This window comes from Aeromonas sp. s11 (assembly GCF_040907945.1).
GTDB lineage: Bacteria > Pseudomonadota > Gammaproteobacteria > Enterobacterales > Aeromonadaceae > Aeromonas > Aeromonas veronii.
On the sequence record NZ_JBFOCU010000056.1, the window covers coordinates 1 to 113711 of the forward strand.

Genomic DNA, 113711 nt, shown 5'->3' on the forward strand with positions numbered 1-113711 from the left:
CGGCCCTGAATGCCATAACGCACCTGAGCCTGTTTGTAGGTGAGCTCGCCTTTTTCAATCTGCTCGACCAGCGCCAGTTTAAAAGTCAGCGAGTAATCGCGCTGTGTCCGTTTCACACCTTGTCCCATCGGGTTCTCCATTTATTGGGGGGAAAGGTGTAAACCATATTCAGGACGGGACAGGGGATAGAAAAAGGGCGGCCAAATGGCCGCCCTTTGCGTCTCTGAGCTGGTTATCGGCGACGATAGAGACCCGGATCCACCTCTTCGTAGTGGCTGGTCAGGTATTGATAGAAGGCGAGATGGGAAGGGGAGCTCGGTTTTTTCAGCTCTTCGCTCACCCGATCCGGCTTGGCGATGATGAACTTCGGGCTCTGGCGCTGGATATCGGCCAGCACCCGCTCGCGCACGTCATAGGGCGGATTGACGTTGGCAAAGAAGAGATAGGCGGACGCCGGCTGGCGATCGGTCCAGAGATAATATTGCGGCTGGATGCCATCGACCCAGATCTTGTCGCTCGGGACTGTCTCGGCCTTGATGCGATCAACCCGTACCTGCGCGGCCGGATTGAAAGGGCGACCCTTGAGGGTGCCTTCCCAGGCGTTGTTGATCATCAGCAGCAGCATGGCCAGCGTTGCCAGCCAGGGTGTGGCACTGCGTACATCCCAGGCGCGCCAGAGGGGGATGAGGATCAGCACCGGCAGCGCCCACAGCAGGCTGGTGCCGAGCACCTCGTTGACCCGCTCGAGGGACCACTCCTTGGTGCTCCAGCCAAAGGCGAGTTGCTGGGCCAGCAGCCAGCTGGCGGTGAGTACCACCAGCGAGATGCAGAGCAGGCCGATCGCATCAGCCTGCTGTTCGCTGCGATCCAGCAATACCGCCAGCGGCAGCACTGCCAGTTGCAGATAGAGCACGTCGTAGTGATCGAACACATGGCCGGAGACCGAGTTGGCGATCAGGGTAAACAGCACCCCAAACAGGGTCGCCAGCAGTGCGGGCAGATACCACTCCTGACGGCGGCTTAGCATCAGAATGATGAAGGCGGGCAGCAGCATCACAAGGCCTGTGCGCAGCAGGCCGACGGCGCCCACCATGGGGGAGAAGCCATTGCCGTAGCTCCCTTCAAAGAAGATGTCGAAGGCGTAGTATTTGAAGGCCGCCAGCAGATCATGCTGCTGGAAGTAGGCGTAAAGCGGGCCGCCAATCAGTGCCAGCCCCAGCAGGCTGGAGATGAGCAGCAAGATGGCATCACGCCACTTTTCGTGCAGGCACCAGTGGCAGAACAGCACCAGATACCAGGCGCCCCAGAAGGCGCCGTTGTTGGTGCGCATCCAGGCGACGATGGCGAATGTGAGTGCCGCCACCAGCGCCGGCCACCAGCGAAATCCCTTGTCCAGCAGCAGCGTAATGAAGGCCCACTGGGCGATGAGGGCGAGGTGGAAGGTCCAGTCCTCAGTCATGTTGCCGTAGTAGTAACGGGTGCCGTAGAGAGCCAGCACCGCCAGCATGGCGCCAAGGCGCGCCTTGAACGAGAGTCCTAGCTGGGCAAAGGCTTGCCAGCTGGCCAGCAGTCCGAGCCAGCAGAGCACCCACTCCAGTGCCCAGATCCCGACAAATCCCCCCATTCGATAACCCAGCGCGTCGAGGGCGAAAATCATCGGCCCCTTGATGTCGATCATGTCGCGATAGAGCACGCCCCCTTCGCTCCACATCTTGCCCATCACCGCGAACAGCGAGGCATCAAACCCCGGCGCCATGGCGTGGAAGAGCGGATTGCGCAGACAGAAGAGCAGCGCCAGCAGGGCGGTCAGCAGCACGATGGCTGGCTTGATACCCGGGTTGACGCGAGGGGGAGTGAAACGGATGGAGTGATTCATGAAGTCGCCTGTTCCTGCAGCTGGTCTTGAAAGCGGGCCTATCTTGCCGAGCTAGTGAGTGCGATGCAATGGGGCTGGCCCGTGTGGGGCAAATATTCTCGAAAAAGCCCGGTTCTTGCAGGGAACCGGGCGCTGGCTGCGGCAATATTGGCCGTCAGGGGGATGTGGCAAAGCCATTCCCCCTCTGCATCAATGGATGTACTCAACTAGGGGGGGCTGCGCTTCCAGTGTGGGCAGGTGACGGGCCCAGCGGATAAAAGCGTCGGCCAGGGTGATGCCGAGCTCCTGATTGTGCTGGGTCAGGGTGCGCGCCAGTGCGGTGTAACCCTCCTTGCCGGAGGCGGTATAGGCGCTCGACACTCCGCGATAGATCTGTTCGGCATTGACCGCTTGCCACTGGCCGGGAGCGGCTTCCCACTCCAGTCGGGTGATGCGCTGGCCCTTGGGCCGATCGGCCTGATAGGTGAATCGCACCCCCGCGGTGTAGGGGAAGCTGCCGTTGCCATTGCCGACCACGCCATTGTTGGTGGCATTGTCGATGGCATTTTCCAGCGCCTCCGCCAACTCGTGACCGTGCACCCGATAGAGGGTGAGGGGAATGGCAAACGGCAGCAGGCGACCGGCGATATCCGCTTCGCTCAGGGGGCCCGGCTCCAGCGAGCAGCGCACGCCGCCAGCATTGTGCAGGGCAAAGTCCACCTCGCCTACCTGTTCACGGGCGGCGGTCAGCATGGCACGGGCCACCAGCGGGGCGAGCTGGCTGCCGTGGGGCAGGGTGGCATCCGGCAGCCGCTGATGGGGCAGTGGCGCCGCCAGTCGGGTGACGATGCGCTGGCTCATGGTTTCAATCTCCGGTCGGTAGCGTTTGGCCAGATGCTGTTCGAGCTGTGGATCCGGCTCGCAGAAGGTGAGCCCGACAGGCGGGGTGGAAGCGAACGGCCAGGGCTGCCAGGGGAGCCACTCCAGCTGCCCCTGACTCTGCACGACGCGGCCCGACTCATCGAAGGTGAGCTCGCAGACACCGAGGCAGAGGGCGCTGTGGCCAGCGTGCAAAATGGCCACCCCGTTGCTCATCAGCGGATAGCTGCCTTCGCTTGGCAGACCCAGCGGTGCGAGATCGCCGAGCAGGCTGTGGGTATGGCCACCGATGATGAGACTGAGCTCGGGGAAGCGCTCGGCCAGCAGCTTGTCCTGATCCAGCCCGAGGTGGCTCAGCAGCACGATATGCTGGATCCCTTCGCGCTTGATCTCTCGCAGCACCCGGGTGAGGGTGTCGGCGACCGCGTGGAAACGGGTGTGGGGATCCGGGTTGGCGATGGCAGCCATCTGGGCGAGGGTGATGCCGAGCAGTGCAAAGGGAACCCCGTCGATCACCCGGCGATGCCAGGGCTGATGGGCGTCGTAGAGGTGGGGAATATCCCACAACCCAAGCGGCGTGTCGGCAGGCTCCTGACTGTTGTCCAGATTGGCGGCCAGCACCGGAAAATCGAGCTGGCGCAAGAACTCCACCAGCGGGCCGTTACCCAGATCGAACTCATGGTTGCCAAGTACCATGGCATCGGGGGCCAGCATGGCGAGCAGGTCGGCGTTGGCGCGCCCTTTGAAGCGGTTGAAATAGAGAGAGCCCTGAAAGGAGTCGCCACCGTGCAGAAACAGAAAACGCTGGCCGGCTGCTGCGGCTTGGGCACGCAGTTGGGTCAGTCGGGTCAGGATCCGGGCATAACCGCCGCACTGGGTGCGCCATTGGCCTTCACCGACAGGGGAGAAGCTCATGGGCGCGCCATCGAAGTGGGAGTGGCAATCACTGAAATGGGCAAGTTGAACCGTAATACTCATCTCGGTCCTCCTTAGGGGAAAATGAGCACCGAGTCTACTGCAAAGGGGGGGGAGGATACCAGCCCGGCAGGGTGCCGGGCTGGTCAACGATCAGGCGGGTACCATGATCTGGGTGGCGACGATCACCACCAGCAGGCCGACGGCGACCGGCATACTGGTGCGCTTGACCACCTCGAACGGCGAGAGCTTGCCCATCCCGGCACAGGCGACCACCACCCCGGAGACCGGAGAAATGGTGCGACCCAGGTTGGAGGCTTGCAGCATGGGAATCACCAGATAGGCCGGATTGATACCAAGGCTGCTGGCCAGGTTGGGGATCAGCTCCACGAAGGCGTAGAAGGGGGCATTGCCCGAGCCGGTGGTGAAGGCGGCCAGGGTGGTGATCACCACCAGTGACAGCATCATGATCAGGCCGCCGGAGCCGAGATCCTGCGCGTGAGCCAGCAGGGTGTCGATAAAGCCGATGGTCATCAGACCCTGGGCGAAGACGCCGGCACCGACCAGCAGCATGACCACACCGGCAAAGGCATCAGCCATGTTGCGCCAGCAGACCTGGAGACCGTCCAGCAGCTCCTTGCCATTGCGGATACGCACGAGTTCCAGCAGGCTGGCCAGCACCATGCACATGACGATGATGGTGACGATATCCAGCTGCGGACCCCATTTGCCGTCAAACACTAGCACCCCGATGATGGGGGTAAAGGGCAGGATGGCGTAAAAGGCAGGCGCAGTCGTCACCAGATCACCCGGTGCGACCGGTTCGTTGTGCTCACCGGATTTCTGGTCAAGGTAGCGCTGCCAGAAGAAGTGGGTCACCGCCATACAGGCGATCGCCACCAGCGAGATGGGCAGGGTCAGCTTGAAGGCAAAATCCAGCAGCGGCATGTTGGCGGCCTGAGCAGCCATCACCACGTCCCCTGAGGTTGGTGCCAGAATGATGGCGGCTGGCGAGGCGCACACGGCCGCAGCCGCGCCACGGGAGATCCCCATGTTGACCATCAGCGGGAACAGGGTGGCCATCAGCAGCACGCCGAGGCCGGTAGCGGAGCTGACCGCCAGCGACATGGCGCAGGCCACCAGATATGCAGCCACCAACAGGATATAGGGGGACTTGATGATGCCGAGCGGTTTGCTGGCCAGCTTGACCAGAATGGTGTTGGCGCCGATATGGCTCATGTAGCCGGCGAAGCCGCACAGCACCATGATCAGCATCCCCAGTCCACCGCCACGGTCATTGAGCAGGAAGCGGACGTATTCGAAGATATCGGTTGCGATATAGCCGGTGCTGACCACCTTGCTCGGCAGTACCGGCTTGCCCATCATGGCGGTGATGACCAGTAGCAGCAAGCCGCCGCTCAGCAGCACCCCGGTCGCAGAGTATCCTTTGAAAATGGCACGGCCCACCACCAGGGTGACCAGGGTGCCAACGATGAGTTCCAGCATATGTTGCCTTCTGATTGGATGAGAGTGGAGGGAGTCTATTCCGATAGGGGTAGAGTGGCGACTGGAAACAGGATGTTGTGTGAGCTAAATCAACGTTTAACCCCATGAACAGAATTAAAGAAAGGTAAAGGTACTTTACCCAGCGGGTTTGGCTACCTACCCTTGCCAGCCTTGGTTGTCTTTTGAGGCTTTTATATGGTGATTGGTGATTTTTCAGGCATTAAACGCTCTCTTTTTCTGCTTGCGATGTTATTTTCACCTACTTGCGTGTTTGCAGTAACCAATGACGGTTTTCATCAAACCGGTCCTCATCAGGCGGTCGCCATGCGGCGTCTCATGGCTCCTCACTCTTACGGCGTACTGGTGGTTGCCGAGGGTAACAGACCCCGTTTTGCCGCGCTGGCATCCAAAACCACCGAAGCTAACTGCCTAGCCCGTCATGCCATCCGGGTAGATGGGGTTGCGCTGCTGGTCACCCCGAGATTCTATGCCAGAGAGGGAAAACGGGGACTTTGCGAGCTGTGGCTCAATGAGGGGGCAGATCAGGACTTTTTTGCCAACCGTCTTAAAAATGATCATTTTATTCAGATAGATGGTCATGATATCAATGTGAAAAACTATCACCTCGACTGGCAGCGCATCAGCCGTCATGCTCAATAAAAATACAGTTTTGCCCTTGTGCCATACTCTGCTCACGCAACCTGTGAGCGTGCTCTGATTTCTGGGCGCATCATTGTATTGCGCCGCCTCGTCGTCACACATAGGCTATACCCGTCATCTGTGTGGCGGTGGGGTTCACCAAGGTTGGTACTCCGCCCGTGCAATCAAGGAAGGTAGTCTGGCATGGTCAGCAAGGTTTATGGAGTAGTGGGGGTCGGGTTGTTGCTGTTGCCCCTGATGAGTCAGGCTCAGCCGAGTCGGCCGCAAGTGGTGCCAGAGTCCCGCATCAATGTCCGTTTTTATGAGGTCAATGCAACCAGTCCGGAGCAGCTTGCCCGGGCGATTGCCCAGAGTGCTCCCAAGGTGAATGGCAAGCCCGTACTCGGCAAGGCGAGTTATCAGGTGGACTGGCAGCTGGATACCGAGCAGTTGCCGGGTCGCTGCCAGCTCAACCGGGTGACGGTGACCACCAACGCCACTGTGTTGCTGCCCCGTTGGCGTCAGAGCGCGAACAGTAACGATCCTGCCCGCCAGCGCTGGGGGCGGCTGCTCTCCAGCATGTTTGACTACGAATCCCGCTTCAAGGAGATGGTGCTGCAGGGGGCCAATCAGGTGGGGGGCGCTATTGCTGGGCTACCCGGACATGCAGATTGTCAGGCGTTGCGCTATGCCGCGTGGGCAGCAGGTAGTGGCGAGCTGAACAAGGTCAAGGGACGGCTCGACGGATTCCAGCGTCAGACAGGTTACGGCGAACAGCTCGGGGTGCACTGGCCCAAGTAAGCGCTATCTCAAGACGCAATATCCAGCATCGCACGATTTGATAAATAGAATGGCCGCCCGATGGGCGGCCATTCTATTTGCTTGCAGAGTCCGGTTCAGATTAGCGCCTTGCCTTTGAGCAGTTTGCGCACCCAGTAACGGGCTGGGTGGAGCGCTTCCAGCAGATCGGCGGCCAGCGGCAGGGGATCGCCGCAGATCTCGCTGGCGAGCAGCTCGCCACAGAGCGGCGCCGAGCAGAGACCCCGAGAACCGAGCGCCCCCAGCACATAGAGGCCGGGGTGAAGGGGGAGTGGCTGGGCGTTGCGCTGATCATGCTGCAGCTGCGCATAGTGATCCGCCAGACCTTGCAGTCTGGCCACTGGCCCCACCACCGGCAGGTGATCCCGGCTGGCACAACGCACCCCCACGCGCGCCTCGTTGCCGCTCACATCCACCTCGGCTGGCCAGGTTTGCTCCGGCAGGCAGGCTTGCAACCGCACCTGATTCTGGATTTGCTCCTCGGCACGAAACTCAAGGCTGCTCTGGTTACGGCCATAACTGGCGCCGATGCAGTGTTGATCGTTGTGCATTGGCGTGAGGTAGCCATCGTAGCAGAGCACGGTATTGAGCCGGCTCAGGCTGGCCGAGGTTGGCACATGGCTCACCTGACCGCGCACCGGATAGAGGGGCAGCTCGGCAAAGGGGAGCAGTGCTGGCAACTGGTGACCGGCGGCGACCACCAGATTGGGGGCCTGCCAGTGGCGGCCGTCCTGGCTCTCTATGTGCCAAGCATCGGTCTGCTCGGCTATGGTGACCACTTGGGTGTGGTATTCCACCTGCAGCAGGCCGCTGGCTTGCGCCTCTTTCAGGGCGGCTCGGGTGAGATCGGCCGGACAGAGCCAGCCTCCCAGCGGATAGCTGACGCCGCTGTGGCCACAGGGCAGGCCAACCACCTGCTCTACCTCTGCTGTAGAGAGGGGATGCATCAGTTCGGCCGGGAAGGGGCCCTGGCTCATTTTCGCCAACTTGGCTGCCGATTTGTCGTCATAACCGAGCTGGGTCACTCCGCATAATTCGAAAGCGATAGGATGGCGTTCGGCCAACGCCAGCAGCCGTTGGCGGGCATAGCCAAAGGCGAGCGAATAGAAGCGTGACAGGGCATCGTGCTCGCCGTTGAGCAGGGGATAGAGCGCGCCCTGGCGGTTGCCGGAGGCGCCGGTGGCCGGTTCGCCATCTGCACACAGCAACGTCACCTTGCGACCCCGCTCCACCAGAGAGAGCGCCGTCATGGCCGAGGCGATGCCGCCGCCGATGATCACCACCTCGCCAGTGCGTCCGGCAGGACGGGCATACCAGGGGGCGATGGTCTGCTGCGGCTGCTTGTCGGTGCGATCCCCCACCAGCATCTCCCGTTTGCTGCCGTGGCCCTTCACCTTCTTCATGGCAAAACCGGCGGCAATCAGGCCGCGACGGACAAAACCGGCACAGGTAAAGGTGGCGATGGAGCAATCGGGACGGGCGAGGCGAGCGAGACCATCAAACAGATCCTGTGTCCACATCTCCGGGTTCTTGGCCGGGGAGAAACCATCCAGATACCAGGCGTCCACCAGACCTTCTGCCCGGTGAGGCACCTGCGGCAGCATATCCTTGATGTCGCCAAACCAGAGATCGAGGCGAATGCGGCCACCCGCAAAATGCAGGCGGTGGCAACCGGAGACCGGCAGCGGCCATTGGGCGACAAGATCCTGGCTCAAGTGGCCAAGTTCAGGCCAGGCGGCCAGCGCCTTGCGCAGATCGTCTTGGGTCAGGGGGTATTTCTCGAAACTGATGAAGTGCAGACGGGAGCCGTTACCGGATTGGGGCGCCTGTTCCAGGAAGGCTTGCATTGTCGCCAGAAAGTTAAGGCCTGTGCCGAAACCTGTTTCACCGATCACGAAACTGTCACTATCGTGGTGCGAAAATCGCGCAGGTAGCCGGTTTTGCTGCAAAAAGACGTAGCGGGTTTCACTTAGACCGTTATCATTGGAAAAGTACACATCCCCGAAGTCACTGGAGACAGGAGTTCCCGCTTCATTCCAGTCCAATCGGGCATGATGTAAGGATGTTTGACTCACGTTTTCCTCGGCTCGCGTCACAAAATCGCGGGCATTCTACGTGAAAGCAGACCAGTTTGGCAGCCGAAAGCGGGTAGACTTGGCGCCAGTTTTTCCAGACGAGATGAATTAATGAGAAGAGCAGTGATCACCGGTATCGGCGTCATCTCCAGTATCGGCAACAACAAGGAAGAAGTGCTGGCCTCCCTGAAAGCAGGTAAATCCGGCATCACCTATTCCGAGCAGTTCGAGCAGCACAACCTGCGCAGCCGTGTCTGGGGTAACATCAAACTCGATCCGTCTGAACTGATCGACCGTAAAGTCATGCGTTTCATGGGCGACGCTGCGGCCTACGCCTACCTCTCCATGCAGCAGGCCATTGAAGATGCCGGTCTGGCGGAAGATCAGGTCTCCAACGAGCGTACCGGCCTGGTGGTCGGTTCAGGTGGTGCCTCCGGCAAGAACACCTCGGAATCTGTGGATATCGCCCGCGAGAAAGGGGTCAAGCGTGTGGGTCCTTACATGGTGCCACGCACCATGTCTTCCACCACCTCTGCTTGCCTCGCGACCCCGTTCCAGATCAAGGGTGTCAACTACTCCATCAGCTCAGCTTGCGCCACCTCTGCTCACTGCATCGGTCACGCGCTTGAGCTGATCCAGCTTGGCAAACAGGATGTGGTCTTCGCCGGTGGCGGTGAAGAGCTGGACTGGTCCTCTACCATCCAGTTTGACGCCATGGGCGCGCTCTCCACCAAGTACAACGACACGCCGGAAAAAGCCTCCCGTACCTATGATGCGAACCGCGACGGTTTCGTTATCTCCGGTGGCGGCGGCATTCTGGTGATCGAAGAGCTGGAACATGCGCTGGCACGTGGTGCTCACATCTATGCCGAGCTGACCGGTTATGGTGCCACCTCCGATGGTTACGACATGGTCGCGCCGAGCGGTGAAGGTGCGGTGCGTTGCATGAAGATGGCGATGCAGGGTGTGGGCAAGGTTGATTACATCAACACCCACGGCACCTCCACTCCGGTGGGTGATACCAAAGAGCTGGAAGCTATCCAGACTCTGTTTGGCGCCAACGGTCCCAAGATCTCCGCAACCAAGGCGATGACTGGTCATGCGCTGGGCGCTGCCGGCGTGCACGAGGCTGTCTACTCCCTGTTGATGATGGTACACGGCTTTATCGCCCCCAGCATCAACATCGAGACCCTGGACGAGAAAGCGGAAGGTCTACCCATCGTGCGCGAGTACGAAGCGGCCGAACTCAATACCGTCATGTCCAACAGCTTCGGCTTTGGCGGTACCAACGCCTCTCTGGTGTTCAGCAAGTTCAAAGGCTGATATCCGGTTGATATGAAAAAAGCGCCTCAGGGCGCTTTTTTTGTCTTCGGGATCTGCCATCACTCATTGCAGAGCAGAGCAGAGCAGAGCAGAGCAGAGCAGAGCAGAGCAGAGCAGAGCAGAGCAGAGCAGAGCAGAGCAGAGCAGAGCAGAGCATCGGCCATTGTGGAATAGGGAGAGTGGGTTGGTGGCAGAGTTCAGTGCAGATGGTGGGGGGCATGTGATGTCACCCCCATAAGGCTGCTCTACATCTCTCTAGTGGAGTAGATAGCAAGAAGGGAGCCTGAGGCTCCCTTCTTTGTTAGCGGTAGCTTGATGGCTGCTGGCTAGAACCAGAAGCCGATGATAAAGGAGCCCGCCAGGGTCAGCATCACGTTGGCCACCGCATAGGTACCTGCGTAGCCAAGCGCCGGAATGGAGCTGTTGGCTGCCTCGTTGACCACATCCATCGCCGGGGCACAGGTACGGGCACCTGTGATGGCACCGAGCAGCAGCGCCGGGTTCATTTTGAGCACCCAGACCCCGAACAGATAGCCTACCAGCACCGGCAAGGTGGTCACCAGCATGCCGGAGAAGAGCACTACCGTACCCACCTCGCTGAGGTGGTCGAGGATGCCGCCACCGGCTTTCAGGCCCGTGCTCACCATAAAGACCGCCAGACCAAGATCCTTGGCCAATCTGAGAGCGCCGGGCGGCACATAGCCTACCGTCGGGTGGTTGGCCCGCAGATACCCCATCAGAATACCAGCCAACAGCAGGCCGACGGCGTTGCCGAGACCGAATTCGATCTGACCGAACACCAGCGAAACGGAGCCGATCAGCAGGCCGAGCACGAAGAAGGTGGTGAAAGCCACCAGATCCGTGGTCTGGCTGTGGATGCTGATAAAGCCGATCTTGTTGGCCAGCAGTTTGACCCGTTGCTTCTCGCCGCTGATCTGCAGTACGTCGCCCTTTTGCAGCATGATGTTGCGATCGAATGGCATCTCGATCTGGGAGCGCACCACCCGGTTGAGGAAGCACCCTTTCTCGGTGAGGTTGAGCTCCACCAGATGGCGGCCTACCACGGAGTCATTCTTTACCACTATCTCTTCGGTGACGATCTGCAGGTCAAGCAGGTTGCGATCAAACACCTCTTTACCGTTGCGGTAGTTTACGTCCAGCTTCTCGTGGCTCTCGGGATAGCCCACCAGAGCGATCTCATCCCCTTCCTGAATGACGGCATCGCCATCGGGACTGGCCAGAATGCCGTTGCGGCGGATCCGCTCTACATAGCAGCCGGTGTGGGGATAGATACCGGTCTCTCGCAGGGTACGACCACCGATCCAGGCTGCCAGTTCGGGGCCAACCCGATAGGCGCGGATGATGGGCAGGTAGGTCTTGCGGCTGTCGCTGTCGGAGAGACCCCGCTCACGGGCAATTTTTTGCGCCTCGGTGTTGAGATCGAGCCGTGCCAGCGAAGGTAGGTAGCGCACTACCAGCATCAGGCCAACCAGACCCACCAGATAGGTCAGGGCGTAGCCAATGCCCATGTTGTCCAGCACCGCCTGCATATCGGTTTGATGGGGCAGGTTGAGCAGACCGCTGCGCAAGGCATCCTGGGCACCGACCAGCGCCGGGGTCGAGGTGAGGGAACCCGCTAGGATCCCCGCCGCCATGCCCGGCCCCAGATTGAAGAACTTGGCGAGCCCCACTGTCAGCAGCAGGGCGGTCAGCAAGATCACCAGAGTCAGAGTAATGTAGTGGATGCCATCACGCAGGAAGACGCTGAAGAAGTGAGGGCCAGCCTCAATTCCCACACAGAAGATGAACAGCATAAAGCCGACGTTTTCTGTGGTGGCAGTAAACTCGAACCCCATCTGGCCGAACAGCAGGGCGGTAAACAGCACACCTATGGTGTTGCCAATCTGGAAGTTGCCAATCCGCACTTTGCCCAGCAGCAGGCCGAAGGCCAATACCACGAACAGCAGCAGGGAGTCGCTTTGATGCAGCAGTGTCACGAAATCTATGGTCATGCCCGGAAAAACCGAGGAAAAAAGTGGGGTCGATATTGTGCCGGATCTATCCCCAATAAAGAAGCGCAAGGGAGCGATTAATCGGACGTTATCGGACGCTATTTGTGGAACCGGTGGCGTGATAGGGAGACAAGCGGATGAAATCTGGCAATTTTTGCTGTAACCGCCGTTGTCAATTAGTGAAATCTGCTGCCCGCGACCGAAGTGCTCTGGCGCAGGCCGATATTTTAGATTCTGCTGTCCGGCCGCTTGGCGGGGATCAGTTTCAGCAGATTCAACCGATGGCCGCCATGCTTGGCTGAGGGGCAAATCAGCTTGATATTTGCCCGTTCGCCCACGGGAAAAGGGTTGGCAAAAAGATGCCTCTAAAAAGTGCCAATAGAGCCTGTCACCCCGCTGTTCCTGAGGGAGCAAAAAAACAGCATAAAATCAGGTTGGCCAGCAAAATGACTCTTCGCCGGGGGTCATCAAGGGCAATCCCGCGTCCTGACAGGGCTTGCTGCACTTACCCACAGAATCTGTGGATAACCCTGTTTATGAAACTTGTTCATCACCCTGAAAGCCGCGCCAGCACTGGGATGCAAGGGCTGTTCAAAAAATACCGGAAGAAAAATGTTTGTATAAAAATCAAATAGTTAGATGCGACAGGAGAAAACTCTGTCGAGCCGGGACGGGTAACAAAAGGGAGCGTCAGCAGCAAGAAGGATCTTGTGCATTAAAATTGGCAGGAGAGGGCACTAAAGTGGATAACTTGCACCGAGATGGTGAGGAATTGGCTCCCCCGACTGGACTTGAACCAGTGACATACGGATTAACAGTCCGCCGTTCTACCGACTGAACTACGGGGGAACATCAGGCAAGGAGGAGCATCATACAGAAGGTGTCCGAGGTGGTCAAGCCATTCGCGGTATGATGGCACGGGTGTACCGCTGCCAAACCCTCGGTTACACTGCTCCTCTGCTGTTTTGTGTCGGGAGTGTTCATGAGCAAATTGTTCAAGTTAGCCAGCCAGTTTCAACCCGCCGGGGATCAGCCCGCGGCGATTGCCCAACTGCTGGATGGCATCGAGTCGGGGCTGGCCCATCAGACCCTGCTCGGGGTGACCGGTTCGGGCAAGACCTTCACCATGGCCAACGTCATCGCCACCCTGAACCGCCCGACCATGATCCTGGCTCCCAACAAGACCCTGGCCGCCCAGCTCTATGGCGAGATGAAGGAGTTCTTCCCCGACAACGCGGTGGAGTATTTCGTCTCCTACTACGACTACTACCAGCCCGAAGCCTATGTGCCGACCACCGACACCTTTATAGAGAAGGATGCCTCGATCAACGATCACATCGAGCAGATGCGATTGTCCGCCACCAAGGCGCTGCTGGAGCGGCGCGACGTGGTGATCGTTGCTTCGGTGTCGGCCATCTATGGTTTGGGGGATCCCCAAGCTTATCTGAGCATGATGCTGCATCTCAAAGTGGGGGATGTGATCAACCAGCGGGATATCCTGCGTCGCCTTGCCGAGCTGCAGTACACCCGCAACGACATGGCGTTTCAACGCGGTACCTTCCGGGTGCGCGGTGAAGTGATCGACATCTACCCTGCCGAATCGGACAAGCTGGCCCTGCGGGTAGAACTCTTTGATGAAGAGGTGGAGCGCCTCTCCCAGTTCGATCCCCTGACCGGCGCCATCGAGCAGACGGTGGTGCGTTACACCATCTACCCCAAGACCCACTACGCCACCCCGCGGGAGACCATTCTGGGGGCTATCGAGCATATCAAGGAGGAGCTGCGCAGTCGCCGCGAGCAGCTGTTGTCCCTCAACAAGCTGGTTGAAGAGCAGCGCATCAGCCAGCGTACCCAGTTCGACATGGAGATGATGCAGGAGCTGGGTTACTGCTCCGGCATCGAGAACTACAGCCGTTACCTTTCCGGCCGTGCGCCGGGGGAGCCGCCGCCCACCCTGTTTGACTACCTGCCGGGGGATGGTTTGCTCATCATCGACGAGTCCCACGTCACGGTGCCGCAGATTGGCGCGATGTTCAAAGGGGACCGCTCCCGCAAGGAGACCCTGGTGGAGTACGGCTTCCGGCTCCCCTCGGCGCTGGACAACCGGCCTCTCAAGTTCGACGAATTTGAAGCGCTGATGCCGCAGACGGTGTTTGTCTCGGCGACTCCCGGCCCCTACGAGCTGGAGAAATCCGGCGGCGATGTGGTGCAGCAGGTGGTGCGCCCAACCGGCTTGCTCGATCCGGAGATCGAGGTGCGTCCGGTGACCACTCAGGTGGACGATCTGCTCTCCGAGATCCGCAAACGGGTCGCCGTCGAGGAGCGGGTGCTGGTTACTACCCTGACCAAGCGGATGGCGGAAGACTTGACCGAGTATCTGGCGGAGCACGACGTCAAGGTGCGCTACCTCCACTCCGATATCGACACGGTCGAGCGGGTGGAGATCATTCGCGATCTGCGCCTCGGCAAGTTCGATGTGCTGGTGGGCATCAACCTGCTGCGGGAAGGTCTCGACATGCCGGAAGTGTCGCTGGTGGCGATTCTGGATGCGGATAAAGAGGGCTTCCTGCGTTCGACCCGCTCGCTGATCCAGACCATCGGCCGGGCGGCGCGTAACCTCAACGGCAAGGTCATTCTCTACGGCGATACCATCACCAACTCGATGAAGGTAGCCATTGAGGAGACCGAGCGGCGCCGCGCCTTGCAGCATGCCCATAACCTCAAGCATGGGATCACCCCCAAAGGGCTCAACAAATCCATTGGCGATGTGATGGACATGGGAGGCAGCCGTACGGCAGGCAAACCTGGCAAGGGGATGCGCAAGGCGGCCGAGCCGCAAGGGGAGTACCATGTCCGCTCTGCCGGCGAGATTGCCAAAGAGATCAAACGGATGGAGGAGCAGATGTTCCAACATGCCCGGGATCTGGAGTTCGAACAGGCGGCAGCACTGCGGGACCAGATCCAGCGGCTGCGCAGCGAGTTGATCGAATCATGAGCCGCAAACGCTGGCTGATTTGGCAACGATTGCGTCGTCTCTATCAGGGCTTTCGCCATCCAGGTACCCCCTGGTGGGCGAGGGGGCTGGTGATCCTTATCCTGCTCTATGGCATCAGTCCGGTGGATCTTATCCCTGACGTGGTGCCCTTGCTGGGATGGTTCGATGATGTGACCCTGCTGCTGGTATTGTTATGGGGCTGGGAGCGTTGTCTTCCCCCCGCAGTGCGCAGCGATCTGGAACAGGCCTCCTAGTTCACCTTTTCAACACCACGCTCGACATCACTCTGTGCGCTCCCACTCTCGAAGGAAGCGGAAAAACGGTTTCATTTGAAGGTGGGCGCTGCAGGATGAAAAAGAGGCTGGCCGATGATTGTCGCCCGAATGGCATTGGCGTAGACTCCACGCCGTTCACTTTATGGGTATGGAAAAAATGGATCTGATCCTCTTTGCAATCGACTTTATCCTGCACGTTGACGTGCATTTGAAAGAGCTGTTCGAGAACTATGGCGTCTGGGTTTACGCCATCCTGTTTCTGATCATCTTCTGTGAAACCGGGTTGGTAGTGACGCCGTTCCTGCCGGGTGACTCCCTGCTGTTTGCCGCCGGTGCGCTTACCGTGGGCAGCGTGCTGGACGTCCATACCCTGGCGGCCGTGCTGATCATCGCTGCCGTGCTGGGCAACGTGGTCAACTACACCATTGGTCACTTCTTCGGCGAGCAGCTGTTCCGCAACCCGGACTCCAAAATCTTCCGCCGGGATTATCTGGAGAAGACCCACGCCTTCTATGCCAAGCATGGTGGCAAGACCATCATCATCACCCGCTTCCTGCCTATCGTGCGTACCTTTGCGCCGTTCGTGGCAGGGATGGGGGCCATGACCTATCCGCGCTTCCTGGCGTTCAACCTGGTTGGCGGTCTGCTGTGGGTACTCTCCTTCGTCTATGCCGGCCACTTCTTTGGCAATCTGCCGGTGGTGCGTCACAACTTTACCCTGCTGATCTTCGGCATCATCGGTATCTCCCTGTTGCCCATGGTAATTGGCGCGGTCAAGGCCAAGATGAGCACTGCCAGGGCGTAACCAGAAATACGGTCAGCCAGAACGAGAAGGGGGGGGGAGCCNGCCATCATGGCTCCCCCCCCCTTTTTATCTCCACACGGCCATGATACTCAGTTGCAGCAGCGCCCTTTCACCAGATTGCCGATGGCCACCACGGTGAAGACCAACAGGTAAGCGGCGAAGATGACGACCAGCCACTGGGGCATGGAGTAACCGAGGAACTGCCAGGTGATCTGGGCACAATCCCCTTCCGGCATAAAGAGCCAGGGGAGCCACTGATCGAGCGGAGCCCAGCTCGGGAAGTCGGCAAACGGGCTGCAGACGTTGAAAGGGGAGGGGTTGACCTGATAGTCCACATGCTTGAGGGCCAGCTGGAAGCCGCGGAAGGCACTGTAGCCCCACAGCAACATGGCACTCCAGCGAACATACCACTTATCCGGCGCCACCATGCCGAGCAGACCGGCGGCCAGCACACCCAGGGTCGCCAACCGTTCGTAAACACACATCACGCACGGGGAGAGGCCCAGCACATGCTGGAAGAAGAGGGCGCACAACTCGAGGAACAGGGCTGATGCTGCCAACAGACCCCAGGCCAGCCGATGGGCGGCGATACGGCGGAGAAACTCGATCATCTCATTGATCTCTCAGAAAAAACAGTGGCTGAATTAGAGCAGAGCGGGGCAGAAAAGAAAAGGGCCCTGAAAGGGCCCTCGGAAACCATCGCAATGGATTAATGCAGCGCCGGCTGTACCGCTGGCAGCGCACTCTCCATCACCAGCCATCCATGCTGATAGAACCATTCGGTGGCAGGGCCAAGCAGCAATTCGACAGAGAAAAAGCCGACCAGCCCCAGCACCAGGGTGTAGGGCAGCGCCATCCAGACCATGCGGCCATAGGAGAGGCGCAGCAGCGGCGCCAATGCCGAGGTGAGCATAAACAGGAAGGCGGCCTGACCATTGGGGGTGGCGACTGACGGCAGATTGGTACCTGTGTTGATGGCTACCGCCAGTAGATCGAACTGGGCGCGGTCGATGGCGCCATTGAGCAGAGCAGTCTTCACCTCATTGATGTAGACGGTGCCGACAAAGACGTTGTCACTGACCATGGAGAGGAGACCGTTGGCTACATAGAAAAGCGCCAATTGTTGCTCTTGTTCCGCCGAAAGAACCCACTGGATCACCGGCTTGAACAACTGCTGATCGATGATGACGGCGACCACGCTGAAAAACACAGCCAGCAGGGCGGTAAAGGGCAGCGCCTCTTCAAAGGCCTTGCCCAGAGCATGCTCTTCGGTAATTCCGGTGAACGAGGTTGCCAGCACGATGACCGAGAGGCCAATCAATCCTACCGCTGCAAGATGCAGAGCCAGGCCGACGATCAACCAGATGGCGATCAGAGCCTGTACCATCAGCTTGGCCTTGTCCTGCTGGGTGCGTTTGGCATTCTCATGCAGGTTGTACTCCTCCATGATGGCGCGCACCGACTCCGGCAATTTGGCTCCATAACCGAACCATCCCATCTTCTCGACCAGCACACAGGTAAGCAAACCGCAAATAAAGACGGGGAGCGAGACGGGGGACATACGAATGGCAAACTCGCCAAAGTGCCAGCCAGCCTGCTCGCCGATGATGAGGTTTTGCGGCTCGCCCACCAGGGTGCAGACACCACCCAGCGCGGTACCGATGGCGGCATGCATCATCAGGCTGCGCAGGAAGGCGCGGAACTGCTCGAGAGCCTGATAGTGGTCTTCCTTTACTTCCTGATCATGGGTGTGGTCATGTGCATGTCCAAATCCCTTGCCGGACGAGACCTTGTGATAGATGGCATAGAAACCGGTGGCAACGCTGATCACCACGGCAATGACCGTCAGTGCATCGAGAAAAGCTGACAGGAAGGCGGAGACCAGACAGAAGGAGAGGGAGAGCAGGATCTTGGAGCGTACGCCGATCAGCAGCTTGGTGAAGACATAGAGCAGCAACTGCTTCATGAAATAGATGCCTGCCACCATGAACACCAGCAGCAGCAGCACTTCGATATTGGCGACCAGCTCGTGCTTGACCTGATCGGCGGAGGTCATGCCGATCAACACGGCTTCGATCGCGAGCAGACCGCCCGGTTGCAGGGGGTAGCACTTGAGGGCCATGGCCAGGGTGAAGATAAATTCAACGACCAGTAACCAGCCTGCAATGAAAGGATCAAGGTGGAAGGCGATCGGATTGATCACCAGAAATAGCAAAATGGCGTTTTTGTACCACTGTGGTGCATTGCCCAAGAAGTTCTTGGCGAATGCCTGCCCTAGGCTTATTGGCATGATAATGGGTCTCAACTTTGTTGTTAGGATCTGCTTCTATGCAGTCAAGGATGATTCGACCTGTGCCTCCGGATGTTGGCCTTTATCTGTCTGATTCCTCGTGATTTTAATCAAAAAGCGTGACGATTATAAATGATAGCCGATGGATCTCTGCCCATGTGTCTGTTTTATAACCACCTTGTCGGGGTTGGCCGGCTCCCTCGTGGCGATTAGATACATATTCCCGACACTATATTTGCCATATGTGAGCAGAGGACTGACCTTATGCTTGCCAGCCATCATCGCTTTGATATCATTCGTCAGCCTTTTTACGCATTACAACAGAGTCAATTCATGGTTATAAAAGCGCAGAGCCCAGCTGGGTTTGCCGAGGAATACATCATCGAGTCCATCTGGAACAATCGCTTTCCTCCCGGATCTATTCTGCCCGCCGAGCGTGAATTATCCGAGTTGATCGGGGTGACGCGGACGACCTTGCGCGAAGTGCTGCAGCGACTGGCCCGTGATGGCTGGTTGACCATACAGCATGGCAAGCCGACCAAGGTGAACAATTTCTGGGAAACCTCCGGCCTCAATATTCTGGAGACGTTGGCTCGTCTGGATCAGGACAAGGTACCTGATCTGATAGCTCAGCTGCTCTCCGCCCGAACCCACATCTGCACCATCTTTATCCGCGGGGCGATCCGTCACAATCCGGAACATGCCGCCGAGATCCTGCGTGGTGCCGATGGGGTCGAGAACAACGCACAGGCTTACGCCGAGTTCGATTATCGCCTGCACCACCAGCTGGCGTTTGCTTCCGGCAATCCGATATACGCTTTGATCCTGAACGGTTTCAAAGGGTTGTACAGCCGGGTCGGCAGCTACTACTTCTCCGACAAGCAGGCCCGCGAGACCGCAGATGCCTACTACAAGACCCTGCTCAATCTGGCGGAGACCAAGAACCACGAAGCCGTTTTCATGACGGTGCGTCAGTACGGTATCGAGTCCGGCAAGCTGTGGACTCGCCTGCGTCAGGACATGCCAAGCGATCTGTGCGACAACTGATCCCTTGTCTGTGCTGTCCAAGAAACGCGCCATCCGGCGCGTTTTTTTATTCTGCCGAGTTTGTGTCTATCCTTGATTGGCGGTGGTAATTGCTTGAACTGCATGGATATTTGGCCAAAAAGCTTGATCCAGCGCAAATGAACCCTGCATTTATCACTTTGGTGGCATAGGACCCAACCGCTGATTGAGGTCAAATGGAGTCATCAAGAGCGGAGCCAATATCCGCCAGAAGGAACACACCTTTCACCGGATGAAGGACACAACAATGAGTCTTCTTGAACACACCATCTGGACAGTACTGGGATATGGGGCCATGCCCTTTATCTTTCTGAGCGGATTCGTAGCGGTGGCAGTGACCTGTTGCATGCTGCTGAACGCGTTCGGGGTACAGTCCGCCGAGAAGTGAGTCGCTTCTCCATGCCGCCAAATGCCAGTCTTCGGACTGGCATTTGTTTTTTGTGTCTTTTAAAGCACTTATCCCGGCAGGGAAGGGGAAATCTTTGGTCAGGATGGTCGAACCTGCCGCCGATTTTGATTACACTGGCGCCCGTATTTCCCACTCACCCTTCTCTTATCAGGTGTTCAAGGTTTTCTATGGCTCTCAAGGCAACTGTATTCAAGGCCCAGATCAGTTTGTCTGATATGGATCGCAATCTGTATCAGGACTTCTCCCTCACGCTGGCGCGCCACCCCTCCGAAACCGATGAGCGGATGATGATCCGGCTGGCGGCCTTTGCCTGGCACGCTGCCGAGCGACTGGAATTCACCAAGGGATTGAGCGCCGATGATGAACCCGAGCTCTGGTGCAAGAACTACTCGGACGAAATAGAGCTCTGGATCGAGCTGGGCCAACCCGATGAAAAACGGCTCAAAAAAGCCTGCAACCGCGCCCGTCAGGTGGTGCTCTATCTCTACGGCGGTCGTGGTACAGCCGTCTGGTGGAAGCAGAACCAGGGCAAGCTGAGCCAGCATGAAAACCTCAGTATCATCGAACTCTCCGACAGCCAGACTCTGCCGCTTACCGCCATGGTCGAGCGCACCATGCAGCTCACCTGCACTATTTCCGATGGTCAGCTTTGGGTCAGTAACGGCGCACTGGAAGTGACGCTGGATCCGGTGGTACTGATGGGCAAACCGGCCCGCGAACTGTAACGGACGCCGCCCATGTTCAGCGCCTTGCTCAATATCGTCATCCCGGTGTTCGGTGTGGTCGGGCTCGGCGCACTCTACGGGCGATTGCGACCGGGGGCCGCCCTCGGTTACGTCAATAGGGCCAATATCGAACTGTTTACCCCGGCGCTGGTCTTCTCCGCGCTGGTCAAGTATCCGCTGGCGCTGGCGGAGCATATGCCGCTGATTGCGGCGGGGGCGCTGGTTATTTTGTTACCAGGTCTGCTGCTCGCGCTGCTCAAACTCCAAGGAATTGAGCGGGCAGCGCTGATCTTGCCCGCCATGTTCAGAAATACCGGCAATCTTGGTATCCCCTTGATGGTGCTGGCGTTTGGCGAGCAGCAACTGGGGGCCATCGTGATCCTTTTTGTGCTCTCCAATCTGCTGCACTTCTCTGTCGGCATGTTTATCCTCTCGGCCAATACCTCCCGCTGGCTATGGCTGCGCAGCCCTGTGTTGTGGGCCGCGCTGGCCGGTTTGCTGGTGGCCAACCTGCACATTACGCTGCCGGAATATGTGGTGACCACGGCCTCGCTGCTCGGCCAGATCTCGGTGCCCCTGATGCTCTTTGCGCTGGGTATTCGCCTGATGGAGGGAGAACTCGATCACCTTGGCCTCGCGCTCAAGTGCAACCTGCTCTATCTGCTGGCGGGGGGATTGTCGCTGCTGCTGGCGATCTGGCTGTTGCCGCTCAAGACGGAGTGGATCCCGCTGTTGATGTTGTCGGTTTCCTTGCCCCCTGCGGTGTTGAATTACATGCTCTGCGAGCAGTATCACTGTCAGCCGGACAAGGTGGCCAGTATCGTGCTCGGCGGCAATGCCCTCTCTGTGGTGGTGATCCCGCTGGCGGTCTGGTTGGCACTTCATCTGCCCGGCTAAGTCAGATAGCATCGCTGGTCAATTGCTTGATCGAACCGAGTCACAGTCGTTCGCATCTCATCCTTGCAGGGGAAAGTTAGCCTATCAGGATCAGCAAGCTCTTCCATGCCATTTCTGTCCATTATTGCCTCCGTGATACATCTGTCGTCCCCCTATCCGGCCCTGAGCCCCGGGCCTGGCGGCGACAGCTATAGTATGAAAAAGAGCTGACTGACACTGTTTAACCAATGCCAGTGAGGGAAACCGGATGGGCACAAGTGAGCAATCTGATCCTGTGGGGCAGGCAAAATCGCGTTATGACCCGGCATTGCCTACCGGTTATGACTGGCGCAGACACCGCCGTTTTATCCTCAGTGGCGGTGGTTACAAGGCAGAATGCAGCCGTCGCAACTGGTTTTTGGAGTTGCTCAACCCGGTGCCCTATGTGGTAGTGCGCGACATAGCCATCGGCGGCATCGGTATTCTGGGGGCCATACGGTTGAAAGAGGGGGATGAGCTGGTGATTGCCATTCCCTCTGGCGAGAAACTGCGCGGTCTGGTCGTGAGATCCCAGCCAGACCCACTCTTTCCCAAACTCTATCGCACCGGTATTCGTCTGCATCGTTATCCAACGGCCGAGCTGTTTGCCCGCTGGCAAAGTTACATTCAGCCGCAAGATAAAGCGGATTTCGACCATGAGTGCCAAGTCTTGAAACAGGTACGCGGCGCGTGAGCCAGATGCCATTTCAGTGGCTGTTTTCCCCACCTTCAGCATGATTTGTCGATGGATTCCGCAGATCAGCAGGCTTGGCTGTCCCGAGTGGTTTATCTTGCTGCATGTGTTTTCATCTTCATGTTTTTATTGAATTTTATCTGTGCCTCTGAAGTCACGGAGGATACGGATCTTTTTCCCTTTTCGTGATCCCCCCCGAAGTAGTTCCCCCTGATATCCCTTAGTATCTGGCCAGCATGACTCCCTTTAGGGGGAGGATAACAAGAACAGAAAGGAACGATGGATGAGATCCGTGAGCAACCAGTGTCTGTTGATGCAGATCCAGCCGACCATCTTGCGCTTTGCCAAGATGCTGGCGAATGTGCTGCAGCTTGAGGTCGAGATTGTGGATGCTGATATGGTTCGGGTGGCTGGCACCGGGCCCTATGGCAAGTTCTTCGGACGTCAGCTGGAGGGGGATTCCCGCCTGCTGCGCTATGTGATTGATAACCAGCGGGAGAAGATCGTTACCCACACCAGCGATGATCCGGTGTGTGACGGTTGTACCTGCAAGGAGAGCTGCCGTGAGCGCGCCTTCCTCGGGGTGCCCATCATGGTGGACGAGCGCTGCATCGGCGTGATCAGTCTGGTGGCCTTCAGCGACGAGCAGCAGGCGCGCCTCAACAACAATCTGCAGGATGTGTGTGACTATGTGCGCCACATTTCCACTATCTTTGTGGCCAAGTTGCTCGATTCACGCGGGCTGTCGGACGGGGTCAACAAGGTGTTCCTTAATCTGATGACCAACATGGATCAGGGTTGCCTGCTGCTCGATGACAAGAGTCAACTGCTCTACGCCAACGAGGCGGCGCTCCATCATCTGGGTTGCCAGCAGGAACAGCTGCAGGGGCGCGAAGTGGGGATCCGCCCGCTCACCTTCTCCCAGCAGGGGCTGAGTGGTCATCTCCAGCACATCATCACCTTTGAGGGGCGTCAGGAGCTGATCATCGGTCAATTGCACCATGTGCAGGGTCAGCAGCTCTTTCTGATGGCGTTTCACCAGTCCCACTCTGGTCAGGTTCAGGAGCCGGATCCGGATGTGCGGATCGATCAGCTCATCGGCGAGAGCAAGCCGATGCGCACCCTCAAACGACTGCTGCACCGCATCGCCCAGAGTCCCTCCAGCGTGCTGATTTGTGGCGAGAGCGGCACCGGTAAAGAGGTGGTGGCCCGCGCCGTCCATCGCCTGAGTCCGCGGCAGGATAAACCCTTTATCGCCATCAACTGTGCTGCCATTCCCGAACAACTGCTGGAGAGCGAGCTGTTTGGCTATGTGAAGGGCTCCTTTACTGGCGCCTCCAGCGGCGGCAAGCAGGGCCTTATTCAGGCGGCCCATCAGGGCACCCTGTTCCTTGACGAGATTGGCGACATGCCGCTCACCATGCAGGCCAAGCTGCTGCGGGTGCTGGAGCTGCGGGAGGTGACCCCCATCGGGGCCAGCCGACCGGTGCCGGTGGATATTCGCATCATCGCCGCCACTCACCAGCATCTCGATCAATACATCGCCGAGGGGAAGTTTCGTGAAGATCTCTACTATCGCATCAACGTCATCCCCCTCAACCTGCCGCCGCTGCGGGAGCGGGAAGGGGACGTGGAGCTGCTAACCCACTACTTCCTCAACCTGCACACCAGCCGGATCGGTATCGTCTATCCCGGTCTGGCGCCCGAGGTGATGGCGCTGCTCAAGGGGTATCGCTGGCCGGGCAACGTGCGCGAGCTCAGCAACCTCATCGAATATCTAGTCAACGTCAGCCAGGCGGGCGAAGTGATTGACGCCAGTCTGCTGCCCCCCAACATCATCCGCAATCAGGAGCCTCATCGTGTCACCGCCCAGTCGATCCCGGTGACCAACCTGGATGCGGCGTTCAATGTGGCTGCCACCGCTCCGCTCGCCGCCACGCCGGAGAAGCTGCCTGAAACCGTTCCGGGTGAGAGCGGCCTTGAGAGCATGGAAAAACAGATGATTGAAGAGACCCTGCAGCGGCTTGGCAACAAAAAACTGGCCGCACAGGCGCTGGGGATCGGGATTGCCACCCTCTATCGCAAGATAAAGAAGTACGAGATTGCCGTGCAGAGCTGAGGCGCTGGCGGCATCTATCCGGCCCGTGTCGTTTATCGGATGGCACGGGTTTTTTATGGGAACAAGGTTCTGCGCCATTGCCCGGTCGGTGATGAACAGATTGGCGGGGAAGGGGGGCGGACAGAATGCAAAAAGCCCGCTCGATGAGCGGGCTTTTTTAATCTGGTGCGTCCTAGTGGATTCGAACCACCGACCCCCACCATGTCAAGGTGATGCTCTAACCAGCTGAGCTAAGGACGCAGGGTGCGCAATGCGGCTTTTATTTCTTTATGCAGAAGTGGTGGGTTTAATTGGATTCGAACCAACGACCCCTACCATGTCAAGGTAGTGCTCTAACCAACTGAGCTATAAACCCACATCTGGAATATCTGCAAAGTTTTGAGACTGAATGGTGCGTCCTAGTGGATTCGAACCACCGACCCCCACCATGTCAAGGTGATGCTCTAACCAGCTGAGCTAAGGACGCATAATCAGTGTTCTGTAATGGTGCGTCCTAGTGGATTCGAACCACCGACCCCCACCATGTCAAGGTGGTGCTCTAACCAGCTGAGCTAAGGACGCATCACAGAAAAAGTGGTGGGTTTAATTGGATTCGAACCAACGACCCCTACCATGTCAAGGTAGTGCTCTAACCAACTGAGCTATAAACCCACTTTCTATCACTTCACTACGCCAGCTCTGCTGACGTGGTCGGCATACTACCCATGCCCCCCAAGGCTGTCAACAGGCCATATGCACAAAGGAGACTGTTTGCCCAGTTCTTGCGCAGCCTGTTGATTTTGCAGGCGAGTTGTCGCTTGCCAAGCCCTGTTACTGAGATCGCGACAGGGTAGTGCAGGCTTCCGGAGTGGCAAAGCGGCCATAGATGTAGCGCAATCTCGCCCCCAGCATCAGGGCCGCACTGGTGAGGCCGACGATAAAGCCGATCCAGAAACCCTGCGGCCCCATCCGCGGCACCAGCCAGTCGGTCAGACCCAGGATCATGCCGGTGGGCAGCCCCAGTCCCCAGTAGGCGACGATGGTGACGTAGAAGATCGCCTGGGTATCCTTGTAACCGCGCAGTGCGGCGGCCGCGACCACCTGCACCGAGTCGGAGATTTGATAGATGGCGGCGAAGAACAGCAAGATGGCCGCCAGGACGATCACCTGCTGATCATCGGTATAGATGGAGGCGATCTGCTCGCGCAGTAGCACCGTCATGGCGGCAGTGGCAGCGGCAATGGCCATCCCCAGCATCAAGCCGGTGCGAGCTGCCACCCGAGCGTGATGGGGTTGCCCTTCACCGATACTGTGGCCGACCCGGATGGTGACACCCACCCCGATGGAGAGGGGTAGCATAAAGACCAGGCTGGAGAAGTTCAGCGCAATCTGGTGGCTCGCCACAGTCTCGGCACCGAAAGGAGCCAGCATCAGGGCCACCACGGTAAACAGGGTCACCTCGCAGAAGATCGCCATGGCGATGGGGAAGCCCAAGCGGAACAAGCGCCAGATCCGGCTGCCGTTGGGGCGAGCCAGCTGGGAGAAGAGCCGGATCTCGGTGAAGTGACGGGAGAGCTTCACATAGAGGATCATCGCCAGCAGCATGGCCCACAGCACAATGGCAGTAGCCACGCCACAGCCCACCCCGCCCAGTTTCGGCATGCCGAAGTGGCCGTGAATGAAGATGTAGTTGGCGGGAATATTGACCGCCAGCCCGACAAAGCCGATCACCATGGTAGGCATGGTGTGGGAGAGCCCCTCACTGAAGTTGCGCAGCACCTGGAACATCACGAACGCGGGAAGGCCCCACAGGATGGCGTGTAGATAACCAGTGGTCTTGGCCGCCATCACCGGCTCCACATCCATGAACTGCAACGCCAGCGGGCTGTAATAGAGCGCAATCATCGCCAGCGGGGTGACGATCAGTGCCAGCCAGAAGCCCTGATGGACGGCCGGGCGAATTGCCTCCCGTTTACGGGCGCCATTGAGCTGGGAGACGATGGGGGTCAGCGCCATGATGATCCCCTGCACCAGCAGGATCACCGGTAGCCAGAAGCTGGACGCCACCGACACGGCGGCCAGATCGACCGCACTCACCTGACCCGCCATCACGGTATCGACGAAGTTCATGGCGACCTGGGCCACCTGGGCGACCAGAATGGGGCTGGCTAGACGGACGAGCTGCTTCGCCTCGGACCAATAACGTTGCACTGACACCTCCGAGTGGATCAGATAAGAGTAAAAAAGAGCGGAAATCGGGAAGAGCCTTTGCACTTTCGGACGAAAGTGCAAAGGGTGGGGGAGGCATTCTAGCCTGAAATTCAGCCAGGACGAAATAGTTGCCGCCCCAGGGGCAGGATCAGGCGTCTTCGTGATCGCTGATCAGCAGGTTGGCAGCGGCATAGGCGGCCTGTTCACGCAGTTCGGCGGGCACCCGCTCATCGGCAGCGACCGCGTTGAGGGCGCGGATAGCGGCGGCGATGGCCTTCGGCACATAGCCCTGCTCGCCGGAGCCAATCTGGTTATAGGCGATACGGATCGCTTCACAGCACTCATAAACCATCATGATTTGCTTCCTTGAAAGTAAAAAGGCGAGCAAATATAGCGGTTTTGCTCCCATTTTGTCAGTCTCGCGGTTGTAATTTGCGGCAAGCCCGTTAGTTTAATTACCCCCTTTTCCTGTTTCGGCCTCTTTGATGCTGCTCTCTTCGCGCAACTCACTGGCGATCTTTCTGACGCTGTTTGCACTTCTCGCTCTGACGCTTAAGGATAGCGCGGACAAATATCTGGTACTCCATGGCTACTCCGTGATGGAGATGGTCTGGTTTCGCTTCTTTGTTCCTTTCCTCGGTCTGCTGCTGTTGTTGCCAAGGCGCACCATGTCGGCGCTGCTGGCGGTGGATCGCTGGCTATTGTTGCGCTCGCTGCTGTTTCTGGTCTGTGCGCTGGTCTCGGTGATTGCGCAGGCCCATGTGCCACTCAACGTCTACACCATCATCTGCCAGCTTGGTTCGCTGGCCTTCGTGGTGGCGGGTGTGATCTTTTTCAGGGAGCGTCTGACCCGGGCTAAGGTGGCGGCCGTGCTGCTGGGGTTGTTTGGCGTGCTGGTGGTGACCCATCCTGACGGGGGCGACGCGAACCTCTACTATCTGCTGCCACTGGTCATTGTACTGGCCAACACCGGCTACAACCTCATCACCAAGCTGGTGGACCCACGTCTGACCACCCTCGATATCCTGATCGTCACCTGCTTCATGCTGGGGATGGTGGCAATGGTCGCACTCTGCTGGCAGCCTGCACTGTGGCGCTTCCCTGGGCTTGCCGACTGGCCCTATCTGCTGGCGCTACCGGTGGTGACCCTGCTCTCCCAATATTGCCTTATCAAGGCGATGCAGTATGCGCAGGCCTCTACTCTGGCGCCCTTCTTCTATTTCCAGATCTTTTTTTCTACCCTCTGCGGCTATCTGATGTTTGGTGAAATGCCGACCCTCAGTAGTATGGCGGGGTGTCTGCTCATCGTGCTGGCTGGCATAGTGGTCATCCATTCCCAGCGCCGGGCTCGTGTGCTGGCGCGGTCTGAGGCAGCGGAGCAGGTGTGACAGTTTGTACGAAACGAATTGTGTAAAAACGGATTATGTAAAAGAAGCGGCCACAGGCCGCGATAAAAAACAGAGCGTGTTACCAGAAACAAAGAGGTGATGATGTTTACCGGAATTGTGCAAGGTGTGGCCGAGCTGGTCGCCATCGAAGAGCAACCCAACTTCCGTACCCATGTGATCCGCATGCCAAGCCCGGCGTGGGGGGAAGGGTTGGCCCTCGGTGCCTCGGTGGCTCACAACGGCTGCTGTTTGACCGTCACTCGGGTCGAGGGTGAGCTGGTCAGCTTCGATCTGATGCAGGAGACCCTGCGTCTCACCAACCTCGGCCTGTTGCAGGTGGGGGACAGGGTCAATGTGGAGCGGGCTGCCCGCTTTGGCGACGAGATCGGCGGTCATGCCATGTCTGGCCATATCATCGGCATGGCAGAGGTTACCTCGGTGATCGACACACCCAACAACCGTCAGGTGTGGTATCGCCTTGCTCCCGAGCTGATGAAATATGTGCTGACCAAGGGATACATCGGCATCGACGGTATCAGTCTGACCATAGGTGAGGTGCGCGAGCGGGAATTCTGCGTCCACCTGATCCCCGAGACACTGGCCCGCACCAACCTGGGTTGGGTCAAGGCTGGCTGGCAGACCAATATCGAGATCGATCCACAGACCCAGGCCATCGTCGATACGGTGGAGCGGGTACTGGCGGCGCGCGGGGGTCACTGAAAGGAAACGGCTCGGTGTCAATCCCCTCATAAGCAAGGGCCTGCAGTGTGCAGGCCCTTGTTATTTATATGGTGAAAATATCCACTCAACTTTTTATGACTCGCAGTCACAACATCTGCTCAGCTCTTTGCGACTTGCAGGCACAGCACCTGCTCGGCTTTTTGTGACTCGCAATCAAAACAGTTGCTCGTCGTCTGCATCCACAAACAACTGCAAACAGTCGCGGGCTTCGTCGCGGTGAAGCCGCAGGTGGATCGGATTGCAACAGGCCATGCAATCTTCGTAAAACTCCTGATCACCCTGGCTGGCATCCAGCTCGACCCGGGTATGGTGACCGCAGTGGGGGCAGACGATGCGCTTGCTGGTGTACTCGATCATGATAACCTCCTCGGGCCCTGGGGCCGCCTATCTACCCTGATTCTAGTCGGGCTGCAGGGGGTTAACCGCGAGCAAACGCACGTTTATGACAGAGATCAAGCCTGAGCGATGGCAAGGTGCAACCGGTTGGACTGGTCGTGTGCGAGAGGAACAATCTGGTTGAGAATGACAGGTGAAAAGAGGGAAATTGCCAACGGTTGTTTGGCAATCACAGGGGGCTGGAGCCCCCTGCGGGTATGAGAACGCGAGCGCAACAAGGCCGGGATAGGCGCTATTTGACCCAGCTGGCCAACATGTCGGCATTGAGCTCGGCCAGCGAGCTCAGCTGGTAGTTGGCGATGGCCAAGCGTGGGTTACCCACTAAAGCGGGGTCCGGCACGATCAGCGCTGTCATGGAGGCCGCCTTGGCCGCCAGCAGGCCGGTAAAACTATCTTCGATGGCCAGACAGTGTACCGGTTCCACCCCCAGCTTTTCGGCGGCGTGGATGTAGACATCCGGGTGCGGTTTGCCGAAACGCTCTACTTCAGCGGAGTGAACCGCCATAAAGCGATCGCGAATGCCAAGTTTGCCGAGCACCGCTTCTACCATCGCAAAGGGGGAGGAGGTGGCCAGACCCACTTTCAGGCCGCGCGCTTCGATAAGGTCGAGCGCCTCCAGCACGCCGGCTTTGGCCTGACCTTCGGAGAGGATCAGGGCGTTGACCCGATCCAGAATGCGCTGTACCACCTCCTCCTGGCTCGGGCCGCTCCACGGGCGCAGGCGATACCAGTGGGCAACCAGCTGATCGATGCGCACGCCGATGGTCGATTCGCAATCCTCTACCGTGTGGGGGTGACCCAGTTCGGAGAAAACGGCGATTTGGGCCCGTTGCCAAAAGGGTTCCGAGTCGATCAGAACACCATCCATATCGAAGATCACGGCAGCTAACATCTTGTACTCCTGACAAATTTGAAGAGTGGATTATAAGCCTGACGGGGAAATGCAAAAGGGGCATTGCCATGCCCCTTGCGCCCGATCACATCGGCAAACGTTTGTTTTGCTATGGCAAAAAAGCCCTTAGAACAGTACATCGACCTTGGCGGCCACGGCTTTGGCTTTCTCTACCGCATCCTGGCAATCCGCTGCGCGGGCCAGCGCCACGCCAAGACGGCGGCGACCGGCGATCTCCGGCTTGCCAAATAGCCGCAGCTGGGCACCCGGCACCAGCGCCAATGCCTCATCAATCCCCTGATAGCGGATATTCTGGCTGTGCCCTTCGCGCAGTACCACGGCAGAGGCGCTCGGCCCGTACTGGGTGATGGTGCCGACCGGCAGCCCCAGAATGGCGCGCACGTGCAGGGCGAACTCGGAGAGATCCTGAGAAATCAGGGTCACCATGCCGGTATCGTGGGGGCGGGGGGAGACTTCGCTGAACCACACTTCATCCCCCTTGATGAAGAGTTCGACCCCGAACAGGCCGTAACCGCCGAGGGCCTCGACCACCTTGGCCGCTACCTCTTTGGAGCGGGCCAGCGCCAGCTCGCTCATCACCTGTGGCTGCCAGGATTCGCGGTAGTCGCCATCTTCCTGCCGGTGGCCGATAGGGTCGCAGAAGTGAATGCCATCGACGGCGCGTACCGTGAGCAGGGTGATCTCGTACTCGAAGGGGACGAAGCCCTCGACGATCACCTTGCCACGACCGGCGCGGCCGCCTTCCTGGGCGTAGGTCCAGCTCTCATCGAGCTTGGCGAGATCGCGCAGCACGCTCTGTCCCTTGCCGGACGAGCTCATCACAGGTTTCACCACGCAGGGCAGGCCGATAGCCTCGACGGAGGCGACAAACTCCTCTTTGCTTTGGGCAAAACGGTAGGGTGAGGTGGGCAGACCCAGGGTCTCGGCTGCGAGGCGGCGGATCCCTTCCCGGTTCATGGTGAGCTGGGTAGCGCGGGCGTTGGGCACTACCTTGACCCCTTCTTGCTCAAGGGCAGCCAGGGTATCGGTGGCAATCGCTTCAATCTCGGGGATGATGAGGTCGGGTTTAACCTCGGCAACCAGGGCACGCAGGGCGTTGCCATCGAGCATGTCCAGTACGTGGGCTGCGTGGGCCACCTGCATGGCGGGGGCATTGGGGTAGCGGTCGGCGGCGATCACTTCGATCCCGAAGCGTTGCAGCTCGATGGCGACCTCCTTGCCAAGTTCGCCGGAGCCCAGCAGCAGGGCACGGGTGGCGCCGGGGCGGGTTGCGGTTCCAAACATACGATCTCTCCTGATGTCGATGGTCATTGTTGATGATCGCTATCGCACTAATAGCGGACAAAAAAAGAGGCACGCATGGCGTACCTCAGGAAACGGGTTTGTGAGCGCGCTGCTCCAGATGGGTCAGCAAGGTAATGGCGCCAATGATGATGGCGGCGCCAAGCCACAGACGGCCGGGGGGCGCCCAGCCAAATACCAGCCAGCCCGCCAGCACGTTCATCGGCAGCTTGGCAAAATCGAAAGGCTGCACGAAGGAGGCCTCCGCCACGCTGTAAGCGCGCGCGATGGACATCTGGGCCAGCGCCGTCAGCACTCCGGAAGCGGCTACCAGCAGCCACTGGCTCTCGCTTGGCCACTGCCATTCCGGCAGGGCCAGCATGACGTTGAACGGGGTACTGAAAATAAGCAGATACACCACAATGGTGTGGGATGATTCGTTGGCCGCCTGATAGCGCACCATCAGGGAGTAACCTGCCCAGAATAGCGCCGCCGCCACCGGCAGCAGGGAGGCCCAGTTGAATTCGTCAGTCCAGGGGGCGAGGATCAACATGGCGCCGGCAAAGCCCGCCAGGGTGGCCAGAATGCGGGCGCGGCTCACCTGCTCCTTGAGCAGCAGGGCGGAGCCCAGGGTGGCAAACAGCGGTGAGGTCATCAGCAGGGCGATCCCCTGCCAGATGGGGACGGGGTACGCCAGTGCCCAGAGCCAGAGCTGGATGCCGATCACCGCCAGCAATACCCGCAACAGGTGCAACCGGAACTGATTGGTCATCAGGGATTGGCGCAGGCCATGGCGAACCAGCCAGGGCAGCAGGCAGATCAGGGCGATCAGGTATTGATGGAAAGCGACCTGGGTCGATGGGAGGCCAAGCTTGAAGCTGACATACTGGCTCAGGCTGTTGACGGCGGCGAAGCAGAGTCCTGCCACCATCATCCAGACTGCACCGGCCAGAGGAGAGTGCCTGCGCGAGGGTATCATGGGATCCGGGTCGCTGGAAAAAAGTGCGGCGGATCATAACGGCAATCGTTTGTTCTGCCAAGGGTTGAAGCGCGGCCGCAAGGCTGGCTGGCGAGGAAGTGGCCTTGCATCAAAAAATTTGAACAAGTTGAGCATCTATTTTCGCTATCAGCAAATAAGCACAATGTTTAGAGTGACCTCCATCGACAGCAACGCTGTTCAACCGACAACCAAATGGAGTTTCACCATGGCCAATATCCTCGTACTCAAATCCAGCATCCTGGGTCAATATTCCCAATCCAACGCCCTGATCGACGGTTTCCTGGCTGACCATCAGGATGATGCCGTCACCGTGCGTGATCTGGCAGCACTCAACCTGCCGGTGCTGGATGGCGAGTTGGCCTCCGGCCTGCGCGGTGGTGACAACCTCAATGAACGTCAACTGGCGGTGATCGCCCAGTCCGACGAGCTGATCGCCGAACTCAAAGCGAGCGATCTGGTGGTTATTGCGGCCCCCATGTACAACTTCAACATCCCGACCCAGCTGAAAAACTGGATCGATCTGGTGGCTCGTGCTGGCGTCACCTTCCGCTACACCGAGACCGGTCCGGTGGGTATGGTTGAAAATACCCGTGCGTTGGTGATCAGCCCCCGTGGCGGCATGCACGTCGGCAGCGCCACCGATCTAGTCACCCCCTACATGCGTACCGTGCTCGGTTTCATCGGTATCAAAGAGGTGGATTTCATCTACGCAGAGGGGATGGGTATGGGCCCGGATGCCCAGAGCAAGGGGATGGAAGCGGCCAAAGCGCAGCTTGAGGCTCTGGCTATCTAAGGGCTCTCTTCTATAAGGGCTCTCTATCCCGTCAGGGGTTATCTCTTCAAGGGGTTGCCCTGCGAGATACAAGAACGCAGCCATCAGGCTGCGTTTGTTTTTTGGTTAGATATGATTGCGACAGACGTTGCTGCTACAGAGAGTATCGCGGCAAGTGGTCGGTATAGACGTTCTGACAGAGTCACTACTCCATCATAAAGCGGCGACAACCACGCACCAGCAGCAATGCCACCGCGACCAGCAGGCCAAGCAAGAGGGTGGTCAGCCACTGTTCGGTACTTTGCGGCATGTGGGGCGTGAAGAGGCTGATCATCAACAGGGTACAGAGCGTGATCAACAGGCTCTGTCGGGTCATCAATATCATGGGGTCATCCTTGGTTTGCTCACCTGAAACGATTTTAATGCCCTCTTGTGACAGGGTGATGTATCCGTGCATCACCCTGTTGGGGCTCTTCAGACCATATCAGGTTTTTACCGCAGAGCCAGCGCCATCACTGGCGCTGTGATCCCGATCCCGCTAGCTCTCTTTATCTGAACTGTTTCTGCGCTGGCTGGTAGTGAAAATCGCCGCTGGCGAGCCGCGCTTCCAGTGCAGCCTGATCGATCTCCTGCGCCTTGCAGAGATCATCCAGATCGTCATAGCGATCACGCAGCTGCATATTGACGACGCTCAGCAGCATGTTGATGTCCATGGTGGCGAACTTTTTCAAATCCATGATTATTTCTCCCGATCCAGTGATTGCAGCTGCTCAATGGCGGCGCTGACGCTGTGCAGATGCTGGCGGATCGCCTCGCGGGATTCGCTAGGCAGATAGTCGGTCAGGGTATGTTGCCAGCTGCCCGCTTCACTCTTGAGCTGCAGGAAGAGGGCGAGCCCGGCATCGGTGAGGGAGACTAGGCTGATGCGTTTGTCCTGCTCGCTGCTCTCGGTAAAGATGATCCCTTTTTCAACCAGACGGCGGATCTCGCGGGAGATGCGCACCTTGTCCATGCCGCTCGCCTCGACCAGCTCTTTCTGGCTGATGGGGTAGTTGGGGCCGAGCACCATCATCAGGCGCCACTGCGGCACGGTCAGCTGGTAACGCTGTTCATAAAACTGTTCGAAGGTATCCCGTAGCATCTCGGCGGCATGTACCAACTGATAGGGCGGGTAGTGAGCGAGTAACGCTATGATTTTTGACATATTACACCCTGCTGTGACGGCTGCATCAGATGCAGTTTCTTTTGATACTTTGACATTGATGATACGAAACTCAAGCTGATTTGTCTGACCCGGTTGCGATGAAATGTGCGGTGGCGCACGCCCTCAAGGAAAAACCGGGTCTGACCGACGGGATTTTAAGCCAACGCTGTTCAGCCTTTACGCAACCAGATGAGGGCGTTCTGCTTGAGCCAGGCCTCGCGAGTGTGGATGGCGTAGAGCGCGGCCTCGTCGCGGCTGCCCGCTTGCCAGCTTTGTGGCTCCTGTTTGGGCAGCTTGCGCTGACCCAGCAGGCAGGCCGGAATGTGCGGGTTGGCCTCGATGGCGGCCAGCAGATGGGGCTTGGCTGTCTCGGCACCCTCGGTGGCAAAGACCATCAGCGCCTTGTTATAGAGCAACCAGCTGGAGGCTTCATCAAAGCGCACCAGCAGGGCGGCCAACGCCTGCCAATCCCCTTGCAGTGCATAGAGGGTGGAGAGGTTGTAGCGGCAACCCAGCTCATCGGCCATGCAGATTGTCAGCAGCGCCAGATACTCCGCTTTGGCCTCGCCCAGCTTGCCAAGGCGCAGCAGGCAGTCGGCGCGGCCGGCTCTGGCGGCCAGCAGGGGGCGCAGTTCGGGGGCACTCCAGCCGTGACCGGCGATTTGCTGCCAGAAGGCTTCATCAAAGAGCGGAGTGGCATCAGCGATGATCTTCTCGAACCAGCCGAGGCGGGCCTGATGATCGCGGCAGCTGTCGGCCAGCTCGAACCAGGTCTGCCACTGTTGGGCCTGCTCGCCATTGAGGGCCACATCAGCGCTGGGGGCGGCCTGATACTGGTCGAGGTTGAGCAACTGGTTGAGGGCGGTTTTCATATTCTGGCGCTGGCGTTTGCAGAACTCGACAAAGGGGAGTTCGCTGGCGGCTGCGCTATAGAGCATCTGGGCCATCTGCTTGTCGCGAAACAGGCTCAGCTCGGCGGCCAGACTGAAGCGGTACTGGGTGGTCGGGTCGTTCAAATCCTTCGGCTTGGGCCAGGTGGCAAAACCCATGCTGAAGCCATAACACCATTGACCGAGGGGGTGGCTCTGTTCGAACACCTGCTCGGGGTTATCGCTGGGCAGGCGGCACTGGCTGGGCAGGGCCAGCTGGGCGTCGTCGGCTTGGGATTCCAGTTCGGCGATCAGGTGGTTGAGGGCTTCTGCGCTTTTTTCATCCAACTCGGCATCCTGTTCCAGCAGACCAGCCAGCGGGCGTTGCCAGTCAGGGCTTTCCGGCCCCACCAGACGAGCACAGAGAAAACCGTGCAGGGCCGGGTAGGTCATGTCCTGATCGCTGTGGCTCTGGATCCATTGATTAAGATGGCGGGTACGAGTGGATGGGTTCATCGACAGTTCCTCTGGATTTGAACAGCCGCGAAGTCTACCTAAAAGTGGGGTTATTTGCAGCAAATGGCCGCCTGTTTGGCGATTTAATCACCATTGGCGGATAAGATAGGGGCGAAAGAGCTGCCAGTGGTGGCTTGGGGACTAGGCCGGATCACCGCTCTTGAGGTAACATGCGCGCCCATAGGGGTCATGATCAATTGGCCCATCCGGGTAATGAAAAAAGAGAGCACCATGATACAGATTGGCAAGATGAACACCCTCACCGTTGTTGAACTCGAAGATCGCGGCGCCTGGCTTGCGGCCGATGAGTACGGTGAACTGCTGCTGCCCAAGCGTCAACTGCCGGAAGGGGTGAAAGAGGGGGATAGCGTGCAGGTCTTCCTCTATCTGGATGCCGATTGCGAACCGGTGATCACCACCGACAAGCCATTTGCCATGGTGGACGAATTTGCCGGTCTGAAAGTGGTCAATGCCAACAAGATTGGTGCCTTCCTCGACTGGGGCATGAAAAAGGATCTGTTTGTGCCCAGCCGCGAGCAGAACAAGCCGATGCAGGTGGGCCACGTTTATCTGGTGCGTCTGCAACTGGATAACGAAGGGCGCATGGTCGGCACCAGCCGCATCGAGCGTTTCCTGACCCCGGCCGGCAGCAACTTCAAGGTCGGTGACGAAGTGACCGCGCTGCCGGGGGAGCACTCGCCCCTTGGCATCAAGGTGATCGTCAACGGTCAGTATCCCGGCATGCTGTTCAAGAACGAAGTGTTTGGCCGGGTGATGACCGGTCGGCCGCAAACCGCCTGGGTCAAGCAGGTGCGCGAAGATGGCAAGCTCGATCTGACCCTGCAAAAGCCGGGTCTGGCGCGGGTTGATGATGCCGGTGAACGCATTCTGAGCCGGATGAAAAAGCAGGGCGGCAGTCTGGCGGTGGGTGACAAGAGCGAACCCGAGCTCATCTACAAGCTGTTCAGCATGAGCAAGGGCACCTTCAAGAAGGCGATCGGTGGCCTCTACAAGCAGGGCAAGATTGTTATCGAAGACAATGCCATCACTCTGGTGGCCACAGAGACCGACTCGGCAGTGGATAGCGAATAAGATGCCGAGTCCCTGTGTTGGCCTCTGCAAGGCGAAAGATGGGCTTTGCCTTGGTTGTGGCCGCACCCTGAGCGAGATCGGCCACTGGTCGGCGATGGATAGCAAGGCCCAGCTGGCGGTGATGGCCGAGCTGAATGGCTCGAAAAGCACCCACCGCTGTCCGGGTTGTGGCGAACCGGCCTATTGCGCCGTCTCTGCCGGTCAGACCATCGCCCAGTGCTGGTGCAGCCAGTTGCCAGTATTGCCGATGCAGGAGGCCAGCGCTTGCTGGTGCCGCCGCTGTCTGGCCAAGGCCATCGCGGCGCAGGATTAGCAGAGAACAGCAATAAGAGTGCACAGAAACAAGAAAGGCGCCGATGGCGCCTTTTTTATGCCTGCTGCTGGCGATGCCAGCGCACATGCACTTGATCTTGGGTCAACAGACGGGGCAGCAGGAAGGTGGCGAAGATCACCTCAAACTCATCCTGATGATCCAGCAAACCGACCCACACTTCGACCCAGCGCTCCATATCGACCGGCTCACCCAGCTCGGTCGACCAGTCGGCATTGGGCAGAGTCGCCTCCACGGCGCCACGCTGCTCAAACTCCAGGGTGATGTCGACTATTTGTTCGGGGGCCAGCATATCGGCGGCCTGCTCAAGAAACTGATCATAGGCCCATTCGACCAGCTGATCCGGGGTACGCTGTTCCATGAAATCACTCCAGATACATCGAGGTTCGCTACTGTAACAATTATTGGCTGTGGCGGCCAGACCAGTACGCCGGGCGTGGCTGGCCTGTCCAAGTTGACGCTGGGGGAGTATGGTTAAGGCGCGGATTAGCTGGCAGGGAGTAAGGGGATGAAGCAGCGGGGACGGCGGCAACAGATCAAGCGACGGCGCGAGGCCTGGTGGTGGCACTATCTGCCGCTTCACCGCGAGACGGTGGGCGGCCATCTGGGCCCACCGGAGAAACCCGATGAGCCCTGAGGATCAGTCGGCCTGATGCACCCGATTGAGGGTGATTTGGCCCAGTTGCCCCATCTGGCGGCGGATCCAGACCGAGCGCTTCTGCACATAGGGTGACGGGGGCTTGACCCTATAGCGCCACGGATTGGGCAGGGCGGCGGCCAGCAGGGATGACTCGTAGCGGGTCAAGCGGCTGGCCGGTTTGCCAAAGTAGGTGCGGGCCGCGGCTTCGGCGCCATAGATGCCGGGGCCGAACTCCACGATATTGAGATAGACCTCGAGAATGCGGGCCTTGTCCCAGCCCAGCTCCATCAGCAGGGTAAACCAGGCCTCCAGCCCCTTGCGCAGGAAGCTGCGATCACTCCACATAAAGAGGTTCTTGGCGGTCTGCTGGCTGAGGGTGCTGGCACCGCGCACCCGTTCGCTGTGCTGGTTGTGCTTGAGCGCGGCGTTGATGGCATCCATGTCAAAGCCGTTGTGATCGGCAAAGCGCTGATCCTCGGCGGCAATCACCGCCAGTTGCAGCTCCTTGGAGATGGACTCCAGATCTACCCATTGATGGCGCACCTGGGTGATCTTGGCGGGCGGAAAGAGGGCCCGCTCGATACGCCAGCTCCACATCGGCGGATCGATAAAACGCAGCAAGGCGACCGAGCCGACCGAGCAGAGCAGCCCGGCCAGCGCGATCTTGCCTGCCCACCTCAACACCCGGCGCCCAAGCGATGCAGATGGACGCTCAGGGGCCACAGAGTCAGGGTCAGACTCCCACTGATAGTGGCTGGGATCATCGGGATCCGGAATTATTGGGGCAGCCATTCGATGTGGCAAAACTTCTCGTCAACACGGCGGGAGAGCAGCATACGGGCAAACAAGTGCTCATACTCTTGTTCTTCATTGCCAAGGCCTACCCAGATCTCGGCATAGTCGGTATCGCTCACCGCAAAACCCACGTCCGCTTCCCAGTCATCGGCCGGGTCGGTTTCGGCCAGCAGGCCGCGGTCGTTGAACTCCTGATTGAAACGGGCGATCTCCTGCTCCGGCAGGTTGTCAGAGGCCAGCTCCATAAAGAGTTCAAGGGCGGTATCGAGCAGTTCCTCGACGCTGTGCATTTCGTCATTCATAGACATAAGCGGTCTGTTCCAGAAAAGAGAAAAAGGTGCCAGCGCAGATCACTGCCTGCGGGGCGGCGCTATTCTAGCGGTCGGCAGACCCCTTGGCGAGATGAGGCGAACCGCTGTGGCCTGTTTTTGTGCCAATAAAAAACCGGATCCAGTGACAGGATCCGGTCTTCATTGGGGGAAGGGGTCACGCATAGGGCGTCAGCTCATCCCTTCTTGTCATCGGCGAAGGTGATGTTGAGCTCCAGTACCGACAGCTCATCACTCTTCTGATCCAGTTGGACGGTTATCTTCTCCGGATCAATGTTGACGTATTTGCGGATCACATCGAGGATATCCTGCTTGAGCTGGGGCAGGTAATCCGGCCCCCCTCTGGATGAACGCTCGTGAGCAACAATGATCTGCAACCGCTCTTTGGCCAGTTGTGCGGTGTTCTGTTTCTTGTTGGAACGAAAATAATCCAATAATGACATGTTTAACTCCCGAACAGTCGGCTAAAGAAGCCCTTCTTCTCTTCTTCCAGAAAACGAAATTCCTTGGCATCGCCCAGCAGGCGGGACACCGCATCTTCGTAGGCCTGACCGGCATCGGACTCCTTGTCCAGAATGACCGGTTCGCCTGAGTTGGAGGCGCGCAGCACCGCCTGGGACTCCGGGATCACCCCGAGCAACGGGATGGCCAGGATCTCCTGCACATCCTGCACGCTCAGCATGTCGCCGCGGTTGACGCGGGTCGGGCAGTAGCGGGTCAGCAGCAGGTGCTCCTTGATGGGGTCTTCGCCACGCTCGGCGCGGCGGGACTTGGAGGCCAGGATGCCAAGGATGCGGTCGGAGTCACGCACGGAAGAGACTTCCGGGTTGGTGGTGACGATCGCTTCATCGGCAAAATAGAGTGCCATCAGTGCACCCGCCTCGATCCCCGCCGGGGAGTCGCAGACGATGTAATCGAACTTCATCTCCGCCAGTTGATCCAGGATCTTCTCGACCCCCTCACGGGTGAGGGCATCTTTGTCCCGGGTCTGGGAGGCGGGCAGGATAAACAGATTTTCCGAGCGTTTGTCCTTGATCAGCGCCTGATTGAGGTTTGCTTCCCCGTTGATGACGTTGACGAAGTCATACACCACGCGCCGCTCGCAGCCCATGATGAGATCCAGGTTTCTCAGACCGATGTCAAAGTCAATGACCACTGTCTTGTGACCACGCTGGGCTAAGCCGGTGCTCAGGGCCGCACTGGTTGTGGTCTTGCCAACGCCACCTTTACCCGATGTAACGACTATGATTCGCGCCATTCTCGCTTCCTTGTAACTCTATTTGATACGGTCTATTCGGAGTTGTTCGTTGTCCAGCCGGACGTGTACCGGTTGCTGGATCAGGCCTGCCGGCAATGCATCGCTCAGCTGGAATGTGCCCGCGATGGAGAGCAGCTCGGCCTGTAATTGCTGGCAATAGATCCGGGCCTGGGTGTTGCCCCGGGCACCGGCAATGGCTCTGCCACGCAGGGTGCCATAAATATGAATGCTGTCGTCGGCGAGCACCTCAGCTCCCGGACTGACGGACCCCAGCACCACCAGCGAAGTGCCGGCGGCGTAAATCTGCTGGCCGGAACGAACCGGTCCCACATGTACCTTGCTCGGGATCAAGGGGGCGGGTTCGGGCTCGGGAACCACCTCAGGGGCGGCTGGCGCGGGGGCAGGCTCGGGTTCCGGTTCGCTCTTGCGACTCTTGCCAGAGGCCATCACGGCCAGTCCCACCGCCTTGGCGGCTGTCTTCATCTCTTCACTGCGCGCCCCCGTGATGCCGACCAGCACAAACTCTTCGGACTCCACCAGCTCCTTGAGCTGTTCGAAATCGGGAATATGTTCCAGTCGGGAAACATTGATCACCAGCGGCGCACAATTAAAAAAGTAGGGTGCCTGGGCCACTTTTTCGGCCAACAACTGACGTATCCGCTCAGGCTCGCCATCGCTGATATGCAACACAGAAATAGTGAAGGTGGTCCCTTTCAATTCGTTATCGCGCTCAACCATGAATCTTCCCCGAGGCAGAGATGCTAATCCGTTATTGTTATTCAATTCCTGATGTTATAGTTTGCCCCCATCAGAGGCAATAAACTCGTCGGATTATATCAATTTCCATGTTGTGTGCAGTCTATAAAAGTCGCAAAAAAGCCGAGACCTACCTTTTTGTTGAAAAAAGAGAGGATTTCTCCCGCGTTCCCGAGCCATTGCTGAGCGCATTCGGGCGTCCCGAGCTGGTGTTGATGACCAAGCTGGATCCGGCCAAGCCCTTGGGGCTGGCTGATGTCGGCAAGGTGATGGCCGCGCTGACCAACCAGGGGTTCTACCTGCAGGTGCCACCGCCTCCCGAAAATTTGCTGGAGCAGCACAAGGCCAGCCTGAAAAAACCATCCTGAATATCCAGCCCCGTGGTGTGTTCTGCCCAGCGGGGCTAATTCTTTGTGACTCTGCATGACGCATTCCGGCCCCGGAGAGGTGGCCTGCGATAATCCCGTGACAGGATCTGGCCAAATTAAACCCTCCCTTTGGTGATATTCACTTTTCGCTGTTTAAATAGAAAGTCAATCTGCTCCCAACACCATATCCTCAACCTTTGCTGGCGCTCACAAAAATAGCGAGTAGCGCGCACTCATATCCTCCATTTCAACGACTATTGGCCCATTCATCGATTATTTTCAGCCTCTTCCTTGGGCGTTTTTTTGGCCTCCACTGCGCGATGCGTTTTACATCAAATAGGGCGTAAAGAGGGCGGTGATAACGGTACTAAAACCAGTTTGCGCGATGCGCTGTGGCCAACATGATGAGCTAACCCCCTGTTTGTGTGCTTGATTGTTTGCCCTGATCACGAAAGTCCCACATAGGAGGCAATCAATGTGGCGGCGTGATAATCCGCAGAGTGAGCGGTAACCGCGTCTTGCCAAACAAGGGTATGACCAAAGGGGGGATATTGAGCTGAGGGGCCATCTCGATATCGATTAGTTGTGAAATCGTGGCTAGGGCAAGATAGCAGGTAAAGGTTACTGGCAGGGTAGAACGTCGCTTCCAATCCATTGAGACGAGTTAATCAAGGTATGTAATTAGAGAGGTATGCAGACAAGGCAATCCGCATTGCGGTGGCGTAGCAGGGGTATATCCGCGACGCCCTACAGTGAAATGGTCGGTATGCCGGTATAAGTGCCCAGCATTCCATTCGGGCAATAAAAAAGGCGGGATATCCCGCCTTTGTTCAGATGAGGGTCGTAACCCTTATTTATTCGCAGGCAACCTGCATCACCTTGATGGCCAGACCGCCACGGGAGGTTTCACGGTACTTGGAGTCCATGTCCTTGCCGGTGATGTACATGGTCTCGATCACCTTGTCCAGAGAGACGCGCGGCTTGGAGGTACGACGCAGGGCCATACGGGAGGCGTTGACCGCCTTCATGGCTGCGATGGCGTTACGCTCGATGCAGGGCACCTGAACCTGGCCGGCAACCGGGTCACAGGTCAGACCCAGGTTGTGCTCCATACCGATTTCAGCGGCTTCGCAGACGTGCTCCGGGCTACCGCCCATCAGCTCGGTCAGGCCAGCAGCGGCCATGGAGCAGGAGACTCCCACTTCACCCTGACAGCCTACTTCGGCGCCGGAGATGGAGGCGTTCATCTTGTAGAGGATGCCGACGGCACCGGCAGCCAGATAGAAACGGGTGTACTCGTCACGGCCAACCGGCTGGATGAACTTGTCGTAGTAGGCCAGAACGGCCGGGATGATACCGGCAGCGCCGTTGGTCGGGGCAGTGACCACGCGGCCACCGGCAGCGTTCTCTTCACTCACGGCCAGAGCGAACATGTTGACCCAGTCAACGATGTTCATCGGATCGCTCGAGAGGTTCTCGTTGGTGTTGAGCTGACGGTAGAGCGGCGCGGCACGACGGGGTACGCGCAGCGGGCCGGAGAGAACGCCTTCGGTACGGCAGCCGCGCTCGATACCTTCGCGCATGGTGTTCCAGATCTTGCCGAACTTCTTGTAGATCTCTTCCGGAGTGTTGAAGCACTTCTCGTTTTCCATCATCAGGGCAGAGATGGAGAGACCGGTCTGGCTGCAATGGGCAACCAGCTCGGCGGCGCTCTTGAACGGATAGCGTACGGACATGTCGCCGCTGTCAGCCTTGCCGAAGTTCTCTTCGTCAACGATAAAGCCACCACCGATGGAGTAGTAGGTCTTGCTGTAGACCACTTCATCTTCGATCAGAGCAGTCAGCTTCATGCCGTTTTCGTGCAGCGGCAGGGCTTCGTCGTGGAATACCATGGCGTCGCGCGGGAAGCTGACGGTGTGGCAGTGCAGGCCGATCGGCAGGCGCTCGGTCTGCTCAACACGGGAGATAAACTCGGGGATGGCATCGATATCAACATTTTCCGGCAGGTTGCCAGCCAGGCCCATGATGATGGCAGTGTCGGTATGGTGGCCTTTGCCAGTCCAGGAGAGGGAGCCGTAGACATCGACATTGATCCGGGTTACATCGCGGATCTTGCCGCCCGCGCGCAGCTCGTCAACAAACTGTTTGGCCGCTTTCATCGGGCCAACAGTGTGGGAAGAAGAGGGGCCTACACCGATTTTGAAGATATCAAAAACGCTGATCATGTCACTATTACCTCAGGGTAGAAGGGGGCGGCATGCCCACTCACAGAAATTTGGGAGATCCATGGAACGCGCTTGTCAGCGCAGGTCACAGAACCAGATAACCGTAGTGTAACGGCTCCAGACCTAAAAAAAGTTGAAATAGATCTATTTTTGTTGAATCTGAGGCGCGAGTATAAAATTTATTTTTGTGCTTATCCATTTTGTTAAGCGTTTGCCCATAAAAATACCCGGCGATGCCGGGCATTTCGGAACCAAATGGAGTCATTTGCCGTTTTTTAACATTCGGTAATGTTAACGGCGAGGCCGCCACGGGCCGTCTCCTTGTATTTGGTCTTCATGTCGTTGCCGGTCTCCCACATGGTCTTGATCACCTTGTCCAGTGACACCTTGTGCTCACCGGTGCCGCGCAGGGCGAGGCGGGCGGCATTGATCGCCTTGACCGCCCCCATGGCGTTGCGCTCGATGCAGGGCACCTGCACCAGTCCGCCGATGGGATCGCAGGTGAGGCCGAGATTGTGCTCCATGCCTATTTCGGCGGCGTTCTCCACCATGGCCGGACTGCCCCCCAGCAGTTCGGTCAGCGCGCCAGCCGCCATGGAGCAGGCAACCCCAACTTCACCCTGACAGCCCACTTCGGCCCCGGAGAGGGAGGCGTTCTTCTTATATAAGATGCCGATGGCAGCCGCGGTGAGGAAGTAGCGGATCAGCGTCTCGTCATCCACCTTGTGCACGAAGCGATCGTAGTAGTGCAGCACGGCGGGGATGATGCCCGCAGCGCCATTGGTGGGGGCGGTCACCACCCGGCCACCGGCGGCGTTCTCCTCGTTGACCGCCAGCGCAAAGAGATCGACCCACTCCATTACCATCAGCGGATCCTTGTTGAAGTTGGTCTCGCAGCTTAGCTGGCGGAACAGCCCCGGGGCGCGGCGCCGAACCTTGAGGCCGCCCGGCAGCACCCCTTCGCTTTTGCAGCCTCGCTCGACGCAGCCTTGCATCGCCTGCCAGATTTTGCGCAGCCCCGCTTTTATCTGCTCATCGCTGCGAAAGACCCGCTCGTTGGCGAGGATCAGCCCCGAGATGGAGAGGCCGCTCTCCTGACAGTGGGCCAGCAACTGGGCGCCGCTGTCGAACGGGTAGGGGACTGGGTGCTCGGCATCGGACTTGGCAGCCTCTTCCTTGGCTGTGGCAAAGTGGCTCTCTTCAATGATGAAGCCGCCCCCGATGGAGTAGTAGGTCTGGCTGAAGCGCAGGTTTTCCTCTTTATCAAAGGCGCGCAGAGTCATGCCATTGGTGTGGGCTGGCAGGGTCTTGCGGCGGTTGAAGATGATGGCACCGGTGCGGGGAAAATGGCTTGGTTGTTCGCCTGCCAGCTGCAGGCTCTGTTCCTTTTCCACTCGAGCCAGAATGGCGGGGATGGCATCGATATCGACCGATTCCGGTTCAAAGCCCGACAACCCCAGAATGATCGCCTTGCCAGTGCCGTGTCCTTTGCCGGTCTGGCCCAGCGAGCCGTAACACTCCACTTCGACCCGCGTGACCTGTGGCAGATGGCCTTGCTGCTTGAGCTGCTGAACGAAGGCATAGGAGGCACGCATGGGGCCGACGGTATGGGAAGAGGAGGGGCCAATTCCGATGGAAAACAGGTCAAACACGCTGATCATGACATCAATCCGGTGATGGTTTATGTCTGTTTATTCTAGGATTTTTGCCATGGATAGGAAGCGGGGATGTGCGGTGCTGTGACATGGACACAGATAATGGGGCTGGGGGGACCAAGAAAGTTGAAGGGGCTGATCCCCTTCAACCGGCCTGATCAGTCGAGAAATTCGCACAGGTAGGCGGTGGGGGTTTTCACTTCCAGTTTGAAGGAGGAGTGACCGGCCACCAGGAAGGATTCACCCTGGCTGTAGGTGTGCCACTCATCTTCATCAGCCAGCTGGATGGTGAGGGCGCCCTTGATCACTGTCATCCGTTCGGGGGCGGCGGTGTTGAACAGGTAGTCACCGGCGTTCATCACCCCGACGGTTGATTTCTCGCCTTTTTGTTCGAAACCGATGGATTTTACATTTCCGTCGAAATACTCGTTAACTTTCAGCATCTTTACATCCCTGTGTGTACGTTTGTGCAGCCAAACTAGCACAATCTTTTGCCAGTTGTCATGGGGGATGAGGTAAAAATCGCCGAGGCCGCTTTGAATCTTCACTTTTTCGCAAACTTATTAATAGCCAAGGTTAATGATTTGCTGATTTAAAACAGCAATTAAATGTGAGATAACACGCGCAAACAGGGGAATGGGCAGCCGCTCATTCCCCTGTTTGGTTAATTGCACTGGGAAAAGTGTGAATTTTGCTACATAAAGGAACATATTGTGTTAACTAAAGGACTCATTAAAAACATCGGCTTCCAGGTTGTGGTCGCCATGGTACTGGGCGCAGTGGTCGGCGCGTTCATGGGTGAACAAGCCACCGTGTTTGCACCGCTCGGTACCCTGTTTATCCAGCTGATCAAGATGCTGGTGATCCCGCTGGTGGCGGTAGCCATCCTCTCCGGCGCCGCCAATCTGGGCGCCAGCCCGGCGGCGGGCAAGATCGGTGCAGCGACGCTGGCCTTCTTTCTCGTGACCTCCGCGTTGGCCGTGTTGCTGGCACTGGTGATGGGGCAGATCTTCAAACCGGGTGTCGGGGTCGATTTCGCTTCCGTCGCCTCCATGTTTGGTGGTGACTACGCCGATAAAGGGGCTTTGCCGGATGCAGTCGCCACCCTGCTTGGCATGATCCCCACCAACGTCTTCAATTCCCTCAACGAGGCTAACATCCTGCAGATCCTGGTGTTCTGCATGTTCCTCGGCATTGCGCTGGCCAAACAGCCGCGCGAGCGGGCCAAGCCACTGGTCGATGGGCTCAATACCCTGGTGGATGCCTTCGTCTGGATGATCAACAAGGTGATGATCATCGCACCACTCGGGGTGTTCGGTCTGATGGCGGAAGCCATCGGTACCTACGGCTTCGACGTGCTGACCCTGGTGCTCAAGCTATTCGTGGTTTATGTGGCTGCCATCCTTATCTTCGGCTTTGTGGTCTATCCGCTGCTGGTGATGATGTTCTCCAACACGCCGGTGATGAAGTACCTCTCTGCCATGAAGAAGCCGCAGATCGTGGCCTTCTCCACCGCCTCTTCCATGGCGACCCTGCCGGTCAATATGGAGACCTGCGAGCATGATCTGAAAGTGACCAACGCGACCGCCTCCTTCGTGTTGCCGCTGGGTGCGACCATCAACATGAGCGGCAACGCCATCTATTACGGTCTGGTCGCCATCTTCTTCGCGCAGGTTTACAACATAGATCTGAGCGTCGGTGCCTGGGCGGCCATCATTGTGACCTCCACTCTGGGGGCGATCGGTCAAGCCGGTGTGCCGGGCCCAAGCTTCCTGGTGGTTGCCGTGCTGCTGGCGGCCGGGATCCCCATTGAAGGGTTGCCGCTGCTGTTCGCGCTGGATCGTCTGTTCGACATGATCCGCACCTCACTCAATATCACCGGCGATGCGGCCTGTGCTGTCATTGTTGACCGCTTCAGCCCGGAATATGACCCAGAGCGCTGGAACAAGGCATAATTGCTTTGAGCTGGACTGAGATATAACAGCCCTAAGCTGACACTGGGTAACGCGAGCCCCTGCCATGATGGCGGGGGCTTTTTTATATCTGCCGGACAAGTATCAGAGCAAAGGTGTGCACAAGAGATTTCTGACGGATTTAGCTGTGTTGAATGGAGAGTACAGGAGGGGAAAACATCAGTTGTGGGCATGGGCCGTATGGCGTCAACCGGCCTGTTGTAGATGCCGGGGTAGGGGATTGTCAAACGACGGGTAACAAAAAGGGGAGCCTTGCTCCCCTCGGATATGATCTGCTGCTGGTTCTACTCCATCAGGCCATATGGTTAAACCATCCTGGTTACACCCTTGTGGCGAAAGAAACAGCGTCAACGTGATGAAATCATATCTATGTTGACCATCTCGGCATTGTCACTGAAAAGCGCCAGTTGGTGGCGATTAAACAGACATGGCAAAGAGGGTCGGTCCGGATTGATGCCTCTCTATCCGGCTCAGAACTGTGACAGTGAGGGCAGAGAGACAGCAACCAGGGTGAAAAACACCGTGAAAACGGCAGTAACGACAAACTCTTTCATTTTTCTCTCCCTAAGTTGTTGGTTGATGCAGTCAAGATACCATAACAAGGGGGTAAAACAAGGTGTAAATTGATAAAATAGCTACCTTGTTTGTTTGGTTGGTTGAAATGGCTATTTTTGTCATATTGAGCTGATTTTATCACCTTCTCTGGCATGGTAGGCATTAAAGATTCTATTTTTATGATTATTTTATTTAAATTCAATTAGTTATTTTGTTGGTGGTTGGCTTGGTGATGGGTTTTGTATGGGGCTTAAATGGCATTTTATAAGTTTTCCTCCTCGTAATAGTGTCATTGAGGTCATAAAAAGTGTGCGAGGCAATGATTTGACGACTCCTGACGTAGATAGTCCATCCAAAAGAAGTCTATGGAGAGAGTCTGGTTGCCAACCCTTGTCGCACCATCACTTTATCAGTCCGGAGTCTCCGCATTTTTACAGCAATACACTGGGTTCATAGGGAGGAGAGCGGTGCATCGGGGGGATACAGAGTAGCAGCTGGCTGTTTTATCACCGCCAATTTCCCCGTTGGCCTCGGAATGGACATGTCTGCAGCAAGAGTGAGGTGCGCAATAGGCCAGAGGCGTATTCTCTGGCTGGGCTGGGCTGGGCTGGGTGCGAGCAGCGATTTGCTTAGCCGGTGCATCTGCGTGAGTCATGTGAGTGCAATACGAGAGCTGCGCCGGAGCATGGTTGGGGAAGATATCTGAATCCCCTCTACAAGATTGAGATATAAAAAGCGGCGTATGACGAGGAGGCTGAACAAGCTCGTTTCAGGGTCGACAGAGCACAGGTCAACGCAGTCCGGTTCGCAGTGATTATGGTGAGGGGCACACAGCGTGCCGATGCACCCGTTTTTGTAAGATATTAAAAAACCCTCCGATGGAGGGTTTTTGTCATCAACAGCCGGTTAAAAGCCGCGTAGCTTAGAACAGGGTGGTGGAGAGGTTGTACAGCTCCTGATCGAACGGACGCTTCATGTTCTCGATGCAGTCGATAATGTCGTGGTGTACCAGCTCGTTGCGCTGGATACCGACGCAGCGACCACCGTGACCAGCCAGCAGCTGCTCAACGGCGTAAGCACCCATACGGCTGGACATGATGCGGTCACGGGCAGTCGGGGCACCGCCACGCTGGATGTGGCCCAAGATGGTGGCGCGGGTTTCACGACCGGTCAGGGCTTCGATGTCCTTGGCCAGTGCGTTCACGTCGGTAACGTGCTCGCAGATGGTGATGATGGCGTGCTTCTTGCCTTTGGCTTCGCCTTCCTTGATCTGCTTGAGCAGCTTCTCTTTGTCGAAGGCCACTTCCGGCACGATCACATACTCGGCACCACCGGCAACGGCAGCAGACATGGCCAGATCGCCACAGTGGCGACCCATGATCTCGACCACTGAGATACGGTGGTGGGAGCTGCAGGTGTCACGCAGACGGTCGATGGCGTCAACCACCACGTTCAGAGCGGTATCAAAACCGATGGTGAAGTCGGTACCGGCGATATCGTTGTCGATGGTGCCCGGCAGGCCGATGCAGGGGAACCCCTCTTCGGTCAGCTTCTTGGCACCCATGTAGGAGCCGTCACCACCGATGACGACCAGCGCATCGATACCGTGCTTTTTCAGGTTTTCGATCGCTTCGGCGCGCACTGCGGGGTCTTTGAAGGCAGGGAAACGGGCGGAGCCGAGGAAAGTACCACCACGGTTCACCACGTCGGAGACGCTGTGACGCTCCAGCTTGACGATGCGATCTTGGTGCAGACCGAGGTAGCCATCATAAATACCGTAAACTTCCAGGCCATGATGCAAACCGGCGCGAACCACGGCGCGAATGGCTGCGTTCATACCCGGTGCGTCGCCACCACTGGTCAAAACACCAATACGTTTGATTTGTTTGGTCATGAGTGCCTCTGGATCTGAGTTGTCAAATACGAATGTTTAAATAGACAAGCCACTTTTACTATATCGGCTTTCATATGGGATGCGGGGGCCACCATAGGAAAAGCGATACAAGAGAGGGGACGCGCCCCTCTCTTTGCCGTAATCAGCGATTACTTGGCAGCGCCAGCGATGATCTGGGAGAAATCGTCCACTTTCAGGGACGCACCACCGACCAGGCCACCGTCGATGTCCGGCTGACCGAACAGGTCGGCTGCAGTGGCGCCAGTGACGGAACCGCCGTACAGGATCTGTACTTTGGCAGCAACAGCGGCATCAAAACCGGCCAGGTACTGACGGATGTGAGCGTGGACGGACTGAGCGATCTCCGGAGTGGCAGTCTTGCCAGTACCGATGGCCCATACCGGCTCGTAAGCGATAACGGCGTTGTTGAAGGAGGCGATGCCGCAACGGTCGATAACGGCTTTCAGCTGGGTCTCAACCACGTTCTTGGTCACGCCGGCTTCGAACTGCTCCAGAGTTTCACCGATGCACAGAACCGGGATCAGGCCGCCTTTCTGGATCGCTTCGTACTTGGCAGCAACCACGTCGTCAGTCTCTGCGTGCAGGGTACGACGCTCGCTGTGGCCGACCAGAGAGTAGGTGCAACCAAAGGCTTTTAGCATGGAGGGGGCGTTTTCGCCGGTGAAGGCACCAGACTCGTGAACGTCAGCGTTCTGGGCACCGTAGGCAATCTTGCTGCCAGCGGTCAGTTGCTCAACCAGACCCAAAAAGATAACCGGCGGGCAGACGGCGACTTGCACAGAAGGATGAGCGGCAGCAGCCGGGGTCAGTCCTTTGATCAGAGCTTCTACAGAAGCTTTGGTGCCGTTCAGTTTCCAGTTACCCATTACCAGGTGCTGTCTCATCTTCTTAATCTCCTAGGCATTTGATTGCGCGACATTATATGAATTGAACCGAGCCCAAGATAGCTGACCCGGCGGCAAATGACGTAATTTTTTTTCGCTTTCCTGATCCAAATCAGGAATGAAACGCTTGATCGCTCATTCGTTAACCTGCCCCCGCAAGCGAGCCCACCATACCCCAATCCATTCGTGGATGGCAGCTTCGGAATACATCAAATAACGCCCTTTGGGTAAATAACTGTAGAGCGGCTGAGGTACCTGGCTCTGCTTGGCGGTGTAATCGGTGGGGGCCGGCACGGCCTTGAGTCCCTGACCCTGATAGAGGGCCATGGCACGTGGCAAATGAGTGGCCGAACTGACCAGCGCCACCTCTTTTTCTTTCAGATGGCGGCTGATACTGACCGCTTCATCATGAGTGTCTTTGTTGTTTTCAAACAACGTCATCCGCGAACGGGGAATGCCGAGGCTCTCGGCCATCCGGGCATTGACCTCGGCATTGGAGAGGGTATCCCCCGATACATAGCCGGAGAAAACCAGCTCGGCGTCGGGATAGGCCTGGGCGAGGCGAACCCCCTCTAGAGTCCGTGCCAGCGAGATATTGTTCTGCCAACTGCGCATCGGCACCGCCGGGTCGCTGACATGGCCATTGCCGAGCACCACGATGGCATCGATGTTGGGATGCTGGCTCACCTCGAATGGCGGGTAGGTCTGCTCCAGCCCGCGGGCCAGTTCATAGCTCACCGGCCGCATCCCCATCAGCGCCACAATGAGCAGCGAGAGAGTGGCCAGCAGCTTGCCGGTTTTCTGAAAACGGGTGAACCAGAGCAGCAGCAGGGCGAGCAGCAGCAGGGAGAGGGAGAAGGGGAGCGGCATCAACAGCTGACCCAGCCACTTTTTGAGCACAAACACGGCAGACACTTCCTTGAGTTTTCAGCAAATTCGGGATGTGACAGAATACCTCTCTTTTTTGGGATGGCCACAACCCTGTGGCGCTAATGTTGAGTTTCTCCTTGAAGCACGATCAGAGTTTTGACGGGCGCGCCGACAAGTTCGCCCGCAACATTTACGACTCCACCAAGGGGCGCATCCGCACCACCATTGTCTGGAGCGACATCGAAGCCTGCCTGGCCCGCCTTGGCAACCGACCGTTGCGCATCCTCGATGCGGGGGGCGGTTTTGGCTATTTCGCCCAGAAGCTGGCGGCCATGGGTCATCAGGTGGAGCTGTGCGATCTGTCAGCAGAAATGCTGGAACTGGCCCGCAGCCAGATCGCCGAGAAGGGGCTGGAAGACAAAATTCGTCTCATCCATTGCCCCATTCAGGATCTGAAGCAACACGTGACCGGTACCTTTGATCTGGTGCTCTGCCATGCGGTGCTGGAGTGGCTTGCCGAGCCGCGCCAGACCTTGCTGGGTCTGTTCCCTTTCGTCAATGCCGGGGGCATACTGTCGCTGCTTTTCTACAACCGTCATGGTTTGCTGTTCCAGAGCCTGGTGGTGGGCAATTTTGACTATGTGCGCCTTGGTCTTCGCAAGAAGCGCCAGACTGCGCTTACGCCCACCAATCCCCAACTGCCGGAGCAGGTCTATGACTGGATTGGTCGCGGGGGGCTGCGCATCATCGGCAAGACCGGGGTGCGGGTGATCCACGACTATATGCGTCACAAGCAGGATCAGGTGGAGAAGTTCGACGATCTGCTGGCCATGGAGCAGCAATATTGCCGTCAGGAGCCTTTTGTCGCTCTCGGTCGCTATATCCATGTGATGGCCCAGAAGCCGGCCAGCTGATTGCTCGCGGTTCACGTCAATGTGAACCATGTTTTCGATGCTACCGGATGTAGCCGCGCGCACGATTTTGCGCCCAATACAACAACGAGATGACAACATCATGATGAGTACATCCCGTACCCTGCCAGAGCGTTCTTTGCCGGAGCTAGTAGGGTGGGTCAGGCAGGAGGGGTTGGCGTTGAGCCTGCCGACCGACCGGCTGGCCTTTCTGATTGCAATCAAGACCTTGTCCGAGGATGAGTCGGACCTGTCGGAAGCGGCGCTGCACGACGCTTTTGGCTATGTCAGCAGCGCCTTCGGCCAGATGGACGAGACCCTCACCGGTCGCGCCAACAACGCCATCAACGATCTCATTCGCCAGCAGCTGCTGTCGCGTTTTAATACCGACATGGTGGCGGGGGAGAGCCTCTACCGCCTGTCGCGCCTGGGTGTGAGCATCGTCGACTTCTTTATGGATCAGCGTCAGGTTGACTCCATCAAGCTCTCCATTCTACTCGAGCACCTGGCTGCCGAGCTCGACACCGCCCGCAAGGCGGCGCTTGAAACCAACACCCGCGAGCAGTGGGATGCCGAGGTGCTGCCACGGCTCACCTTCTCGCTGGAAGAGACGCTGGGGCGGATCGATCTCACCCAGCGTGCCATGGATGAGCAGCAGAATCAGGTCAAGAGCGAAATCGCGGCCCTGCTGACCCAGAACTGGGTCGATGCCATTCACAGCTGCGAAAAACTGCTGCACGAGACCGGCCAGACCCTGCGCGAGCTGCAGGATACCCTGGACGCTGCCGGTCACCGCCTGCAGGCGGGGCTGCTCAATATTCAGGAAGCGGCGCAGGGGCGCGACGATCTGTTCCACGTCGAGGAGCTGACTCACGCCTTGCAAGGGCGCCTTGACGTCATCACCAGCTGGGGTCAGCAGTGCATCGAGCTCTGGTCCCGCTACGATCGCCACGTCCACAAATTTATCCGCAACGCCATCGACATGGACAAGAACCGTGCCTTCAGCCAGCGGCTGCGCGAGTCCATCCGCAATTTCGAGCAACACAACTGGCAGCTGCGGGTGGCCGAAGAGCCCCGTCTGCTGGAGCTGCGCGACGAAACCATCGCCATCCATGACGAGGAGGTGACCGGTGAGGTGCCACTCGAGATGGAGTACGTCGAGATGGTGGACATCAACCAGGAGCTGGCCGAGCGCATCGAGCGCTATCTGGCCCGCTACCCCGAGCAGGGCCAGCATCTGGATCTGGCCGATGTGCTGCGGGAATACCTGCTGGACTATCCGGCTCATGCCCACTTCGATGTGGCGCGTCTTCTGATCGACCAGGCCGTGCGCCTGGGCCATGCCAGCGGTGAGCGCGAACTGCATCGCCAACCCGCATGGAAACCCATTAACCAAGCTGGATCCAAGGTTCAGGCCTATGTCATTGATCAATACTGAGTTTCCCTTGCCGCTGCGGCTCGCAGAGGCGATTGCCAACCCCTTGTTTCCGCGCATCGACACCGCCTTGCGCTCCGGCCGCCACATCAGTGCCGACGAGTTCGAGCAACACTCAGCGCTGGTCGAATATCACAGCGAGCTGGAGATCTTCTACGGCCGCTATCAGGTGGAGCTGATCAAGGCGCCGGAAGGCTTCTTTTACCTGCGCCCGCGCCCGAGCTCCGACATCGGTACCACTGTGCTCTCCGAGCTCGATATGCTGGTGGGCAAGGTGCTCTGCTACCTCTACCTGAGCCCTGATCGTCTCGCCTCGGAAGGGGTGTTCGCCATGGCCGAGCTGCAAGAAGAGGTGCTGAGCCTCGCCGACGAGAAGCAGCTGCTGCGGATGGTCAACAGCCGCTCCGGCGGTACCGATCTCGACAAGAAGAAGCTGCTCGAAAAGATCCGTACCTCCATGCGCCGTCTGCGCCGCCTTGGCATGATCACCGCCCTTGGCAACGGGGATAAATTCCGGGTCAACGAATCGGTGTTCCGTTTCGCCGCCGACGTGCGCTCCGATGAAGATCCGCGCGCCGTTCAACTGCGGATGATCCAGGAGGGTGAAGCCATCTTCCACGACGACGAAATGCCGAGCAGCGACTCGCTCTTTGATGACATCGAGGCGGATCTCGATGAAGAACAACTGGATCTGGAGGTATAACCGGTGCGAGGCAAGTTCAAATCCCTGACCATGGTCAACTGGAACGGCTTCTTTGCCCGGACCTTCGATCTTGACCAGCTGGTCACTACCCTTTCTGGCGGCAACGGCGCGGGCAAGTCCACCACCATGGCGGCCTTTATCGCAGCGCTCATCCCCGACCAGTCACTGCTCCATTTCCGCAACACCACGGAAGCAGGATCGAGCAGCGCCTCCCGTGACAAGGGACTCTACGGCAAGCTGCAGCGCGGCCACTGCTATTCCCTGCTGGAAGTGATGAACAGCCGCGAACAGCGGATCTGGGTCGGCGTCCACCTCGAGCAGGTGGCCAACCGCGACAACAAGGTCAACATCACCCCGTTTGCGCTGGTGGATGTGCCGGAAAATCTGGCTCCGACCGATCTGCTGCTGGAGAAGCTCGATGGCGGCAAGGGGCGGGTGCGCGCCTTTACCGACCTGAAAGGGGCGGCCGCCGAGCTGGGGGCGCTGAAAGTCGCCAAGTTCAATACGGTGACCGACTATCACAACTTCATGTTCGAGTTCGGCATCACCCCGAAGAAACTGCGTGATCAAAAAGATCGCGGCAAGTTCTATCGCCTGATCGAGGCATCCCTCTACGGCGGCATCTCCTCGTCCATCAGCCGTTCTCTGCGTGAATACCTGCTGCCGGAGAACTCCGGGGTGCGCAAGGCGTTTGCAGACATGGAGGCGGCCATCTATGAAAACCGCCGCACGCTGGAGGCCATCAAGGAGACCCAGGGTCAGCGGGATCTGTTCAAGAACCTGATCACCGAGACCACCCACTATGTGGCCGCTGACTATGTGCGCAATGCCGCCGAGAAGAGCCGCCTCTCCGAGCTGGCCCTCAAGGCGCGCCAGGAGCTGGCCGACAAGCGCCGTATTCTGGCCGAAGAGAAACAGCGCGCCATCTATCTGGCCGACGAGGTGGAGCAGCTCACCAACCGCGAAAAATTGCTGACCGACGAGCTGGAGTCTGCCTCCGAGCATCTGGCCAAGGTGATGGCGGCTGTCAGCTTGCAGAAGAAGATCGAGATGTATCGCGCCGATCTGGCGGATCTCTCTGACAAACTCGAGCAGCAGCAGGCGGTAGTGGAAGAGATCCACGGCCAGCTGCTGGAGGTGGAAGAGCGCAAGGAGCTGGCGCAGGCAGAAGTCGACAGCCTCAAGACCCAGCTGGCCGACTACCAGCAGGCGCTCGATATCCAGCAGACCCGCGCCATCCAGTACCGTCAGGCGGTACAGGCGCTGGAAGCTGCCCGCGAGCAGTGCGAGCTGCCGGGGCTGACCGCCGAACAGGCGAGCGACACCCTGCACCAGTTCCGCGCCGCCGAGCAGAGCCTCACCAGCCGGGTGCTGGGGGCCGAGCAGCAATTGGCGCTGGCGAAGGCGGCGGTGGCCGAGCATGAAGCGGCGTTGGCGCTGCTTTTGAGCATCGCCCCCGAAACAGTGCGCGAGGCCGCCTGGCCCACCGCGCAGGCGCTGCTCAAGCGTCACATCGAAGACAAGGCTCGCATCGCCCAGGGGCAGGGGCTGCGCGCCGCGCTGGCTCGCCTCGAGAAAGAGAGCGAAAGCCAGAAGAGCCTCTTCAAGCTGCGTGACGAGCTGCAGCAGGCCTCTGGCCAGCTTATCGCCAGCAGCGATGAGCTGGAGATCTTCCTCGAAGCCCAGCGCACCCGTCAGGAGGAGCTCTCCGAGCAGCAGGCGGAGGTGAACCAGCGCCGCGCCAGCCTCGAGCATCAGGGTACCCAGCTGGGCCGCGATATTGCGGAGCTGACCAAGCTTGCGCCGCGCTGGCTGAAATCCTTTGAAAAACTCGAGCAGTTGCGCGAGCAGAGCGGTTTGCCGCTCGCCACCGCCGAAGAGCTTTCGGCCGGTATGCAGACGGTGCTCGACAAGGAGCGCGAGTTCGAGCAGGAGAGCAACCGCATCGCTGCGCAGAAACAGGCGCTGGAGCTGCAAATTCGCAACCTGCAGCTGGGAGCTGGCGAGGCGGATCCCCGTCTTGCCCGCATCGCCGAGCAAGTGGGGGGCGTGCTGCTCTCCGATGTCTATGACGATATCTCCATCGACGATGCCCCTTACTACTCCGCGCTCTACGGCCCGGCTCGCAGCGCCCTGGTGGTGCTCGACCTTGAGGGCGCCATCGAGCGGCTGAAAAAGCTGGAAGATTGCCCGGAGGATATCTACCTGATTCAGGGCAACCCCGACTCCTTTGACGAGGACCTGGTGGAAGCGGATGAGCTGGGCGACGCCGTGCTGGTGCGCACCAGCAAGCGTCAGGTGCGCTTCTCCCGCTACCCCGAGCTGCCGCTGTTTGGTCGCGCCGCCCGGGAAAAACGGATCGAGCAGCTCGACCTTGAGCGCGAAGGGCTCATCGAGGGTTACGCCAAGGCAGCCTTCGAGCAGCAGAAGTACCACCGCCTCTACGGTCACTTCCGCGACTTTATCGGCCAGCATCTGGATATCGCCTTCCGCCCCGACCCCGAAGCCGAAGTGCAGGCCAAGCAGGCCGAACTGCGCGCGCTGCAAGGTGCCATCGGTGAGTGCGACAAGCAGCTGGCCGAGGCCAAAGCGGCCGCTGCCCAGCTGACTCGTCATATCCAGCTGGTGCAGGGGATGCTGCCCTTTGCCCACCTGTTTGCCGAGACTGATCTGGCGGCCCGCCTCGAGGCGGCCCACGCCGATGTGGAGGCCCTGAAACAGGCCGAAGCCTTTATCGCCAAGTACGGCAAATCGCTGGAAAAACTGGAAACCATGGTGCAGGTGCTGCGTCAGGATCCGCAGGATCTTGCGGCGCTGCAGGCAGCTTACGATGAGGTGAGCGACCTGTTGGCCGAGCAGAAGCGCCGTTGCTACGCCCTCGATCAGCTGGTGGCCCGCCTGCCGCACTTTGCCTATCAGGATGCACAAGACCTGCTGGGCAAGGCGTCCGAGATGAGCGAGCGACTCAAAGAGAAGCTCAAGGCGGCGGAGCTTGCCGCCCGCACCGCTGGCGAGCAGCACAAGCAGATTGCCCTGCGCCACACCGAGGCGTTGCAGCTGCGCACTGCCCTTAACTCCAGCGTCGAGGCCAAGCGTCAGACCCTGACCGAGTTCGAGCAGGAGCTGGCGGCCATGGGGCTGACCCTCTCTGACGATATGGAAGAGAAGGCGCGCGCTCACAAGAAAGAGATTGAAGAGCTGCTGATCCGCACCCGTTCCCGTCGCACCAGCACCGAGGCCCAGTTGCAGGTAACCAAGCGCGAGATCGAATCCCTTGGCGGTCGTCTTAAGCTGGAAGGCAAGGATTACTACAGCGCCCGTAAATCACTGGTGGGTCACAAGGCGAGCTGGTCGCGGGTGGTGCGTCTGGCGCGGGAGACCGACGTCGAGAAGCGTTTAAATAAGCGCGAGCTGGCGTATCTGGACAGCGACGAGCTGCGCTCCATGTCGGACAAGGCCCTCGGCGCCCTGCGGGTGGCGGTGGCCCACGACGAGGCCCTGCGCGATGCGCTGCGTCTCTCCGAGGGCAACCGCAGCACCGAGCAGAAGGTCGCCTTCTACGTGCAGGTCTATCGTTACCTCAAAGATCGCATTCGCAACGACATCATCCGCTCCGATGATCCGGTCGAGGCGATCGAGGAGATGGAGATCGAGCTGGCCCGTCTGGCAGACGAGCTCAAGCAGCGGGAAACCCACCTGTCGCTCTCCTCCCACGAGGTGGCGGCCAAGATCACCAACATCATCCGCCGCGAGCAGAACCGCATCCGGGTGCTCAATCAGGGCTTGCAGAATATCGCCTTCGGTCTGGTGCGCGGGGTGCGCCTCAACGTCAATATCCGCGAGGCTCACACCCGTCTGCTGACCGCGCTGGCCGATCAAACTGCCATGCACAACGATCTGTTCGCCGACAAGGAGCTCAGCTTCTCCGAGGCGATGGCCAAGCTGTTCCAGCGTCTCAACCCGCAGATCGAACAGGGGGATCGCAGCTATCAGGTGATGGGTGACGTGCTGCTCGACTATCGCAACTATCTGGAGCTGGAGATCGAGGTGCAGCGCGGGGCCGATGGCTGGCTGCGTGCCGAGAGCGGTGCGCTCTCCACCGGCGAGGCGATCGGTACCGGTCAGGCCATCCTCTTGATGGTACTGATCAGCTGGGAGGAGGAGTCCCGCCGTCTGCGCGGCAAGGATATCGCTCCGTGCCGTCTGTTGTTCCTCGACGAAGCGGCCCGTCTGGATGGCAAATCCATCGCCACCCTGTTCGAGCTGTGCGAGCGGCAGGATATGCAGCTGCTTATCGCGGCGCCCGAGAACATCAGTCCCGAGAAGGGCACCACCTACAAGCTCATCCGCAAGGTGCAGGGCAAGCACGAGCATGTGCATGTGGTGGGCCTGCGCGGCTTCGGCTTTGCCGATGACAAGCTGATCGCCTGACTCTGATGGGCAAATAGCAAGAGAAAAGGGAGGCATTCGCCTCCCTTTTTATTGGAAAAATATGGCAAAGTAGCGGCGCTGCCCCTGATGGGATAAGGCTGCGAATGAACGGGCTTGCCCGGTTCTGATTAAGTATCCCTCTTGTTGTGCTGCATTGCGGACGCAGATCGGAGGGAGTTTGCGTACTCGAGTTGGCAAACGAGAGCAGAGACGTGGCCCCTTGATTGTTTCTTGGGTGCAACAGTGATGATTTAAAGCCTGTGTTTATTGCAACAATCGCGGTGGCCACAGCGTAGGCAACCGGGCTGGGTCCAAGGATCGCGAGGGGCCGCCTACATTGCGGTGGCTTGCCGGTATGGGGAGAATCTTCCCGTTACTGCGACGCGAGATGATCCGGCGGGCTATCTATCCGGTAAGGTGAGCGAGGAGAAGTAGATGCGCAGCATCGGGAGAGAAGGAGTGGTGCAATCAGCCTGCAAAGGGGGGCTGTTGCTTGTTTGCCTGTTGCTGGCAGCCTGTAGCAGCCGTTATGACGAGAGCCACGGTGGCAGCTGGCGCGGCTACAGCGAGACCGGTTATGCCAGCTATTATGCCGACCGCTATCACGGTAAAAAGACCGCCAGCGGCGAACTCTATCGCAACAACCTCAATAGCGCCGCCCATATGGAATTGCCCTTTGGCTCCATGGTACGTGTTACCAACCTCGCCAACGGCAAGAGCGTAGTGGTCAAGGTCAATGACCGCGGCGCCTTTAAAAACGGGCGTATTATCGATCTCTCCAAATCTGCGTTTAGTGCCATCGGCAATATTCGCGACGGGATTATCAAAGTAAAAATAGAGGTGCTCTAGGCTGGGTGAACCTGTTTATACACGAAAATGGATGTTGATGAATGATATTGGAAGGCTGACATCGACCAGTCAGCCTTTCGGTAGATAAAGATATAACATTGATATGGATCAATATTTAATTCAGCTAAAAATGGATTTGTTATCAATGGAAAAAATCGATGATCGTGATTGATATTTATTTTAGCTTATCTCGCCTGTTCGGCCTTACTATGGGGCAAACGGAGGGATTAGTGATGATTATCTATGGTAAATATGGTGGTGCAGCGCTGAGAGCTGTTCATCTGATGGTGCAGAATAATTATGGGCATGCCACCGCCTGGGATATGGCTATTGCTGAAGCATTTGGTGGTGATATCAGTACAGGAAAATTCAAAAATAATCCAAAGGTAACTTTTTTGACTCTTTGCAGTCTTGGTTGTATCAGTTGCATCATGCCAGTTCATTATGTAGCTGCGACCAAAACCAGAGCATATGTGTTGGCTGCCATTGATTTATTGTCACACAAGGATATTACCAAACCGATCAATCCCGAGCAGTTATGGCTGGAAGTGATCTCGGCCTGTAAGAGCGGCAAGGTTGTAAAGCATAACAATCAGATGGATGTCATTCTGACACTTTGGTATGCCGGTGTGCTCAATCCCGAGTGGGATAGGGATGCCATCAGGATAGATTATCGACGAATATAAAAAAGCCAAGGTAATGAATACCTTGGCCATGAAACATCAATTGGTTTTGGTCAGGGATGCACTATCGGAGTGTGCGAATGGCTTGCCATACACCATCAGGTTGGTGGTTTGACTGTATTTGAGGAGATCTTTCTCTGAGAAGTCCAGAGTCATCGAGAAATCCGTGGTGGAATCATTAATGGTCATATAATTGCTTTCCGCAATACCGCGCTTGCCCGTCTTGAACTCGATTTTGTTACCCGCTTTGCCTTCAGTGACCACACAGACTGCACGGGGTATACAGTATGAGTTGTAAACAAGCTGATTAGTCTTGTCATAAATCAGATAACCGCGTTGGTCATGAAATTTCCCATTATCGCTTTTTCTGAATACTTCCTGTTTGTAATACATGGCTACCAGATATTGTTCGCTGGCATTTTTAGCATCGGCAGCCGGTTCAAAAGTAATGACTTCGTAAAAGGGTTCCACTGCCGGTCCCCCTTTGCCAACTTTGCTACCCTCCTGGCCGGGTGCTACATCTACACCACCAGCATCAGTGCTTTTCCATGTGCCAGCCAACTGAGCTAATGGACCAAAATCCAGACCGTTGATAATAGTGCTGGACTCTGCGTGAGCGAGCGTGGCACAGGTAATTAATGCTATGGGTAAGATAACTTTATTCATTGTGATAACTCCATCACTAATAATGACTTGCGAATAAATATGTTCAGCAAAGTAATTGTTATAACGCACCAAGGATGTGGTCAATGATATTGAGTGATGGTGATTCGTTTTTGTGAGGTATGATTTGCTTTTTCGTGGCTAAATAAATTGAGTTTGATATAAGACAATGTTTTATTTTTTTATCGCGCTTCCTCATATATATCGTGATAGAGATAAAGGAACATTGACATGATGCGATGATTATTATGTCAACAGCGTGAATATTTAACTCAGCCCCATCAATTGAAGGCGATAGCCACTAACTCTGCGGCACCCTGACCCCTTTATCGAGATAGAGGCTGCTGTAGTGGGCGCGGTGGGTGACAAACATCACCTGATGGCGGCTGCCGTCGGAGAGGATAATAAAATCCCCCGCCTGAGCGGGGCTCTGCAAGGTGATCTCCTGCTCGGGGGCGGTCAGGCGATCGACATCTTCCTTGAAGGTGAGGGTGTAAGAGTACATATGGCGCTCCACTGCTGGCTCATATCAAACACTCCGTTGAAGGTAGTTGCTGGCAAGGGGGCGCGCGGCGCCCGATTGGCGCTGTTAGACCAAATAGCGGTGATGAGAACGTGCGTGGTTTCAGCTGGGTTGTTTTGCTGAGGTGCGCTTGAGGCCTTTACATCAAGGAAATTGGTATCAAAAGCGATGGGAAAGGGGCGAAAAGGAGGATGAAAAAACCGCCAGTTGGCGGTTTCTCTTATGCGATGGGTCCTACTTCAGGGCCTTCTTCAGCTTCTTGATCTTGCCTTCATGCTTGGCAATTTTCTCAAGACGAGCGGCGATCTTCTTTTTGATCTCTTTCTTGCTTGCTTTGGCCATCGGTGGCGCTCCTTTGCAGTGGGGACACATGAAGTGTCAGTGTGGGTCTTCCCTTTGACGTCCCAGAGTGCCACAGGGCTCCTTTGTGAACCAGCACTCTGTTGTTTTAATAGCCAGTGTTATGGCTGCAAGGGGCTGAGCCAGCGCAGCAGTTGCTGGCCAACCTGCGGGCTGGCGAGCAGGGCCATATGGCTGGTGCGATAGACAATCAGGGTATGGGCAGGAAGAAAAGCCAGCTGATGGCGCGCTTCGTTGTGCTGACCGAGGGCGCTACGAAGGGGTACCAGTCCATCGCCAATCAGCCGGTCGGCCAGCAGGCTGCGCTTGGCGGCAGTGGTCGCGGCGATGGCATAACAGTTGACGCTGCAGGGCAAGGGGAGTGGGACGCGGGGATCGCGCAAGGGCACGGCGGGGTCGGGTTGGGCAACGGCATCGAGCACCTTGCCGTGGCGCAGATCCTTGATGCCTGCACTGCGTAGCCGCGCCAGCCTGACGAAGGGCTCGCTGTAGGCGGTAGCGGGCAGCAACTGCTCCAGCCAGTGACCGGCGTGTTCGAGCGGCGCGCCGTGGTGTGGTGTGCCGAGAAAGATCAGGTTGGCAAGGTGCGCAGGCCAGGTGAGCCCGGCCACGCCGGCATGGTGGCAGGCGCTGCGTGCAACCAGTCCCCCCATGCTGTAGCCCATTATCGTTATCTCTTTGAGCTCTCCCGGCCAGTGGGCGAGCAACTGCTCCAGCAACAGGGCAAGTTGCTGCCCGTTTTGTGTGATGGGCAGGCCCGAGTTGTAGCGCAAATAAAGAGGCTGATAGCCAAGCGCGTTGGCAAGTTGCTCTCCGTGATTGACCGGTTTGCCTTGATGCTCGGTCTGCCATTGCAGATCGTTCATGCAGAGGCCATGGATCATCAGCAGCACCCGTCCCTCGCGGGGTAGATCCTTTGGCATCGCCTGCCAATCGAGGGGCTTGCCCTGATAGCGCAGGGTCATGGGGGTGGCGAGAGCATTGTGGTGCTCAACCAGCTTGTCCCCCAACACGCCGTTGAGCGTGGCGATCAGGGCCGCGCGTTTCGGGGTTTCGGGGATCTGGTGGGGCGGCGGTGTGGCTGGCAGGCGGCTGAGCAGATGGTTGATGCCGCTGCTTAGGTTGTTGGCGGTGCCATGTACCCCCTTGTAGACCAGTCCGGTGATCCCGGATGTCTTCCCCTCATCCCGCCCCTTGAGACCCATACCGCTTAGCACCGCCTGATGTACTGCTTCGGTGATCTCTACCGCGGCGGGCAGCGCCAGGGTCAGCAGGTGCGCCAGCTCGCGGATATCCGAAAGATGCCAGGAAGAGGATGGCGAGGGGTCTGTGGCGTCGGTCATGGCAAGCCCTTGTGAAAGCGGGTGTCGCGTTGTCGTGCCGCGAAGAGCGCAGCGTATCTCTATATCAAACCAGCTTGCGCCCTTTGTAGCGGGTTTACCAGTACGGACCATGCATGGCGGGGCTGATAAGAACCGCTTGCGAAGCCGGTCACGGTAATGACAGGGAAAATCACCTCTACTTCGTCATATGAAGCTACATGGAGAGGTGAGGATGTCGCTGTTTGATGAGATGCGGGTACAGGATTTGTGTGCACGGTTGCTCGATAGCCAGAACGGAAAGGGCTGCTCCCTTGAGAGTCGGCATGGTAGGGAGCTGAAGGAGCTGTTGCAGGCAGTGGCCGGGATCAAGCCGGTTGGCCGAGGTGCTCATTATGCGTTGACCGACGCGGGACGGACTTATTTGCTCGGGCAGCTGGCGTTGGTGGCGCCCCCCGAACAGGACAAGGGTGAGCAACTGCAACGTCTGGGAGTGAGTTTGCCTGCACGGCTCAATCAGGCCTGCTTTTATGCCCTCTGGCATGGGGACAGCAAGCATCCGCGATCAGCATCCCTTACAGCGCCACAGCTTGCGAACTTGGCGTTCACGCAGGATGAGGTGATCCGCATCCGTACCCTCGAGCCGCTCTCGCTGGTCGATCTGCACGGTCAGCAGCACGATATGACGGCAATGATGGCGCTGCTGGGGGAGTTGGCGTTGCCGGAGCGGACTCTGGGCACGCTGGCGGCCATCGGCTGGCAAGGGGAGCGGGTCATTACGGTGGAGAACAAGGGTGCCTTTGTCGACTACCCGCTGCAACCCGGGCAACTGCTGCTCTTTGCTCCCGGTCGCAATACCACCCTGGCCAAACAGCTGATCCCGCTGCTGCCTGCGGGCGTGCATTGGGCCCATTTTGGCGACCTCGATCAACGGGGTATCGATATTGCCATCGAGCTGGCGCGTGAGCTAACTCGACCGGCCATGCTCTGGCTTCCCTGTGAGCTGCAACCTTATCTGGATCACTATGCCCGCCCTGTTCGCACCTTTGCAACGGGCAGTGGCAAGGTGCCCTGGCGTGTGACGATGCAGGCTGATCAGGTTGATGGTCATGGCGCGTCGGCAGGCGTTCCCTGGCTTGAGAAACTGATCACAGACGGGACTTGGCTGGAGCAGGAGGTATTGATTCTGGCCCCTCACTGGCGGAGCTGGTCATTGGAAGAGATGGGCAATCAGGTGTGAAACGGGGTGCCCGCGCTCCCCGTCATTTCGTGGTCAGCTGCTTACTTGGCGTTGATGGGCCCCTTGGTGCCGGCATCATTATCGACCCAGCCGTCTTCACCCTTGATGCGGCGATCACCCTGAATGGTGTAGATGACCATGCCATCCTTGAACACCAGCGCGCCATCGGATTTCTTGGCATTGACCTTCTTGTCGTTGACCCACACCTGATCCTTGCCATCGATGCGGATATTGGCCACGGTGGCGCCGGTTTGGGGGAAGGTGGCGATCCAGTTGCCCGTATAGGGGCTGCCGCTGGTTGCCGCGGCCGGAGCATTGCCAACAACGGCAGCCGCGTTCTCAGCCTTGGTTTTTTTGATATCGCAGCCATTGAGCTCGCTCACCTGAGTGCAACCCGAGCGCTCCAGCTTCTGCTCATAGCTCAGATTCAGACCGCCCTCCGCGGCCGGGGCGGCCGCGCCAAATCCCGCCTTGGCATTTTCCGCTTTGGTTTTGTGAATGTCACAGCCCTGCGCCTCGGTAACCTGGGTACAACCGGATCGCTCCAGTTGCTCGGCATATTTGGCACTGATGGCGTGGGCAGGGGTGATACCGAGCAGGGTCAGGGTGATGAGCAGAGCAGCATTCCTGGACATAGATAATCCCTCAAAGATGTAAGTCATGCAGGTTCATCCGCGCAGTTGCGGCAGTGAACGTCGGCCTATCCTGAGCATCCGAGACAGATGCGCAGCTGGCGTATTCACGTTAGCACCTTGGGCCAACCGCGCCCAGCGATGTGGCCGGAAGATAAGGCGAGAGGTGATACGGGAGTGCAGGGGAGGCGAGATGGCCGAGACATTTCTGCAGAAGAGGTCGTAACAAAAGATCAAGTCGCTGCACGGCATTATCATAATGATAACGAAAGCCCCGCTGATATCATTTCAGCCCCTGAAACTGACCTTTGATGATAATTCTCACCGATGCCGAGATATCGCCTCTGATTATTATCACCCGGTTATTTTATGGCTTGGCTGATCCGCCCACCTTTTTATTGAATAAACCGCTTAAATAGCTGCTGATTTTGTGGGTGGCATCACACACTTTCACCATTTATTAATATCTGCCTGCATTTTATTGGTTTGGCACGCTTATTGATTGCCTCATATCGACGCTAACCGACGCGCTCACCCACAACCGGGATGCTGGTGACATCGTGAGTGAAAGGGGAGCTATCCATATCTCATCCAATGATTGGGGCGAACGATGAAAGCAGTTAACGAATTAATCAAAGAGATCAGAGCACTCAAATCCAACCTGCATGAAAAAGATTTTCTGCTGACCTGGGAGCAAACGCCTCAGGAGCTGGAGCTGGTATTGAAACTGGCCGAATCACTCAAGACCCTGCGCGCCGAAAATATCTGCACCAAATTGTTTAACAGCGGGCTCGGTATCTCGGTTTTCCGCGATAACTCCACCCGAACCCGCTTCTCTTACGCCTCTGCCCTGAACCTGCTCGGTCTGGCCCAGCAGGATCTGGATGAGGGCAAATCCCAGATCGCCCATGGCGAAACCGTCCGTGAAACCGCCAACATGATCTCGTTTTGCGCCGATGCCATCGGGATCCGTGACGACATGTTCCTCGGTGCTGGCAACGCCTATATGCGCGAAGTGGGCGCCGCCCTGGATGAAGGGTTCGAGAAGGGGGTGCTGCCCCAGCGTCCGGCACTGGTCAACCTGCAGTGCGACATTGATCACCCGACCCAGTCGATGGCTGATCTCGCCTGGTTGCAGGAGCACTTCGGCAGCCTGGAGAGCCTCAAGGGCAAGAAGATTGCCATGACCTGGGCCTACTCCCCCAGCTACGGTAAGCCGCTCTCCGTGCCCCAGGGCATCATCGGCTTGATGACCCGTTTCGGTATGGACGTGACCCTGGCCCATCCGGAAGGGTATGACCTGATCCCGGACGTGATCGAAGTGGCCAAAGAGAACGCCAAGGCCTCCGGCGGCAGCTTCCGCCAGGTCACCTCCATGGAAGAGGCGTTCAAGGACGCAGATATCGTCTATCCCAAGTCCTGGGCCCCCTACAAGGTGATGGAGCAGCGCACCGAGTTGCTGCGTGCCAATGACCACGCCGGCCTCAAAGATCTGGAGAAACACTGCCTTGAGCAGAACGCCAAGCACAAGGATTGGCACTGCACCGAGGAGATGATGAAGCTCACCAAGGGGGGCGAAGCGCTCTATATGCACTGTCTGCCGGCCGATATTTCCGGTGTCTCCTGCAAAGAGGGCGAAGTAACCGAAGGGGTATTCGAGAAATACCGTATCGCCACTTACAAAGAGGCGAGCTGGAAGCCCTATATTATCGCCGCCATGATCATGGCCCGTAAATTCTCCGCCCCGGCAGAAACCCTGGAAAATCTGATTAAAGAGGCGCAAAAACGGGTGAAATAAATAACGGCAGGGCAGGGTGAATATTCATCCTGCTCACACTGTTGAATTCATTATTTCGAGTTTTCTCCCCGTGGTATCTGAATAACGGATCTCCCGGCGAGGCAGCTCTTTGTCAGGTAACGCCTAGTGAGGTAAGCATGTCCCAATTTTCTTTGAAGATGGATATTGCCGATAACCGCTTTTTTACCGCCGAGCCATCTCCGCTGTTTTCTCGTGTTGAAGCACAAAAGGCTCGCGCTTTTCATAAAAAACTGGCCGGTTATGAGCCGACCCCATTGTGCGACCTGAAAGATCTGGCCGCCTATATCGGGGTAAAAAATATATTGGTCAAGGACGAGTCAAAGCGCTTTGGTCTCAATGCCTTCAAGATGCTGGGTGGCGTCTACGCCATTGCCAACCTGCTCTGTGAAAAATACGGGGTGGCCATCGAGGATTTCTCCTTCGATCTCATCAAACGCACCATCAAGGAGCCGATGACCTTCGCCACCACCACAGATGGCAACCACGGTCGTGGCGTTGCCTGGGCCGCCAAGCAGGTGGGCCAGCATGCGGTGGTCTATATGCCCAAGGGCTCCGCCCAGGAGCGGGTTGACCACATCCTCAACCTAGGTGCCGAGTGCATCGTCACCGACATGAACTACGACGACACTGTGCGCCTGACCATGAAGATGGCCGAAGAGCGCGGTTGGCACATAGTGCAGGACACCGCCTGGGAGGGTTACACCAAGATCCCGACCTGGATCATGCAGGGTTACTCCACTCTGGCCGACGAAGCGGTCGAGCAGATGCAGGATATGGGCATCAAGCAGCCGACCCACGTGCTGCTGCAAGCCGGGGTCGGGGCGCTGGCGGGCGGGGTGCTCGGCTACCTGGTGGACTGCTTCGGGGCGAAAAACCTGCACAGTATCGTGGTCGAACCGGATCAGGCCGACTGCATCTACCGCTCCGGCGTGGCGGGGGAGATGGTCAACGTGGGTGGCGATATGCGCACCATCATGGCCGGTCTTGCCTGCGGTGAACCCAACCCCCTCGGCTGGCCGCTGCTAAGAAGCTGCACCACCCAGTTCATCTCCTGTCACGACAAGGTGTCGGCGCTGGGCATGCGGGTGCTGGGCAACCCCCTTGGCAATGACCCCCGCATCATCTCCGGCGAATCCGGCTCGGTCGGCACCGGCGTGTTGGCGGCGGTGCGTCACCACCCGGATCGCGCGGCGCTGATGGAACGTCTCGGGCTGGATAGCAACTCGGTCGTGCTCATCATCAACACCGAAGGGGACACCGATGTGACCCACTACCGGGAAGTGGTGTGGGAAGGCAAACATCCTGCCTGCGATTAACCCCAGCTGTGACTAATCCCTGCGAGAGCAGAGACACGAATTGAAGAACTGATCGCGCCTCGCCAACGGGGCGCGGTAACGGGCACAGGGCGCTGCCGACGAACAGGCCGCGCACTCTCAGTTGTTATGGAGAATCACAATGAGCAAGCAAATTCCGTTTGAAATGGTGTTGGAGAAGGCCTACCAGTACAAGGCCGAGATGAGTCAGTTCCTGCGCGACATGATCGCCATCCCGAGCGAGAGCTGCGATGAAGAGCGCGTCGTGCTGCGCATCAAGCAGGAGATGGAGAAGGTTGGCTTTGACAAGGTCGAGATCGACCCTATGGGCAACGTGCTGGGCTATATCGGCCACGGCCCGCACCTGATCGCCATGGATGCCCACATCGATACCGTGGGCGTGGGCAACATGGCCAACTGGAAGTTCGACCCCTATGAGGGGATGGAAGATCACGAGATCATCGGTGGCCGCGGCGCATCTGACCAAGAAGGCGGCATGGCCTCCATGGTCTATGCGGGCAAGATTATCAAGGATCTGGGGCTGGAAGATCAGTACACCCTGCTGGTGACCGGTACCGTGCAGGAGGAGGATTGCGACGGCCTCTGCTGGCAGTACATTATCGAGCAGAGCAAGATCCGCCCCGAGTTTGTGGTCAGTACCGAGCCCACCGACTGCCAGATCTACCGTGGCCAGCGTGGCCGCATGGAGATCCGCATCGATGTGCAGGGGGTCAGCTGCCACGGCTCCGCGCCGGAGCGCGGTGACAACGCCATCTTCAAGATGGGCCCGATCCTTGGCGAATTGCAGGCGCTCAGCCACAACCTCGGCAATGACGACTTCCTCGGCAAGGGTACCCTGACCGTCTCCGAGATCTTCTTCACTTCGCCAAGCCGCTGCGCTGTCGCCGACAGCTGCGCCGTCTCCATCGACCGCCGCCTCACCTGGGGCGAGACCTGGCAAGGGGCGCTCGACGAGATCCGCGCGCTGCCTGCGGTGCAAGCCGCCGGTGCCGAGGTCTCCATGTATCAGTACGACCGTCCGGCCTACACCGGTCTGGTCTACCCGACCGAGTGCTACTTCCCGACCTGGAAGGTGGAAGAGGATCACATCACCGTCAAAACCCTCTCCAAGGCTTATCGCGAGCTGTTCAACAAGGAGCCGGTGGTGGACAAGTGGACCTTCTCGACCAACGGTGTCTCCATCATGGGTCGCCACGGCATTCCGGTCATCGGTTTTGGCCCGGGTAAAGAGCCGGAAGCCCACGCCCCGAACGAGAAGACCTGGAAAGAGCATCTGGTCAAGTGCGCCGCCATGTACGCCGTGATCCCCATGCTCTATCTGGCCGAGCTGGACAAGTAAGGGGGCTGCCGGGTGGTGACTGCCATCGCCGCCCGGCTGTCGCAAGTGTGGCAAGTGCCCCGTCTGTGTTGAGGCGGGGTTTTGCTGTTTGAAGTGATGTTCGAGGTGGTGGGGATGAAACGGCTGATCAAAAACGGTGTGTTGGTCGATGTGCAGGGTGAATATCGTCAGGATTTGCTGAGCGAAAACGGGGTGATCCGCGCCCGTGCCGCCGATATCCAGCCCGATGGCGAAACCGAGTTGATCGATGCCAGCGGCTGCTATGTGATGCCGGGCGGCATCGACGTCCACACCCACTTCAACATCGATGTGGGGATTGCCCGCAGTTGCGATGGCTTCTTCAGCGGTACCCGTGCCGCCGCCTGTGGTGGCACCACCACCATCATCGACCACATGGGATTTGGCCCGGCGGGGTGCAATCTGCATCACCAGCTGGCTCGCTATCACGATTACGCTGCCGATCAGGCGGTGATCGACTACAGCTTTCACGGCGTGATCCAGCATGTGGATGACGCCATCCTTAATGAGATGGCCGCCATGGTGCAGGAGGAGGGGATCAGCAGCTTCAAGCTCTATCTCACCTACCAGTACAAGCTGGGGGACCATGACGTGCTGCGTGCCTTGGCCCGCCTCAAAGAGGTGGGGGCGCTCGCCACCGTCCATCCCGAGAATGATGCCGCCATCACGGCGCGCCGGGCGGCCCTGCTGGCCGCGGGTCACCATGAGCCCTGGTATCACCCGCAAAGCCGCCCGCTGGAGTGCGAAGCCGAGGCCATCGCCCGGATGATCAATCTGGCGGGGCTGGCGGGCAATGTCCCGCTCTATATCGTCCACCTCTCTAACGGACTGGGGCTGGAGTATCTGAAATTGGCGCGCCGTCAGGGCCAGCCAGTCTGGGTGGAGACCTGCCCGCAATATCTGCTGCTTGATGACAGCTGTTACTACCGGGAGAACGGGGTCGACTATCTGCTCAGCCCGCCGCTGCGCTCGCGCCGCGAGCAGGACAAGCTGTGGGTGGGCATCGCTGCGGGTGACATCGACACGGTGGCGACCGATCACTGCAATTTCTCCCACGCCCAGCGCATGACCCTCTCGGGCGGCGATTTCAGCCGCTGCCCCAACGGCTTGCCGGGCGTCGAGAACCGGATGCTGCTGCTGTTTGCCCACGGGGTGTTGGGCGGGCGCATCTCGCCGTCCCGCTTCGTGGCCCTCACCAGCGCCAACCCGGCGCGCCTGTTTGGCCTCTGGCCGCGCAAGGGCAATCTTCAACCGGGGGCCGACGCCGATCTGGTGCTGATGGATCCCCGTGGCAAGACCCTGATCCGCCATGCCGCGCTGCATGACAACGGCGACTACAGCCCCTACGAGGGGATGCGCTGCCCCGGCCAGATCAGGATGACCCTGAGTCGCGGCGAGATAGTCGCTCGCGATGGCGAGTTTCTGGGGCGGCGTGGTCATGGCCGCTTTCTGGCCAGGGCACCCTTTGATCCGCTGCTGGGCGAAGCGGCCCGAGAACAGCAATTAGCACAGTGATAGACAGAACAACCGAGCCGGTATGACGCCGGCCCACCCTTATCATCGGAGAGCACAAGATGAAACAGCGAATCGTACTGGCCCTTGGTGGCAATGCGCTGGGCAACAACCTGCCCGAGCAGATGAAGGCGGTGCAGAGCACGGCGCACACCATCGCCGACCTGATCGCCCAGGGGCACGAGGTGGTGGTGACCCACGGCAACGGGCCGCAGGTGGGGATGATCCAGCAGGCGTTCGAAGTGGCGGCCCGCCACGAGCCAAAATCCCCCCATCTGCCCATGTCGGTCTGTGTGGCCTTGAGTCAGGGCTATATCGGTTATGACCTGCAAAATGCCCTGCGTGAAGCCCTGCTGGAACGCGGCATCCACAAGCCGGTCGCCACGCTGGTGACGCAAGTGGAGGTGGATAAAAATGATCCCGCCTTCCTTGACCCGAGCAAGCCCATCGGCGGCTTCTTCAGCAAGGAGGAGGCCGAGGCGCTGATAGCCAAGGGCGAGCGGCTCAAAGAGGATGCCGGTCGTGGCTATCGCCGGGTAGTGGCATCCCCCAAACCCGTCGACATCATCGAGAAGGAGACAGTCTCCGCCATGCTGGCCGCCGGTCAGGTGGTGATCACCGTCGGTGGCGGCGGCATTCCGGTGCTGCGCGAAGGCAATCACCTGCGTGGTGCCAGTGCGGTGATCGACAAGGATTGGGCCAGTGCCAAGCTGGCGGAGCTTATCGACGCCGATATGCTGATCATCCTTACCGCGGTAGAGAAAGTGGCCATCAACTTCGGCAAGCCCGATGTGCAGTGGCTCGATCAGCTGAGCGTGGAGGATGCTCAGTGCTTTATCGAGCAGGGGCAGTTTGCCAAGGGCTCCATGCTGCCCAAGGTGGAGGCGGCGCTCTCGTTTGCCACATCTATGCCGGGACGTAAATCTCTGATCACCTTGCTGGAGAAGGCCGCCGATGGCATTGCCGGCAAGACGGGAACCCTTATCAGCCGCTAGGCGTTCCAGCTCGGGTTGAGTGTGATTGCGGGGGCCGTCGGCCCCCTTGTTCATTTTGGGGCAGTCATGGTCAGCGGACGATGAGCGGCGTAAGATGGCCGCCTTCAAGCGCGGGCAAGACGCCGAGAGCAGATCCGGCGAATGAGTGACAAGAGGTGAGTAACAAGTAAATGAGCGGAAAGATCAATATGGCGGCGTTGGTGGGATTGATCCTGCTCACCGCCATCTGGAGTTACAGCTGGATCGTGATGAAGCAGGTGATGCTCTACGCGGGGGCGTTCGAGTTCACCGCCCTGCGCTGCCTGTGCGGATCTCTGGTTCTGCTGCTGGTATTGGCCCTGCGCGGGCGCCGTTATCTCAAACCCACCCCGTTTCGCTATACCCTCGCCATCGCCCTGTTCCAGACCTGCGGCATGGTGGGGTTGGCCCAGTGGGCGCTGATCAGCGGCGGGGCGGGCAAGGTGGCTATTCTGAGCTACACCATGCCGTTCTGGGTGGTGATTTTCGCGGCGCTCTTTCTCGGCGAGCGGATGCGCAAGCTCCACTATCTGGCAGTCGGGGTGGCCGCCTGCGGTCTGCTGCTGGTGATCGAGCCCTGGCAGCTGCATCTCGATTCCATGAAGAGTGCGCTGCTGGGGATTGCCTCCGGCATCTGCTGGGGGATCAGCGCCATCATCGCCAAGCGGATGTATGCCCGCCATCCCGCGGTGGATCTGATGTCCCTCACCACCTGGCAGATGATCTACGCCACCATGGTGATGGCAGTGGTGGCGGCTCTGGTGCCGGAGCGACCCATCGACTGGCAGCCCTATGTGTTTGGCGCGCTCGCCTACAGCGCCATCTTCGCCACGGCACTGGCCTGGAGCCTCTGGCTGTTCGTGCTGAAAAAGCTGCCGGCCGGGATCGCCAGCCTCAGCACCCTGGCGGTGCCGGTGACCGGTGTGCTGCTCTCTTGGTGGCTGCTCGGCGAAAATCCGGGGCCGGTGGAGGGGAGCGGCATCGCCCTTATCGTACTGGCGTTGTTGGTGATTAGCCGCAAGGGCAAGCGCTCCGTGGTATCGGTGGCGGGGGAGACCCGCATCAAGCACGGTTGAGCCGATTGCCAGCGAAGAGATAAAAAGGGCCCGCCATCATGGCGGGCCCTTCTGGTTTTAAGAACACTCTCTTATCTGCGCTGGGCCAGATGCATCATGGCTTCCAGCACGGCGCCGCCGATGGCGCGAGCCTTGTCAGAGACGGTGGTGGCATCGGCGCGCTCGCCACGCGGGTCGATATCGCCAATCTTGAAGCCGACTGGCACCTCGATGCCATCACTGAGCAGCCCCCGTACCATGCCGGAGAGGGGCGCGATAATGGGGGCATCCCCTACATGGGCAATCACATCCCCCTCCTGCACCAGATCACCGAGCTTGATAATGCTCTTCATCACCCCGGCGACGGGGGCTCGCACCACCCGGCGTGCGGAGTGCCCCTCGATCACCCCGGGAATGCCGGTGTTGGGCTGGGCGGGGCCCTGATAGATAACCCGCCCCAGATGGTGACCACGGTTGGTCTCAATGACCGCATCGCAGTCGCGCCCCGCCTCAAAGCCCGGGCCGAGGGCTACCGTAATGGGGGCCATCTCCTTGTGGGTGCCGAGATTCTGCTTGGCGAGGATGGCATCCACCAGATAGCGGGGCTTGAGCTCGGCGAGGGTGGCGCAGTCGGGGTCAACCAGCAGCGGAATGATGCCCCGATCCAGCTGCTCGAACGCTTGCTCAACGCTCTCGACCCGCTTGGCGCGCACACCCTCGACGCTGGTTTCGCCATCGAACATCCCTTGAGCGAAGGCGACGGAGCGGCGGATCACCGTGGGCTTGTCGAGATCCAGCATCACTACCTTGAAACCGGCATTGTGCAGTCGCAGTGCCACCCCCGTCGCGATATCGCCTGAGCCACGCATCACCACCAGCTGATCCCGCTTGAGGCGCACATCGTCCTGCATCAGCCCACCCGCTTTGCCGTTTTTCACCTGCAGCAGTTCGGCGAGGATGCTGATGGCGATCTCCTCGGGGGTCTCGGCTCCGATGTTGTAACCGATGGGGGCGTGCAGCTGCTGCAGTTGCTCCTGGCTCACCCCTTGCTGGCGCAGCGCCTGGGTGAAGGTCTGCACCTTGCGCTTGCTGGCGAGCAGCCCCAGATAGGCGAGGGGATAGCTGATGAGCCGATCCAGCGCCTCCTTGTCCTGATGGTTGGTGGCGATGATGACGAAGTTGGCGTGCTCGATGGCCAGTTTCTCGATCACCGCGCTGATTGTATCGGCCTGCACCAGATGGGTACCAGCTGGGAAGAGGTCAGGGTTGAGGCTCCCCTCGAAGCAATCCCCTACATGGACATCAAAGCCGAGCGGCGCCGCAGCATGGGCCACAGCCCGGTTGACGTGACCGGCACCAATGAGCACCAGCCGTGGTCGCAGACCATAGACATCGATATAGACCGACATGGCACCACCGCAATCCGACCCGACTGCATGCTCACCGTTGCGTGCCATCCGGCCGTGGAAGATGCGCGGCTTGCGCTCGACAATGGCAGCCATCGCTTCCTCGATCACCAGCCGCTCGATCATGCCGCCGCCGATGGTACCGAGGATCTGGCCATCGGCCATCACCAGCATCTGGGCCTGATGGCGCGGGGTGGAGCCCCGGCTCTCGATGATCTGGGCCATGGCAAACGGCGTGTTCTCCTGTTCCAGTCGGGCTGCGTGTGCAAACAGATTCATAAGGTACCTCTTTTCATCCTTAAAACGTCAGGGGTGAGGCTAAAGCGCCTCCCCGTGCGGAGCTGTGCAGATCAGGTGGCGGATGGGGGGTGATTCGCGCACGGCCCCCTGCCAGATGGCGTGGATCTCGGGGTGGCGGCTCTGCAGCTTTATCAATTCCGCCAGCCATGACGCCTCATTTTGATAATCGCCATTGATAAACCAGATCCGGCGCGCCCCGGGCGGGGTGCCCTTGAACACCCCCTCGGGGTGGGAGAGCAGCCTGTCAAACAGTGCCCAGTCAAGTGGCTCACCCGCCGCAATCCCGCACAGGGCCTGCAATTCAGCCCAGCGGTGGATCTGCGCCGGTTCGGCATTGGCTCCCACCATGGCGCCGCCCAGCAGGGCGATCACCCAGTCACTCTGGTGTGGAATGCAAGGTTCGTGCAAAGCGGGCACTTTCAATAACTTGTGATGGGCGCCATCCGCTTCGACCAGGATGAGATCGAAGCGCTGCTGTCCTTTGAGCAGGTCGATTTGGCGCAGATCAGGCCCTGCAACCTTGCCGGTGCGCTCGTCGAGATGGCTGAACAGGGCAACCAGGGTCGGGCCATCCGGCAGAGCCTGACAGCGGGTAAGTTGACGAACGGGATCCGTCTCGATAATCAATTCCCGATAGTGTGACGGTGCTGGCAGAAACATCCGGGTGGTGGTGGTAATTAGCACCCTTTTACCCTGTTTATAAAAATATTCCGCCAGCCAGAACAGGGTGCTGGTTTTTCCGCCGGCGCCGCAGAGGCTAATTAAGGTAGTATGGCTATCAATATTTTGGGTGAGCGAGTTTAATAGCGGTTCTATATCTGGAAATGCGACAGCAACAACGTGTGGTAGCGACATAATGACGACCAAAATAAATATCGAAGGGAGTGGAAAACAACGTTGCCAGGAACAAGTGCAGTGTGACTGTATAATAACGGCGGCGGGTTTATCTTCCCGAATGGGTACCTGGAAAATGATGCTACCTTATTGCCAGGGGACAATGCTTGATGCAAGTCTCAAAAATGCCTTGGCCTTTTGTCAGCGGGTTATTCTGGTGGTGGGCCATCGTGGCGAGGAGCTTGAAGCCCGCTACGGATCACGGCCGGATATTGTTGTCGTCCACAACCCAGACTATCGGCAGGGACTGGGTAGCTCCATCCGCTGCGCCCTGGCGGCCAGTGACGCTGACTACCTCTTTATCAGCCACGGGGATCTCCCCTGTATCCCGCGCGAGGTCTATCAACAGCTCTGGCAGGCACGGGGCTGTGAGGCTCTTTTCCCTACCTGGCAGGGGGAGGCGGGCCATCCGGTGTTGCTGCCAAAATCCCTTGCCCGCGAGTTGGCAGCGGCCCCGGTGCAGTCGTCGGTACGGCGCTGGTTGCAAGGGCATCCGCACCGTATGGTGCCAGTTGACAGCCCCGCTATCCTGTTTGATGTGGATACCCCGGAGCGCTATCAGGCGCTGCTGGATGGCATTCTTGAAAATGAGAGTTAGCCCACGAAATAACCCTGTTTTAAAAAGATAATGGGGAGATGAATGGCGTATCAAAGTGATATTTCTCGCACTTGATCTGATAGAGTGAGTTCTTTTTGAATTGCTCATTAAGTAAATTCCAGAGTAATTGATAACTACTCGCAATACCCATAATGGTGGCATCGTAAATTCTCATCATTAATTGGAGCTGTCTCACGCTTTCACCCTAAAAAATAGTTTTGTAACTGTAGTGGCCTGATTGTTGCTCTTCTCCTTGCAAAGGGATAATGCCCGTGCGGGATATCCCATTTATTCATGCTGCCAATGGGCAGAACAGCTGCAAGGAGATAACCATGGGCGATATTATGCGACCCGTTCCGTTCAAGAACCTGCTGACCCGTATTTTCGCGGAATATAAAGAGAGTCAGAGCATTTTCGGTATTCCCGCCGCGCAATTCTATCGCAAGCAGGACGAGCGCAAGATCAAGGTGTTCGGTGAAACCTGCGAGACCCCCATTGGCCCGGCAGCTGGCCCCCATACCCAGTTGGCCCAGAACATCGTCACTTCCTGGCTGACCGGCGGGCGCTTTATCGAGCTCAAGACGGTGCAGATCCTGGACCGTCTCGAACTGGAAAAGCCCTGTATCGATGCCGAGGATGAGTGCTTCAACACAGAGTGGTCCACCGAGTTCACTCTGCCCAAGGCATTTGACGAGTATCTGAAAGCCTGGTTTGCCCTCTACCTGCTGGAAGAGGTGTTCGACCCGCGGCTCGACGGAGAGGCCAAGTCCTTCATCTTCAATATGAGTGTGGGTTACAACCTCGATGGCATCAAACAGCCACCGATGCAGCAGTTTATCCACAGTCTGATGGATGCCAGCAGCACTCCGAAATTTGCCGAGTACCAGCAGGTGCTGCGCGAGCTGGTGGCCGACGAGCAGTTTATCGCCGAGCTGGGACTGGGGGCGCGCCGCGATCGCCTGCAACAGCTGGTGGATCGTATCCCGGCCAATCTGGTTCACGGCGTCACCCTCTCCACCATGCACGGCTGCCCGCCGAACGAAATTGAGGCCATCTGCCGCTACATGCTGGAAGAGAAGGGGCTCAACACCTTCGTCAAATTGAACCCGACCCTGCTGGGCTACCCGCGGGTGCGCGAGATCCTCGATACCTGTGGCTTTGATTACATTGGTCTGAGCGAAGAGTCGTTCGATCACGACCTCAAGCTGGATCAGGCCAAGGCGATGCTGACCCGTTTGATGGCGCTGGGGGCCGAGAAGGGGCTCACCTTCGGGGTCAAGCTCACCAACACCCTTGGCACCATCAACCGCAAGGGGGCGCTGCCCGGCGATGAGATGTATATGTCCGGCCGCGCGCTGTTCCCCCTCTCCATCAACGTGGCTGCCGTGCTGTCCCGCGCCTTCGATGGCAAGCTGCCCATCTCCTACTCCGGTGGTGCCAGCAAGTTCAACATCGCGGAGATCTTCGAGACCGGTATTCGTCCCATCACCATGGCCACCGACCTGCTCAAACCGGGTGGCTACCTGCGCCAGATTGAGTGTCTCAAAGAGATCGACGCCTCTGACAGCTGGGGCATGAGTCAGGTGGATGTGGCCAAGCTGGAGGCGCTGGCCGCCAAGGCGCTCACCATGGATTATACCCAGAAGGAGTGGAAGTCCGAGGATCGCATCGAAGTGGGCGGCGGTCTGCCGCTGACTGACTGCTACGTGGCGCCCTGCGTCACCGCCTGCGCCGTGCACCAGGATATCCCCGAGTACATTCGCCTGATGGGCGAGGGGGAGTATGTGGCGGCCCTTGAGCTGATTTATCAGCGCAACGCCTTGCCCGCCATCACCGGCCATATCTGCGATCACCAGTGCCAGTACAACTGCACCCGTCTCGATTACGACAGCGCGCTCAATATCCGTGAGCTGAAAAAAGTGGCGCTGGAGCGCGGCTGGGAAGGGTACAAGGCCCGCTGGCACAAACCGGCAGGCAGTGGTGACAAGCACCCGGTTGCGGTGATTGGCGCCGGTCCTGCCGGTCTCTCCGCCGGTTACTTCCTGGCCCGTGCCGGTCACCCGGTCACCGTGTTCGAGCGCGAAGCGGATGCCGGTGGCGTGGTCAAGCACATCATCCCCGAGTTCCGCATCCCAGCGGAGCTTATCCAGCATGACATCGACTTTGTCGCCGCTCACGGGGTCAAGTTCGAGTTTGGCTGCGATCCGGCGCTCACCGTCGACAAGCTGCACGCCCAGGGCTTTACCTATGTCTTCGTCGGCATCGGCGCCGACAAGAATGGCGGCATGCGCCTCGAGGGGGGTCACGAGCGGATTTACAAATCCTTCCACTTCCTGCGCAGCTTCAATCAGGGCAAACCGCTGCCGCTGGGCCGCCATGTGGCGGTGATCGGCGCCGGTAACACCGCCATGGACTGCGCCCGCGCCGCCCTCAAGGTGCCCGGTGTCAGCGATGTGACCGTGATCTACCGTCGCAGCGAAAAAGAGATGCCCGCCTATCGCGAGGAGGTTCTGGAAGCGGTAGAGGATGGGGTACGTTTCTGCTTCCTCACCAATCCGGAGCGCTTTGACAAAGATGGCAAGCTCACCGTGCGGATGATGGCGCTGGGGGATCCTGACGAGCAGGGCCGCCGCCGTCCTGTGCCCACCGAGCAGACCGAAGTGATGCAGATGGATGCGCTGATCACCGCCATCGGCGAGCAGCCTGATTGCGAAGTATTGAAAGCGATGGGCATTCCTCTTGGCAGCGATGGCTGGCCCGAGGTGGATAGCCAGACTGGCGAAACCAGCCGTCGCAACGTCTTCCTCATCGGTGACGTGCAGAGTGGCCCGTCCTCCATCGTCGGTGCCATCGGTGGTGCCCGCCGCGCCGCGGATCTGGTGCTCTCTCGCGAGCATATCGCCAGCCAGCAGAGTGAAGTGACCATCCAGCCGTCGGGCAAGGATGAGATCTACCGCCGCAAGGGGAGCATCGCCGTCACCATGGTCGACAAGAACGAGCGTGATGCCTTCGTGGCGCAAGAGGCGCACCGTTGCCTCGAGTGCAACTACCTCTGCAGCAAGTGCGTGGATGTCTGCCCCAACCGGGCCAACGTCGCCATCGCGGTGCCGGGCTTCAAAGACCAGTTCCAGACCTTGCACCTGGATGCCTACTGCAACGAATGTGGCAACTGCGCCCAGTTCTGCCCGTGGCAGGGCAAGCCCTATCAGGACAAGGTCACCATCTTCAGCCTGCCCGAGGACTTCGACAACAGCCGCAACCCCGGTTTCTATCTGGCGGATGGTGGCGAACTGCGGGTGCGTCAGGGCGGCGAGACCTATCGCCTGACCATCGACGCCCAGAGCCGGATCAAGGATGCGCCAGCGGCCCTTGGCGACATGTGCCGCATCATCAGCCATGTCCATGCCCATCACCACTACCTGCTGGGGGCCGTCGAGGCCTGAGCGAATAACGAATAAGCGAAGGAGCAAACCATGTTTATTCTGAAGAACGTCACCGCCGTCCAGCTGGAGCCGACCCGGGTGCTGGAAGGGGTGGATATTGCCATCGAAGGCACCCTTATCAAAGCGGTGGGGCCCAATCTGCGTGCCCTCTACCCGGAGGCCAACTATCGGGAGATGGGGGGCAAGCTGGTGATGCCGGGCATCGTCTGTGCCCATAACCACTTCTACTCCGGCCTGTCGCGGGGGATCATGGCCAACATCGCCCCCTGCCCGGATTTTATCTCCACCCTGAAAAACCTCTGGTGGCGGCTGGATCGGGCGCTCGATGAAGAGTCCCTCTACTACAGCGGCCTTATCTGCTCACTGGAGGCGATCAAGAGCGGTTGCAGCGCGGTGATCGACCACCACGCTTCGCCCAACTTCATCAAGGGCTCCCTGAACGTGTTGCGCAAAGGGTTTATGGAGGCGGGCCTGCGCGGCATGACCTGCTTCGAGACCACGGATCGCAACGGCGGCCTCGCCGAACTGCAGGCCGGGGTGGAGGAGAACATCCTGTTCGCCCAAGCCATCGATGCCGCCAAGGCCAAGGGGAACGAACCCTATCTGGTGGAAGCTCATATCGGCGCCCACGCCCCCTTTACGGTACCGGACGAGGGGCTGGCCATGCTGCGCGAAGCGGTGCAGGTCACCGGTCGCGGCCTGCATATCCATGTGGCGGAAGACCGTTACGACATGGCTCACGGCCACCACCACTATGGCAAGGAGCCCATCGCCCGGTTGGACGAGTTTGGCCTTATCGACAGCAAGTCGCTTGTCGCCCACGGCATCTACCTGAGCCCGGCCGACATTGAGCTGCTCAACAGCCGCGATGCCTTCCTGGTGCACAACGCCCGCTCCAACATGAACAACCACGTGGGCTACAACATGCACCTGCCGGAGTATCGCAATCTGGCGCTTGGCACCGATGGTATCGGCTCCGACATGCTCGAAGAGCTCAAGTTCGCCTACTTCAAACACAAGGATGCCGGCGGCGCCCTGTGGCCCGACAGCTTTGCCCGCTTCCTCTGGAACGGCAACACCCTGCTGGAGCGCAACTTCGGTGCCAAATTTGGCCGCCTGGAGCCGGGCTACAAGGCCGACCTCACCATTTGCGACTACGACGCACCGACCCCGCTGGCGCCGCGCAACCTCGGCGGCCATCTCGCCTTTGGTATGGGATCGAACAGCGTCAACAGCGTGATGGTGGAGGGGCGCATGGTCTATCAGGATCGCGAGTTCGCCTTTGACGTCGCGCCCATTTACGAGCAGGCCAGCAAGGTGGCGAGCCGCCTGTGGCAACGGATGGATCAGCTGGCCTAAGGCCACCTTCCACAGTTTTGGACCGGATTGCCCGCCCTGTGGATTTTCCCGGCGGCGGGCAGCAAGAGTAAGGACGACACATGATTGAGCAATTCTTCCGACCCGAGCAACTGGGTCAGGCTTTGGAACTCAAGGCCAGTTTCGGCAACGACGCCGTCTACATGGGGGGCGGCAGCAAGCTTAACGCCGCTCCGACTCGCACCGACAAGAAGGTCGCTATTTCACTGGACAAGCTGGGACTGAACCAGATTGAGCAACAGCATGGCCAGCTCCATATCGGCGCCACCGTCACCCTGCAAGCCCTCAAAGACGACCCCCGTACCCCGGCCGCCCTGTGCGAGGCACTGGGGTTTGTCTACTCCCGCCATGTGCGCAATCAGGCCACCCTCGGCGGCGAACTTGCCTGCCAACAGCAGGACTCCCCGCTGCTGCCGGTACTGCTGGTACTCGAAGCCGTGGTGGTGCTGGAGAACAACCTGCTGCAACCCATCGACGCCTATCTGGCGGGCCAGCGCAATGCCCTGGTGCTGGGGATTGTGCTGCCGGAGCCTGAATTGCGCTGCGCCACTCGCCGCATCAGCCGCAACGCCGACGGCTTGGCGGTGATGACCGCCGCCGTGGCCCTCGACAGCATTGGCGAGATGCGGGTGGCCGTCGCTGGCGTTACTCCGCAGCCGATGCGTCTGCGGGATCTGGAGCGCCGCGAACTGCACGATGCCGCGCTGGAGGCCGCCGTGAGCGAGCTGATTGCGCCCCGTGAGGATTTGGCGGGCAGCATAAGTTACAAGCGGTATATCACCGGCGTGGTAGTGGCGGATCTGCTGGTGGACTGCCAGCAGCAGGAGGTGCAAGCATGATGGAACTCAACTTTACCCTGAACGGTGCCCTGCGCACCGTCATCTGCAAGGCCGGTGACAATGCCCAACGGGTGCTGTTCAACCAATGCCGGATGCACTCGGTGCGCAACAGTGACGACGGCTTCGGTTTTGCCGGCTCCGACGCCATTCTCTTCAATGGCAAGGTGATCAACGCCTCCCTGCTGATCGCCGCCCAGCTGGATGGAGCAGACGTGCGCACCGCCGAGTCGCTGGGCAGCTGGAACCAGCTCAGTCTGGTACAGCAGGCAATGGTGGATGTGGGCGTGGTGCAGTCCGGCTACAACGATCCGGCCGCCGCGCTCATCGTCACCGACCTGCTTGATCGCCATCCCGAACCGACCCGTGATCAAATCGACGATGCCCTCTCGGGCCTGTTTCACCGCGATGGCGGTTATCAGCAGTTCTATCAGGCCATCGAGCTCGCTTGCTCACGGATGAAGGATCCCGATTACCTGTGCCAGATCGCCCCCGAGTTTCGCGACGATTTGCGCCATATCGGCAAGAGCTGCCCAAAAGTGGACGCCGCCAAGATGGTGCAGGCCAAGCCCTGCTACGTGGAGGATCGGGTTACTGAAGATGCGCTGATCATCAAGATGCTGCGCAGTCCCCATCCCCATGCGGTGATCACCAAACTCGATGTGAGCCGCGCCGAGGCGCTGCCGGGTGTCGTGCATGTCATTACCTATCTCAACTGCCCGGATGTGTTTTACACCCCGGGTGGCCAGAGTGCCCCCGAGCCGTCACCGCTTGATCGCCGTATGTTCAGCCGCAAGGTGCGCCACGTAGGTGACAGGGTCGCCGCCGTGGTGGCCGAGAGTGAAGCTGTCGCTCTGGCGGCCCTCAAACTCATCGATGTCGAGTATCAGGTGCTGCCTGCGGTCATGACCATCGATGAAGCGATGGCCCCCAATGCACCACTGGTGCACGACGAACCCATTATCTACATGGCCGGTGCGCCGGCGGATCTCGAGCAGCAGAACGCCTGCTCGGTGCGCCGCGGCGACGAGCACATGATCATCAACTTCCCCATCGGCTCCCGCCCCCACGAGAACCTGGCCGCCAGCGTCCATGGCCAGATCGGTGACGTGGCCAAAGGCTTTGCCGAGGCGGACGAGATCGTCGAGCGCACCTACGAATCGACCCAGGCCCAGCAGTGCCCGACCGAGCCGCATATCTGCTTCACCTACATGGATGGGGATCGTCTGGTCATTCATGCATCCACTCAGGTGCCGTGGCACGTGCGCCGTCAGGTGGCGCGCATCGTCGGTCTCAAGCAACATCAGGTGCATGTGATCAAGGAGCGGGTAGGGGGCGGCTTTGGCTCCAAGCAGGACATCCTGCTGGAAGAGGTGTGCGCCTGGGCGACCAAGGTCACCGGCCGTCCCGTCACCTTCCGCTACTCCCGTGAAGAGGAGTTCATCAGCAACACCTCCCGCCACGTGGCCAAGGTAAAGGTGAAAGTGGGGGCCAAAAAAGATGGCACCATCACCGCCATCGACATGGATTTTCGCGCCAATACCGGCCCTTATGGCAACCACTCATTGACGGTGCCGAGCAACGGCCCGGCGCTCTCTTTGCCGCTCTATCCGTGCGACAACGTGCGCTTTACCGTCAACACCTACTACAGCAACATCTGCCCGACCGGCGCCTATCAGGGTTATGGCGCGCCCAAGGGAAACTTCGCGCTGACCATGGCGATTGCGGAACTTGCCGAGAAACTGGGCATCGATCAGCTCGACATGGTGGAGCACAACCGGGTGCACGAAGGGGACATCCTCAAGGTGCTGGGTGCCATCGGCGAGGGCAAGATGCCCACTTCGGTACCCCATGCAGCCAGCTGTGCCCTCGAACCCATCCTCAAGCTGGGTCGCGAACTGATTGCCTGGGATAGCCCCAAACCCGCTGACGGGGATTGGCGCATCGGCCGTGGCGTCGCCATCATCATGCAAAAATCGGGGATCCCGGATATCGATCAGGCCAACTGCATGGTCAAGCTGGAATCGGACGGCACCTTTATCGTCCACTCCGGTGGCGCCGATATCGGCACCGGCCTCGATACCGTGGTGGCCAAGCTGACCGCCGAGGTGCTCGGTTGCCCGCTCAGCGATGTGCATGTGATCTCTGGCGACACCGACCACGCCCTGTTCGACAAGGGGGCTTACGCCTCGTCAGGCACCTGCTTCTCCGGCAATGCGGCCAAGATGGCGGCCGAGAACCTCAAGGCGAAGATCCTGTTCCACGGCGCCGCCATGCTGGGCGAGCCGGTCGAAGACGTAGAGCTGGTTCATCCGGGCATAGTGCGCGGCAAGCAGGGGGAGGTGAGCCTCGCCAAGCTGGCCCACAAGGCGGAGACCGGTACCGGCTTCGGTATTCTGGTGGGCACTGCCAGCTACATCACCTCTGAGCTTGCCTTCCCGTATGGGGCCAACTTCGCCGAGGTGGCGGTCAACGTCAGAACCGGCGAGATCCGCCTCGACAAGTTCTACGCCCTGCTCGACTGCGGTACCCCCATCAACCCGGAGCTGGCCCTCGGCCAGATCTACGGGGCGACCATGCGGGCCATCGGCCACACCATGACCGAAGAGATCTGCTACGACAGCAAGGGCATCCCGCTCACCCGGGATCTCAAGAGTTATGGCGCGCCCAAGATTGGCGACATTCCGCGCGACTTCCGGGCCTTCCTGGTACCGAGTGATGACAAGGTTGGCCCTTACGGCGCCAAGTCCATCTCGGAGATCGGGGTGAACGGCGCGGCGCCTGCCATCGCCACCGCGATCCACGACGCCTGCGGTGTCTGGCTGCGCAAGTGGCACTTCACGCCGGAGCAGATCCTGCGCGAACTGGGCAAGCTGGAGCAAAAAGTGTCGGCATAACAAAAGAAAAGGTGAGGGGCGGGCGCCAGCTCGCCCCCAGCGCCTGACGGCGGAATGAGTACTCCGCCTACATTCTGTGTGATGGGACAAACACGATGTCTAAAACAACACGCAAGCACTCGGATCTCATTTACGAGCTGGAAGACAAACCCCCGTTTTATCAAACCCTGATGGGTGCAGTGACCCATCTGCTGGCCATTTTTGTTCCCATGGTAACCCCGGCGCTGATCGTCGGCGGCGCCCTGGGCCTCTCCACCGAGACCACCGCCTATCTGGTCTCCATGGCGATGATCGCCTCCGGTATCGGCACCTGGCTGCAGGTGAACCGTTATGGCCCCATCGGGTCTGGGCTGCTCTCCATCCAGTCGGTCAACTTCTCCTTCGTGACCGTGATGATCGCCCTCGGCGGCGCCATGAAAAAAGATGGCATCCATGAGGAGCTGATCGTCTCGACCCTGCTCGGGGTCTCTTTTGTCGGTGCCTTTCTGGTGATGGGCTCCTCCTTTGTGCTGCCCTACCTCAAGCGGGTGATCACCCCGACCGTGAGCGGGGTAGTGGTACTGATGATTGGCCTGAGCCTTATCAAGGTGGGGATCATCGACTTTGGCGGCGGCTTCTCTGCCATGAGCAGCGGCACCTTTGGCAAATACGAGAACATCGGGCTGGGGCTCTTGGTGCTCTGTGTCATCGTCGCCTTCAACTGCAGCCGAAGCCCGCTGCTGCGGATGAGCGGCATCGCCATCGGGCTGATGGTGGGCTATGCGGTGGCCCTGATGCTTGGCATGGTGGATTTCTCCGCCCTTGAGAACCTGCCGCTTATTACGGTACCGATCCCGTTCAAGTACGGTTTCTCCTTCGATTTTCACGCCTTTATGCTGGCGGGCACCATCTATCTGTTGAGCGTGCTGGAGGCGGTGGGGGACATCACCGCCACCGCCATGGTCTCCCACCGGGATATTCAGGGTCCCGAGTTTCAAAAACGGCTCTCCGGCGGCGTGCTGGCTGATGGGTTGGTCTCGGTCATTGCCTCGGCCCTCGGCTCTTTGCCACTCACCACCTTTGCCCAGAACAACGGCGTCATCCAGATGACCGGGGTGGCCTCACGCCATGTGGGCAAGTTCATTGCCGTCATTTTGGTGCTGCTGGGGCTCTTCCCCGTAGTGGGACGCTTCTTTACCACCATACCGTCACCTGTGATGGGGGGCGCCATGGTCATCATGTTCTCGATGATCGCCATCGCCGGTGGTCGCATCATCATCAGCCACGGTTTCGATCGGCGGGAGACCCTGATTGTCGCCACCTCGCTGGGTCTTGGGCTCGGGGTCTCCTATGACCCGAACGTCTTCAAGGTACTGCCGGCGGGTATTTACATGCTGGTGGAGAACCCCATCTGCGCCGGCGGCATCACCGCCATCATCATGAATCTGGTGTTGCCGCAAAGCCGAAAGCGCAAGGCGGCCGTCAGGGATGCCGAGGCTGTGGAGGTGATCCAGCTGAGCGACAAGCCGGATGTGAGCTTTACCGCCCGCAGTGCAGGCCAGCCATCGGCCAGCAAGGGGGAGGGTTCACCAGAGCCAGTGCCCGGGCAGGCGGTGGCGCCACAAGTGGAACGGATCTGACGGTTAAACCGGCAAAAAACGTCAACAGAACAAGAAAAACAGGGAAACGGTTATGAAAAACGACAACTCTGTCAAAGCGGTACGCGGCAGCTTCTTCGATATCACCCGGGTGGTAGATCAGCCCGAGGAGATTGAGTCCAACGCACGTCTTATCGAGGATGGTCTGCTGATCATTCGCAACGGCTGCATCGATTGGTTTGGTGAGTGGGAGGAGGGCAAGGATCGCATTCCGACCGAAGTGCGGGTGCGGGATTACCGCGGCAAGATGATAGTGCCGGGCTTTGTCGATACCCACATTCACTATCCCCAGAGCGAGATGGTGGGGGCCTATGGCGAGCAGCTGCTGGAGTGGCTCAACCGCCACACCTTCCCCGCCGAGCGGCGCTACAACGATCTCGAGTATGCCCGCGAGATGTCCACCTTCTTTATCAAGCAGTTGCTGCGCAACGGCACCACCACGGCGCTGGTGTTCGGCACCGTTCACCCCGAGTCGGTAGACGCCCTGTTTGAGGCGGCCAGTCGCATCAATATGCGGATGATCGCGGGCAAGGTAATGATGGATCGCAATGCGCCCGATTATCTGCTCGATACCGCCGAGAGCAGTTATGTGCAGAGCAAGCAGCTTATCGAGCGCTGGCACGGCAATGGTCGCCTGCTCTATGCCATCACACCACGATTTGCACCCACTTCGACACCCGAGCAGCTGGCGATGGCGCGGCGACTGCGCGAAGAGTTTCCCACCACCTATCTGCACACCCATCTGTGCGAAAACAAGGACGAGATCGCCTGGGTCAAATCCCTCTTCCCGGCGCACAAGGGCTATCTCGATGTCTATCACCAGCATGGGCTCACCGGCCACAACTGCGTGTTTGCCCACTGTGTCCATCTGGAAGAGCAGGAGTGGGATTGCCTGAAGGAGACCGGCTCCACCATCGCGTTTTGTCCCACCTCTAACCTCTATCTCGGCAGTGGTCTCTTCAAGCTGCACAAGGCGTGGCGCAAGCAGGTGAAGGTGGGGATGGGCACCGACATCGGCGCGGGTACCACCTTCAATATGCTGCAGACTCTCAACGAGGCTTACAAGGTGATGCAGTTGCAGGGCGAGCGGCTCTCGGCCTATCAGGCCTTTTATCTGGCCACCCTGGGCGGCGCCCATTCGCTGGGGCTGGACGAGAAGATCGGCAGCTTTGCGGTGGGCAAGGAGGCGGACTTCGTGGTGCTCGACCCGGTCGCCACCCCGCTGCAGCAGCTGCGTTATGACAACTCCACCACCCTGCGCGACAAGCTCTTTGTGCTGTTGACCCTGGGGGATGACAGATCCATCTACCGCACCTATGTGGATGGCCAACTGGTGCATGAACGGGGGTAGGGCTTGTAGTGGGCTGCCGCGGCGCAGCCCCAACGAATACGGCGGCTGGCGTGCCCCACAGGGGCGCCAGTCTTGCCGCACCACAGGGGATCTCCCCGCATAGAACGTGAAATGGCCCGGTTTTTTGACCAGCAAGGCAAACGTTTGAGTCAAGGCTGCCTGCCCTGGTCTGTCTGTCGCATCCTCTGCCGCCATCGCCTGTTTCTCATCAGACTGGCGCTCGGCAGACCCGCAGATCCTGTCGCCATTTCGTCATGGAACATTCAGGCGCGTGTGAAGGAGTTGGGTATGACCCAAGCAAACAGCAGGACAAACAGCGTGGAACAGCTGGCCAATGATGACGCCAGCCAGAGCGCAGCAAAGCAACAGCCGCTCACGGCTCTTGATCGCTACTTTATGATCAGCGAGCGGGGCAGCAACGTCAGACAGGAGGTGCTGGCGGGCCTCACCACCTTCCTTGCCATGGTCTACTCGGTGATCGTGGTGCCAAGCATGCTCGGCAAGGCGGGCTTTCCTCCCGGCGCCGTGTTTGTCGCCACCTGTCTGGTGGCGGGGTTCGGTTCGCTCTTGATGGGGCTCTGGGCCAAGCTGCCGATGGCCATCGGTTGCGCTATTTCCCTCACGGCGTTTACTGCATTCAGTCTGGTGCTGGGGCAGCAAATCCCCATTCCGGTGGCGTTGGGGGCCGTCTTCCTGATGGGGGTACTCTTTACCGCTATCTCGGTGACAGGGGTGCGTAGCTGGATCCTCGACAACCTGCCGATGGGCATTGCCCATGGCACCGGCATTGGGATCGGTCTCTTCCTGCTGCTTATCGCCGCCAATGGCGTGGGGCTGGTGATCAAGAACCCGCTGGAGGGACTGCCGGTGGCGCTGGGGGCCTTCACCTCCATGCCGGTCATCATGTCCCTGATTGGCCTTGCGGTGATCTTCGGGCTGGAGAAGCTGAGAGTACCGGGGGGGATCCTGCTGGTGATCATCGCCATCTCCATCTTCGGCCTGATTTTCGATCCGGCGGTGAAGTATCAGGGACTGTTCGCCCTGCCGAGCCTCTCGGACGGGCAGGGTCAGTCCCTCATCTTCAGCCTGGATATCATGGGGGCCCTCTCGCCGCTGGTGTTGCCCAGCGTGCTGGCGCTGGTGATGACGGCGGTATTCGATGCCACCGGCACCATCCGGGCGGTCGCGGGGCAGGCCAACCTGCTCGATAAAGATGGTCACATCATCAACAGCGGCAAGGCGCTCAGTGCCGACTCGGTCAGCAGCATCTTCTCCAGTCTGGTGGGGGCGGCCCCGGCTGCCGTCTATATCGAATCGGCAGCAGGCACGGCGGCGGGGGGCAAAACCGGCCTGACCGCGACTGTGGTCGGCGGCCTGTTCCTGTTGATGCTGTTCCTCTCGCCGCTCTCCTATCTGGTGCCCGCCTATGCCACCGCACCGGCGCTGATGTATGTGGGGCTCTTGATGCTGAGCAACGTCACCAAGCTCGATTTCGATGACTTTGTCGGGGCCATGTCTGGGCTGGTATGCGCCGTCTTTATCGTACTCACCTGCAACATCGTGACCGGCATCATGCTTGGCTTCAGCTCACTGGTGATCGGCCGCATCTGCTCGAAGGAGTGGCACAAGCTCAACGTCGGCACCGTGATCATCGCCCTGGCTCTGGTGCTCTTTTATGCTGGGGGGTGGGCTATTTAGGGATAACCCGCCCGTTTGGGGCCGCACTGGCGGCCCCATTTTTATGCCTGTTATTTTTAGCCCACCCATGCTGGCTATCACGTCTCGGCCGTCTCCGCAGTTGGGTGGTCTCATCGCGATACCATTTTGATAAATCATCCTACCAGATTGATAGGCTTCCACCCTTGCTCTCCTCGCTCTGCCGCTTTTTTCACCGCTGATGTGCCCCGTTTGCTCAGGGGCTGCCCTTGGCTTGTCGCTTCGGGCCAACAAAAGCGGGCTAGATGGGATCCCCTTCACACTTCTCCCCATTGTCCTGACGATGACGGGAAACAGGCGCATATCTTGCTGTTTTTTATGCCGGTTCCAGATTTTTCCATTCGAAAAAGGACTTGCATATGTCCATAGGATTACCGCTCAAGCGGGTGGATGCCGAGGCCAAGGTGACCGGCAGCGCCCGCTATACCGATGACAACATCATGCTCGGGATGCGCCACGCCAAGTACGTGCGAAGCAATATCGCCCATGGCAAGGTGCTTGCCATCGATGCGACCGAGGCACTGGCCCTGCACGGGGTCGAAGCCGTGTTTACCCATGAGGATGTGCCCACCACCTGCTTTCGCACTGCCGGTCACGCCTGGTCCCTCGATGAGGCCAAACGGGATGTGAAAGACCGCCGCCTGCTCACCGACCATGTACGCCACTTTGGTGATGGGGTCGCCATAGTCGTGGCGCGCGATCCGCTGGTGGCCGAGAAGGCTGCCGCCCTGGTCAATGTAACCTACGAGCCACTGCCGGTGATGACGGATGCTGAAAGTGCGCTGGCCGACGGAGCCTATCCCATCCACCCGAGCGGCAATCTGCTGCGCCAAAGCCAGCTTCGCGCCAATGACCCGGAGCAGGCCATTGCGGCGGCAGATCTGCAGTTTCAGGGGCACTACCGGACACCTGTGGTGCAGCACTGCCATCTGGAGACGGTGACCTGCTACGCCTACATGGATCAGCCGGACCACATCATCGTGGTCAGCAGCACCCAGATCCCCCAGATAGTGCGCAGCCGGGTGGCCAAGTCCCTCGGTCTGCCCTGGTCGAGCGTGCGGGTGATCAAGCCCTATATGGGCGGCGGTTTTGGCAACAAGCAGGACGTGCTGGAAGAGCCGATGGCGGCGTTTTTGAGCTACAAGCTCGGCGGCGTGCCGGTCAAGGTGACCCTGAGCCGGGAGGAGTGCTTCTTTGCCTCCCGCACCCGCCACGGCTTTGCCATCGATGGCAAGATGGGCCTCAACCGCGACGGCACCCTCAAGGGCTATCAGCTCGACGTGCTCTCCAACACCGGCGGCTATGCCTCTCACGGCCACTCCATCGCCAGTGCCGGGGGCAACAAGATCAGCTACCTCTATCCGCGCAGCGCCTTCGGTTATGACGCCAAAACCTTCTACAGCAACCTGCCCACCGCCGGTGCCATGCGCGGTTACGGCGCGCCGCAGGTGATTTTTGCCCTTGAGTGCATGCTGGATGACGCCTGTGCCGAACTGGGGCTGGATCCGCTTGATGTGCGGATCGCCAACGTGGCGCGGGAAGGAGATGTCAATCAGGTCAACCAGAAGACCATCTACAGCGCCGGGTTGCCGGACTGCCTGCTGCGTGGCCGCGAGATGTTCGAGTGGGATCGACTCAAGGCCGAGTGTCTGGGGCAGGATCCTGCAAGCCGGGTGCGGCGCGGCATCGGGGTGGCGTGCTTTAGCTACGGCTCGAACACCTATCCGGTGGGGGTCGAAATTGCCGGCGCCCGCATGCTGCTCAATCAGGATGGCACCGTCAATCTGCAGATCGGCGCCACCGAGATAGGGCAGGGGTCGGACACTGTCTTTGCCCAGATGGCGGCCCAGACGTTGGGCATTCCGTTTGAGCAGATCCGGGTCATTTCGACTCAGGATACCGACATTACCGCCTATGATCCTGGCTCGTTCGCTTCGCGCCAGAGTTATGTGGCGGCGCCCGCCATCCATCAGGCGGCGCTGCAGTTGCGGGCCCGCATTTTGTCGCTGGCAGCCCAGCTCTGCCATCAGGATGTCGGGTCGCTGACCCTGATTGACGGCTATGTGGTGCTGGCTGGTGCGCCGGACAAGGTGTTGATCAGCGTCGCCGAGGTGTCGGTCAACGCCTACTACCACCTCACTATCGGTGGCCAGATCACCTCCGAGGTCTCCCACAAGACCACCACCAACCCGCCCAGTTTCGGCTGTACCTTTGTCGATCTCAGCGTCGATATCGATCTCTGCAAGGTAACCATCAATCGCATCATCAACCTGCACGATGCAGGCAAGATCCTCAACCCGCAACTGGCGGAGGGACAGGTGCATGGCGGCATGGGGATGGGGATCGGCTGGTCGCTGTTCGAGGAGATGATCATCGATGCCAAGAGCGGCGTGGTGCGCAATCCCAACCTGCTCGACTACAAGTTCCCCACCATGCTGGATTTGCCCGAGCTTGAATGCGACTTCGTGCAGACCTATGAGCCCCAGTCGGTCTATGGCCACAAATCACTGGGGGAACCGCCCATCATCTCGCCGGGCCCCGCCATCCGTAACGCCATTCGAATGGCGACCGGGGTGGCCATCAACGAGCTGCCCATCACCCCCAAAACCCTGTTCCGGGAGTTTGTCGCAGCGGGTTTGATTGGCGAGGGATCAGGGGAGGAGCAACACCATGTTTGATATTGCCCGTTACTACAAGGCGCACAGCGTGGCCGAGGCGATCGCCCTGCGTCAGGCTGACCCCGAGGCGCGCCTGCTGGCTGGCGGCACCGATGTGATGATCCAGCTGCATCACCTCAACGCCGCCTATCGCCATATCGTCGATATTCACGACTTGCCCGAGCTCAAAGGGGTGAGCGAGTTGCCTGATGGGTCGATCCGCATCGGCTCCGGCACCACCTTTACCGAGCTCATCGAAAACGAGCTGGTGCAGCGCCGCCTGCCGATGCTGGCCGAGGCGGCCGCCACCATCGCCGGTCCGCAGATCCGCAACGTCGCCACCTATGGCGGCAATATCTGCAATGGCGCCACCAGTGCAGACTCGGCGGCGCCGACTGTCGCGCTGGAAGCAGAGCTGGAAATCGCCGGCCCCGATGGTACGCGCCGCATATCCATCGCCGGTTTTCACACCGGTCCCGGCAAGGTGGCGCTACAACCGGCGGAAATTCTGGTGGCATTCCACTTTGCGCCGGATTCTCACCCCCATGTGGGCTCCCACTACTTCAAATACGCCATGCGCGATGCCATGGATATCGCCACCATCGGCTGCGCCGCCTACTGTCAGATTGAGGATGGTCACTTCAAGAGTCTGCGGCTGGCCTATGGGGTGGCGGCCCCGACCCCGGTGCGTACCCCGCACGCAGAAGCGGCAGCCGAAGGGCAACCGCTGACTCGCGCCACACTGGCCGCCATTGCCGAGGCTGTGGTGGCCGATGTGGCGCCACGATCCTCCTGGCGGGCGGAAAAGGAGTTTCGCCTGCACCTTATCAAAACCCTGGCGCAGCGGGTGGTCGCCTGCGCAGTCGAACGTGCCGGAGGGAAGATCCTATGATGCAACCGCAAAGCTGTCCCGCCGTGGAGATCCAGTGCGAGATCAACGGCAAGCCTTACTCCTATGCAGTGCCGCCCACCATGTCGCTGCTCCACTTCCTGCGCGGGCAGGGGCTGATCAGTGTGAAAGAGGGGTGCAGTGTCGGTGAGTGCGGCGCCTGTACCGTGCGGGTGAATGGCACTGCCATCGACAGCTGCCTCTATCTGGCGGTGTGGGCCGATGGCAAATCCATTCGCACCGTGGAGGGGGAGCGCAAAGGCAATGAGCTCTCCGATGTACAGCAGGCCTTTATCGACGAGGGGGCGGTGCAGTGCGGTTTTTGTACCCCGGGCCTCGTGATGGCGAGCGCAGCTCTGCTCGACAAGACCGCACGTCGTCCGCTGACCGATGCGGAGATCCGCCGCGGGCTGTCGGGCAACCTCTGCCGCTGCACCGGGTATCAGAACGTGGTGCGGGCGGTGAAGAAGTGCTGCAAGGGGTGATAGTTCGGGTGCCGTGAGTGGTGCGTGCTGTTGTGTGAGAAAGGAAACAAGCCGCCCAAAAACACAGGCTCGCCTCGAAAGAGGCGGGCCTGCTGCTGAGTGGGGCCAGGAGACATCACACTTTTGGCTGTTCGATCACCAATTTGCCATCTTTGACCGGAATGGTGGCACCGGGGGCTTGCTTCATGCGGATCACCCCCTCCTGACCTGCGAGGCGATAGGTCACGTCATAACCAATGGTGTTGACGCTAGTATCCTGCACGGTTTTGCAGCGCTGCTCGGTGGTGGTGTAGGTGTCGCCCGCCTGCATATTGCCCTGCACCTGATTGCCGGCATAACCCCCCGCGACGGCCCCGGCTGCGGTGGCCACCTTCTTGCCGCTGCCGCCGCCAAACTGGTGGCCAACCACGCCACCCAGCGCTGCACCCACCACGGTACCGAGGATCTTGTGTTCATCTTGTACCGGCTTGCGGTGGGTCACGGTGACGTTGCGACACTCCTGTCGGGGAGTCTTGATGGTCTCGGTGATCGGCTTGCTGGCGATCACCTCGGCAAAGGTGGGTTGGGGTGTAAAGAGGGAGCCGCTGGCCGCCGCCGAGAGTGCCAGGGCCGAGGCGATGCCAATACCGATACCTGCCATCATGGATCTGTTCATTTTATGGTTCTCCTGGATACCCATACGGGCTGTTCCAATCTGGCGCCATCTTGTCATAACCGGTTGGCCGGACAAGGCGAGGGGGATGGGCCTGCGACAGGCACTGGCAAGGTCAAAAACAGCCACCGTGAAAAAGTGTCTGGCTTTGGCGACAACGGACTAAAAGTGACCAGTTTCCGGCGTCTGGTGGACTCTGCCAGTGTGATAAGGAGCAATTCGAGTCGCAATTTGCAAGGCGGGCGGTGAGCAGAATGCCAGAGTGGCAAAGTGCTGACGGGGGCAGGTCAAGGGAGAGGTTTTGAACGGGCGCGCTGTTCGTTGAGATGGCCATGCAAGTGGTTGATAAATGGCTCCAGCCCCATCGGATGTTGGCCGATAAGAGATCACGGCAAGCATTTTGCTTTGATTGGGTGAAGCAGAGGGTGAACGGGCCGGCAGACAACTGCGTAAGACCTGAAATGAAGACTTCACCCGAGATCACCGGATCAACGAGGGGGAGATATGTCAATGTTACCCAGCTGGATCACCCCGGCCATCCAGGCCAACATCATCACGGTGCAGCAGGCCGAACGTCTGCTCTCATCCCTCTACCGTCCCCTGGCCGAGCAGGGAGAGGAGCTTCCCGCCGATATCGCCGACATCAGCCTCAAGCTCTACTGCTTTCGCCAGCAGGGGCGGGTACGCCACTAAGGCTGAATAAAAACCCCGCGCCAGGCACGGGGTGTTGTCACTCATGTATCAAAGGCCCATCAGGCCATCATCACTTGCGCTACCAGCATCAGGGCGCCAAATCCCAGCACAAAGCCCACCATGGGTAGCACGAACTTGACCCACTTGTTGAACTGAATGCCGAGCATCTGCAGAGTGACCAGCACCAGTCCGGTGGGGGCCAGGAACAGCATGGCGTATTGCCCCCAGTTGTAGGCCGACACCACGATATAGCGGGGGATCATCACGGTATCTGCCAGCGGCGCCATGATGGGCATGGAGAGCACCGCGAGCCCCGAGGAGGAGGGTACCACCAGCCCCAAGAGGGTGAACACCAGCATCTGCGCCACCGCGAACACGGCACCATGCATGCCGGAGACCAGATCGGAGGCGTAGGCCAGAATAGTGTCCGAGATCATCCCCTGATCCAGTACCAGATTGACCCCCCGCGCCAGCCCGATGATGAGGGAGACGGCCACCAGCTCCGACGCCCCCTGAGTGAAGGCCTCGACCGCCTCTTTCTCTTTGAGACCCGAGATAAAAATGATGATGATGGCGATGGTCAGGAAGGAAGCTGCCATCTGCGGAAACCACCAACCGGCCATGGATACGCCCCACACCATCAGCGGGAAGGCGAGGATAAACAGGGTCAGAATGAGCTTGCGGCGCAGGGTGAAGGGCACCCCTTCGTCCATAGAGCCCTCTTTGAGAAAACGGGCGCGAAAACTCTCTCTGTCCTCATAGGTGTAGGAGAAGGCAGGGTTGGCCTTGATCTTCTTGCAGTACCAGTAGAGATAACTGATCACCACCAGGGTGCCCACCAGACAGCCAATGGCGCGAAAGATCAGCCCCTCGGTAAAGGGAATGCCGGCGGCATTGGAGGCGATCACCACCGAGAAGGGATTGATGGTGGAGAAGGTGGTGCCCATGGAGGCGGCGAGGAAGATGGCTCCCACGCAGACGATGGAGTCATAGCCGAGCGCCAGAAAGATGGGCACCAGTATGGGATAGAAGGCGACCGCCTCTTCCTCCAGTCCGCAGGTGGTGCCTCCCAGCGCCATTACGAAGCAGACCAGCGCCACAAACAGGAACTCGTTGCCCCGGGTCTTGTGTGAGAGGGCGACAAGCCCCGCACTGAATGCACCTGTCTTGTTGATGACGCCGATCAGCCCCCCGAGCACCAGAATAAAGACAATGATATCCGCCCCCTCTATGGTGCCCTTGACCATGCTGACCGCCACGTCACCGAGCCCCTTGGGTGCTTGTTCCAGCCGGGCATAGGTGCCGGGAATGGCGATGGGCTTGCGGATGGTGCCGTTGGTAAATTGCTCCACCGCAATATTGATATTGAGTTTTGCCAGGGCATCCTGGGTTGCGGGAAGTCTGCTTATTTCCCCCTGTGGACTATTGACCATCAGGCTTTCACTGGCCGGATTATAAGAGAGCTTGGCATAGGCACCCGCCGGAATTATCCAGGTCAGCGCAATGGCCAGCAACATAATAAGAAACAGAATGGTAAATGCAGTAGGGAATTGTCTGCGTGGTGTGGTATTCGGCACGGCACACATAAAATGCTCCTTGATAAAGCAGGTTTGGGCTCGGCGGAATATCTGGTCGATAGGGTTTCTGCGTCATACATCCAAGGTACGCAAACTCACTGTATATTGCGTAGTGATTGGCGAGAAATCTGGCCTGATATTGAACATCCGGTGGATTGTTTCACGTTGTAACCGTAACCCGTGTGCGGCTGGATGAACATGGTGCCATGCTCGCTTTATGGGATGGCTCACAAAATTTATTTTCCATGGATTTAATGGCTGGGGTGAAATAAATGGCGTTATGCAATAACTATTTCAGCTTTCATTTTACGCGCTTTGCCTTAAATAAATGGCATGAAAATAGTGCGTGCCGAGATGAATGAAATAACATATAAAGCAGCTTTGACGGAATAATATTCCACTATCGCCATTTTTCGTTATTCGCCAAAAACAGCCTGTGAAAAAAATGGCACGCTTTCCAGTAACGAAATATTTTTTGCAACGAAAACAGGGGGCCCTGTTGGTAGGCGGCAGCTCCTGTCTAAGACGTTTTGCTAATACCTGCCGCCGCAGGCTCGCTGTTAGGCTGTCATCCCCATAAGAGACCAGTGACGGGCAGGATGCCCATGTCGCTTACTGATCTCTGAATCATCCCGAAACTGCCCGTTTTGTGCCACCTGTGAGGAAGGAATCCGATGACAGTGCAGAACATCTATGAGCGTGATCTTGCCAAAACCGCCGCCAATTTCGAGACCCTGACCCCCATCAGCTTTTTGGGGCGGGCGGAGCGGGTCTATCCCGACTATCCGGCGCTGATCCACGGCTTGCTGCGCCAGAGCTGGGGCGAGACCGCCCGCCGTTGCCGCCAGTTGGCTTCGGCCCTGAGGCTTAGCGGTATCGGGGAGGGGGACACCGTCTCCATCGTTGCGCCCAATATCCCGGCGATGTTTGAAGCGCACTTCGGGGTGCCTATGAGCGGCGCCGTGCTCAACACCATCAATACCCGGCTCGATGCCGAGTCGATGGCCTTTATCTTCCAGCATGCCCAGAGCAAGGTGGTGCTGGTGGACAGGGAGTTTGGTGCCGTGGTGCGCAAGGCATTGGATCTGTTGAAGAGCCAACCGCTGGTTATCGCCATCGACGATCCCCTTTACCGGGAAGGGGCGCTTGTCAGTGAACTGACCTATGAGGCCTTTATTGCCACTGGTAACGGCGATGAACCCGGCTGGTTGCCAGAGGATGAGTGGCAGGCGATCTCCCTTAACTACACCTCCGGCACCACCGGCAACCCCAAGGGGGTGGTCTATCACCATCGCGGTGCCCACCTCAACGCCATCAACAATGTGCTCTCCTGGGAGCTGCCCAAACATCCCGTCTATCTCTGGACCTTGCCGATGTTTCACTGCAACGGCTGGTGCTTCCCCTGGACGCTGGCGGCTACCGCCGGGGTGAGCGTCTGTCTGCGTCATGTGCAGGCGTCCGCCATTTATGAGGCGCTGCACGAGCACAAGGTGAGCCATTTTTGCGCAGCGCCCATCGTGCTCAATATGCTCAACAATGCCGATCCGGCGCTCAAGCAGGGGCTGGATCACCCCATCAAGGTGATGACCGCCGGGGCTGCGCCCCCCGCCACCGTGATCGCTGGCATGGAGGCGATGGGGATAAACGTAACCCACGTTTACGGCCTCACCGAAACCTATGGCCCCTGCGTGTTGTGCGAACCGCAAAGAAGCTGGCAAGGTCAGGATGCCACGGCGCTTTCCCGCCTCAAGGCGCGGCAGGGGGTTGCGTCGCCTCTGCAGGGGGAGATGCGGGTTATCAATCCGGTCAGTGGCGAGCCGGTGGCCAAAGATGGCAAAACCATGGGAGAAATAGTGCTGCGCGGTAATGTGGTGATGAAAGGCTATCTGAAGAATCCGGCGGCCAGCGCCGAGGCGATGGCGGAGGGGTGGTTTCGCAGTGGCGATCTGGCGGTATGGCACCCGGATGGTTATGTGGAGATCAAGGACAGATCCAAGGACATCATCATCTCCGGCGGGGAGAACATCTCCAGTCTGGAGGTGGAAGATGTGCTCTATCGTCATCCCGATGTGGATGAAGCGGCGGTGATCGCCATGCCCGATGAGAAGTGGGGGGAGGTGCCCTGCGCCTTCGTGAAACTGAAAGAGGGGCGAGAGACCACCCAGGCGGAGTTGATCGCCTTTTGCCGGGAGCAGATGGCTCACTTTAAGGCCCCCAAACGCATCATCTTCACCCCGTTGCCCAAGACCTCGACCGGCAAGGTGCAAAAATTCGTGTTGCGCAAACAGCTGGGGTAGCGGTCTGTTCGTAAGGAGCCAGCACAGCCATTCATAGGAGGGAGATACAAGGGGTCTGGAGGGCTGCTGGCCCTCCCATTGTGTGGCTAGGGAGCCTTGCAGGCAACGCAGTTGCGGCCGCTCTGTTTGGCCTGATAGAGCATCTGATCGGCGCGGGCGTAGAGGCTCTCCATCAGCTCCCCCTCGCCATTTTCCACCAGTCCGGCGCTGATGGTGATAACCAGCTTATCCCCATCGGGCAAGGGCAGCGGGCTTTGCATCACCTGCAGGCGCAGCCGCTCGGCCAGAGATGCGGCGGCCGAGAGGGTGGTGTTGGGTAGCAAGATGGCAAACTCGTCACCACCGATGCGGGCCAACACATCTTCGCTGCGCAGCACCGATTGCATCACCCTGCCCAGATGCATCAGCGCGCTATCCCCAAGGGGGTGACCGAAGCGATCGTTGATGCACTTGAACTGATCCACATCCAGCACCATCAGCACCGAGGTGAGGTGGTGGCGCATGTCCAGACTGAGGTTCTTCTCGCACATCTCGAAAAAGAAACGGCGGTTGTAGAGACCGGTGAGGCCATCACGCACCGACTGCTGGTGCAGCTGCTCCTTGAGCTGGTGCAGTTCGGTAATGTCGGAGGAGATACCGATCAGGGTGGGGGTGCCATCCCCCAGCAGAAAGGGCACCTTGACCGACCAGTAATAGTGCTGATTGCCTTCGGGATCGGTCAGCATCTCTTCCCCGGCTTGCAGCTCGCCGGTTTCGAATACCCGGTTGTCCAGTCGCCACAGCTGGCAGGCGCTGGCAGCCGGGATCACCTCGTCATCGCGCCGGTTGATGATCTGCTCGGCAGGAAGGCCCAGCAGATCGGCGACCTTTTGGTTGACGTAGAGAAAGCGGTGCAGGCTGTCCTTCATATAGATATGGGCATCCACGTTGGCGAGGATGATCTCCAGCAGCTGATGCTGCTCCGCCAGCCGCGCCTCAATCAGCTTGTGTTCGGTGATATCAGTGGAGATGCCGCACAGGCCGATCAGGTTGCCATCCTTGTCATGGATGGGCTTTTTAACGGTCCAGTAGCAGCGCTTTTCCCCGGTGGATTTGAGGTAGTTGATCTCCTCCTGGGCGATGGCGAGCTGCTGCTCCAGTACCAACCGGTCGTTGCGTTGAATGGTGTCGGAGAATTCGAGATCAAAAAAGGCCCGATCATCCTGCCCCTGCAACTCGGCGAGGGTGCAGCCAAAGAGATCCAGCACCGCCTGATTGGCATAGGTGTAACGGCCCGCCAGATCCTTGGTAAACATATAGGCGTCCGTCTCGTTGAAGATGGCTTTGAGGTGATCCAGCTCATGCTGTAACTGGATAGAGAAGGGTTCATCCTTCATGGGGCTAGCCATCCTTGGGTCGCTACGATGGGTCGGTTGAACAAGACGTGCAACAGAGATCAACAGCTTTAAATAAAGCACCGAACAGGTCAGGTTTCGCGTTTATTTCCGCAAGTTCTGCGCCATGTCACACGATTGTCATCGTTGTCGAGCTCAAAGGCTATCAACCGAGTCTGTGGTTGTGCAGATCACCCTGTTCCCCCCTTTATCGGCCCGGCATTATTGGTTAGCAGCAGAGAAATTAATCGGCAATCAAATACGCCACCCCGAGCGGCAGAAAGGGCAACAAACAGGTCTTTAATCAAACTATTTTCACTGTGCCCCTGATATCATCCTCAGCAACGCAATATGGAGAGATACGAGATGGCAGTGGCACCGTTTAATTGGGATGACGAAGTTCAGTGGGACGGGCCGGGGGCCATTGCGGGTAGCGAAGAGAACTTGAGTGCCGATCGGCTGGATCGCGCCCGCTATGCTGAATTTCTGACCAACTACCTCGCCGCCGAAGGTAAGCAGCGCAACTATGTGCTTAACCTTAATGCCGAGTGGGGGGCGGGTAAAACTTGGTTTATCAAGCGCTGGTATATGGAGCTGAAAGCGCACTATCCCACCGTTTATATCGATGCTTGGCAGCAGGATTTTTCCGATGATCCCTTATTGACGGTTATTTCGTCGATTATTGAACAGCTGAAAGAAGAAGCGGGTAGCCCTCAGCTTTCCCCCTATCTATCGACCAAGTTGGCTTCATTGCTAAAAGCAACTGCGCCGATAGTAACCAAGGCTCTGTTTAAAAAAGTCTCTGGCATCAATATCGATGAAGTCCAGGAGGTCATTACGGCTGATGATGCGGGGAAGCTGGTTGAATCACTCTTTCAAGACACGCGTAAAAAGACAGAAGCAGTACAGTTGCTCAAACACGAAATACAGCAGTGGGTTGGGGCAATCATTGGCAAGAAAAAGAAACAGGCACCTGCGTTTATCCTGATTGATGAGCTGGATCGTTGTCGCCCTTCTTATGCGGTAGAGATGCTGGAAACCATCAAGCATATCTTTGATATTCAGGGTGTGGTATTTGTACTGGCAACGGATACTGAGCAATTGCAGCATGCTATAAAGGTTGTTTATGGTGATGAATTCAATGCATTTAAGTATCTGGAGCGATTTTTTACAGATCGTTACGAACTACCAAAATCGGAAATATTCAATTATATTTTTGAATTATCTAATCGTTTCGATGACTTTCCATCTATGTGCCATATTAATTATGGTATTACATCAGAACAATTTAGTGAGTTCTTAGTGTTGATAATCAAACGATTCGAATTACAACTTAGAGATACACAGAGTTTATTGAATCGCTTGGTTGCTACGTATCGTCATGCTTCTAATGATAGAAAACCAGACATATTATTAATGGCAATTCTCATTGCAAACGGCAAAAGTGTATCAATCAAGAGCGAGCATGTATTGCAGTGTTTCATTGATGCCATCGAGATGATAAAGGAACAGTTAATAAGCTTAGATAAAATAAAAATAATAATGAACACGGTAGATATGTTTGGGACAGAACTTGAATTTTTTGAATTCTCCCCTAATAGAGGGGTCAGAACGATTGATAATTTTGTGAATGAATATTCTATAACAGTTAATTTATATGAAATGATATCTGCAAGAATTGAGGTTTTGAAAAATGGTGATGGATTTGGTCAGGCTGCCAAGGAAAAGTTAATAGAATGTATTAAAAACAATTCATTACGTAATGACAAGGAACTAGGGTTGGCTTTGCTTAAGGCAAAGTTAGAGATGGAAAGTAAGGTTGATATTGTTGATTACTATAACTTACTTGTATTAGCCACGATGTTTAAATAACTATTTCATGGTTTAACTTAGGGTGGGGTACCCACCCTAAAAACATCAGTTAATACGAGTTAAATTATTTATGTGTATTATGCCGCTCATAAAGCCGCTGCACCACATCCTGTAATCCCAGCCCTTCATTTTGCAGCAGCACGGTCAGGTGGTAGAGCAGATCGGCGGATTCGTTGATGAGCTCCTCCCGATCCTTGGCCATGGCGGCCAGCGCCACTTCGACACCTTCCTCACCGACCTTCTGGGCGATGCGCTTGGTGCCTTTGCCGTAGAGGCTGGCGGTGTAGCTGGTGGCCGGATCGGCCCCTTTGCGGGCGGCCAGCACCTGTTCCAGCTCGGCCAGAAAACCGAGGGGCGGCAGCGGGTGACCATGGAAGCAGGAGGTTGTCCCTTTGTGGCAGGTGGGGCCGACGGGGTTGGCGGCAATCAGCAGAGAGTCCTGATCGCAGTCGGTGCTGATGGCCACGAGTTGGAGCACATTGCCCGAGCTTTCACCCTTGGTCCAGAGCCGCTGTTTGCTGCGGCTAAAGAAGGTGACCTGACCGGTGGTCTGGGTCTTCTCCAGCGCTTCGCGGGTCATAAAGCCCTGCATCAGCACCTCGCCGCTGGCGGCGTGCTGGACGATGACGGGGATCATACCGTCACACTTTTCCCAGTCGAGCCGCTCGGCAAGGGGGCGCGCGCTGGCGGTTGTTTGTGTGTTATCTGAGAAGTTATTCACGGATGGCGACTCCTTCGTTTTTCAGCCAGCGTTTCAATTCGGGAATGGGGATAAGGCCTTTGTGGAACACTGAGGCGGCCAGCGCCCCGTCCACGTCGGCGAGGGTGAAGGCATCGCGAAAGTGTGCCATGGCACCGGCGCCGCCGGAGGCGATCAGCGGCACCTTGCAGACGCTGCGCACCAGCTTGAGCTGGTCGAGATCATAACCCTGACGCATGCCGTCCTGATTCATCACGTTCAGCACGATTTCACCCGCGCCGCGTTTTTGCACCTCCTGCACCCAGTCGAGAGTGTGCCAGGCGGTGGTGCGGGTGCGACTCTCGTCACCGGTAAACTGTTTGACCTGATAGTGGCCCGTTTCGGCGTCGAAGTAGGAGTCAATGCCCACCACCACGCACTGCACGCCAAAGCGCTCGGCCAGTCGGCTGATCAGGGTCGGGTCGGCAAGGGCAGGGGAGTTGATGGAGACCTTGTCGGCACCAAATTCGAGGATCTGGCGGGCATCTTCCACGCTTTTAATGCCACCGGCAACGCAGAAGGGGATATCGATCACCTCCGCCACCCGGCTCACCCAGCTCTTGTCCACTACCCGGGCATCGCTGGAGGCGGTGATGTCATAGAACACCAGCTCGTCAGCGCCCTCTTCGGCGTAGCGGCGCGCCAGCTCGACAATGCCGCCCATCACCTCGTGGTTGCGAAATTGCACCCCTTTGACCACCACGCCATCTTTCACGTCGAGGCAGGGGATAATGCGTCTTGCCAGCATCAGTTGCCTCCTGTGGTATCAGCAGCGGGGGCTTGCCAGCAGGCGATGGCGTCACCCACCGAGAACTTGCCCTCCAGCAGGGCGCGGCCAAGGATGATCCCCTTGACGCCGGAGCCCTTGAGCGCCTCGATATCAGCGATGCCGCCAATGCCGCCGGAGGCCTGAAAGGCAACGCTCGGGTAGCGGGCGCAGAGATCCCGATAGAGCTCGACATTGGTGCCAGCCAGGGTGCCGTCACGGCTGATGTCGGTGCAGAGCACATGTTTGAGCCCGGCGGGGAGGAAGCGCTCGATCAGCGCTTCGATGGTCACACCGCTGTTCTCCTGCCAGCCCGCCACCGCGATATGGCGATTGCCCTGCTCATCGATATTGACGTCCAGCGCCAGCACGATCTGCTCGGGGCCATATTTCTCCATCCAGCTGGCAACCAGATCCGGGGATTTGACGGCGGTGGAGCCAATCACCACCCGGCTGGCACCGGCGGCCAGCAGATCTGCCACATCCTGCTCGGTACGCACGCCGCCGCCGACCTGCACCGGTGCTTCGGTGGCCGACAGCAGCTGGGTCAGCAGGGGCAGCTGGCGCGCCTTGGCATCCTTGGCACCGTCCAGATCCACCAGATGGAGCTGCACCGCCCCCTGGGAGACATATTCATCGAAGCGGGCCTGCGGGCTGCTGCTGTATTCGGTCTTCTGCTCGTAGTCCCCCTGATAGAGGCGAACTACCTGACCGTTGATAAGGTCAATTGCGGGAATGATCATGCTAGTCACAGCTCCAGAAAATTTTGCAGCAAACGGGCACCGGCTGCGCCTGAGCGCTCCGGGTGGAATTGGGCGCCAAAGAAGTTGCTGTGCTCTGCAACCCCACCGACGATGGCGGTAAACGGCTGGCCATAGTCGCAGGTCGCCAGCGTCGCGTCGGTCACCTCCAGCGCATAGGAGTGAACGAAATAGAAGTAGCTGCCGCTCGGGATCCCCTTGAGCAGAGGATGGGTCTCGTCATGCTCAATCTGGTTCCAGCCCATATGGGGCAGGCGCATGCTTGACTGGTGTAAGGTGCCCATCTCCATCAACCGGATCTTGCCCGGCACAATGCCAAGGCAGTCGATAAGCCGCTCTGACGAGTCATCCGTATCCATGCTCTCTTCGGAGGCTTCCGCCAGCATCTGCATGCCGAGGCAAAAGCCCAGCAGCGGCTGCTTGGCGGCGCGAATAAGGGGCACCAGCCCCCGTTCGTTGAGGTTCTTCATGGCGGCTACCGCGGTGCCGACGCCAGGCAGGATCAGCTTGTCCGCCTGCTCGATATCGGCGGCCTGGCTTGAGACCAGCGGCTGCACGCCGAGGCGCTCGAACGCCATCCTGACCGAGGCCAGATTCGCGCAGCCGGTATCGATGATGACCAGCTTCTGCTTGCTCACATCCATCACAGCACTCCCTTGCTGGAGGGAAGCTCGCTCCCTTCCACCCGAATGGCCTGACGCAGGGCGCGGCCAAAGCCTTTGAACAGCGCCTCTACCTGATGGTGGGTATTGCCGCTGCCCACCTTCATCTGCAAGGTGATGGCCATGGCGTCCGACAGCGAGCGGAAGAAGTGGGGTACCATCTCGGTGGCCATCTGGCCCACGTTGTCGCGGCCAAAGCCGCTCGGGCAGTCAAACACGAAGTAGGGGCGACCGCTCAAGTCCAGCGCTGTGCTCACCTCCTGCTCGGTCAGCGGGCGCGCATCGATCACCGCCTGTACCTCGTCCATCGCCAGCACGAAGCCGAAACGGCCGATACCGCGCTTGTTGCCAAGGGCCTGACGCAGCGCCTGACCTAGGGCCAGTCCGACGTCTTCCACCGTGTGGTGATCGTCGATATGCAGATCGCCGCTGACGTTCAGCTTGAGCTGGAAACCGGCGTGGGTGGCAATTTGATCCAGCATGTGATCAAAGAAGCCGATGCCGGTGGCGATCTGGTTGCCGCCGCTCTTGTCTAAATCCACTGCCACCTGGATGCGGGTCTCCTTGGTATAGCGCTCTACCTCGGCTACACGCCCCTTGGATAGCAGCTGATCACGGATGGCGAGCCAGTCGTGATCCTGTGGGTGGTAGCGAATGCCGCCAATGCCCATGTTCTCGGCAAGCTGCAGGTCGGTCTGGCGATCGCCAATCACGAAGGAGTTGGCAAAGTCGATGCGACCGGAGGCGAGGTACTCCTTTACCAGCCCGAGGTGGGGCTTGCGGCAGCTGCAGCCGTCGGTGGGGAAGTGCGGGCAGATCAACACCTGCTCCCACTTCACCCCTTGCGATTCAAACAGGTGCATCATCAGGTCGTGGGGGGGCTGGAAGTTCTCCAGCGGCAGGCTGGCGGTGCCCAGCCCGTCCTGATTGGTCACCATCACCAGCACGTAGCCGGCGGTCTGCAACTCGCGCAGCACCGGAATGACCATGGGCTCGAAGCGCAGCTTGGCGAGGCTATCCACCTGCTTGTCGGTCACCGGTTCTTCAATCAGGGTGCCGTCGCGGTCGATAAACAAAAACGGGGTCTTCATCGCTACATCCTTGTCTTACAAAGTGGGAGAGGGCAGATCACGCAGTACCGCCAGCACGGCATCCATCTCGCCCTGATAGCCGATGGTGACGCGAATGCTGTTATCAAGGCCGGGTTTGGTCGAGAAATCCCGCAGTATGATGCCGGCGGCCTTCATGGCGGCAAAGACGGCGGCGCCATCCACAAAGCGCACCAGCACGAAGTTGCCCTTGTCTTCGAATACTTCCTTCACGCAGGCAAGCGTTGCCAGCTCTGCCTTGAAGGCGGCTTTTTGCTTGTTGAGCTCTATTACTCGCTCGCGCATCAGCTCCAGCCCCATGGGGGAGAGGGCCTGCGCCGCGATCTGGGCGATGGGCTCGGGGATGGGATAGGGGGCGATCACCTTGGCCAGCATGGCGATCACCTCGGGGCTTGCCAGCGTAAAGCCGCAGCGGATCCCCGCCAGGGCAAAAGCCTTGGAGAGTGTGCGGGTCACCACCAGATTGGGGAAGCGGGCCAGCAGGTCCACCACGGAAGCCTCGGGGCAGAACTCGATATAGGCTTCGTCCACCACCACGATGGCGCGATCCCGGGCTTTTTCCAGCAAAGCGATGAGACCGTCACGTCCCACCAGATCCCCGGTAGGGTTGTTGGGGGAGCAGAGAAACACCAGTTTCACATCAGACAGACGGTCCGCGATGGCGGACCAGTCGGGCTGGCGGCTGGCGGTGAGCGGCTGCTCGACGATACCGACGCCGCAGGTCTCGGCGCTGATGGCGTACATGCCGTAGGTGGGCGGACAGATGAGGATCTGATCCTCACCCGCTTCGCAGAAGGTGCGAATAAGCAGCTCGATGGCCTCGTCGGCGCCGCGGCTGACCAGCACCTGATCGGGATTGACACCGGCGTAGGCGGCATAGCCGTTCACCACCTCGGCCGGTTGGCACTCGGGGTAGCGGTTGAGGCGGCTTCCCTCGATGGTGAAGGGATAGGCCTGCGGCGCCTCGTTGGCGTTGAGCCAGACGTGGCCCTTGCCGCCGATGCGGCGGGCGGATTGATAGGGGGTGAGGGCCCGCACCACGCGGCGCGCCAGATTGGCAATGCTCATGACAAATCCTTCTGCTGTGCTGTTGGTTGGGGCGCGGCGGCCAGGGCGTTCAATCTCAGCGTCACGGCATTTTTGTGGCCATCGAGCCCTTCGGCCTGAGCAATGCGCTCGACGATGGGGCCAAGGCCCTGAATGCCGCGCTCACTCAGCTCCTGCACCGTGTAGCGGCGCTGATAATCGGCGAGGCCAAGGCTGGAGCAGGTGCGGGCATAGCCATAGGTAGGCAGAGTGTGGTTGGTGCCGCTGGCGTAATCGCCGACTGACTCGGGGGTCCATGCTCCCAGAAAGATGGAACCGGCATTCTCAAGCTGGTCCAGCAGCTCGCGGGGGGCGCGGGTCTGAACGATCAGGTGCTCCGGCGCATAGGCGTTGGAGATGGCACACGCCTCGGCCAGATCGTCACAGAGGATCACCAGACTGCTGCCGAGCGCCTGGGCGGCGATATCGCGGCGGCTCAACTTGGCCAGCTGGCTCTTGATTTCCCCTGCGATGGCATCGGCCAGCAGGGGCGAGGTGGTCACCAGCACCACCTGGCTGTCGGGGCCGTGCTCGGCCTGGGAGAGCAGATCCGCTGCCACGAAGGCGGGGTTGGCGCTCTCGTCGGCAATGACCAGCACCTCGGAGGGGCCAGCTGGCATGTCGATGGCGGCGCCGCGCCAGTCGCGGGAAACCTGCCCCTTGGCTTCGGTCACGTAGGCGTTGCCCGGGCCAAAGATCTTGTCCACCTTGGGAATACTTTCTGTGCCGTAAGCCATGGCGGCGATGGCCTGGGCGCCGCCGATGGCGAACACCTTCTCGACCCCGCAGGCGCGAGCGGCAAAGAGGATCTCGTCGCTGGCGGGGGACGGGGTGCAGAGCACCACTTCACGGCAACCGGCGATAGCCGCCGGAATAGCCAGCATCATCACGGTGGAGGGGAGCGGCGCGCTACCCCCCGGTACATAGAGGCCGACCCGGCTGATGGGTTGGGTGCGCAGCTCGCACACCACCCCGGGCTGGGTCTCGACTCGCACCACCGGCTGCACTTGCGCGGCGTGGAAGGTGCGAATGTTGGCAATGGCCGCTTCTATGGCGCTTTTGATGTCGTCATCCAGTTGTGCGCAGGCAGCTTCAATCTCGGACTCGCTGACGCGCAACTGCTCACGGGGGGCGCGCTCGAAGCGCTGGCTCAGCTCGCGCAGGGCCTCGTCGCCACGGCTACGCACCGCGGCGATGATATCCCGCACCACGAGGCCGATATCGGCCTCGTCACTCAAGGCCGGGCGGGTCAGCACGTCGGCCTGCTGGGCTGGGGAGAGGGTCTTCCAGATCAGGGTCTGCATGATGTCCCTTCCTTATTCCATCATTTTTTCGATGGGCAGCACCAGAATGGAGCTGGCACCGAGGGCCTTGAGTTGCTCCATGGTCTCCCAGAACAGGGTCTCGCTGGAGACGACGTGCAGCGCCACCTGATTGGTGTCACCGGCCAGCTGCATGATGGTGGGGCGCTCGGCACCCGGCAGCAGATCGGTGATGGCATCGAGCTTGTCTTTGGGGGCGTGCAGCATGATGTATTTGCTCTCGCGGGCCTGCTGCATCCCCTGAATGCGGGGCAGCAGTTTGTCGATGAGCTTCTGCTTGGCATCGGACAAGGGGTTGGGGGCCTGTACCAGCACCGCCTTGGAGCGGTAGATCACCTCCACCTCTTTGAGGCCATTGGCTTCCAGGGTCGCACCGGTGGAGACCAGATCGCAGATGGCATCAGCCAAGCCTGCGCGGGGTGCCACTTCCACCGAGCCGCCCAGCATCACGCTCTTGAAGCCGAGCCCCTTGTCGTCAAAGAAGCGCTTGAGCAGCCCGGGGTAGGAGGTGGCGATGCGTTTGCCGGCAAGGCTCGCTGGCCCTGTGTAGTTCACATCTTCCGGCACCGCCAGCGAGAGGCGGCAGCCACCAAAGTCCAGCTGCTTGAGGGTTTTGACCTCGAAGGGCAGTCCCTGTGAGGCACGAATAAGCTGCACCTCTTCCAGCACGTTCTCGCCGATGATGCCAAGATCGACCACCCCTTCCATTACCAATCCAGGGATGTCGTCATCACGCACCCGCAGGATATCGATGGGCATGTTCTCGACATGGGCGATAAGGCGCTGCTCGCGCAGGTTGATCTTGAGGCCACAGCTCTTGAACAGGGCTTGGGAGTCCTGGCTCAGACGACCGGACTTTTGCATGGCGATACGCAGACGTTGTGTTTCCATTGCTCGATTTCCTTCTAGTCAAAAACGAAAAAACCCTCGGAAGTGGGTGCTTCCGAGGGTTTATGAATCTTGCGGTCCTTTTGGAAGTCACCAGTTAAGTGTCTTCCAGCAGTCAACCTCCTGAAAGACTAGTCGGGATGATGATGGTGGTGATGAGTCTTCAGGGTGGTGAACTTCATGTAATCAATCCTTTACAAAATAAGATGTCGTAATTGACGCCTGATTTAAACTACCTGCCTTGACAGAAAATGCAACCCGAAATTGTGATTTGATCGATTAAAGTGGCGAAAACGGTTTTCTGGTCGATAACTAGACAATAACCCCTGCAGGAGTCGCCATCATGCCCAGCCAGGACCTGTTGTTCCCCATTTTGCCCCGGGCGCCCGCTGCGCCCGGCAGCGAAGAGATCAAGCGGGAAGTGAACCAGATCAGCAAAAAGCACCAGCTGCGCAAGACCAGCACTGACAACAGTGACTCCCAGCAGCGCCAGCAGGCGTATAGCACGCCAGCCAAGCGTGATCAGCCCAAGGCGGAGGAAGGTGATCACAAGCCGGACCCCGAGCATCAGATCGATCTGTTCGTCTAGGCAGATTATCTGTCCCGCTTTTGCCGCGCTTTTGGCATAATGGCCGCTTTTGCTGCGGGACGCCCTTTTGACCATCCAGACCCTGTTCAAGCCAGATGGCCCTCTGGCCAGCCATATCGACGGTTTCAAAGCCCGCGCTCCCCAACTGGAGATGGCCGAAGCGGTCGCGCGCGCCATCAAAAGTGGTGGCCGTCTGCTGGTGGAGGCGGGGACCGGTACCGGCAAGACCTACGCCTATCTGGTGCCAGCGCTGGAGTCCGGCAAGCGGGTGGTGATCAGCACCGGCTCCAAGAACCTGCAGGAGCAGCTCTTCTATCGGGATCTTCCGACCATCACAGGGGCGCTCTCCTACACCCCGCCGGTGGCCCTGCTCAAGGGACGCAGCAACTATCTCTGCATCGAGCGGATGAACCGGCTCTTGAGCGAATCCCATCTGCAAAAGCCTGAAATCCTGAACGATCTGGTTAAGGTCAAATCCTGGTCCACTGCTACCGATAACGGCGATGTGGGGGATATTCCGGGATTGCAGGAGAACGCCGAGATCCTCGCCCACGTCACCAGTACCAACGACAACTGCCTCGGTCGCGACTGCCCCTATTACGATGACTGCCATCTGGTGGTGGCCCGACGCCGCGCCATGGATGCCCAGGTGGTGGTGATCAATCATCACCTCTTCTTCGCCGATATGGCGGTGAAAGACACCGGATTTGGCGAGTTGGTGCCGGAGGCGCAAGTCTATGTCTTTGACGAGGCACACCAGCTGCCGGAGATCGCCACCAACTACTTCGGCAAGTCGGTGGGCAGCCGAACGATTCAGGATCTGGCGCAGGATATCCAGCTGGCCTATCGGGCCGAGGCCCACGACATGGCCCAGCTCGGCAAGGCGGCGGACAGGCTTGCCATCGCCAGTCAGGATTTACGGCTCGCCTTCGGAGTGGATGGCGGTCGCGGCAATACCCGCGACATGTTGCGCCAGCCGCTTTGGGGGCAGGCCCTGGCTCGTCTCAACGATGCCATCGGGCTTTGCTACGAAGTGCTGAAACTTGCTCTCGGGCGGGGCGAGCAGCTGGATCATGCCTTCGAGCGCATCAGTGAACTGCGCACCCGCCTGGGTGAAGTGCTGGCGGTCAACCAGACCGGTTTCTCATACTGGTACGACTGCTCACGGCTTCATTTCACCCTCAATCTGACCCCGCTCTCGGTGGCCGAGCGATTCAGTGCCGAGGTGCAAAGACCGGAAGTGGCCTGGGTCTTCACCTCCGCCACCCTGACGGTGGATATGCGTTTTGACCACTTCAAGGCCGAGCTGGGGCTGGCGGGCAGCGCCGAGCTTATTCTCGACAGTCCGTTCGACTATGGCGAGCAGGCGCGGCTCTGTGTGCCCCGCTATCTGCCGGAGCCCAATGCCTTTGGCCGTGGCGAGCAGCTGGCCAATCTGATGATCCCGCTGATCAACAAGACGCCGGGGGGCTGTTTCTTCCTCTGCACCAGCCATCAGGTGATGCGTCAGGTAGCCGAGGTGCTGCGCCGGGAGATTGGCCGTACCGTCTTGTTGCAGGGGGAGGACAACAAGCAGCGGCTGCTCAAGGAGTTTGTCGAGAATGGCCGCGCCGTGCTGGTGGCGACCAGCAGTTTCTGGGAGGGGATCGACGTGCGAGGGGCGGCGTTGTCGTGTGTTATCATCGACAAGCTGCCGTTTGCCAGCCCCGATGATCCGCTGCTCAAGGCGCGGGTGGATGATTGTAAGCTCAAGGGGGGTGATCCCTTCGCCGAGCTGCAGTTGCCCAAGGCGGTGATTGCCCTCAAGCAGGGGGTGGGGCGGCTTATTCGTGATCGCAGTGATCACGGGGTGCTGGTGATCTGTGATCCACGAATGGTCAACAAACCTTACGGCGCCACCTTTATCAAGAGTCTGCCCGCCATCCCCCGTACCCGGGAGTTGGGAACGTTGGGGAGCTTTTTCGATCGCACTGAACGCGGTGAATAAGTGTGCCGCCAGCTAACAGATTTGAACAACGGGTGAGCATATCTCGCTTGCCGGTTATGTAATTGACTGATTTTATAGAGATTGGAAAGCATGAACGAGTTGAAGATCCTGGCCGTTGATACCGCCACTGAAGCCTGCTCCGCCGCCCTGCTGGTGGGTGACAAGCTGTTCTCCCGCTGGGAGGAGGCGCCACGGGATCACACCCGAAAAATCCTGCCCATGGTTCAGGCTGTGTTAGAGGATGCCAGGATAAGTTTGAGTGACCTCGATGCCATCGCGTTCGGCCGCGGCCCGGGCTCCTTTACCGGCGTGCGGATCGGCATCAGTGTGGCACAGGGGCTGGCGTTTGGTGCGGGTGTGCCGCTGATCGGCATCTCGACCCTGGCCGCCATGGCGCAAGGCGCCTATCGACTGGATGGCGCCGAGCAGGTGCTGACCGCCATCGATGCGCGGATGAACGAGGTCTATTTCGGCCGCTATGAGCTCATTGATGGCCGCATGCAGCTGGTGGGGGACGAGGTGGTGAGCGAGCCCGCGGCACTGGTTGACGTCCGTGGAAAGCTGGCGGGTCGGGTGACCTGCGTCGGCACCGGTTTTGAAACCTATGGCGAGACCCTGAGTGGTCTGGCCGATGAGCTGGCGGTGAGTCAGGTGCGCTTCCCGGCGGCAGAGGACATGCTGCCGCTGGCCCGCGCCGCCTGGCTGGCGGGGGAGGCGGTGCCGGTGGAGCAGGCGACGCCGGTCTATTTGCGTGACAAGGTAACCTGGAAAAAACTGCCGGGTCGCGAATAAGGGCAGGAGCACTGACGTCATGTCGCTCTTGCCGCTCATCAGCTGCAACACAAGCGGATGGCCCGACGGGCCACGCTTGCAACAGGAGAGTGACATGATGCGTAATACCAGAAGCGACATGCTGAAGCGCGGTATGGTGGTCGGGGCGCTGGCCCTGCTGCTCGGGGCCTGTAGCTCGGTTCCCAAGGAGCTGGCCTATGAGCCTGAAAACCAGCTGGTGGCCTATCAGCCCGCCCTTGGCGGGATGGAGGGCAAACCGGCCCGCTGGAGCGGCGTTATCTCGGCGGTGCACAACAAGGCGGATCAGAGCGTTATTGAAGTGGTCTATCTGCCGCTCAAGTCCAACGGTGTGCCGGAGCAGACCGAGCAGAGCCCGGGCCGTTTTCTGGCCATCATGAAGGGTTTTGTCGATCCGACCCTCTACGCCAAGGGGCGCAGCCTGACAGTGCTTGGCACCATAGGCCAACCGGTGGATAGCCAGATTGGCGAGCACAAGTACCGCTTCTCGGTGCTCAATGTGACGGGCAGCAAGCTGTGGCCGCCAGTCAAGGAGGTGGAGGTGCGCTACATGGACCCCTACTTCTACGACCCCTTCTATGATCCCTTCTGGCCGAGACGGCCGCTGCGTCGCTAAGGCTTGCCATGATCAAGAGCATCAAAAGCACTCTGCACGAACGTCTGCTGACCCTGGCGGATGGGCGGCGGGTAGCCCTGTTGGAGAACCACTCCGCTGAGCATGATCAACAGGGCAAACCCCTGCTGATCGCCTTGCATGGCTGGCTCGACAACAGTGCCATCTTCTTGCCGCTGGCGCCGCATCTGGGGGATTTTCACCTCATCTGTGTCGATCTGCCGGGACATGGTCACTCCGATCACAAAACCAACCCTTATGTCTTTGTCGACTGGCTGGACGATCTCTACCAGATCGTGCAGGCGGCAGGGTGGGCACGCTTCACTCTGCTCGGTCACTCCCTCGGGGCGTTGATCGCC

At 58.8% G+C, this 113711-nt stretch carries 99 protein-coding genes, 6 tRNA genes, 1 pseudogene and 1 other annotated feature (1 of these 107 running past the window's edge); of the genes and pseudogenes, 53 read left to right on the plus strand and 53 right to left on the minus strand.

The window, feature by feature from the left end; all coding sequences use genetic code 11:
* The 4 genes and pseudogenes from AB5Y84_RS15420 to dcuC form a co-directional block, all read right to left on the minus strand.
* Positions 1–128, minus strand: a pseudogene (locus AB5Y84_RS15420) (IS3 family transposase); the annotation flags it as partial.
* Positions 129–232: 104 nt separating this feature from the next.
* Positions 233–1876, minus strand: a complete 1644-nt coding sequence (locus tag AB5Y84_RS15425) for a hypothetical protein (protein WP_139462803.1) — start codon at positions 1874–1876, stop codon at positions 233–235.
* 189 nt (positions 1877–2065) lie between these two features.
* Complete coding sequence (locus AB5Y84_RS15430) at positions 2066–3712, minus strand: bifunctional UDP-sugar hydrolase/5'-nucleotidase (RefSeq protein WP_368177307.1); 1647 nt, start codon at positions 3710–3712, stop codon at positions 2066–2068.
* 90 nt (positions 3713–3802) lie between these two features.
* Positions 3803–5155: an anaerobic C4-dicarboxylate transporter DcuC gene (gene dcuC, locus AB5Y84_RS15435; protein WP_005336914.1), complete on the minus strand. Its 1353-nt coding sequence runs from the start codon at positions 5153–5155 to the stop codon at positions 3803–3805.
* Positions 5156–5350: 195 nt separating this feature from the next.
* On the opposite strand from dcuC, the gene AB5Y84_RS15440 reads away from it, so the two are divergent.
* Both AB5Y84_RS15440 and AB5Y84_RS15445 read left to right on the plus strand, forming a co-directional pair.
* Positions 5351–5815 (plus strand): hypothetical protein, encoded by a 465-nt coding sequence (locus AB5Y84_RS15440; RefSeq protein WP_368177308.1) that lies wholly within the window; start codon positions 5351–5353, stop codon positions 5813–5815.
* 183 nt (positions 5816–5998) lie between these two features.
* Positions 5999–6595, plus strand: coding sequence for a DUF922 domain-containing protein (locus AB5Y84_RS15445; protein ID WP_058056880.1), 597 nt, complete (start codon positions 5999–6001; stop codon positions 6593–6595).
* 95 nt (positions 6596–6690) lie between these two features.
* Here AB5Y84_RS15445 and mnmC read toward each other — a convergent pair whose 3' ends face one another.
* On the minus strand, positions 6691–8709 hold the full coding sequence (mnmC, locus tag AB5Y84_RS15450; protein ID WP_368177309.1) for a bifunctional tRNA (5-methylaminomethyl-2-thiouridine)(34)-methyltransferase MnmD/FAD-dependent 5-carboxymethylaminomethyl-2-thiouridine(34) oxidoreductase MnmC: 2019 nt from the start codon (positions 8707–8709) through the stop codon (positions 6691–6693).
* A 90-nt stretch (positions 8710–8799) separates the two neighbouring features.
* Here mnmC and fabB point away from each other — a divergent pair, with 90 nt between their 5' ends.
* Entirely contained in the window at positions 8800–10011 is a 1212-nt protein-coding gene (gene fabB, locus AB5Y84_RS15455) for a beta-ketoacyl-ACP synthase I (protein ID WP_368177310.1), read from the plus strand.
* Positions 10012–10337: 326 nt separating this feature from the next.
* On the opposite strand, the gene AB5Y84_RS15460 is transcribed toward fabB, so the two are convergent.
* Positions 10338–12023, minus strand: coding sequence for an aspartate:alanine antiporter (locus AB5Y84_RS15460; RefSeq protein WP_069555802.1), 1686 nt, complete (start codon positions 12021–12023; stop codon positions 10338–10340).
* Between the two features lie 137 nt (positions 12024–12160).
* Here AB5Y84_RS15460 and AB5Y84_RS15465 point away from each other — a divergent pair, with 137 nt between their 5' ends.
* Positions 12161–12325, plus strand: a complete 165-nt coding sequence (locus tag AB5Y84_RS15465) for a hypothetical protein (RefSeq protein WP_368177311.1) — start codon at positions 12161–12163, stop codon at positions 12323–12325.
* Between the two features lie 471 nt (positions 12326–12796).
* Here AB5Y84_RS15465 and AB5Y84_RS15470 read toward each other — a convergent pair.
* Positions 12797–12872, minus strand: a tRNA-Asn gene (locus AB5Y84_RS15470).
* A gap of 133 nt (positions 12873–13005) precedes the next feature.
* On the opposite strand from AB5Y84_RS15470, the gene uvrB reads away from it, so the two are divergent.
* The 3 genes from uvrB (at position 13006) to AB5Y84_RS15485 (ending at position 16098) form a co-directional block, all read left to right on the plus strand.
* The gene (gene uvrB / locus AB5Y84_RS15475) at positions 13006–15018 is read left to right on the plus strand and encodes an excinuclease ABC subunit UvrB (RefSeq protein WP_368177312.1); all 2013 of its coding nucleotides are present in this window, start codon (positions 13006–13008) and stop codon (positions 15016–15018) included.
* The gene (locus tag AB5Y84_RS15480) at positions 15015–15272 is read left to right on the plus strand and encodes a YkvA family protein (RefSeq protein ID WP_005360976.1); all 258 of its coding nucleotides are present in this window, start codon (positions 15015–15017) and stop codon (positions 15270–15272) included. Before uvrB ends, AB5Y84_RS15480 begins: the two co-directional genes overlap by 4 nt.
* Before the next feature lie 178 nt (positions 15273–15450).
* Positions 15451–16098 (plus strand): DedA family protein, encoded by a 648-nt coding sequence (locus AB5Y84_RS15485; RefSeq protein WP_040069761.1) that lies wholly within the window; start codon positions 15451–15453, stop codon positions 16096–16098.
* Positions 16099–16187: 89 nt separating this feature from the next.
* Here AB5Y84_RS15485 and dsbB read toward each other — a convergent pair whose 3' ends face one another.
* Together dsbB and nhaB are read right to left on the minus strand one after the other, a co-directional pair.
* Positions 16188–16709 carry a disulfide bond formation protein DsbB gene (gene dsbB / locus AB5Y84_RS15490; protein ID WP_139429851.1) on the minus strand — a complete coding sequence of 174 codons (522 nt, stop codon included), beginning with the start codon at positions 16707–16709 and terminating at the stop codon, positions 16188–16190.
* Between the two features lie 98 nt (positions 16710–16807).
* The gene (gene nhaB / locus AB5Y84_RS15495) at positions 16808–18388 is read right to left on the minus strand and encodes a sodium/proton antiporter NhaB (protein ID WP_163128499.1); all 1581 of its coding nucleotides are present in this window, start codon (positions 18386–18388) and stop codon (positions 16808–16810) included.
* 333 nt (positions 18389–18721) lie between these two features.
* Here nhaB and fadR point away from each other — a divergent pair, with 333 nt between their 5' ends.
* From fadR to AB5Y84_RS15525, 6 genes are all read left to right on the plus strand, one after another.
* Positions 18722–19435, plus strand: a complete 714-nt coding sequence (gene fadR / locus AB5Y84_RS15500; protein WP_368177313.1) for a fatty acid metabolism transcriptional regulator FadR — start codon at positions 18722–18724, stop codon at positions 19433–19435.
* A 265-nt stretch (positions 19436–19700) separates the two neighbouring features.
* Positions 19701–19841: a TIGR02808 family protein gene (locus AB5Y84_RS15505; protein WP_005345965.1), complete on the plus strand. Its 141-nt coding sequence runs from the start codon at positions 19701–19703 to the stop codon at positions 19839–19841.
* Positions 19842–20029: 188 nt separating this feature from the next.
* Complete coding sequence (locus tag AB5Y84_RS15510; protein WP_368177314.1) at positions 20030–20587, plus strand: YaeQ family protein; 558 nt, start codon at positions 20030–20032, stop codon at positions 20585–20587.
* Between the two features lie 12 nt (positions 20588–20599).
* Positions 20600–21484, plus strand: coding sequence for an AEC family transporter (locus AB5Y84_RS15515; RefSeq protein WP_368177315.1), 885 nt, complete (start codon positions 20600–20602; stop codon positions 21482–21484).
* A 247-nt stretch (positions 21485–21731) separates the two neighbouring features.
* Positions 21732–22196 carry a hypothetical protein gene (locus tag AB5Y84_RS15520; RefSeq protein WP_021229454.1) on the plus strand — a complete coding sequence of 155 codons (465 nt, stop codon included), beginning with the start codon at positions 21732–21734 and terminating at the stop codon, positions 22194–22196.
* A 283-nt stretch (positions 22197–22479) separates the two neighbouring features.
* Positions 22480–24315 (plus strand): sigma 54-interacting transcriptional regulator, encoded by a 1836-nt coding sequence (locus AB5Y84_RS15525; RefSeq protein WP_368177316.1) that lies wholly within the window; start codon positions 22480–22482, stop codon positions 24313–24315.
* 163 nt (positions 24316–24478) lie between these two features.
* Here the strand turns inward: AB5Y84_RS15525 and AB5Y84_RS15530 are convergent.
* From AB5Y84_RS15530 to AB5Y84_RS15560, 7 genes are all read right to left on the minus strand, one after another.
* Positions 24479–24555: transfer RNA gene (locus tag AB5Y84_RS15530), tRNA-Val, on the minus strand.
* 38 nt (positions 24556–24593) lie between these two features.
* A tRNA-Val gene (locus tag AB5Y84_RS15535) sits at positions 24594–24670 on the minus strand.
* 34 nt (positions 24671–24704) lie between these two features.
* Positions 24705–24781: transfer RNA gene (locus tag AB5Y84_RS15540), tRNA-Val, on the minus strand.
* Between the two features lie 18 nt (positions 24782–24799).
* A tRNA-Val gene (locus tag AB5Y84_RS15545) sits at positions 24800–24876 on the minus strand.
* Positions 24877–24889: 13 nt separating this feature from the next.
* Positions 24890–24966 (minus strand) — tRNA-Val (locus tag AB5Y84_RS15550).
* Positions 24967–25125: 159 nt separating this feature from the next.
* Positions 25126–26505, minus strand: coding sequence for an MATE family efflux transporter (locus AB5Y84_RS15555; protein ID WP_040069252.1), 1380 nt, complete (start codon positions 26503–26505; stop codon positions 25126–25128).
* Positions 26506–26653: 148 nt separating this feature from the next.
* Complete coding sequence (locus tag AB5Y84_RS15560) at positions 26654–26860, minus strand: YaeP family protein (RefSeq protein WP_019445841.1); 207 nt, start codon at positions 26858–26860, stop codon at positions 26654–26656.
* Positions 26861–26990: 130 nt separating this feature from the next.
* Between AB5Y84_RS15560 and AB5Y84_RS15565 the strand changes: the two genes are divergently transcribed.
* Both AB5Y84_RS15565 and AB5Y84_RS15570 read left to right on the plus strand, forming a co-directional pair.
* Positions 26991–27893 carry a DMT family transporter gene (locus tag AB5Y84_RS15565; protein WP_368177317.1) on the plus strand — a complete coding sequence of 301 codons (903 nt, stop codon included), beginning with the start codon at positions 26991–26993 and terminating at the stop codon, positions 27891–27893.
* Between the two features lie 102 nt (positions 27894–27995).
* Positions 27996–28613 carry a riboflavin synthase subunit alpha gene (locus AB5Y84_RS15570; RefSeq protein WP_323894762.1) on the plus strand — a complete coding sequence of 206 codons (618 nt, stop codon included), beginning with the start codon at positions 27996–27998 and terminating at the stop codon, positions 28611–28613.
* Positions 28614–28787: 174 nt separating this feature from the next.
* Here the strand turns inward: AB5Y84_RS15570 and AB5Y84_RS15575 are convergent, their stop codons facing one another.
* From AB5Y84_RS15575 to AB5Y84_RS15590, 4 genes are all read right to left on the minus strand, one after another.
* Positions 28788–28991 (minus strand): CPXCG motif-containing cysteine-rich protein, encoded by a 204-nt coding sequence (locus AB5Y84_RS15575; protein ID WP_005336871.1) that lies wholly within the window; start codon positions 28989–28991, stop codon positions 28788–28790.
* Between the two features lie 271 nt (positions 28992–29262).
* Positions 29263–29922 carry a hexitol phosphatase HxpB gene (gene hxpB, locus AB5Y84_RS15580; RefSeq protein ID WP_368177318.1) on the minus strand — a complete coding sequence of 220 codons (660 nt, stop codon included), beginning with the start codon at positions 29920–29922 and terminating at the stop codon, positions 29263–29265.
* A 126-nt stretch (positions 29923–30048) separates the two neighbouring features.
* The gene (purT, locus tag AB5Y84_RS15585) at positions 30049–31227 is read right to left on the minus strand and encodes a formate-dependent phosphoribosylglycinamide formyltransferase (RefSeq protein WP_368177319.1); all 1179 of its coding nucleotides are present in this window, start codon (positions 31225–31227) and stop codon (positions 30049–30051) included.
* 85 nt (positions 31228–31312) lie between these two features.
* The gene (locus AB5Y84_RS15590) at positions 31313–32203 is read right to left on the minus strand and encodes a DMT family transporter (RefSeq protein WP_100653666.1); all 891 of its coding nucleotides are present in this window, start codon (positions 32201–32203) and stop codon (positions 31313–31315) included.
* A 226-nt stretch (positions 32204–32429) separates the two neighbouring features.
* On the opposite strand from AB5Y84_RS15590, the gene AB5Y84_RS15595 reads away from it, so the two are divergent.
* Complete coding sequence (locus tag AB5Y84_RS15595) at positions 32430–33017, plus strand: FMN-dependent NADH-azoreductase (RefSeq protein WP_005352326.1); 588 nt, start codon at positions 32430–32432, stop codon at positions 33015–33017.
* 184 nt (positions 33018–33201) lie between these two features.
* Here AB5Y84_RS15595 and AB5Y84_RS15600 read toward each other — a convergent pair whose 3' ends face one another.
* From AB5Y84_RS15600 to AB5Y84_RS15615, 4 genes are all read right to left on the minus strand, one after another.
* Positions 33202–33381, minus strand: a complete 180-nt coding sequence (locus AB5Y84_RS15600; RefSeq protein ID WP_075115065.1) for a hypothetical protein — start codon at positions 33379–33381, stop codon at positions 33202–33204.
* Positions 33382–33544: 163 nt separating this feature from the next.
* Complete coding sequence (locus tag AB5Y84_RS15605; RefSeq protein WP_019445848.1) at positions 33545–33733, minus strand: DUF4250 domain-containing protein; 189 nt, start codon at positions 33731–33733, stop codon at positions 33545–33547.
* Positions 33734–33735: 2 nt separating this feature from the next.
* A complete protein-coding gene (locus AB5Y84_RS15610; RefSeq protein WP_368177320.1) occupies positions 33736–34200 on the minus strand; it encodes a MarR family winged helix-turn-helix transcriptional regulator in 465 nt (154 codons plus the stop codon).
* A 170-nt stretch (positions 34201–34370) separates the two neighbouring features.
* Entirely contained in the window at positions 34371–35585 is a 1215-nt protein-coding gene (locus tag AB5Y84_RS15615) for a UPF0149 family protein (protein WP_368177321.1), read from the minus strand.
* 231 nt (positions 35586–35816) lie between these two features.
* On the opposite strand from AB5Y84_RS15615, the gene AB5Y84_RS15620 reads away from it, so the two are divergent.
* Together AB5Y84_RS15620 and AB5Y84_RS15625 are read left to right on the plus strand one after the other, a co-directional pair.
* On the plus strand, positions 35817–36677 hold the full coding sequence (locus tag AB5Y84_RS15620; protein WP_005336853.1) for a S1 RNA-binding domain-containing protein: 861 nt from the start codon (positions 35817–35819) through the stop codon (positions 36675–36677).
* Position 36678: 1 nt separating this feature from the next.
* Positions 36679–36990 carry a DUF1289 domain-containing protein gene (locus AB5Y84_RS15625; RefSeq protein ID WP_021229998.1) on the plus strand — a complete coding sequence of 104 codons (312 nt, stop codon included), beginning with the start codon at positions 36679–36681 and terminating at the stop codon, positions 36988–36990.
* A gap of 55 nt (positions 36991–37045) precedes the next feature.
* On the opposite strand, the gene AB5Y84_RS15630 is transcribed toward AB5Y84_RS15625, so the two are convergent.
* Positions 37046–37369 (minus strand): HI1450 family dsDNA-mimic protein, encoded by a 324-nt coding sequence (locus AB5Y84_RS15630; RefSeq protein ID WP_368177322.1) that lies wholly within the window; start codon positions 37367–37369, stop codon positions 37046–37048.
* Between the two features lie 147 nt (positions 37370–37516).
* Between AB5Y84_RS15630 and AB5Y84_RS15635 the strand changes: the two genes are divergently transcribed.
* On the plus strand, positions 37517–37645 hold the full coding sequence (locus AB5Y84_RS15635) for a hypothetical protein (RefSeq protein WP_019445852.1): 129 nt from the start codon (positions 37517–37519) through the stop codon (positions 37643–37645).
* A gap of 3 nt (positions 37646–37648) precedes the next feature.
* Here AB5Y84_RS15635 and mtgA read toward each other — a convergent pair whose 3' ends face one another.
* The 5 genes from mtgA to minC form a co-directional block, all read right to left on the minus strand.
* Positions 37649–38440: a monofunctional biosynthetic peptidoglycan transglycosylase gene (gene mtgA, locus AB5Y84_RS15640; protein ID WP_162632605.1), complete on the minus strand. Its 792-nt coding sequence runs from the start codon at positions 38438–38440 to the stop codon at positions 37649–37651.
* Complete coding sequence (locus AB5Y84_RS15645; protein ID WP_005352317.1) at positions 38425–38751, minus strand: HI1450 family dsDNA-mimic protein; 327 nt, start codon at positions 38749–38751, stop codon at positions 38425–38427. Before AB5Y84_RS15645 ends, mtgA begins: the two co-directional genes overlap by 16 nt.
* A gap of 197 nt (positions 38752–38948) precedes the next feature.
* The gene (gene minE, locus AB5Y84_RS15650; protein WP_005336848.1) at positions 38949–39215 is read right to left on the minus strand and encodes a cell division topological specificity factor MinE; all 267 of its coding nucleotides are present in this window, start codon (positions 39213–39215) and stop codon (positions 38949–38951) included.
* A 2-nt stretch (positions 39216–39217) separates the two neighbouring features.
* Positions 39218–40030 (minus strand): septum site-determining protein MinD, encoded by an 813-nt coding sequence (gene minD / locus AB5Y84_RS15655; protein ID WP_005336847.1) that lies wholly within the window; start codon positions 40028–40030, stop codon positions 39218–39220.
* Positions 40031–40048: 18 nt separating this feature from the next.
* Positions 40049–40768, minus strand: coding sequence for a septum site-determining protein MinC (gene minC / locus AB5Y84_RS15660; protein ID WP_013723728.1), 720 nt, complete (start codon positions 40766–40768; stop codon positions 40049–40051).
* A gap of 107 nt (positions 40769–40875) precedes the next feature.
* On the opposite strand from minC, the gene AB5Y84_RS15665 reads away from it, so the two are divergent.
* Positions 40876–41154 carry a YcgL domain-containing protein gene (locus AB5Y84_RS15665; RefSeq protein ID WP_005360946.1) on the plus strand — a complete coding sequence of 93 codons (279 nt, stop codon included), beginning with the start codon at positions 40876–40878 and terminating at the stop codon, positions 41152–41154.
* An 854-nt stretch (positions 41155–42008) separates the two neighbouring features.
* Here the strand turns inward: AB5Y84_RS15665 and AB5Y84_RS15670 are convergent.
* The 3 genes from AB5Y84_RS15670 to AB5Y84_RS15680 form a co-directional block, all read right to left on the minus strand.
* Positions 42009–43379: an L-serine ammonia-lyase gene (locus tag AB5Y84_RS15670; RefSeq protein WP_005336844.1), complete on the minus strand. Its 1371-nt coding sequence runs from the start codon at positions 43377–43379 to the stop codon at positions 42009–42011.
* Between the two features lie 275 nt (positions 43380–43654).
* On the minus strand, positions 43655–45040 hold the full coding sequence (locus AB5Y84_RS15675; RefSeq protein WP_368177323.1) for an L-serine ammonia-lyase: 1386 nt from the start codon (positions 45038–45040) through the stop codon (positions 43655–43657).
* A 152-nt stretch (positions 45041–45192) separates the two neighbouring features.
* Positions 45193–45477, minus strand: coding sequence for a pyrimidine/purine nucleoside phosphorylase (locus AB5Y84_RS15680; protein WP_005336842.1), 285 nt, complete (start codon positions 45475–45477; stop codon positions 45193–45195).
* Positions 45478–45747: 270 nt separating this feature from the next.
* Between AB5Y84_RS15680 and AB5Y84_RS15685 the strand changes: the two genes are divergently transcribed.
* Positions 45748–46989, plus strand: a complete 1242-nt coding sequence (locus AB5Y84_RS15685) for a dicarboxylate/amino acid:cation symporter (protein WP_005360943.1) — start codon at positions 45748–45750, stop codon at positions 46987–46989.
* Between the two features lie 1495 nt (positions 46990–48484).
* Here AB5Y84_RS15685 and pfkA read toward each other — a convergent pair.
* The 3 genes from pfkA to elyC all read right to left on the minus strand — a co-directional run bounded on the left by pfkA (position 48485) and on the right by elyC (position 51267).
* Positions 48485–49456, minus strand: coding sequence for a 6-phosphofructokinase (pfkA, locus tag AB5Y84_RS15690; protein ID WP_005336840.1), 972 nt, complete (start codon positions 49454–49456; stop codon positions 48485–48487).
* Between the two features lie 149 nt (positions 49457–49605).
* The gene (tpiA, locus tag AB5Y84_RS15695; RefSeq protein WP_047440675.1) at positions 49606–50361 is read right to left on the minus strand and encodes a triose-phosphate isomerase; all 756 of its coding nucleotides are present in this window, start codon (positions 50359–50361) and stop codon (positions 49606–49608) included.
* A 135-nt stretch (positions 50362–50496) separates the two neighbouring features.
* Positions 50497–51267: an envelope biogenesis factor ElyC gene (gene elyC / locus AB5Y84_RS15700; RefSeq protein ID WP_368177324.1), complete on the minus strand. Its 771-nt coding sequence runs from the start codon at positions 51265–51267 to the stop codon at positions 50497–50499.
* A gap of 101 nt (positions 51268–51368) precedes the next feature.
* On the opposite strand from elyC, the gene cmoM reads away from it, so the two are divergent.
* The 6 genes from cmoM to AB5Y84_RS15730 all read left to right on the plus strand — a co-directional run bounded on the left by cmoM (position 51369) and on the right by AB5Y84_RS15730 (position 60246).
* A complete protein-coding gene (gene cmoM / locus AB5Y84_RS15705; RefSeq protein WP_031227571.1) occupies positions 51369–52145 on the plus strand; it encodes a tRNA uridine 5-oxyacetic acid(34) methyltransferase CmoM in 777 nt (258 codons plus the stop codon).
* A 100-nt stretch (positions 52146–52245) separates the two neighbouring features.
* Positions 52246–53580 carry a chromosome partition protein MukF gene (gene mukF, locus AB5Y84_RS15710; RefSeq protein WP_042080843.1) on the plus strand — a complete coding sequence of 445 codons (1335 nt, stop codon included), beginning with the start codon at positions 52246–52248 and terminating at the stop codon, positions 53578–53580.
* Positions 53561–54280, plus strand: coding sequence for a chromosome partition protein MukE (mukE, locus tag AB5Y84_RS15715; RefSeq protein WP_005345759.1), 720 nt, complete (start codon positions 53561–53563; stop codon positions 54278–54280). The genes mukF and mukE overlap by 20 nt, the downstream gene beginning before the upstream one ends.
* Positions 54281–54283: 3 nt before the next feature.
* The gene (mukB, locus tag AB5Y84_RS15720) at positions 54284–58711 is read left to right on the plus strand and encodes a chromosome partition protein MukB (protein WP_368177325.1); all 4428 of its coding nucleotides are present in this window, start codon (positions 54284–54286) and stop codon (positions 58709–58711) included.
* 435 nt (positions 58712–59146) lie between these two features.
* Positions 59147–59560, plus strand: coding sequence for a septal ring lytic transglycosylase RlpA family protein (locus tag AB5Y84_RS15725; protein WP_368177326.1), 414 nt, complete (start codon positions 59147–59149; stop codon positions 59558–59560).
* A 158-nt stretch (positions 59561–59718) separates the two neighbouring features.
* On the plus strand, positions 59719–60246 hold the full coding sequence (locus AB5Y84_RS15730; protein ID WP_230599627.1) for a hypothetical protein: 528 nt from the start codon (positions 59719–59721) through the stop codon (positions 60244–60246).
* A gap of 36 nt (positions 60247–60282) precedes the next feature.
* Here the strand turns inward: AB5Y84_RS15730 and AB5Y84_RS15735 are convergent, their stop codons facing one another.
* From AB5Y84_RS15735 to AB5Y84_RS15745, 3 genes are all read right to left on the minus strand, one after another.
* A complete protein-coding gene (locus AB5Y84_RS15735; protein WP_043820266.1) occupies positions 60283–60909 on the minus strand; it encodes a heme-binding beta-barrel domain-containing protein in 627 nt (208 codons plus the stop codon).
* Positions 60910–61207: 298 nt separating this feature from the next.
* Positions 61208–61411 (minus strand): hypothetical protein, encoded by a 204-nt coding sequence (locus AB5Y84_RS15740; protein ID WP_005352285.1) that lies wholly within the window; start codon positions 61409–61411, stop codon positions 61208–61210.
* Positions 61412–61890: 479 nt separating this feature from the next.
* Positions 61891–63132, minus strand: coding sequence for an esterase/lipase family protein (locus tag AB5Y84_RS15745; RefSeq protein ID WP_368177327.1), 1242 nt, complete (start codon positions 63130–63132; stop codon positions 61891–61893).
* A 211-nt stretch (positions 63133–63343) separates the two neighbouring features.
* On the opposite strand from AB5Y84_RS15745, the gene AB5Y84_RS15750 reads away from it, so the two are divergent.
* Positions 63344–64348, plus strand: a complete 1005-nt coding sequence (locus tag AB5Y84_RS15750) for a Wadjet anti-phage system protein JetD domain-containing protein (RefSeq protein WP_368177328.1) — start codon at positions 63344–63346, stop codon at positions 64346–64348.
* Positions 64349–64389: 41 nt separating this feature from the next.
* Here AB5Y84_RS15750 and AB5Y84_RS15755 read toward each other — a convergent pair whose 3' ends face one another.
* A complete protein-coding gene (locus AB5Y84_RS15755) occupies positions 64390–64983 on the minus strand; it encodes a hypothetical protein (RefSeq protein WP_368177329.1) in 594 nt (197 codons plus the stop codon).
* Positions 64984–65590: 607 nt separating this feature from the next.
* Between AB5Y84_RS15755 and ygeW the strand changes: the two genes are divergently transcribed.
* The 6 genes from ygeW to AB5Y84_RS15785 all read left to right on the plus strand — a co-directional run bounded on the left by ygeW (position 65591) and on the right by AB5Y84_RS15785 (position 73091).
* Positions 65591–66778 carry a knotted carbamoyltransferase YgeW gene (gene ygeW, locus AB5Y84_RS15760; protein WP_043820254.1) on the plus strand — a complete coding sequence of 396 codons (1188 nt, stop codon included), beginning with the start codon at positions 65591–65593 and terminating at the stop codon, positions 66776–66778.
* Between the two features lie 137 nt (positions 66779–66915).
* Positions 66916–68115: a diaminopropionate ammonia-lyase gene (gene dpaL, locus AB5Y84_RS15765; RefSeq protein WP_368177330.1), complete on the plus strand. Its 1200-nt coding sequence runs from the start codon at positions 66916–66918 to the stop codon at positions 68113–68115.
* A gap of 139 nt (positions 68116–68254) precedes the next feature.
* Entirely contained in the window at positions 68255–69472 is a 1218-nt protein-coding gene (locus AB5Y84_RS15770) for a YgeY family selenium metabolism-linked hydrolase (RefSeq protein WP_368177331.1), read from the plus strand.
* 114 nt (positions 69473–69586) lie between these two features.
* Positions 69587–71005 (plus strand): dihydropyrimidinase, encoded by a 1419-nt coding sequence (hydA, locus tag AB5Y84_RS15775; RefSeq protein ID WP_368177404.1) that lies wholly within the window; start codon positions 69587–69589, stop codon positions 71003–71005.
* Positions 71006–71064: 59 nt separating this feature from the next.
* Positions 71065–71997: a carbamate kinase gene (gene arcC, locus AB5Y84_RS15780; protein ID WP_368177332.1), complete on the plus strand. Its 933-nt coding sequence runs from the start codon at positions 71065–71067 to the stop codon at positions 71995–71997.
* Positions 71998–72167: 170 nt separating this feature from the next.
* Positions 72168–73091: a DMT family transporter gene (locus AB5Y84_RS15785; protein ID WP_368177333.1), complete on the plus strand. Its 924-nt coding sequence runs from the start codon at positions 72168–72170 to the stop codon at positions 73089–73091.
* Between the two features lie 71 nt (positions 73092–73162).
* Here AB5Y84_RS15785 and yqeB read toward each other — a convergent pair whose 3' ends face one another.
* Both yqeB and yqeC read right to left on the minus strand, forming a co-directional pair.
* Positions 73163–74755, minus strand: coding sequence for a selenium-dependent molybdenum cofactor biosynthesis protein YqeB (gene yqeB / locus AB5Y84_RS15790; RefSeq protein ID WP_368177334.1), 1593 nt, complete (start codon positions 74753–74755; stop codon positions 73163–73165).
* 39 nt (positions 74756–74794) lie between these two features.
* Complete coding sequence (gene yqeC / locus AB5Y84_RS15795; protein WP_368177335.1) at positions 74795–75631, minus strand: selenium cofactor biosynthesis protein YqeC; 837 nt, start codon at positions 75629–75631, stop codon at positions 74795–74797.
* Position 75632: 1 nt separating this feature from the next.
* Here yqeC and mocA point away from each other — a divergent pair, with 1 nt between their 5' ends.
* The 11 genes from mocA (at position 75633) to xdhC (ending at position 93556) form a co-directional block, all read left to right on the plus strand.
* The gene (gene mocA, locus AB5Y84_RS15800; RefSeq protein WP_368177336.1) at positions 75633–76268 is read left to right on the plus strand and encodes a molybdenum cofactor cytidylyltransferase; all 636 of its coding nucleotides are present in this window, start codon (positions 75633–75635) and stop codon (positions 76266–76268) included.
* A gap of 332 nt (positions 76269–76600) precedes the next feature.
* On the plus strand, positions 76601–79711 hold the full coding sequence (gene ygfK, locus AB5Y84_RS15805; RefSeq protein WP_368177337.1) for a putative selenate reductase subunit YgfK: 3111 nt from the start codon (positions 76601–76603) through the stop codon (positions 79709–79711).
* Between the two features lie 30 nt (positions 79712–79741).
* Positions 79742–81070, plus strand: a complete 1329-nt coding sequence (gene ssnA / locus AB5Y84_RS15810) for a putative aminohydrolase SsnA (protein WP_236271391.1) — start codon at positions 79742–79744, stop codon at positions 81068–81070.
* Between the two features lie 80 nt (positions 81071–81150).
* Positions 81151–81927, plus strand: a complete 777-nt coding sequence (gene ygfM / locus AB5Y84_RS15815; protein ID WP_368177338.1) for a molybdopterin-dependent oxidoreductase FAD-binding subunit — start codon at positions 81151–81153, stop codon at positions 81925–81927.
* On the plus strand, positions 81924–84821 hold the full coding sequence (locus AB5Y84_RS15820) for a molybdopterin-dependent oxidoreductase Mo/Fe-S-binding subunit (protein WP_368177339.1): 2898 nt from the start codon (positions 81924–81926) through the stop codon (positions 84819–84821). The genes ygfM and AB5Y84_RS15820 overlap by 4 nt, the downstream gene beginning before the upstream one ends.
* Before the next feature lie 95 nt (positions 84822–84916).
* Complete coding sequence (locus AB5Y84_RS15825; protein WP_368177340.1) at positions 84917–86440, plus strand: nucleobase:cation symporter-2 family protein; 1524 nt, start codon at positions 84917–84919, stop codon at positions 86438–86440.
* 52 nt (positions 86441–86492) lie between these two features.
* Positions 86493–87809 (plus strand): guanine deaminase, encoded by a 1317-nt coding sequence (guaD, locus tag AB5Y84_RS15830; RefSeq protein ID WP_005360769.1) that lies wholly within the window; start codon positions 86493–86495, stop codon positions 87807–87809.
* Between the two features lie 396 nt (positions 87810–88205).
* Positions 88206–89507 (plus strand): NCS2 family permease, encoded by a 1302-nt coding sequence (locus AB5Y84_RS15835; protein WP_368177405.1) that lies wholly within the window; start codon positions 88206–88208, stop codon positions 89505–89507.
* Positions 89508–89884: 377 nt separating this feature from the next.
* Entirely contained in the window at positions 89885–92203 is a 2319-nt protein-coding gene (gene xdhA / locus AB5Y84_RS15840; RefSeq protein ID WP_368177341.1) for a xanthine dehydrogenase molybdenum-binding subunit XdhA, read from the plus strand.
* Complete coding sequence (gene xdhB, locus AB5Y84_RS15845) at positions 92196–93074, plus strand: xanthine dehydrogenase FAD-binding subunit XdhB (RefSeq protein WP_368177342.1); 879 nt, start codon at positions 92196–92198, stop codon at positions 93072–93074. The genes xdhA and xdhB overlap by 8 nt, the downstream gene beginning before the upstream one ends.
* On the plus strand, positions 93071–93556 hold the full coding sequence (gene xdhC / locus AB5Y84_RS15850; RefSeq protein WP_042080820.1) for a xanthine dehydrogenase iron sulfur-binding subunit XdhC: 486 nt from the start codon (positions 93071–93073) through the stop codon (positions 93554–93556). The genes xdhB and xdhC overlap by 4 nt, the downstream gene beginning before the upstream one ends.
* 115 nt (positions 93557–93671) lie before the next feature.
* Here xdhC and AB5Y84_RS15855 read toward each other — a convergent pair whose 3' ends face one another.
* Positions 93672–94211, minus strand: coding sequence for a glycine zipper 2TM domain-containing protein (locus AB5Y84_RS15855; RefSeq protein ID WP_043820378.1), 540 nt, complete (start codon positions 94209–94211; stop codon positions 93672–93674).
* A gap of 501 nt (positions 94212–94712) precedes the next feature.
* Between AB5Y84_RS15855 and AB5Y84_RS15860 the strand changes: the two genes are divergently transcribed.
* Positions 94713–94901: a hypothetical protein gene (locus AB5Y84_RS15860; protein ID WP_005345660.1), complete on the plus strand. Its 189-nt coding sequence runs from the start codon at positions 94713–94715 to the stop codon at positions 94899–94901.
* Positions 94902–94960: 59 nt separating this feature from the next.
* On the opposite strand, the gene AB5Y84_RS15865 is transcribed toward AB5Y84_RS15860, so the two are convergent.
* Positions 94961–96487, minus strand: coding sequence for a YfcC family protein (locus tag AB5Y84_RS15865; protein WP_368177343.1), 1527 nt, complete (start codon positions 96485–96487; stop codon positions 94961–94963).
* A gap of 665 nt (positions 96488–97152) precedes the next feature.
* On the opposite strand from AB5Y84_RS15865, the gene AB5Y84_RS15870 reads away from it, so the two are divergent.
* Positions 97153–98775 carry an acyl-CoA synthetase gene (locus tag AB5Y84_RS15870; RefSeq protein WP_368177344.1) on the plus strand — a complete coding sequence of 541 codons (1623 nt, stop codon included), beginning with the start codon at positions 97153–97155 and terminating at the stop codon, positions 98773–98775.
* Positions 98776–98861: 86 nt separating this feature from the next.
* Here AB5Y84_RS15870 and AB5Y84_RS15875 read toward each other — a convergent pair whose 3' ends face one another.
* Positions 98862–100151, minus strand: coding sequence for a diguanylate cyclase (locus AB5Y84_RS15875; protein WP_368177345.1), 1290 nt, complete (start codon positions 100149–100151; stop codon positions 98862–98864).
* Positions 100152–100514: 363 nt separating this feature from the next.
* On the opposite strand from AB5Y84_RS15875, the gene AB5Y84_RS15880 reads away from it, so the two are divergent.
* On the plus strand, positions 100515–102020 hold the full coding sequence (locus AB5Y84_RS15880; RefSeq protein WP_368177346.1) for a P-loop NTPase fold protein: 1506 nt from the start codon (positions 100515–100517) through the stop codon (positions 102018–102020).
* 64 nt (positions 102021–102084) lie between these two features.
* Here the strand turns inward: AB5Y84_RS15880 and hisIE are convergent, their stop codons facing one another.
* From hisIE to hisG, 8 genes are read right to left on the minus strand one after another with little or no spacing between them, the layout of a single operon-like run.
* Positions 102085–102741: a bifunctional phosphoribosyl-AMP cyclohydrolase/phosphoribosyl-ATP diphosphatase HisIE gene (gene hisIE, locus AB5Y84_RS15885; protein WP_368177347.1), complete on the minus strand. Its 657-nt coding sequence runs from the start codon at positions 102739–102741 to the stop codon at positions 102085–102087.
* On the minus strand, positions 102734–103507 hold the full coding sequence (gene hisF, locus AB5Y84_RS15890) for an imidazole glycerol phosphate synthase subunit HisF (protein ID WP_043850847.1): 774 nt from the start codon (positions 103505–103507) through the stop codon (positions 102734–102736). The genes hisIE and hisF overlap by 8 nt, the downstream gene beginning before the upstream one ends.
* The gene (gene hisA / locus AB5Y84_RS15895; protein ID WP_042030922.1) at positions 103507–104268 is read right to left on the minus strand and encodes a 1-(5-phosphoribosyl)-5-[(5-phosphoribosylamino)methylideneamino]imidazole-4-carboxamide isomerase; all 762 of its coding nucleotides are present in this window, start codon (positions 104266–104268) and stop codon (positions 103507–103509) included. The genes hisF and hisA overlap by 1 nt, the downstream gene beginning before the upstream one ends.
* A 5-nt stretch (positions 104269–104273) precedes the next feature.
* Positions 104274–104930, minus strand: a complete 657-nt coding sequence (gene hisH, locus AB5Y84_RS15900; RefSeq protein ID WP_368177348.1) for an imidazole glycerol phosphate synthase subunit HisH — start codon at positions 104928–104930, stop codon at positions 104274–104276.
* The gene (gene hisB, locus AB5Y84_RS15905) at positions 104930–106039 is read right to left on the minus strand and encodes a bifunctional histidinol-phosphatase/imidazoleglycerol-phosphate dehydratase HisB (protein ID WP_368177349.1); all 1110 of its coding nucleotides are present in this window, start codon (positions 106037–106039) and stop codon (positions 104930–104932) included. The genes hisH and hisB overlap by 1 nt, the downstream gene beginning before the upstream one ends.
* Positions 106040–106054: 15 nt before the next feature.
* Complete coding sequence (hisC, locus tag AB5Y84_RS15910) at positions 106055–107125, minus strand: histidinol-phosphate transaminase (protein ID WP_368177350.1); 1071 nt, start codon at positions 107123–107125, stop codon at positions 106055–106057.
* A complete protein-coding gene (gene hisD, locus AB5Y84_RS15915; protein ID WP_368177351.1) occupies positions 107122–108447 on the minus strand; it encodes a histidinol dehydrogenase in 1326 nt (441 codons plus the stop codon). The genes hisC and hisD overlap by 4 nt, the downstream gene beginning before the upstream one ends.
* 12 nt (positions 108448–108459) lie before the next feature.
* Complete coding sequence (hisG, locus tag AB5Y84_RS15920) at positions 108460–109356, minus strand: ATP phosphoribosyltransferase (protein ID WP_151285979.1); 897 nt, start codon at positions 109354–109356, stop codon at positions 108460–108462.
* A gap of 28 nt (positions 109357–109384) precedes the next feature.
* Positions 109385–109509 (minus strand) — a sequence feature (His leader region).
* A 187-nt stretch (positions 109510–109696) separates the two neighbouring features.
* Between hisG and AB5Y84_RS15925 the strand changes: the two genes are divergently transcribed.
* The 5 genes from AB5Y84_RS15925 to AB5Y84_RS15945 all read left to right on the plus strand — a co-directional run.
* On the plus strand, positions 109697–109942 hold the full coding sequence (locus AB5Y84_RS15925) for a hypothetical protein (RefSeq protein ID WP_005336755.1): 246 nt from the start codon (positions 109697–109699) through the stop codon (positions 109940–109942).
* 67 nt (positions 109943–110009) lie between these two features.
* Positions 110010–111929 carry an ATP-dependent DNA helicase gene (locus AB5Y84_RS15930; RefSeq protein ID WP_005345619.1) on the plus strand — a complete coding sequence of 640 codons (1920 nt, stop codon included), beginning with the start codon at positions 110010–110012 and terminating at the stop codon, positions 111927–111929.
* Positions 111930–112019: 90 nt separating this feature from the next.
* Positions 112020–112721 carry a tRNA (adenosine(37)-N6)-threonylcarbamoyltransferase complex dimerization subunit type 1 TsaB gene (gene tsaB / locus AB5Y84_RS15935; protein ID WP_368177352.1) on the plus strand — a complete coding sequence of 234 codons (702 nt, stop codon included), beginning with the start codon at positions 112020–112022 and terminating at the stop codon, positions 112719–112721.
* A gap of 118 nt (positions 112722–112839) precedes the next feature.
* Positions 112840–113355 (plus strand): Slp family lipoprotein, encoded by a 516-nt coding sequence (locus AB5Y84_RS15940; RefSeq protein WP_368177406.1) that lies wholly within the window; start codon positions 112840–112842, stop codon positions 113353–113355.
* A gap of 8 nt (positions 113356–113363) precedes the next feature.
* A protein-coding gene (locus tag AB5Y84_RS15945) for an alpha/beta fold hydrolase (protein ID WP_368177353.1) crosses the window boundary here: on the plus strand, positions 113364–113711 show its 5' end (the start). 531 nt of this gene lie beyond the right edge of the window; 348 of the gene's 879 nt are visible here — the first part of the coding sequence; its start codon is at positions 113364–113366; its stop codon lies off the right edge, out of view.

Excerpts from the sequence above, each read along its gene's own strand:
- AB5Y84_RS15425 (WP_139462803.1), bottom strand. The coding sequence starts at position 1,876 with ATGAATCACTCCATCCGTTTCACTCCCCCTCGCGTCAACCCGGGTATC.
- AB5Y84_RS15430 (WP_368177307.1), bottom strand. The coding sequence starts at position 3,712 with ATGAGTATTACGGTTCAACTTGCCCATTTCAGTGATTGCCACTCCCAC.
- dcuC (WP_005336914.1), bottom strand. The coding sequence starts at position 5,155 with ATGCTGGAACTCATCGTTGGCACCCTGGTCACCCTGGTGGTGGGCCGT.
- AB5Y84_RS15440 (WP_368177308.1), top strand. The coding sequence starts at position 5,351 with ATGGTGATTGGTGATTTTTCAGGCATTAAACGCTCTCTTTTTCTGCTT.
- AB5Y84_RS15445 (WP_058056880.1), top strand. The coding sequence starts at position 5,999 with ATGGTCAGCAAGGTTTATGGAGTAGTGGGGGTCGGGTTGTTGCTGTTG.
- fabB (WP_368177310.1), top strand. The coding sequence starts at position 8,800 with ATGAGAAGAGCAGTGATCACCGGTATCGGCGTCATCTCCAGTATCGGC.
- AB5Y84_RS15460 (WP_069555802.1), bottom strand. The coding sequence starts at position 12,023 with ATGACCATAGATTTCGTGACACTGCTGCATCAAAGCGACTCCCTGCTG.
- AB5Y84_RS15465 (WP_368177311.1), top strand. The coding sequence starts at position 12,161 with ATGAAATCTGGCAATTTTTGCTGTAACCGCCGTTGTCAATTAGTGAAA.
- uvrB (WP_368177312.1), top strand. The coding sequence starts at position 13,006 with ATGAGCAAATTGTTCAAGTTAGCCAGCCAGTTTCAACCCGCCGGGGAT.
- AB5Y84_RS15480 (WP_005360976.1), top strand. The coding sequence starts at position 15,015 with ATGAGCCGCAAACGCTGGCTGATTTGGCAACGATTGCGTCGTCTCTAT.
- AB5Y84_RS15485 (WP_040069761.1), top strand. The coding sequence starts at position 15,451 with ATGGATCTGATCCTCTTTGCAATCGACTTTATCCTGCACGTTGACGTG.
- dsbB (WP_139429851.1), bottom strand. The coding sequence starts at position 16,709 with ATGATCGAGTTTCTCCGCCGTATCGCCGCCCATCGGCTGGCCTGGGGT.
- nhaB (WP_163128499.1), bottom strand. The coding sequence starts at position 18,388 with ATGCCAATAAGCCTAGGGCAGGCATTCGCCAAGAACTTCTTGGGCAAT.
- fadR (WP_368177313.1), top strand. The coding sequence starts at position 18,722 with ATGGTTATAAAAGCGCAGAGCCCAGCTGGGTTTGCCGAGGAATACATC.
- AB5Y84_RS15505 (WP_005345965.1), top strand. The coding sequence starts at position 19,701 with ATGAGTCTTCTTGAACACACCATCTGGACAGTACTGGGATATGGGGCC.
- AB5Y84_RS15510 (WP_368177314.1), top strand. The coding sequence starts at position 20,030 with ATGGCTCTCAAGGCAACTGTATTCAAGGCCCAGATCAGTTTGTCTGAT.
- AB5Y84_RS15515 (WP_368177315.1), top strand. The coding sequence starts at position 20,600 with ATGTTCAGCGCCTTGCTCAATATCGTCATCCCGGTGTTCGGTGTGGTC.
- AB5Y84_RS15520 (WP_021229454.1), top strand. The coding sequence starts at position 21,732 with ATGGGCACAAGTGAGCAATCTGATCCTGTGGGGCAGGCAAAATCGCGT.
- AB5Y84_RS15525 (WP_368177316.1), top strand. The coding sequence starts at position 22,480 with ATGAGATCCGTGAGCAACCAGTGTCTGTTGATGCAGATCCAGCCGACC.
- AB5Y84_RS15560 (WP_019445841.1), bottom strand. The coding sequence starts at position 26,860 with ATGATGGTTTATGAGTGCTGTGAAGCGATCCGTATCGCCTATAACCAG.
- AB5Y84_RS15565 (WP_368177317.1), top strand. The coding sequence starts at position 26,991 with ATGCTGCTCTCTTCGCGCAACTCACTGGCGATCTTTCTGACGCTGTTT.
- AB5Y84_RS15570 (WP_323894762.1), top strand. The coding sequence starts at position 27,996 with ATGTTTACCGGAATTGTGCAAGGTGTGGCCGAGCTGGTCGCCATCGAA.
- AB5Y84_RS15575 (WP_005336871.1), bottom strand. The coding sequence starts at position 28,991 with ATGATCGAGTACACCAGCAAGCGCATCGTCTGCCCCCACTGCGGTCAC.
- hxpB (WP_368177318.1), bottom strand. The coding sequence starts at position 29,922 with ATGTTAGCTGCCGTGATCTTCGATATGGATGGTGTTCTGATCGACTCG.
- purT (WP_368177319.1), bottom strand. The coding sequence starts at position 31,227 with ATGTTTGGAACCGCAACCCGCCCCGGCGCCACCCGTGCCCTGCTGCTG.
- AB5Y84_RS15590 (WP_100653666.1), bottom strand. The coding sequence starts at position 32,203 with ATGATACCCTCGCGCAGGCACTCTCCTCTGGCCGGTGCAGTCTGGATG.
- AB5Y84_RS15595 (WP_005352326.1), top strand. The coding sequence starts at position 32,430 with ATGGCCAATATCCTCGTACTCAAATCCAGCATCCTGGGTCAATATTCC.
- AB5Y84_RS15600 (WP_075115065.1), bottom strand. The coding sequence starts at position 33,381 with ATGATATTGATGACCCGACAGAGCCTGTTGATCACGCTCTGTACCCTG.
- AB5Y84_RS15605 (WP_019445848.1), bottom strand. The coding sequence starts at position 33,733 with ATGGATTTGAAAAAGTTCGCCACCATGGACATCAACATGCTGCTGAGC.
- AB5Y84_RS15610 (WP_368177320.1), bottom strand. The coding sequence starts at position 34,200 with ATGTCAAAAATCATAGCGTTACTCGCTCACTACCCGCCCTATCAGTTG.
- AB5Y84_RS15615 (WP_368177321.1), bottom strand. The coding sequence starts at position 35,585 with ATGAACCCATCCACTCGTACCCGCCATCTTAATCAATGGATCCAGAGC.
- AB5Y84_RS15620 (WP_005336853.1), top strand. The coding sequence starts at position 35,817 with ATGATACAGATTGGCAAGATGAACACCCTCACCGTTGTTGAACTCGAA.
- AB5Y84_RS15625 (WP_021229998.1), top strand. The coding sequence starts at position 36,679 with ATGCCGAGTCCCTGTGTTGGCCTCTGCAAGGCGAAAGATGGGCTTTGC.
- AB5Y84_RS15630 (WP_368177322.1), bottom strand. The coding sequence starts at position 37,369 with ATGGAACAGCGTACCCCGGATCAGCTGGTCGAATGGGCCTATGATCAG.
- AB5Y84_RS15635 (WP_019445852.1), top strand. The coding sequence starts at position 37,517 with ATGAAGCAGCGGGGACGGCGGCAACAGATCAAGCGACGGCGCGAGGCC.
- mtgA (WP_162632605.1), bottom strand. The coding sequence starts at position 38,440 with ATGGCTGCCCCAATAATTCCGGATCCCGATGATCCCAGCCACTATCAG.
- AB5Y84_RS15645 (WP_005352317.1), bottom strand. The coding sequence starts at position 38,751 with ATGTCTATGAATGACGAAATGCACAGCGTCGAGGAACTGCTCGATACC.
- minE (WP_005336848.1), bottom strand. The coding sequence starts at position 39,215 with ATGTCATTATTGGATTATTTTCGTTCCAACAAGAAACAGAACACCGCA.
- minD (WP_005336847.1), bottom strand. The coding sequence starts at position 40,030 with ATGGCGCGAATCATAGTCGTTACATCGGGTAAAGGTGGCGTTGGCAAG.
- minC (WP_013723728.1), bottom strand. The coding sequence starts at position 40,768 with ATGGTTGAGCGCGATAACGAATTGAAAGGGACCACCTTCACTATTTCT.
- AB5Y84_RS15665 (WP_005360946.1), top strand. The coding sequence starts at position 40,876 with ATGTTGTGTGCAGTCTATAAAAGTCGCAAAAAAGCCGAGACCTACCTT.
- AB5Y84_RS15670 (WP_005336844.1), bottom strand. The coding sequence starts at position 43,379 with ATGATCAGCGTTTTTGATATCTTCAAAATCGGTGTAGGCCCCTCTTCT.
- AB5Y84_RS15675 (WP_368177323.1), bottom strand. The coding sequence starts at position 45,040 with ATGATCAGCGTGTTTGACCTGTTTTCCATCGGAATTGGCCCCTCCTCT.
- AB5Y84_RS15680 (WP_005336842.1), bottom strand. The coding sequence starts at position 45,477 with ATGCTGAAAGTTAACGAGTATTTCGACGGAAATGTAAAATCCATCGGT.
- pfkA (WP_005336840.1), bottom strand. The coding sequence starts at position 49,456 with ATGACCAAACAAATCAAACGTATTGGTGTTTTGACCAGTGGTGGCGAC.
- tpiA (WP_047440675.1), bottom strand. The coding sequence starts at position 50,361 with ATGAGACAGCACCTGGTAATGGGTAACTGGAAACTGAACGGCACCAAA.
- mukF (WP_042080843.1), top strand. The coding sequence starts at position 52,246 with ATGATGAGTACATCCCGTACCCTGCCAGAGCGTTCTTTGCCGGAGCTA.
- mukE (WP_005345759.1), top strand. The coding sequence starts at position 53,561 with ATGTCATTGATCAATACTGAGTTTCCCTTGCCGCTGCGGCTCGCAGAG.
- AB5Y84_RS15725 (WP_368177326.1), top strand. The coding sequence starts at position 59,147 with ATGCGCAGCATCGGGAGAGAAGGAGTGGTGCAATCAGCCTGCAAAGGG.
- AB5Y84_RS15730 (WP_230599627.1), top strand. The coding sequence starts at position 59,719 with ATGATCGTGATTGATATTTATTTTAGCTTATCTCGCCTGTTCGGCCTT.
- AB5Y84_RS15735 (WP_043820266.1), bottom strand. The coding sequence starts at position 60,909 with ATGAATAAAGTTATCTTACCCATAGCATTAATTACCTGTGCCACGCTC.
- AB5Y84_RS15740 (WP_005352285.1), bottom strand. The coding sequence starts at position 61,411 with ATGTACTCTTACACCCTCACCTTCAAGGAAGATGTCGATCGCCTGACC.
- AB5Y84_RS15745 (WP_368177327.1), bottom strand. The coding sequence starts at position 63,132 with ATGACCGACGCCACAGACCCCTCGCCATCCTCTTCCTGGCATCTTTCG.
- AB5Y84_RS15750 (WP_368177328.1), top strand. The coding sequence starts at position 63,344 with ATGTCGCTGTTTGATGAGATGCGGGTACAGGATTTGTGTGCACGGTTG.
- AB5Y84_RS15755 (WP_368177329.1), bottom strand. The coding sequence starts at position 64,983 with ATGTCCAGGAATGCTGCTCTGCTCATCACCCTGACCCTGCTCGGTATC.
- ygeW (WP_043820254.1), top strand. The coding sequence starts at position 65,591 with ATGAAAGCAGTTAACGAATTAATCAAAGAGATCAGAGCACTCAAATCC.
- dpaL (WP_368177330.1), top strand. The coding sequence starts at position 66,916 with ATGTCCCAATTTTCTTTGAAGATGGATATTGCCGATAACCGCTTTTTT.
- AB5Y84_RS15770 (WP_368177331.1), top strand. The coding sequence starts at position 68,255 with ATGAGCAAGCAAATTCCGTTTGAAATGGTGTTGGAGAAGGCCTACCAG.
- hydA (WP_368177404.1), top strand. The coding sequence starts at position 69,587 with ATGAAACGGCTGATCAAAAACGGTGTGTTGGTCGATGTGCAGGGTGAA.
- arcC (WP_368177332.1), top strand. The coding sequence starts at position 71,065 with ATGAAACAGCGAATCGTACTGGCCCTTGGTGGCAATGCGCTGGGCAAC.
- AB5Y84_RS15785 (WP_368177333.1), top strand. The coding sequence starts at position 72,168 with ATGAGCGGAAAGATCAATATGGCGGCGTTGGTGGGATTGATCCTGCTC.
- yqeB (WP_368177334.1), bottom strand. The coding sequence starts at position 74,755 with ATGAATCTGTTTGCACACGCAGCCCGACTGGAACAGGAGAACACGCCG.
- yqeC (WP_368177335.1), bottom strand. The coding sequence starts at position 75,631 with ATGTCGCTACCACACGTTGTTGCTGTCGCATTTCCAGATATAGAACCG.
- mocA (WP_368177336.1), top strand. The coding sequence starts at position 75,633 with ATGACGACCAAAATAAATATCGAAGGGAGTGGAAAACAACGTTGCCAG.
- ygfK (WP_368177337.1), top strand. The coding sequence starts at position 76,601 with ATGGGCGATATTATGCGACCCGTTCCGTTCAAGAACCTGCTGACCCGT.
- ssnA (WP_236271391.1), top strand. The coding sequence starts at position 79,742 with ATGTTTATTCTGAAGAACGTCACCGCCGTCCAGCTGGAGCCGACCCGG.
- ygfM (WP_368177338.1), top strand. The coding sequence starts at position 81,151 with ATGATTGAGCAATTCTTCCGACCCGAGCAACTGGGTCAGGCTTTGGAA.
- AB5Y84_RS15820 (WP_368177339.1), top strand. The coding sequence starts at position 81,924 with ATGATGGAACTCAACTTTACCCTGAACGGTGCCCTGCGCACCGTCATC.
- AB5Y84_RS15825 (WP_368177340.1), top strand. The coding sequence starts at position 84,917 with ATGTCTAAAACAACACGCAAGCACTCGGATCTCATTTACGAGCTGGAA.
- guaD (WP_005360769.1), top strand. The coding sequence starts at position 86,493 with ATGAAAAACGACAACTCTGTCAAAGCGGTACGCGGCAGCTTCTTCGAT.
- AB5Y84_RS15835 (WP_368177405.1), top strand. The coding sequence starts at position 88,206 with ATGATCAGCGAGCGGGGCAGCAACGTCAGACAGGAGGTGCTGGCGGGC.
- xdhA (WP_368177341.1), top strand. The coding sequence starts at position 89,885 with ATGTCCATAGGATTACCGCTCAAGCGGGTGGATGCCGAGGCCAAGGTG.
- xdhB (WP_368177342.1), top strand. The coding sequence starts at position 92,196 with ATGTTTGATATTGCCCGTTACTACAAGGCGCACAGCGTGGCCGAGGCG.
- xdhC (WP_042080820.1), top strand. The coding sequence starts at position 93,071 with ATGATGCAACCGCAAAGCTGTCCCGCCGTGGAGATCCAGTGCGAGATC.
- AB5Y84_RS15855 (WP_043820378.1), bottom strand. The coding sequence starts at position 94,211 with ATGAACAGATCCATGATGGCAGGTATCGGTATTGGCATCGCCTCGGCC.
- AB5Y84_RS15860 (WP_005345660.1), top strand. The coding sequence starts at position 94,713 with ATGTCAATGTTACCCAGCTGGATCACCCCGGCCATCCAGGCCAACATC.
- AB5Y84_RS15865 (WP_368177343.1), bottom strand. The coding sequence starts at position 96,487 with ATGTGTGCCGTGCCGAATACCACACCACGCAGACAATTCCCTACTGCA.
- AB5Y84_RS15870 (WP_368177344.1), top strand. The coding sequence starts at position 97,153 with ATGACAGTGCAGAACATCTATGAGCGTGATCTTGCCAAAACCGCCGCC.
- AB5Y84_RS15875 (WP_368177345.1), bottom strand. The coding sequence starts at position 100,151 with ATGAAGGATGAACCCTTCTCTATCCAGTTACAGCATGAGCTGGATCAC.
- AB5Y84_RS15880 (WP_368177346.1), top strand. The coding sequence starts at position 100,515 with ATGGCAGTGGCACCGTTTAATTGGGATGACGAAGTTCAGTGGGACGGG.
- hisF (WP_043850847.1), bottom strand. The coding sequence starts at position 103,507 with ATGCTGGCAAGACGCATTATCCCCTGCCTCGACGTGAAAGATGGCGTG.
- hisA (WP_042030922.1), bottom strand. The coding sequence starts at position 104,268 with ATGATCATTCCCGCAATTGACCTTATCAACGGTCAGGTAGTTCGCCTC.
- hisH (WP_368177348.1), bottom strand. The coding sequence starts at position 104,930 with ATGGATGTGAGCAAGCAGAAGCTGGTCATCATCGATACCGGCTGCGCG.
- hisB (WP_368177349.1), bottom strand. The coding sequence starts at position 106,039 with ATGAAGACCCCGTTTTTGTTTATCGACCGCGACGGCACCCTGATTGAA.
- hisC (WP_368177350.1), bottom strand. The coding sequence starts at position 107,125 with ATGAGCATTGCCAATCTGGCGCGCCGCGTGGTGCGGGCCCTCACCCCC.
- hisD (WP_368177351.1), bottom strand. The coding sequence starts at position 108,447 with ATGCAGACCCTGATCTGGAAGACCCTCTCCCCAGCCCAGCAGGCCGAC.
- hisG (WP_151285979.1), bottom strand. The coding sequence starts at position 109,356 with ATGGAAACACAACGTCTGCGTATCGCCATGCAAAAGTCCGGTCGTCTG.
- AB5Y84_RS15925 (WP_005336755.1), top strand. The coding sequence starts at position 109,697 with ATGCCCAGCCAGGACCTGTTGTTCCCCATTTTGCCCCGGGCGCCCGCT.
- tsaB (WP_368177352.1), top strand. The coding sequence starts at position 112,020 with ATGAACGAGTTGAAGATCCTGGCCGTTGATACCGCCACTGAAGCCTGC.
- AB5Y84_RS15940 (WP_368177406.1), top strand. The coding sequence starts at position 112,840 with ATGCTGAAGCGCGGTATGGTGGTCGGGGCGCTGGCCCTGCTGCTCGGG.